Origin of the sequence: Vreelandella subterranea, assembly GCF_900111305.1 — a bacterium.
GTDB lineage: Bacteria > Pseudomonadota > Gammaproteobacteria > Pseudomonadales > Halomonadaceae > Vreelandella > Vreelandella subterranea.
Genome location: NZ_FOGS01000006.1, coordinates 1 through 115,343 on the forward strand (window position 1 = coordinate 1; position 115,343 = coordinate 115,343).

At 58.7% G+C, this 115,343-nt stretch carries 108 protein-coding genes and 1 tRNA gene (1 of these 109 running past the window's edge); 71 read left to right on the plus strand and 38 right to left on the minus strand.

Features of this window, described 5'->3' with window-relative positions; all coding sequences use genetic code 11:
* From BMX75_RS09635 to BMX75_RS09665, 7 genes are all read left to right on the plus strand, one after another.
* The coding region (locus BMX75_RS09635; RefSeq protein ID WP_139197159.1) for a transposase at positions 1–349 on the plus strand (349 nt) is incomplete at its 5' end.
* A 181-nt stretch (positions 350–530) separates the two neighbouring features.
* Positions 531–2,048: a hypothetical protein gene (locus tag BMX75_RS18070; protein WP_175474724.1), complete on the plus strand. Its 1,518-nt coding sequence runs from the start codon at positions 531–533 to the stop codon at positions 2,046–2,048.
* Positions 2,049–2,399: a DUF5455 family protein gene (locus tag BMX75_RS09645; RefSeq protein WP_092827446.1), complete on the plus strand. Its 351-nt coding sequence runs from the start codon at positions 2,049–2,051 to the stop codon at positions 2,397–2,399. It begins immediately after the preceding gene.
* Positions 2,399–3,460 (plus strand): zonular occludens toxin domain-containing protein, encoded by a 1,062-nt coding sequence (locus BMX75_RS09650; RefSeq protein ID WP_092827448.1) that lies wholly within the window; start codon positions 2,399–2,401, stop codon positions 3,458–3,460. The genes BMX75_RS09645 and BMX75_RS09650 overlap by 1 nt, the downstream gene beginning before the upstream one ends.
* Complete coding sequence (locus tag BMX75_RS09655) at positions 3,441–4,835, plus strand: secretin N-terminal domain-containing protein (RefSeq protein ID WP_092827450.1); 1,395 nt, start codon at positions 3,441–3,443, stop codon at positions 4,833–4,835. Before BMX75_RS09650 ends, BMX75_RS09655 begins: the two co-directional genes overlap by 20 nt.
* 67 nt (positions 4,836–4,902) lie before the next feature.
* Complete coding sequence (locus BMX75_RS09660; RefSeq protein ID WP_092827452.1) at positions 4,903–6,195, plus strand: hypothetical protein; 1,293 nt, start codon at positions 4,903–4,905, stop codon at positions 6,193–6,195.
* Positions 6,195–7,184 carry a phage integrase gene (locus tag BMX75_RS09665; protein WP_092827454.1) on the plus strand — a complete coding sequence of 330 codons (990 nt, stop codon included), beginning with the start codon at positions 6,195–6,197 and terminating at the stop codon, positions 7,182–7,184. The genes BMX75_RS09660 and BMX75_RS09665 overlap by 1 nt, the downstream gene beginning before the upstream one ends.
* A 73-nt stretch (positions 7,185–7,257) precedes the next feature.
* On the opposite strand, the gene BMX75_RS09670 is transcribed toward BMX75_RS09665, so the two are convergent.
* A tRNA-Leu gene (locus BMX75_RS09670) sits at positions 7,258–7,344 on the minus strand.
* Positions 7,345–7,457: 113 nt separating this feature from the next.
* Between BMX75_RS09670 and queA the strand changes: the two genes are divergently transcribed.
* From queA to secF, 5 genes are all read left to right on the plus strand, one after another.
* On the plus strand, positions 7,458–8,489 hold the full coding sequence (queA, locus tag BMX75_RS09675) for a tRNA preQ1(34) S-adenosylmethionine ribosyltransferase-isomerase QueA (RefSeq protein ID WP_092827456.1): 1,032 nt from the start codon (positions 7,458–7,460) through the stop codon (positions 8,487–8,489).
* Positions 8,490–8,547: 58 nt separating this feature from the next.
* Positions 8,548–9,666 carry a tRNA guanosine(34) transglycosylase Tgt gene (gene tgt, locus BMX75_RS09680; protein ID WP_092827789.1) on the plus strand — a complete coding sequence of 373 codons (1,119 nt, stop codon included), beginning with the start codon at positions 8,548–8,550 and terminating at the stop codon, positions 9,664–9,666.
* 70 nt (positions 9,667–9,736) lie between these two features.
* Complete coding sequence (yajC, locus tag BMX75_RS09685; RefSeq protein WP_092827458.1) at positions 9,737–10,063, plus strand: preprotein translocase subunit YajC; 327 nt, start codon at positions 9,737–9,739, stop codon at positions 10,061–10,063.
* A 133-nt stretch (positions 10,064–10,196) separates the two neighbouring features.
* Positions 10,197–12,047 (plus strand): protein translocase subunit SecD, encoded by a 1,851-nt coding sequence (gene secD / locus BMX75_RS09690; protein ID WP_092827791.1) that lies wholly within the window; start codon positions 10,197–10,199, stop codon positions 12,045–12,047.
* A 34-nt stretch (positions 12,048–12,081) separates the two neighbouring features.
* Positions 12,082–13,008: a protein translocase subunit SecF gene (secF, locus tag BMX75_RS09695; protein ID WP_092827460.1), complete on the plus strand. Its 927-nt coding sequence runs from the start codon at positions 12,082–12,084 to the stop codon at positions 13,006–13,008.
* A 122-nt stretch (positions 13,009–13,130) separates the two neighbouring features.
* On the opposite strand, the gene BMX75_RS09700 is transcribed toward secF, so the two are convergent.
* Positions 13,131–13,925, minus strand: coding sequence for an inositol monophosphatase family protein (locus BMX75_RS09700; protein ID WP_092827462.1), 795 nt, complete (start codon positions 13,923–13,925; stop codon positions 13,131–13,133).
* 142 nt (positions 13,926–14,067) lie between these two features.
* Here BMX75_RS09700 and BMX75_RS09705 point away from each other — a divergent pair, with 142 nt between their 5' ends.
* The 15 genes from BMX75_RS09705 to BMX75_RS09775 all read left to right on the plus strand — a co-directional run bounded on the left by BMX75_RS09705 (position 14,068) and on the right by BMX75_RS09775 (position 28,307).
* A complete protein-coding gene (locus BMX75_RS09705) occupies positions 14,068–14,856 on the plus strand; it encodes an RNA methyltransferase (protein ID WP_092827464.1) in 789 nt (262 codons plus the stop codon).
* A 125-nt stretch (positions 14,857–14,981) separates the two neighbouring features.
* Entirely contained in the window at positions 14,982–15,842 is an 861-nt protein-coding gene (cysE, locus tag BMX75_RS09710) for a serine O-acetyltransferase (RefSeq protein ID WP_092827466.1), read from the plus strand.
* Between the two features lie 76 nt (positions 15,843–15,918).
* Positions 15,919–16,386: a Fe-S cluster assembly transcriptional regulator IscR gene (gene iscR, locus BMX75_RS09715; RefSeq protein WP_092827468.1), complete on the plus strand. Its 468-nt coding sequence runs from the start codon at positions 15,919–15,921 to the stop codon at positions 16,384–16,386.
* A gap of 40 nt (positions 16,387–16,426) precedes the next feature.
* Positions 16,427–17,584, plus strand: a complete 1,158-nt coding sequence (locus tag BMX75_RS09720; protein WP_092827470.1) for an IscS subfamily cysteine desulfurase — start codon at positions 16,427–16,429, stop codon at positions 17,582–17,584.
* Positions 17,585–17,623: 39 nt separating this feature from the next.
* Positions 17,624–17,950 carry a HesB/IscA family protein gene (locus BMX75_RS09725; RefSeq protein WP_085918432.1) on the plus strand — a complete coding sequence of 109 codons (327 nt, stop codon included), beginning with the start codon at positions 17,624–17,626 and terminating at the stop codon, positions 17,948–17,950.
* A gap of 156 nt (positions 17,951–18,106) precedes the next feature.
* A complete protein-coding gene (gene ndk, locus BMX75_RS09730; protein WP_066321880.1) occupies positions 18,107–18,532 on the plus strand; it encodes a nucleoside-diphosphate kinase in 426 nt (141 codons plus the stop codon).
* Between the two features lie 91 nt (positions 18,533–18,623).
* On the plus strand, positions 18,624–19,802 hold the full coding sequence (rlmN, locus tag BMX75_RS09735) for a dual-specificity RNA methyltransferase RlmN (protein ID WP_092827472.1): 1,179 nt from the start codon (positions 18,624–18,626) through the stop codon (positions 19,800–19,802).
* 96 nt (positions 19,803–19,898) lie between these two features.
* A complete protein-coding gene (pilW, locus tag BMX75_RS09740) occupies positions 19,899–20,636 on the plus strand; it encodes a type IV pilus biogenesis/stability protein PilW (RefSeq protein WP_092827474.1) in 738 nt (245 codons plus the stop codon).
* Positions 20,637–20,683: 47 nt separating this feature from the next.
* Entirely contained in the window at positions 20,684–21,709 is a 1,026-nt protein-coding gene (locus BMX75_RS09745) for a RodZ domain-containing protein (RefSeq protein WP_092827476.1), read from the plus strand.
* A 7-nt stretch (positions 21,710–21,716) separates the two neighbouring features.
* Positions 21,717–22,832 carry a flavodoxin-dependent (E)-4-hydroxy-3-methylbut-2-enyl-diphosphate synthase gene (ispG, locus tag BMX75_RS09750; RefSeq protein ID WP_066321885.1) on the plus strand — a complete coding sequence of 372 codons (1,116 nt, stop codon included), beginning with the start codon at positions 21,717–21,719 and terminating at the stop codon, positions 22,830–22,832.
* Between the two features lie 35 nt (positions 22,833–22,867).
* Positions 22,868–24,163, plus strand: coding sequence for a histidine--tRNA ligase (gene hisS / locus BMX75_RS09755; RefSeq protein WP_092827478.1), 1,296 nt, complete (start codon positions 22,868–22,870; stop codon positions 24,161–24,163).
* A gap of 82 nt (positions 24,164–24,245) precedes the next feature.
* Complete coding sequence (locus BMX75_RS09760) at positions 24,246–24,902, plus strand: YfgM family protein (RefSeq protein WP_092827480.1); 657 nt, start codon at positions 24,246–24,248, stop codon at positions 24,900–24,902.
* Positions 24,903–24,970: 68 nt separating this feature from the next.
* Positions 24,971–26,110, plus strand: coding sequence for an outer membrane protein assembly factor BamB (bamB, locus tag BMX75_RS09765; RefSeq protein WP_245748491.1), 1,140 nt, complete (start codon positions 24,971–24,973; stop codon positions 26,108–26,110).
* Positions 26,107–27,510, plus strand: coding sequence for a ribosome biogenesis GTPase Der (gene der, locus BMX75_RS09770; RefSeq protein ID WP_066321888.1), 1,404 nt, complete (start codon positions 26,107–26,109; stop codon positions 27,508–27,510). The genes bamB and der overlap by 4 nt, the downstream gene beginning before the upstream one ends.
* Before the next feature lie 182 nt (positions 27,511–27,692).
* Positions 27,693–28,307 carry a hypothetical protein gene (locus BMX75_RS09775; RefSeq protein WP_092827482.1) on the plus strand — a complete coding sequence of 205 codons (615 nt, stop codon included), beginning with the start codon at positions 27,693–27,695 and terminating at the stop codon, positions 28,305–28,307.
* On the opposite strand, the gene BMX75_RS09780 is transcribed toward BMX75_RS09775, so the two are convergent.
* A complete protein-coding gene (locus tag BMX75_RS09780) occupies positions 28,304–29,176 on the minus strand; it encodes an ATP-binding protein (RefSeq protein ID WP_092827484.1) in 873 nt (290 codons plus the stop codon). The two genes, BMX75_RS09775 and BMX75_RS09780, sit on opposite strands and share 4 nt — an antisense overlap.
* Before the next feature lie 98 nt (positions 29,177–29,274).
* On the opposite strand from BMX75_RS09780, the gene BMX75_RS09785 reads away from it, so the two are divergent.
* On the plus strand, positions 29,275–30,078 hold the full coding sequence (locus BMX75_RS09785) for a M48 family metallopeptidase (protein ID WP_092827486.1): 804 nt from the start codon (positions 29,275–29,277) through the stop codon (positions 30,076–30,078).
* A 130-nt stretch (positions 30,079–30,208) separates the two neighbouring features.
* Here BMX75_RS09785 and aroE read toward each other — a convergent pair whose 3' ends face one another.
* From aroE to BMX75_RS09810, 5 genes are read right to left on the minus strand one after another with little or no spacing between them, the layout of a single operon-like run.
* Positions 30,209–31,033 (minus strand): shikimate dehydrogenase, encoded by an 825-nt coding sequence (gene aroE / locus BMX75_RS09790; RefSeq protein ID WP_092827488.1) that lies wholly within the window; start codon positions 31,031–31,033, stop codon positions 30,209–30,211.
* A complete protein-coding gene (gene hemF, locus BMX75_RS09795) occupies positions 31,030–31,971 on the minus strand; it encodes an oxygen-dependent coproporphyrinogen oxidase (RefSeq protein WP_092827490.1) in 942 nt (313 codons plus the stop codon). Before hemF ends, aroE begins: the two co-directional genes overlap by 4 nt.
* A gap of 19 nt (positions 31,972–31,990) precedes the next feature.
* The gene (gene tsaC, locus BMX75_RS09800; RefSeq protein WP_066321898.1) at positions 31,991–32,548 is read right to left on the minus strand and encodes an L-threonylcarbamoyladenylate synthase type 1 TsaC; all 558 of its coding nucleotides are present in this window, start codon (positions 32,546–32,548) and stop codon (positions 31,991–31,993) included.
* Positions 32,549–32,587: 39 nt separating this feature from the next.
* On the minus strand, positions 32,588–33,703 hold the full coding sequence (gene dprA / locus BMX75_RS09805; protein ID WP_092827492.1) for a DNA-processing protein DprA: 1,116 nt from the start codon (positions 33,701–33,703) through the stop codon (positions 32,588–32,590).
* A gap of 42 nt (positions 33,704–33,745) precedes the next feature.
* Complete coding sequence (locus tag BMX75_RS09810; protein ID WP_092827795.1) at positions 33,746–34,795, minus strand: LysM peptidoglycan-binding domain-containing protein; 1,050 nt, start codon at positions 34,793–34,795, stop codon at positions 33,746–33,748.
* Between the two features lie 200 nt (positions 34,796–34,995).
* Here BMX75_RS09810 and def point away from each other — a divergent pair, with 200 nt between their 5' ends.
* From def to BMX75_RS09845, 7 genes are all read left to right on the plus strand, one after another.
* Positions 34,996–35,508 carry a peptide deformylase gene (def, locus tag BMX75_RS09815; protein ID WP_066321902.1) on the plus strand — a complete coding sequence of 171 codons (513 nt, stop codon included), beginning with the start codon at positions 34,996–34,998 and terminating at the stop codon, positions 35,506–35,508.
* A gap of 60 nt (positions 35,509–35,568) precedes the next feature.
* Positions 35,569–36,552: a methionyl-tRNA formyltransferase gene (gene fmt / locus BMX75_RS09820; protein ID WP_092827494.1), complete on the plus strand. Its 984-nt coding sequence runs from the start codon at positions 35,569–35,571 to the stop codon at positions 36,550–36,552.
* Positions 36,549–37,883, plus strand: a complete 1,335-nt coding sequence (gene rsmB / locus BMX75_RS09825) for a 16S rRNA (cytosine(967)-C(5))-methyltransferase RsmB (protein WP_092827496.1) — start codon at positions 36,549–36,551, stop codon at positions 37,881–37,883. Before fmt ends, rsmB begins: the two co-directional genes overlap by 4 nt.
* A 51-nt stretch (positions 37,884–37,934) precedes the next feature.
* On the plus strand, positions 37,935–38,141 hold the full coding sequence (locus BMX75_RS09830; protein ID WP_092827498.1) for a dodecin: 207 nt from the start codon (positions 37,935–37,937) through the stop codon (positions 38,139–38,141).
* A 125-nt stretch (positions 38,142–38,266) separates the two neighbouring features.
* On the plus strand, positions 38,267–39,640 hold the full coding sequence (trkA, locus tag BMX75_RS09835) for a Trk system potassium transporter TrkA (RefSeq protein WP_066321907.1): 1,374 nt from the start codon (positions 38,267–38,269) through the stop codon (positions 39,638–39,640).
* A 49-nt stretch (positions 39,641–39,689) separates the two neighbouring features.
* A complete protein-coding gene (locus BMX75_RS09840) occupies positions 39,690–41,138 on the plus strand; it encodes a TrkH family potassium uptake protein (RefSeq protein WP_092827500.1) in 1,449 nt (482 codons plus the stop codon).
* Between the two features lie 44 nt (positions 41,139–41,182).
* Positions 41,183–42,427: a TraB/GumN family protein gene (locus BMX75_RS09845; RefSeq protein ID WP_092827502.1), complete on the plus strand. Its 1,245-nt coding sequence runs from the start codon at positions 41,183–41,185 to the stop codon at positions 42,425–42,427.
* Positions 42,428–42,566: 139 nt separating this feature from the next.
* On the opposite strand, the gene BMX75_RS09850 is transcribed toward BMX75_RS09845, so the two are convergent.
* The 3 genes from BMX75_RS09850 to BMX75_RS09860 form a co-directional block, all read right to left on the minus strand.
* Complete coding sequence (locus BMX75_RS09850; RefSeq protein WP_092827504.1) at positions 42,567–43,337, minus strand: tRNA-uridine aminocarboxypropyltransferase; 771 nt, start codon at positions 43,335–43,337, stop codon at positions 42,567–42,569.
* Positions 43,338–43,433: 96 nt separating this feature from the next.
* The gene (locus BMX75_RS09855; RefSeq protein ID WP_175474726.1) at positions 43,434–43,913 is read right to left on the minus strand and encodes a hypothetical protein; all 480 of its coding nucleotides are present in this window, start codon (positions 43,911–43,913) and stop codon (positions 43,434–43,436) included.
* Positions 43,910–44,215 (minus strand): nucleotidyltransferase family protein, encoded by a 306-nt coding sequence (locus tag BMX75_RS09860; RefSeq protein ID WP_092827506.1) that lies wholly within the window; start codon positions 44,213–44,215, stop codon positions 43,910–43,912. The genes BMX75_RS09855 and BMX75_RS09860 overlap by 4 nt, the downstream gene beginning before the upstream one ends.
* A gap of 156 nt (positions 44,216–44,371) precedes the next feature.
* Between BMX75_RS09860 and bioB the strand changes: the two genes are divergently transcribed.
* Genes bioB through bioA form a run of 6 tightly spaced genes read left to right on the plus strand, consistent with a single transcriptional unit; the run spans position 44,372 to position 50,086 of the window.
* The gene (bioB, locus tag BMX75_RS09865) at positions 44,372–45,454 is read left to right on the plus strand and encodes a biotin synthase BioB (RefSeq protein WP_092827508.1); all 1,083 of its coding nucleotides are present in this window, start codon (positions 44,372–44,374) and stop codon (positions 45,452–45,454) included.
* Entirely contained in the window at positions 45,447–46,613 is a 1,167-nt protein-coding gene (gene bioF / locus BMX75_RS09870) for an 8-amino-7-oxononanoate synthase (RefSeq protein WP_245748472.1), read from the plus strand. Before bioB ends, bioF begins: the two co-directional genes overlap by 8 nt.
* Positions 46,586–47,314: an alpha/beta fold hydrolase gene (locus tag BMX75_RS09875; RefSeq protein ID WP_092827512.1), complete on the plus strand. Its 729-nt coding sequence runs from the start codon at positions 46,586–46,588 to the stop codon at positions 47,312–47,314. The genes bioF and BMX75_RS09875 overlap by 28 nt, the downstream gene beginning before the upstream one ends.
* A complete protein-coding gene (locus tag BMX75_RS09880; RefSeq protein WP_092827514.1) occupies positions 47,311–48,102 on the plus strand; it encodes a methyltransferase domain-containing protein in 792 nt (263 codons plus the stop codon). Before BMX75_RS09875 ends, BMX75_RS09880 begins: the two co-directional genes overlap by 4 nt.
* The gene (bioD, locus tag BMX75_RS09885; RefSeq protein WP_092827516.1) at positions 48,099–48,806 is read left to right on the plus strand and encodes a dethiobiotin synthase; all 708 of its coding nucleotides are present in this window, start codon (positions 48,099–48,101) and stop codon (positions 48,804–48,806) included. Before BMX75_RS09880 ends, bioD begins: the two co-directional genes overlap by 4 nt.
* Complete coding sequence (gene bioA / locus BMX75_RS09890) at positions 48,803–50,086, plus strand: adenosylmethionine--8-amino-7-oxononanoate transaminase (protein ID WP_092827518.1); 1,284 nt, start codon at positions 48,803–48,805, stop codon at positions 50,084–50,086. Before bioD ends, bioA begins: the two co-directional genes overlap by 4 nt.
* Here the strand turns inward: bioA and BMX75_RS09895 are convergent.
* The 6 genes from BMX75_RS09895 to BMX75_RS09920 all read right to left on the minus strand — a co-directional run bounded on the left by BMX75_RS09895 (position 50,072) and on the right by BMX75_RS09920 (position 57,091).
* Positions 50,072–50,785: an SIR2 family NAD-dependent protein deacylase gene (locus BMX75_RS09895; protein WP_092827520.1), complete on the minus strand. Its 714-nt coding sequence runs from the start codon at positions 50,783–50,785 to the stop codon at positions 50,072–50,074. The two genes, bioA and BMX75_RS09895, sit on opposite strands and share 15 nt — an antisense overlap.
* A gap of 32 nt (positions 50,786–50,817) precedes the next feature.
* Positions 50,818–52,569 carry a bifunctional isocitrate dehydrogenase kinase/phosphatase gene (gene aceK, locus BMX75_RS09900; RefSeq protein ID WP_092827522.1) on the minus strand — a complete coding sequence of 584 codons (1,752 nt, stop codon included), beginning with the start codon at positions 52,567–52,569 and terminating at the stop codon, positions 50,818–50,820.
* A gap of 86 nt (positions 52,570–52,655) precedes the next feature.
* Positions 52,656–53,147: a CIA30 family protein gene (locus BMX75_RS09905; protein WP_092827524.1), complete on the minus strand. Its 492-nt coding sequence runs from the start codon at positions 53,145–53,147 to the stop codon at positions 52,656–52,658.
* Between the two features lie 88 nt (positions 53,148–53,235).
* The gene (gene eat, locus BMX75_RS09910) at positions 53,236–54,672 is read right to left on the minus strand and encodes an ethanolamine permease (RefSeq protein ID WP_092827526.1); all 1,437 of its coding nucleotides are present in this window, start codon (positions 54,670–54,672) and stop codon (positions 53,236–53,238) included.
* Positions 54,673–54,849: 177 nt separating this feature from the next.
* The gene (gene eutC / locus BMX75_RS09915) at positions 54,850–55,686 is read right to left on the minus strand and encodes an ethanolamine ammonia-lyase subunit EutC (protein ID WP_092827528.1); all 837 of its coding nucleotides are present in this window, start codon (positions 55,684–55,686) and stop codon (positions 54,850–54,852) included.
* On the minus strand, positions 55,679–57,091 hold the full coding sequence (locus BMX75_RS09920; protein ID WP_092827530.1) for an ethanolamine ammonia-lyase subunit EutB: 1,413 nt from the start codon (positions 57,089–57,091) through the stop codon (positions 55,679–55,681). The genes eutC and BMX75_RS09920 overlap by 8 nt, the downstream gene beginning before the upstream one ends.
* Before the next feature lie 203 nt (positions 57,092–57,294).
* Between BMX75_RS09920 and BMX75_RS09925 the strand changes: the two genes are divergently transcribed.
* Positions 57,295–58,266, plus strand: a complete 972-nt coding sequence (locus BMX75_RS09925) for a helix-turn-helix domain-containing protein (protein WP_092827532.1) — start codon at positions 57,295–57,297, stop codon at positions 58,264–58,266.
* Here BMX75_RS09925 and BMX75_RS09930 read toward each other — a convergent pair.
* Complete coding sequence (locus BMX75_RS09930; RefSeq protein WP_245748473.1) at positions 58,213–61,035, minus strand: bifunctional diguanylate cyclase/phosphodiesterase; 2,823 nt, start codon at positions 61,033–61,035, stop codon at positions 58,213–58,215. The two genes, BMX75_RS09925 and BMX75_RS09930, sit on opposite strands and share 54 nt — an antisense overlap.
* A 471-nt stretch (positions 61,036–61,506) precedes the next feature.
* Here BMX75_RS09930 and BMX75_RS09935 point away from each other — a divergent pair, with 471 nt between their 5' ends.
* The 5 genes from BMX75_RS09935 (at position 61,507) to zigA (ending at position 65,780) form a co-directional block, all read left to right on the plus strand.
* Complete coding sequence (locus tag BMX75_RS09935; protein ID WP_092827534.1) at positions 61,507–61,857, plus strand: helix-turn-helix domain-containing protein; 351 nt, start codon at positions 61,507–61,509, stop codon at positions 61,855–61,857.
* A 181-nt stretch (positions 61,858–62,038) separates the two neighbouring features.
* Positions 62,039–62,659, plus strand: coding sequence for a class I SAM-dependent methyltransferase (locus tag BMX75_RS09940; RefSeq protein ID WP_092827536.1), 621 nt, complete (start codon positions 62,039–62,041; stop codon positions 62,657–62,659).
* 96 nt (positions 62,660–62,755) lie between these two features.
* On the plus strand, positions 62,756–64,135 hold the full coding sequence (locus BMX75_RS09945) for a PepSY-associated TM helix domain-containing protein (protein WP_092827538.1): 1,380 nt from the start codon (positions 62,756–62,758) through the stop codon (positions 64,133–64,135).
* A gap of 34 nt (positions 64,136–64,169) precedes the next feature.
* Positions 64,170–64,445, plus strand: coding sequence for a TIGR03643 family protein (locus BMX75_RS09950; protein WP_092827540.1), 276 nt, complete (start codon positions 64,170–64,172; stop codon positions 64,443–64,445).
* 108 nt (positions 64,446–64,553) lie between these two features.
* On the plus strand, positions 64,554–65,780 hold the full coding sequence (gene zigA, locus BMX75_RS09955) for a zinc metallochaperone GTPase ZigA (protein WP_092827542.1): 1,227 nt from the start codon (positions 64,554–64,556) through the stop codon (positions 65,778–65,780).
* Positions 65,781–65,787: 7 nt separating this feature from the next.
* Here zigA and BMX75_RS09960 read toward each other — a convergent pair whose 3' ends face one another.
* From BMX75_RS09960 to BMX75_RS09980, 5 genes are all read right to left on the minus strand, one after another.
* Entirely contained in the window at positions 65,788–67,797 is a 2,010-nt protein-coding gene (locus BMX75_RS09960) for a RecQ family ATP-dependent DNA helicase (protein ID WP_092827544.1), read from the minus strand.
* 78 nt (positions 67,798–67,875) lie between these two features.
* Positions 67,876–68,784 carry an MBL fold metallo-hydrolase gene (locus BMX75_RS09965; RefSeq protein WP_092827546.1) on the minus strand — a complete coding sequence of 303 codons (909 nt, stop codon included), beginning with the start codon at positions 68,782–68,784 and terminating at the stop codon, positions 67,876–67,878.
* Positions 68,785–68,862: 78 nt separating this feature from the next.
* A complete protein-coding gene (locus BMX75_RS09970; protein ID WP_092827548.1) occupies positions 68,863–69,081 on the minus strand; it encodes a DUF1653 domain-containing protein in 219 nt (72 codons plus the stop codon).
* Positions 69,078–69,893, minus strand: coding sequence for a tRNA cyclic N6-threonylcarbamoyladenosine(37) synthase TcdA (gene tcdA, locus BMX75_RS09975; RefSeq protein WP_245748475.1), 816 nt, complete (start codon positions 69,891–69,893; stop codon positions 69,078–69,080). Before tcdA ends, BMX75_RS09970 begins: the two co-directional genes overlap by 4 nt.
* 14 nt (positions 69,894–69,907) lie before the next feature.
* Entirely contained in the window at positions 69,908–70,678 is a 771-nt protein-coding gene (locus tag BMX75_RS09980; RefSeq protein ID WP_092827552.1) for a pseudouridine synthase, read from the minus strand.
* Positions 70,679–70,865: 187 nt separating this feature from the next.
* Here BMX75_RS09980 and sodC point away from each other — a divergent pair, with 187 nt between their 5' ends.
* Positions 70,866–71,417 (plus strand): superoxide dismutase family protein, encoded by a 552-nt coding sequence (gene sodC, locus BMX75_RS09985; RefSeq protein WP_092827554.1) that lies wholly within the window; start codon positions 70,866–70,868, stop codon positions 71,415–71,417.
* A 106-nt stretch (positions 71,418–71,523) separates the two neighbouring features.
* Here the strand turns inward: sodC and bfr are convergent, their stop codons facing one another.
* From bfr to lptF, 5 genes are all read right to left on the minus strand, one after another.
* The gene (bfr, locus tag BMX75_RS09990) at positions 71,524–72,006 is read right to left on the minus strand and encodes a bacterioferritin (RefSeq protein WP_066321954.1); all 483 of its coding nucleotides are present in this window, start codon (positions 72,004–72,006) and stop codon (positions 71,524–71,526) included.
* 181 nt (positions 72,007–72,187) lie between these two features.
* Positions 72,188–72,394, minus strand: coding sequence for a bacterioferritin-associated ferredoxin (locus BMX75_RS09995; protein ID WP_092827556.1), 207 nt, complete (start codon positions 72,392–72,394; stop codon positions 72,188–72,190).
* Between the two features lie 158 nt (positions 72,395–72,552).
* The gene (locus BMX75_RS10000) at positions 72,553–73,026 is read right to left on the minus strand and encodes an RDD family protein (protein ID WP_092827558.1); all 474 of its coding nucleotides are present in this window, start codon (positions 73,024–73,026) and stop codon (positions 72,553–72,555) included.
* 21 nt (positions 73,027–73,047) lie between these two features.
* Positions 73,048–74,112 (minus strand): LPS export ABC transporter permease LptG, encoded by a 1,065-nt coding sequence (gene lptG / locus BMX75_RS10005; RefSeq protein WP_092827560.1) that lies wholly within the window; start codon positions 74,110–74,112, stop codon positions 73,048–73,050.
* Positions 74,112–75,191 carry an LPS export ABC transporter permease LptF gene (gene lptF / locus BMX75_RS10010; protein WP_092827562.1) on the minus strand — a complete coding sequence of 360 codons (1,080 nt, stop codon included), beginning with the start codon at positions 75,189–75,191 and terminating at the stop codon, positions 74,112–74,114. Before lptF ends, lptG begins: the two co-directional genes overlap by 1 nt.
* A gap of 105 nt (positions 75,192–75,296) precedes the next feature.
* Here lptF and BMX75_RS10015 point away from each other — a divergent pair, with 105 nt between their 5' ends.
* The 10 genes from BMX75_RS10015 to BMX75_RS10060 all read left to right on the plus strand — a co-directional run bounded on the left by BMX75_RS10015 (position 75,297) and on the right by BMX75_RS10060 (position 89,672).
* Positions 75,297–76,832, plus strand: a complete 1,536-nt coding sequence (locus BMX75_RS10015) for a leucyl aminopeptidase (protein ID WP_092827564.1) — start codon at positions 75,297–75,299, stop codon at positions 76,830–76,832.
* Between the two features lie 147 nt (positions 76,833–76,979).
* On the plus strand, positions 76,980–78,092 hold the full coding sequence (locus BMX75_RS10020; RefSeq protein WP_092827566.1) for a branched-chain amino acid aminotransferase: 1,113 nt from the start codon (positions 76,980–76,982) through the stop codon (positions 78,090–78,092).
* Positions 78,093–78,163: 71 nt separating this feature from the next.
* Entirely contained in the window at positions 78,164–78,601 is a 438-nt protein-coding gene (locus tag BMX75_RS10025) for a DNA polymerase III subunit chi (protein ID WP_092827568.1), read from the plus strand.
* A gap of 56 nt (positions 78,602–78,657) precedes the next feature.
* A complete protein-coding gene (locus BMX75_RS10030; RefSeq protein ID WP_092827570.1) occupies positions 78,658–81,432 on the plus strand; it encodes a type I restriction-modification system subunit M in 2,775 nt (924 codons plus the stop codon).
* Positions 81,429–82,778 (plus strand): restriction endonuclease subunit S, encoded by a 1,350-nt coding sequence (locus BMX75_RS10035; RefSeq protein WP_092827572.1) that lies wholly within the window; start codon positions 81,429–81,431, stop codon positions 82,776–82,778. Before BMX75_RS10030 ends, BMX75_RS10035 begins: the two co-directional genes overlap by 4 nt.
* A gap of 147 nt (positions 82,779–82,925) precedes the next feature.
* A complete protein-coding gene (locus BMX75_RS10040; protein WP_175474727.1) occupies positions 82,926–83,306 on the plus strand; it encodes a hypothetical protein in 381 nt (126 codons plus the stop codon).
* On the plus strand, positions 83,299–84,180 hold the full coding sequence (locus BMX75_RS10045) for a Kiwa anti-phage protein KwaB-like domain-containing protein (protein WP_092827576.1): 882 nt from the start codon (positions 83,299–83,301) through the stop codon (positions 84,178–84,180). The genes BMX75_RS10040 and BMX75_RS10045 overlap by 8 nt, the downstream gene beginning before the upstream one ends.
* Before the next feature lie 180 nt (positions 84,181–84,360).
* A complete protein-coding gene (locus tag BMX75_RS10050; protein ID WP_092827578.1) occupies positions 84,361–85,845 on the plus strand; it encodes a Fic family protein in 1,485 nt (494 codons plus the stop codon).
* 3 nt (positions 85,846–85,848) lie between these two features.
* Entirely contained in the window at positions 85,849–88,965 is a 3,117-nt protein-coding gene (locus BMX75_RS10055; RefSeq protein ID WP_092827580.1) for a type I restriction endonuclease subunit R, read from the plus strand.
* Positions 88,962–89,672, plus strand: a complete 711-nt coding sequence (locus BMX75_RS10060) for a M48 family metallopeptidase (RefSeq protein WP_092827582.1) — start codon at positions 88,962–88,964, stop codon at positions 89,670–89,672. Before BMX75_RS10055 ends, BMX75_RS10060 begins: the two co-directional genes overlap by 4 nt.
* Before the next feature lie 275 nt (positions 89,673–89,947).
* Here BMX75_RS10060 and BMX75_RS10070 read toward each other — a convergent pair whose 3' ends face one another.
* Entirely contained in the window at positions 89,948–90,418 is a 471-nt protein-coding gene (locus tag BMX75_RS10070) for a Spy/CpxP family protein refolding chaperone (RefSeq protein ID WP_092827584.1), read from the minus strand.
* 171 nt (positions 90,419–90,589) lie between these two features.
* Here BMX75_RS10070 and BMX75_RS10075 point away from each other — a divergent pair, with 171 nt between their 5' ends.
* From BMX75_RS10075 to BMX75_RS10120, 10 genes are all read left to right on the plus strand, one after another.
* Positions 90,590–91,765 carry an MFS transporter gene (locus BMX75_RS10075; protein ID WP_245748478.1) on the plus strand — a complete coding sequence of 392 codons (1,176 nt, stop codon included), beginning with the start codon at positions 90,590–90,592 and terminating at the stop codon, positions 91,763–91,765.
* A gap of 100 nt (positions 91,766–91,865) precedes the next feature.
* Positions 91,866–94,709 (plus strand): valine--tRNA ligase, encoded by a 2,844-nt coding sequence (locus tag BMX75_RS10080; RefSeq protein ID WP_092827588.1) that lies wholly within the window; start codon positions 91,866–91,868, stop codon positions 94,707–94,709.
* 857 nt (positions 94,710–95,566) lie between these two features.
* Positions 95,567–96,643 carry a TauD/TfdA dioxygenase family protein gene (locus BMX75_RS10085; RefSeq protein WP_092827801.1) on the plus strand — a complete coding sequence of 359 codons (1,077 nt, stop codon included), beginning with the start codon at positions 95,567–95,569 and terminating at the stop codon, positions 96,641–96,643.
* Between the two features lie 138 nt (positions 96,644–96,781).
* On the plus strand, positions 96,782–97,816 hold the full coding sequence (locus tag BMX75_RS10090; protein ID WP_092827590.1) for an aminoglycoside phosphotransferase family protein: 1,035 nt from the start codon (positions 96,782–96,784) through the stop codon (positions 97,814–97,816).
* 45 nt (positions 97,817–97,861) lie between these two features.
* Entirely contained in the window at positions 97,862–99,070 is a 1,209-nt protein-coding gene (locus BMX75_RS10095; protein WP_092827592.1) for an ABC transporter substrate-binding protein, read from the plus strand.
* Positions 99,071–99,074: 4 nt separating this feature from the next.
* The gene (locus BMX75_RS10100) at positions 99,075–100,754 is read left to right on the plus strand and encodes an ABC transporter permease (RefSeq protein WP_092827594.1); all 1,680 of its coding nucleotides are present in this window, start codon (positions 99,075–99,077) and stop codon (positions 100,752–100,754) included.
* Positions 100,751–101,383, plus strand: a complete 633-nt coding sequence (locus tag BMX75_RS10105; RefSeq protein ID WP_092827596.1) for an ATP-binding cassette domain-containing protein — start codon at positions 100,751–100,753, stop codon at positions 101,381–101,383. The genes BMX75_RS10100 and BMX75_RS10105 overlap by 4 nt, the downstream gene beginning before the upstream one ends.
* Positions 101,343–102,065 carry a TIGR04283 family arsenosugar biosynthesis glycosyltransferase gene (locus BMX75_RS10110; RefSeq protein ID WP_092827598.1) on the plus strand — a complete coding sequence of 241 codons (723 nt, stop codon included), beginning with the start codon at positions 101,343–101,345 and terminating at the stop codon, positions 102,063–102,065. The genes BMX75_RS10105 and BMX75_RS10110 overlap by 41 nt, the downstream gene beginning before the upstream one ends.
* A complete protein-coding gene (locus BMX75_RS10115; protein WP_092827600.1) occupies positions 102,055–102,669 on the plus strand; it encodes a TIGR04282 family arsenosugar biosynthesis glycosyltransferase in 615 nt (204 codons plus the stop codon). Before BMX75_RS10110 ends, BMX75_RS10115 begins: the two co-directional genes overlap by 11 nt.
* A gap of 58 nt (positions 102,670–102,727) precedes the next feature.
* A complete protein-coding gene (locus BMX75_RS10120; protein ID WP_092827803.1) occupies positions 102,728–104,869 on the plus strand; it encodes an FAD-dependent oxidoreductase in 2,142 nt (713 codons plus the stop codon).
* Between the two features lie 37 nt (positions 104,870–104,906).
* Here BMX75_RS10120 and BMX75_RS10125 read toward each other — a convergent pair whose 3' ends face one another.
* Positions 104,907–105,302, minus strand: coding sequence for a transcriptional regulator (locus BMX75_RS10125; protein WP_245748483.1), 396 nt, complete (start codon positions 105,300–105,302; stop codon positions 104,907–104,909).
* 166 nt (positions 105,303–105,468) lie between these two features.
* Between BMX75_RS10125 and BMX75_RS10130 the strand changes: the two genes are divergently transcribed.
* Positions 105,469–106,869, plus strand: coding sequence for a GGDEF domain-containing protein (locus tag BMX75_RS10130; RefSeq protein ID WP_092827604.1), 1,401 nt, complete (start codon positions 105,469–105,471; stop codon positions 106,867–106,869).
* A gap of 45 nt (positions 106,870–106,914) precedes the next feature.
* A complete protein-coding gene (locus tag BMX75_RS10135; protein ID WP_092827606.1) occupies positions 106,915–108,048 on the plus strand; it encodes an FAD-dependent oxidoreductase in 1,134 nt (377 codons plus the stop codon).
* A gap of 9 nt (positions 108,049–108,057) precedes the next feature.
* On the opposite strand, the gene BMX75_RS10140 is transcribed toward BMX75_RS10135, so the two are convergent.
* Complete coding sequence (locus tag BMX75_RS10140; RefSeq protein ID WP_092827608.1) at positions 108,058–108,519, minus strand: META domain-containing protein; 462 nt, start codon at positions 108,517–108,519, stop codon at positions 108,058–108,060.
* A 23-nt stretch (positions 108,520–108,542) separates the two neighbouring features.
* Positions 108,543–108,983, minus strand: coding sequence for a lactoylglutathione lyase (gene gloA / locus BMX75_RS10145; RefSeq protein WP_092827610.1), 441 nt, complete (start codon positions 108,981–108,983; stop codon positions 108,543–108,545).
* 240 nt (positions 108,984–109,223) lie between these two features.
* On the opposite strand from gloA, the gene BMX75_RS10150 reads away from it, so the two are divergent.
* Positions 109,224–110,312: a metal-dependent hydrolase gene (locus BMX75_RS10150; RefSeq protein ID WP_092827612.1), complete on the plus strand. Its 1,089-nt coding sequence runs from the start codon at positions 109,224–109,226 to the stop codon at positions 110,310–110,312.
* Here BMX75_RS10150 and BMX75_RS10155 read toward each other — a convergent pair.
* The 6 genes from BMX75_RS10155 to ubiD form a co-directional block, all read right to left on the minus strand.
* The gene (locus BMX75_RS10155; RefSeq protein WP_066322012.1) at positions 110,309–111,043 is read right to left on the minus strand and encodes an MliC family protein; all 735 of its coding nucleotides are present in this window, start codon (positions 111,041–111,043) and stop codon (positions 110,309–110,311) included. The genes BMX75_RS10150 and BMX75_RS10155 overlap by 4 nt on opposite strands.
* Positions 111,044–111,076: 33 nt before the next feature.
* A complete protein-coding gene (locus BMX75_RS10160; RefSeq protein ID WP_092827614.1) occupies positions 111,077–111,577 on the minus strand; it encodes a DUF3087 family protein in 501 nt (166 codons plus the stop codon).
* 83 nt (positions 111,578–111,660) lie between these two features.
* Entirely contained in the window at positions 111,661–112,731 is a 1,071-nt protein-coding gene (locus BMX75_RS10165; protein ID WP_092827616.1) for a 3-deoxy-7-phosphoheptulonate synthase, read from the minus strand.
* Positions 112,732–113,041: 310 nt separating this feature from the next.
* Positions 113,042–113,167, minus strand: coding sequence for a hypothetical protein (locus BMX75_RS18325; RefSeq protein WP_267886964.1), 126 nt, complete (start codon positions 113,165–113,167; stop codon positions 113,042–113,044).
* A gap of 102 nt (positions 113,168–113,269) precedes the next feature.
* Positions 113,270–114,010 carry an FAD-binding oxidoreductase gene (locus BMX75_RS10170; protein WP_066322018.1) on the minus strand — a complete coding sequence of 247 codons (741 nt, stop codon included), beginning with the start codon at positions 114,008–114,010 and terminating at the stop codon, positions 113,270–113,272.
* Between the two features lie 38 nt (positions 114,011–114,048).
* Positions 114,049–115,343, minus strand: the 3' portion of a protein-coding gene (gene ubiD, locus BMX75_RS10175) for a 4-hydroxy-3-polyprenylbenzoate decarboxylase (RefSeq protein WP_066322020.1). 208 nt of this gene lie beyond the right edge of the window; only the last 1,295 of its 1,503 coding nucleotides appear in the window; its start codon lies beyond the right edge, outside the window — the gene reads right to left on this strand; it ends in the stop codon at positions 114,049–114,051.

Sequence of the window (115,343 nt, forward strand, 5' to 3'; positions counted from 1 at the left end):
TGCCTGGGTGATCAAGGAAAAGCTACGCTGGATCCAGAAGGCCCCGACGCCCAGAGCGGCTCGATGGCGCATCACTAATTACCTCAAGGTCATGCAGGCGGCGGTGTCTGAAAAGCCACTACTGAAGCCGATGGGAAAGGCCTTGGCGACCCTTGAGCGGCACGCCGACGCGGTGGTCAGGCGCTGGCACTCGGGACTGACGAACGCGAGACTGGAAGGGATGAACGGTCTTTTTCAAGCGGCTCGGTCACGTGCACGTGGCTATCGAAACGAGGCTAATTTCATCGCTATGATCCACTTGATTGGCAGCCCGGTGGGCCGGCTATTCGATCAGGCCAAATCCACATGAAGTGACGAAGAGCCTTTCTCATTCTGTTTCAGCTGATACGGGATATTTTGCAACCAAGTTAAGAAACTGGCCTTCTAGTTCGCCTGCTGCAACCTGTAGCGCTGGGCGCCCTGGTAGATTTATTTCTGCTACTTCGAATACTTGCAGGTTTGAATGTGATTATGGCGTCTGTTCTTTCGGTTTGCAGCGTTTCCCTTGTTCTTCTGATCATTGCTATGAACTTAAATCTGACGAATTTTACGATGAAAACCGTTCGTACCTTCCTCCTAAAACAGACGAAGAATGCTCTAGCGATAATGGAACAACCATCCGTGTAAGCGCTGATTCAGCGAATGCTCTAGCTGCGGGTGGCTCTTTTAAAACTCATGGCGGTGCTTGTTCTGTTTCAGCATCATCTAGTGGTGGTGTTCAAGCTTGTGATTCTTCGGGTGAATGTGTTATTTCAATTGAATCGACTTCAACGAATGAAGCAGGTGTTGCCACAAACTCAGTTTTAAATAACGGCTGGCCCTCTGAAGGTTCCGACGGCACTTTTTCCGTCACTGAATTTAATACCCCCGATTACTTAACTCCACTGGGCGACTCTAGCTGTTCTGATAACTCCTCCTGCGTCACCATCGGCGACACTGACTACATGGTCGATTGGGAGTCTGCCCCCTATTACTTCTCCTACGTTGATGACAATGGAACTGTCCATTCCAAACCGTCCAGTGGTGGTGGTTCAGGCGGTGGCTCTGGTGGCGGTTCCGATGGTGGCGATAACAACAGTGGTGGCTCCGATCCTACCAACCCTGATAACCCTGGCGACGATAACGGCAGCGGTTCAAGTGGTAATGACTCAGGCGGGAGTGACGGCGGTTCTGACAATGATGATTCTGATAACGGCGGTGGCTCCGGTGGTGGCTCAACCGTTCCCGATTTCGAGTTCGATGAATCTTGGATTATCGAAGCCATTGGCTCCGCTGGCCAATCCAATCAAGACGCTATCAATGCGCTTTCCAACGATGTCACCAGTTCACTGAATAGCCAGACCAATGATCTCAATGCGGCGACAGAAGCACAAACGGAAACCCTGACTGACGCCATAGAGGGTCAAAGCGATGCCATCTCAGACGACCTCGAAAGCTTAGGCGATACCGTCACTACCGGCATAGACGACGCAATAGGCGAACAAACCGAGGAGGTATCCGGTTTATTTGAAGGGCTCGGTAAATCATTGACCAGCGCGCTCGGCCTTAGTGTGTGCTACGAAGAGGACGGCCCCACCGAAGACGGTCATTCGGCGGCCACAGATGATAAAGGACTTCTTGGGTGCGTTCAGGAGATCGGTAGAGGCATGGTGAAAAATCTTGCCAACCGACTCACCGAAGACCTGGGCAGCGGTGATGATCTGTTCGATTCCTCCGGCATGGACGACACCCTGGACGGTGTTAACCAGGAGGAAGCCGAGTACAACGACGAAGTACGCGGCTTGATGGATCAAATCGGCGATGGGGAGTCCTCCGGCATTGCTGAACAGGTTACCTCCCGCTTGCCCTCGCTCCCCTCCGGCAGCTGCACCCCCATGCAGTTTGGCCCCATGGAAATTTCCTGTCGTGCGTTCACCACCATTCAGCAATGGCTGACCTGGATCGTCTATTTCTGGACGGTCGTTAGCGTCGTGGACACCTTTTTCCGCTCCAGTCAGAGGACCGCCTAAATGGCTTTACCCGCATTACTTGGCATGGGCGCGATTATCGGCTTTTTCTCCCGCGTCCTGGAATGGTTGATCACCCGCATCGCCGCCCGCTTTACCAACCGCCTCGCGGGGATGCTGGTCTGGACAACGCTGTATATCACGCTCCTGGTCGCCCTGGGGGGCACCCTGGCCGCGATTATCAACGGCCTGAGCGCGACCCTTCCGTCTGAGCTTGCTCAAGGCATCGGCGCGATTAAACCAAACAATTTCGAAGCCTGCATGGCCGCGATTTACAGCAGCAAGATCGCCATGTGGGTCTTCCAGCAGAAAAAGCAGCTGATCGACTGGGAACAAGGGAGGCCCGTTCTCTAATGGCTGTCTACGTCGTCACCGGCAAACTCGGTGCCGGTAAAACCCTGGTCGCCGTGGGCAAGATCAAGGACAAACTGGTCCAGGGCTGCAAGGTGGCCACCAACCTGGACTTGAACCTGGATCAGCTGCTTGGCGAAAAGGCCAAACAAACCCGCTGCTTTCGCATCCCTGATAAACCGGTCCTGGCCGACTTGAAGGCCATCGGCACCGGTACCGAGGATTACGATGAAAGCAACAACGGCCTATTAGTGCTGGATGAGTGCGGTACCTGGTTCAACGCCCGTTCCTGGAACGATAAAAGCCGCCAGGACGTGATCAATTGGTTCCTGCATGCCCGCAAACTCGGCTGGGATATCATTTTCCTGATCCAAGACTTGTCGATCATGGACAAGCAAGCCCGCGTCGCACTCGCCGAACACGTGGTGTACTGCCGCCGCCTGGATCGTGTCACCGTCCCCTTTGTCGGCGCGCTTTACTCCCTGTTCATGGGCAAAAAAATGCCACTGCCCAAGGTTCACCTGGGCATCGTCAAATACGGCGACTCGCCGCAAAGCCTCACCGTGGAACGCTGGACCTACACCGGCCGTGCCCTCTACCCCGCTTACGACACCAAACAAGCCTTCTCCGACAACTACCCCCACGGCACGTATTCGCTGTTGCCGCCCTGGTACACCCACGGCATGTTTCGCGTGCCTCGGGATGCGAGGTTCTACATGAAGATGACGCGCATCTACTGGAAGCGCTTTAACCGCCCGTTTCTCTCCTTGGCGTCGTTTGCCCTGGGCGTGTTCCTTACTGTCTCGGTCCTGGTCGCCGACCGTGTGAACGCGCTCCAGGACGACACGCCACCCCCTGCACCGCCTGAATTGCCCGACCTGAGCAACACCCGCATCGCCAGCTTTACCCAGCTCGGCGATCAAATTACCTACCGCCTCATTGATAGCGACCACCAGACCCTAACCACCGACGATCTCGCCCGCCAAGGCTTTCGCATCGTCCCCGTTAGCGCCTGCCTTGTTCGCGTAGAAAATGGAGTCTCCCATGCTGAAATTCGCTGCTAACACCCTCGCCGGTTTCACCCTGGCCACCCTTTCGATCACCGCACACGCTACGCCTGTGCAGATGCAGGACACCGATATTCGGGACTTTGTGCGCTGGTACGTCGAGCAAACCGATACCCCGCTTGCCATTCACCCCAAGGCCACCGGCACTTTGACCGTCTACGCGCCCGACGTGGCGGACCACCAACTGGATGAGTTCTTCCAGGGCGTGCTTAACAGCCACGGTTACACCATCCTGCCCGGCAATCCGCCCACGGTGGCCCCCAGCAGTCAGGCGTCCAAGTCGCAACGCGCTGACAGTCCGACCGATCCTCGTGACGTGATCGCCTCACCGCCCACGTTAGAAAAACCACCCGAACCCCAGGCCACCCACCTGTTCCCGTTCGATAACGTGCGCGCCGACGATATCGCCCCCTTGATCACTAGCTTTTTAACGCAGCAATCAGGGGACGGTACTCAACCGCGTGTTCAAGTGCTGCACGCCTCCAATGCCATCCTGGCAAAAGGCCCAGAGAAGCAACTGGCCCAGCTGCAAGACCTGGTGCCCGATATCGACGTGTCACACCCCCAAATCTTGATCCAGGCGGTGATTTTCGAAACCACGGACGGCGACACCTTCGATTTAGGCGTGTCGCTGGGACAGGCCACCGGTAGCAGCGTGGCAGGCGGCTTTAATACCGATAACCTGGGCACCTCATTAAGCGGTACCGGCGCCACCTTCGGGATCTTCGACGGTAATGTATTGGCGTTTGCCATTAACGCCTTGCAGCGTGATTCCACCTCCAAGGTGTTATCCACACCCCAAATTCTGACCCTCTCCGGCAAGCGCGGCATTATCTCCATTGGCCAGAATGTCCCCTTCGTCACCGGTCGCGTCACGGGCGAATCTGCCAACGTGGATAACCCCTTCCAGACCATCGAGCGCCGTGATGTGGGCATACGCCTGAATGTGCTGCCGGTGGTTACCGCCTCGGGCCTGGTGATCATGGATATCACCACGTCGGCCGATTCGCTTACCGATTCCCTGGTGGCGTCTGATATCATTACCAACCAACGGCAAATCAATACCACCGTTCAAATCCAATCCGGCCAAACCCTCTTACTAGGCGGCCTCTCGTCACAGGACGACCGATCACAGGTCTCCGGCGTGCCAGGCTTATCAGAGGTCCCCCTCGCCGGACGGTTGTTTAAGAACGAATCCACAAGTTCCCAACGCACCAATCTCCATGTGCTGTTACAGGCAACGGTTCTCCCTCGTTTTGATGCGAACCAGCGCGTCACCGACCAAAACGCCACTTCATCCGTGGCCGGTCTTGTGACTACTCGCTGGTATCAAGAGGTCGAGACCCGCCCTGTAACACGTCTCGCAGAGTGACAACCAAACCCGAGTTATTGGCTCACTAGAGCACGTTTCAGCATTTTGAAAGTTAAGGAAGAAACTCATGGAGCGTTGGAACCGTTATTCGATTGCTTCCCTTCAGAAAGGCGAGCAAGACCCGTTTGGAAAATTGTTGATCAGCTCGGCGGGTCAGCGTGAGTTAGACAGCCTTCGCTTGCTCAACGCAGGCGTGGACACGGTACGTCAGCTGTACCAGGGCAAGCCTTGCCTGTACCAGTTCGATGAGATCATCAGGGTCTACAACAAAGGCAAAGGGGCCACCATGGACTTGTTCGACGTCACATGGTCAGTCGGGGCCGGCGCAGCCGGTTCAGGCTTCCGCTACCGCCTCCAGAACAACGAGCTAGGCGTGATCGTTTTCTTCCAGGCACGGCATACCAAGGTGGAGAACATCGGCACCCACCTGAAAATTGAGCTCTCCCCGCACTTCATCCAGGAGCGCAGCCCCCAGCAGTGCCAAGACTTCATGTACAACATCGCCGCGCACATGCTCGCCTACGTCGAGCCTGCTGGCTGTGCCATTCACCTGGCGCTTGACGTCCAGGGCTGGGAACCCCCGACCGACTTTATGCAGCGCTTCGTGACCCGCTCCAAAAAGATCATGCGCATTGACGGCATCGAAGACCTGGAGTTTGCCCACGGCAGCATTGCCACCACCTACGGCCGCGGCGAAACCTATATGTTCGGAACGGCAGGGGCGCTGCAATGCGCGATTTATAATAAGACCCTGGAAGCCAAACACCGCGACAAGACGCACTTCTGGGAAGGCATCTGGAAACACGCCGTTAACGATGACCTGAGCCCCGCCTATGACCCTGAGGCAACCGTCTGGCGTATCGAGCTACGTTTTCACCAATCCGTGCTGCGTGAGTATGCCCAGGGCGTGCCATGCAACGTTGATACCGGCGAAGTCCTGGACGCCTCCCACGGCTTTAACCGCTTCATTGACGTGGTACCCCACCTCTCCGGTCTCTGGCGCACCGCCATGCAGTCCTACCGCCTGGACACTCGCCGCAACCTGATCGATCCCGCCTGGCAGGTCATGCAGGAAGACGCCCGCTTCTACTGCCACGAACCGTCGTTCATGTACAAACGTGCGCGCAAAGCCCCGGGCATCGGCAACGAAAAGAACGTCACCCTGGCCTTTGGCAACCTCATCAGCATTTACGCCCGCCAAGGCTTTCGTACCCACGAAGCCGTCCGCTACCTCCAACGTTCCGGCATGTGGGAAGACCTCGCCGAATACTACCGACGAAGGGGCGTCGACTCCGGCCAATTCAGGCAGATCGTGGAGCAGAAGCTGATTGAGCGACGATTGGTAGGGAAAGCCGCGTAATGAGCATCAAGAAGGTCAAAAACGGCTGGAAAGTGGACATAATGCCCGAAGGTCGGTATGGAAAGCGTGTCCGAAAAATCCTGCCTACTCAGGCGGCAGCAAAGCGTTTTGAAGGTCAGGTATTGGCCAAGGCTTCAATGGGTGAAAGTTACATCACTCCAAAACGTGACCGTCGCACCTTAAAAGACCTGGTCAAACTCTGGTATGACTACCATGGCCGCTCTCTGAAAGACGGTAAACGCCGTTATTCACAGCTTAATAACCTGGCCGATATCATGGGCAACCCAACGGCGGCCACGATCACCCCTGTTGATGCCTCAGAACTACGTCAAAAGCGCCTTGAAGCGGGTATCACACCCAACACGGTCAATCATGACCATGCGCACTTACGGGCGGTGTTTAACCAGCTCATCCGGTTAGGCGAATGGAACACAGCCAACCCCTTCGCCAAAATGCAGCCGTTGCGCCTGGACGAAAAAGAACTCACCTACCTAACCGATGAAGAGTTACGTCAACTTATGAACGTACTCGAAGCATCCAACAACCCAGACGTTGCGCTCATTACACGCCTCTGCCTTGCGACAGGAGCCCGCTGGAGCGAAGCCCAGACCCTAAGAGCGGAAATGCTAAGGAATGGCCGTGTCACCTTCACCAGCACCAAAAACGGTCGCAATCGCACCATACCGCTGAGCGAGGAACTTTATAAAGCTCTCACCCAACACGGGCCACGGATCGGTAGGGTCTTCCGCACCGACGCTTATAAAGCGTTCTCCGCTGCGGTGATTGAGGCAGGAATAAAACTTCCCAGGGGCCAGAGAACCCACGTTCTCCGTCACACTTTCGCCAGTCACTTCATGATGAACGGTGGCGATGTGTTAACCCTGCAGAAAATTCTCGGTCACAGAACGATTGCCATGACGATGCGTTATGCACACCTTTCGCCCGACCATTTAGCCGATGCCATCAAATACGCGCCAAAGCTCTGTTGACACTTTGTTGACACTTTCGAAGTACCAGCAATGAAAAAGGGCCTAGCGATGAACGCTAAGCCCTTGATATATATGGTGCCGGTGGCCAGACTCGAACTGGCACGCCTGTTACAGCGGCGGATTTTGAATCCGCTGCGTCTACCAATTCCGCCACACCGGCAATGGGTGCGCATTATACGTAGATCACCTTCTAGGTCAATCACATTGACTGACTTTATCGCCACAAAGCGCTATCCTATGCCGCCCGTTTGGTCACCGATATAGAGCTTTTTCATGCAGCGTGCGGATTTTCATTTTGAGCTACCCGACGAGCTTATCGCCCGTTACCCGTCTGAACAGCGTAGCGATTGCCGTTTGCTGTGCGTGGATGGCCAGAGCGGTGCGCTCGAACACCGCCGTTTTCCGGATTTGCTTGAGCTTCTCGAGCCCGGCGACCTGCTGGTGTTCAACGACACGCGAGTGATCCCGGCGCGCCTGCACGGCCAGAAAGCCAGTGGTGGCAAGGTGGAAATGCTGCTTGAGCGCCCCCTTGATACCCACCGTGGCCTCGCACATATCCGATCGAGCAAATCCCCCAAGCCCGGCACCGAGCTGGTCTTTGAAGGTGATATTCACGCCGTGGTGGAAGGCCGTCGTGATGCGCTGTTCGAACTGCGCTTTTTAGGCGATACGCCCATGATTGCGCTGCTGGAAAAGCATGGCCATATGCCGCTACCGCCCTACATTACCCGGGAAGACGAGCTCAGCGACCGCGAGCGCTATCAAACCGTCTATGCCCGGCGCGATGGTGCGGTGGCAGCGCCTACGGCAGGCCTGCACTTCGATCAGCCGCTGCTCGATGCGCTGGCGGAAAAAGGGATCAACAGCGCCTTCGTGACCCTGCACGTCGGCGCTGGCACTTTCCAGCCGGTGCGCGTGGACAATATTCTTGAGCACCACATGCATAGCGAATGGATTGATGTCTCAGAGGACACCTGCCAGCAGGTGCGCGCCACCCAGGCAGCGGGCAAGCGGGTGATTGCGGTGGGCACGACCAGCGTGCGCTGCCTGGAGAGCGCCTGCCTCAAGAGCCCAGACAATCAAATTGCCCCCTTCAGTGGCGATACCGATATCTTCATCTATCCGGGCTATGAATGGCGCTGCGTGGATGCGCTGATCACCAATTTCCACCTGCCCGAATCAACACTGTTAATGCTGGTCTCGGCATTCGCAGGTTACGATAACATCATGCACGCCTATCAAGCGGCGGTTGACGAGCGCTATGCGTTTTTCAGCTATGGCGATGCCATGCTGCTGACCCGCTGATCATGTCGCGCTTTAACCGCTTTCTGAACGAGTAACAACGATGCGAAACGAATGCTTTATGCGCTTTGAGCGCCTGGCCGAGGACGGTCGCGCGCGCCGGGGTCGCCTTCACTTCCCGCGCGGGACGGTCGAAACACCTGCCTTTATGCCGGTGGGCACCTACGGCACGGTAAAAGGCATGACGCCCGAGTCCGTCAAAGAGATCGGCGCCGAGATCATCCTGGGCAATACCTTTCACCTGTGGCTGCGCCCCGGCACCGAGGTCATCGAAGCCCATGGAGACCTTCACGACTTTGCCCAGTGGGACAAGCCGATCTTGACCGACTCCGGCGGTTTTCAGGTGTTCTCGCTGGGCGAGATGCGCAAAATCACCGAGCAAGGCGTGCATTTCCGCTCGCCGGTGGACGGCAGCAAAGTGTTCATGGGCCCGGAAGAGTCCATGGAGGTTCAGCGCTCGCTGGGATCCGATGTGGTGATGATCTTCGACGAGTGCACGCCTTACCCGGCGACGTTCGAAGAAGCCGAGAAATCCATGGAACTGTCGCTGCGTTGGGCCAAGCGTTCGCGAGACGCCCATGGCGACTCTCCTTCGGCGCTGTTCGGTATCATCCAGGGCGGCATGCACCCTGAACTTCGTGAACGCTCGTTGAAGGGATTGCTCGATATCGGCTTTGATGGGCTGGCGATCGGCGGTTTATCCGTGGGCGAGCCCAAGGACGAAATGATCAAGGTACTCGACTATTTGCCCTCCTGGATGCCCGACGACACGCCCCGTTACCTGATGGGCGTCGGCAAGCCCGAAGACCTGGTGGAAGGCGTACGCCGCGGCGTGGATATGTTCGACTGCGTAATGCCCACGCGCAATGCGCGTAACGGCCATCTGTTCACCGCTGACGGTACCGTCAAGATCCGCAACGCTGTCCATCGCTTTGATACCCGGCCGCTTGAAGAAGACTGCGATTGCCATACCTGCCAACATTTCTCACGTGGTTACCTGCACCATCTTGACCGCTGCAACGAAATGCTTGGCTCAATGCTCAATACCATCCACAATCTGCGATATTATCAAAGGGTGATGGCTGATTTGCGCGCGGCAATCGAAGCGGGTACATTGACCAACTTTGTGGAAGGCTTCTATGCGCGGCGCGGTCTGCCGGTGCCTCCCCTTGCGAATTAATCGGCGCGCGTATTAAGCGGGCGCTTTCTCTTGCTCATTCATTGAGTTTATAACCCAGGAGTTCTCTGCAATGCTGGATTTCTTTATCTCACCAGCCCACGCCCAAGCAGGCGGTGCTGGCGGTGGTATTGCGCAAATCGTGATGCTGGTCGGTTTTGTGCTGATTTTCTACTTCCTGCTTTGGCGCCCCCAGGCCAAGCGCGCGAAGCAGCACAAGCAATTGATCAGCAACCTGGACAAAGGCGATGAAATCGTCATCGGCGGCGGCATGGTAGGTCGCATCACCAAGGTGAGCGATGAATTTCTGACCATGGAAATCGCCGAAGGCACCGAAGTCAACGTGCAGAAAAACGCCGTTGCCGCCGTACTGCCAAAGGGCACCATCAAGTCCATCTAATGTAATGATGTAGCACCCCTGCCTTAATGCCAGCCATCCCGGCAGGGGTGACATGGTATCCACGATGGTGAACCTTGCCGTGCCCAGTGTATCTGCGCACAGCATTCCGTTTGTAATTGAAGGCAGGGCTTGCATGCTCAACCGTTACCCCCTGTGGAAGTATCTCTTGATACTGGCCGTTTTAGTGGCCGGCCTTATCTACGCACTTCCCAACCTGTTTCCCGAAGATCCCGCCGTCCAGATCAGTAGCGCCGAAACCGGCGAAACGCTGAGTGAGAGCGAAATCGAGCGTGTCGAAAACGCCCTCGATGAAGCCGGCATTGCTGTCAAATCCATCGAACAAACCAACCAGCAGTGGCTTATCCGGCTACCTGATCCCAACGATCAGCTACGCACCCAGGAAATCGCCAGTGATGTACTGGGTGATGATGCCACAGTGGCCCTTAACCTTGCCGAAGCCACCCCCGGCTGGCTGCAGGCATTTTCTGCCTCCCCCATGACGCTAGGCCTCGACTTGCGCGGCGGCGTTCACTTCCTGCTGGAAGTGGACATGGAAGCGGCTCTGACCCAGCGGCTGGAAGTTAATGCCAGCGCCGTGCGCGAAATGCTGCGTGGCGAGAGAATTCGCTATCGCAATACCGAGATAGACGAGCGCAGCCTGTCGATTGACTTTGCCAGCGAGGAGGATCGCAATGAAGCACGCCGCTTGATCAGCCGCGAGTTCCCCGACTTTGAATACAGCAACGAAGAAGAAGGCCGCGCGGCACGCCTCGTCATGACATTGACTGACGACCTGGTCAATGGAATCCAGGATTACGCGATCAACCAGAACCTGACCACGCTGCGTAACCGGGTGAACGAGCTCGGTGTCGCAGAGCCGATGGTACAACGCCAGGGGCCCAGCCGAATCGTCGTCGAGCTGCCCGGCGTTCAGGACACGGTGGCCGCCAAGCGCGTCGTGGGGGCGACCGCCAACCTGGAGTTTCGCCTGGAGGCCCGCCCCGACACCCCTGACAACGAGACGGAAACCTTCAGCTTCCGTAACCAGCCATCACGCTCGGCCGATCTGATGCGCGACGTCATCGTCACCGGCGATAGTGTTTCCAACGCCAGCCGCAGCTTTGACGAAAACGGTCGCCCACAGGTCAACATCGATCTGGATGGTACCGGCGGCACCTTGATGAACCGCGCCACGCGCAGCAATATCGGGCGCAACATGGCAGTGCTGTTCATCGAGCACAAGACCGAAGATCGCACGGTGATAGAAGATGGCGAAGAGACGACGGTGCGCGAACCCTATGTGGAACGCGGCCTGATCAGTCTGGCGACCATCCAGAGCGCGCTGGGTAACAGCTTCCGCATTACCGGCCTTGATTCACCCACCGAAGCCGCCGAGCTTGCTCTACTGCTGCGTTCGGGGTCGCTTGCCGCCCCCATCTACTTCGTGCAGGAACGCACTATCGGGCCAAGCCTGGGGGCCGACAACATCGAACGCGGTTTGCTATCGGTCCAGATTGGCCTGTTGCTGGTCGCCCTGTTCATGCTGATTCGCTACAAGGTGTTTGGCATTTTTGCCAATATCGCGCTGGCGCTGAACCTGACGTTGCTGGTGGCTGCCATGTCGCTTTTGGGCGCCACGCTGACACTGCCGGGCATTGCCGGCATCGTGCTCACACTGGGCATGGCCGTCGACGCCAACGTACTGATATTCGAGCGAATACGCGAAGAATTGCGCAATGGCATGTCGGTTCAGCAAGCCATCTATTCGGGTTATGAGCGTGCATTCACCTCGATCGTCGACGCCAACATCACCACACTGCTGGTCGCCATCATTCTGTTCTCGATTGGCACCGGCCCGGTCAAAGGCTTCGCCGTCACCCTGTCCATCGGTATTTTGACCTCGATGTTTACCGCACTGCTGGTGACGCGTGCCATGGTCAACCTGACCTATGGCAGTAAGCCCGTCAAAAAGTTGTGGATCTAATGCCAATGCTCAGCCCAGATTTCACGAGGTGGTCATGAAACCTTTAACACAACGGCAAATCGACTTTATGGGGCGTCGCAAACTGGCGTTCGTTGTCGCTGCCGTCCTGCTGATCGTGTCGATTGGCGCGATTTTTTTCCAGCAGCTGAATCTAGGTCTGGACTTCACCGGCGGCACCCTGATTGAAGTGCGCTATGCCGAAGCCCCTACCCTCGACACAGTAAGGCAACTGCTGCGAGACAACGGCTTTGAAGACGTTGCGGTACAAACCTTTGGCGCTTCCAACGAAGTCCTGATACGCCTGCGTCAAGCCTTCGACCCGGATATCGGTAATCAGGTCGTCACCTTGCTGAGGGACGATGGCGCAAGCGTCGACCTGGTGCGCGCTGAATTCGTCGGCGCCCAGGTGGGTGACCAGTTACGCGACCAAAGCGGCATGGGACTACTGGTGGCGCTTGGCGTGGTGATGCTCTATGTGGCATTCCGCTTTCAATACAAGTTTGCCATCGGCGCGCTGCTTGCCCTGATGCACGACGTGATTATCGTAATCGGCTTTTTTGCTGTCTTTCAGCTCGATTTCGACCTGACAGTCCTGGCCGCAGTTCTCGCCGTCATTGGTTACTCGCTGAACGACACCATTGTGGTATACGACCGCATGCGCGAAGAGATCCGCATGTCACGCATCGATGACATGCCGCAAATCTTCAACGATGCGATCAATGCCACGCTCTCGAGGACATTGGCCACCTCAGGTACCACCCTGCTGGTACTCCTGGCCCTTTTGTTGTTGGGCGGCGATATGATCCAGAACTTCGCCATCGCCCTGCTCGTGGGTGTCTTGGTAGGGACCTTTTCATCCATCTATGTCTCCGGCGCACTGCTGCTACCGCTCAAACTGTCGCGGGAAGACTTGATTCCCCCCCAGAAAGAAACCGACGAAGAAGAGGAAGAATTGCCCTGATCAGGCAGATTCCGCTTCCAACAAAACGCCCCTGCCGCTTCCGCGGCAGGGGCGTTTTGTTTTGATGACCGTATCTTGATAATCGGGTCTAGGAGGGGAGCATTAAATCTAGATGTTAGAACTTAAACGTGTGGCGCAAGCTGTTTGATAATCGATTTATACAGACGCGGCCCCGCCGCCAACAGCTGACTTTCGGCTTTCACGTTGGGTTGCCCGTCCGGGGTGCCCATCAATGCACCCGCTTCTTTCAATAAAAGGCTGCCCACTTGAAGATCCTGCTCTTCAAGGCCCAGCACAAAGGCACTGTCGACCCGTCCAGTCGCCAACTCGCAGATATCCAAGAGTCCACTGCCTGTGGCTACCAGGGTGTCTATCTGGGGAGCCAACTGCTGGGTAATGGTCAGATAGGCAGGTAAATGACGGGGGCGTAGCCATGCTTCTGGGAGGCTCATCGCCAGACGGGTCGCGCTGATCGCCTTGGCTTGGCTAACCCGCATACGCTTACCGTTATGCTGGGCACCGCGGCCGCGGCTGGCGATGTACTCGTCATCGGCAAAGGGGGCGATAATCACCGCATGCTCGGGACGCCCTTTAATCAAACACACCACTGACAGCGCAAAGCCCTTACCCGCCACGGCCAGGTTGGAGTAGCCGTGCAACGGCTCAATTTTCCAGACGATATCTTCGCTTTCATCCTGCCCGGGCTTGAAGGCCGTGTAACGACCGATCACGCCGTGCTGGGGATAGCCACGCTCCAGCTGCTGAACAATCGTACCTTCGGCTTTACGCGCCGTGTCTTCGAGCAACTTGTCGAGGTTGAATTCGTCGTGGGCATTTTCAATGCGCTCACGCACCTTCAAAAAATGCTCAACAGCGCTACGCGCCGCGCGCAGCGTAAATTGGACCATCGGATTCATGGTTGGGCCTTGTCACAGTGATGTTAAAGAACGTTAGGCGTAGACATCGCCTTTGGCGCGCAATTCTAGCAGACCGCTATCGGGCACGCTATCGACTCATGCTAAACTGAGCCTTTTCCGCTTTCAGGGGTCGGGTCCTATCATGCTTGAGCGTGTCCGCATTGTACTTATTGGCACCAGCCATCCTGGCAATATCGGGGGGGTGGCCCGCGCCATGCATAATATGGGGCTCGCCGACCTGGCACTGGTGGCGCCGCGCTGCGACATCATCACCCAAGACAGCATTTCCCGCGCCTCGGGGGCCGACCACCTGCTCCACAGCGCCCAGGTATTCGCCAGCATTGAAGACGCCGTGGCGGACTGTACGCTGGCAGTGGGCGCCAGCGCCCGGTCCCGTACCCTGCCATGGCCCATGCTATCCCCACGCGAACTGGCTGATCGTCTGCCTGCTGAATGCCAGCCGGCCGACTCTCGCGTAGCGCTGGTCTTTGGCCGCGAGGACAGCGGCCTGACCAATGCCGAGCTGCAGCGCTGCCATGCACACGTGCATATCCCCACCAATGCCGATTTCAGCTCGCTCAACCTGGCGGCCGCCGTTCAGGTGCTCGCCTACGAATGCCGCATGGCCTGGCTGTCTCAAGCCAGCCATGAACCCAGCGCCAGCGGACCAGCCGCTACTGTTCAACCGGTCACGGTGTCCCAGGCAGACGATGATCTCGCGTCCCATGCGGCCCTTGAAAACTATTTCGAGCACCTGGAACGCGTGCTGATCACCATCAGGTTCCATGACCCCGAGAAGCCCCGCCAGCTCATGGCGCGCCTGCGGCGTCTTTATCTTCGCGCCCGTCCTGAACAGATGGAAATGAATATCCTACGCGGGATTTTATCCGCCACTGAAAAGGCGACGCAGCACAAGCAACCCCGTGAGTGAGGCGCTAGACTTGAAGAGAGCGCCAAGTGCCCCCAATATCAGACGTCTAATGCGCTTGATTACCCTGCGATGCGGGTCAAAACCGCCCGGTGACAAATCGAACTGCCAACGCCCAAGGGATCCCCATGTTTCAACGCCTGCGTGAAGATATTAACAGCGTCTTTGAGCGCGACCCGGCCGCCCGCAACTTTCTTGAGGTACTGACCAACTACCCTGGGCTTCATGCGCTGCTGCTGCATCGTTGCAGTCACTGGCTGTGGCAAAAAAACCTCAAGTGGCTATCGCGCTCGATGTCGACATTCGGTCGCTGGCTGACGGGCATCGAAATCCATCCCGGCGCGACCATCGGGCGGCGGTTTTTTATTGACCACGGCATGGGCGTGGTGATTGGCGAGACCGCCATCGTGGGCAATGACGTGACGCTCTATCAGGGCGTCACCCTGGGGGGCACCAGCTGGCACAAGGGCAAACGCCACCCGACGCTGGGCGATGGCGTGATTGTCGGCGCAGGTGCCAAAATCCTCGGCCCCTTTACCGTCGGTGCGGGGGCTAAAATCGGCTCCAATGCCGTGGTCACCAAGGAAGTGCCGGCCGGGGCGACGGTGGTCGGCATTCCGGGCAAGGTGGTGAAGCGTGCCGACCCGGATGTGGAAGAAGCCCTCGACGTCGACCCGGCTCGCCGCGAGGCCATCTGCCAGAAATTTGGTTTTGATGCCTACGGCGTGAGCGAGGACATGCCCGACCCGGTTGCCCGCTCCATGCAGGCCATGCTGGATCACATGCACGCCGTGGACGAACGCATCGAACGTATGTGCTCGACGCTTCGCAAACTGGATGCCAGCTATCGCGACGGTCAGTTGCCAGCGCTGCGCGACGAGGATTTCGCCGACATTCTGGATGAGGCAGACGGTGCCTGCTCAGGTTTAGGCAAGCGTACCTCTCCGGCGGCCTCAACCGAGCAGGATGCCTCATCGGGTAATGGTTGACCAAAGCACTCGGGCTTTCCCATAATGGCGGAACATTTGCCGTTAGCGCTGAGCCACCGGCGTCGAGGTACCTGTCATGCGTTTGACTACCAAAGGGCGTTACGCTGTAACCGCCATGCTGGACTTGGCACTCAATGCCCAGCATGGGCCCACCAGCCTTAGCGATATTTCACAACGTCAGGAAATATCGCTGTCGTATCTTGAGCAGCTGTTTGCCCTGCTGCGCCGTTACGGGCTGGTGAATAGCGTGCGCGGGCCGGGTGGCGGTTATCTCCTCGCCCACGCGCCTGACAGCATCAGCGTTTCCCAGGTGATTGACGCGGTTAACGAGACCGTTGACGCCACACGCTGCCAGGGGCTTTCAGACTGCCAGCAGGGGGATACCTGCCTGACACACCATTTATGGTGTGATCTATCGGCGCAGATACGCCATTTTCTCAACGACGTCACGCTGGCTCAATTGATGCAGCGACCTGATGTAATGCAGATCGCCGAACGCCAGCAGCAACGGGTCGCAGCGGGTATTCTTGCTTCGTCAACTTGATAATCAAGCGACCTCTTTCCACCACAGGTACATGACCACGATGACTGCTGCTTCGCTTCCCATCTACCTTGATTATGCCGCCACGACGCCGGTCGACCAGCGCGTGGCCGAGGTGATGCAGCGCTACCTGACCGTGGATCAGCTGTTTGCCAACCCCGCTTCGCGCAGCCACATGCTCGGCTGGCAGGCGGAGCAGGCCGTGGAGCAGGCACGTCGCCAGGTGGCCGATACGATCGGCGCCGACCCACGTGAAATCGTCTGGACCAGCGGTGCTACAGAGGCCGACAACCTGGCACTGATAGGCTTCATGCGCGCCAATCGCGAACGCGGCCTGCACCTTGTGACGTCAACCATTGAACACAAGGCGATTGTCGACACCGCCCGGGCGCTTGAACACGAGGGCTTTGAGGTTAGCTGGCTTTCTCCGGGTCCGGACGGTTGCATCCAGCCCGATCAACTGCGGGAGGCCATGCGGGATGACACCGCGCTGGTCTCACTGATGGCGGTCAACAACGAGCTCGGCAGCATCAACGACATCGCTGCCCTGGCCGCCGTGGCCCATGAGTTTGGCGCGGTTTTCCATTGCGATGCCGCCCAGGCCGTCGGCCGCATCGAGCTCTCGGTAGCCGCCCAGCAGGTGGACCTGATGTCACTGTCAGGCCACAAGGCCTACGGACCGAAGGGGGTGGGGGCGCTCTACGTGAAACGCCACCCGGATATCCGCCTCGAAGCGCTGATTCACGGCGGCGGCCACGAGCGGGGCATGCGCTCCGGCACCCTGCCCACGCATCAAATTGCCGGCATGGGCGAAGCCTTTAACCTGATACAGCAGCAACAGGCTGCAGATCAGGCGCATATCACCCAGTTGCAGCAACGCTTTTTAAAAGGCCTGGAGGGGCTGGACGGTGTCTATGCCAATACCCCTATTTCCCGGGCAGTCCCCAACATCTTGAACCTCGCCTTTGAAGGCGTGGAGGGTGAATCGCTACTCATGGGGCTGCGCGACGTCGCCGTCTCTACCGGTTCTGCGTGCAACTCTGCCAGCGTAGATCCATCATACGTATTACTTGGCATTGGCGTACCACGACGTCTTGCCCTCTCGTCGATTCGTTTCAGCTTCGGACGCTTTACCACCGAGGCTGACATCGACCACGCCATAACGCTCATCCGCCACGCGGTGAGCGGGCTGCGCGCTTAGCAGCGCTAAGCGGCTGACTACATACAGGAGGACGCCTCAATGGCCACACTCAACATTACACCAGCTGCCGCCCAGCAGATCCAACAAGTGCTCGACGAACGCGGTCAAGGCCTGGGCCTGCGCGTTTCCGTCAAGCCCAGCGGCTGCTCGGGCTATAGCTACGTACTGGACTTCGCCGACCAGGTGAACGACGAGGACGTTCGCTTTGAAGCCAATGGGGCGAGCGTTTACGTTGCCCCGGACGCCGTGGAGATGCTCGACGGCAGTGAAGTCGATTACGTAAACGAAGGGCTGAATCGCTTTTTCCGTTTCAATAACCCCAACGTAAAAGACGAATGCGGCTGCGGCGAAAGCTTTACCGTCTAGTGCGCGTTACAGGCTCATGGCAGGGCGGTATTCATCCCCCGGCTTAAGCGCTATAATCGCGCCACTCGTTAGCCAAGATGGCTGACGGCACCTTTTTTGTACCGCCCCGGTCCACCGGGGCGGCAATCTTTTTCATCCTTTCAGGAGACGCTGAACATGGCAACTGAACGCACGCTATCCATCATCAAGCCCGACGCCGTAGCCAAAAACGCCATTGGCGAGATCATCGCCCGTTTTGAAAACGCCGGGCTGCGCGTGGTCGCCGCGAAAATGCTGCACCTGTCTGAAGAAAAAGCTGGCGGCTTTTACGCTGAACATAAAGAGCGTCCGTTCTTCAAGGACCTGGTCGGTTTCATGACCTCAGGCCCGGTTGTCGTGCAAGTGCTTGAGGGCGAAGGTGCGATTGCCAAAAATCGCGACCTGATGGGGGCCACCAACCCCAAGGAAGCCGCCGCTGGCACAATTCGCGCCGATTTTGCGGAAACAATCGACGCCAACGCTGTCCATGGCTCTGACTCTGTGGAAAGCGCCGAGCGCGAAATCAACTACTTCTTCAGCAACGACGAAATCTGCCCGCGCTAACCTCGAAGGTAGCGCCGCCGTTTCAACGTCTGTTGCCGGCCATTTACGCGGGGGCCTCTCGCCCCCGCCATTTCCCTATACGCTGACCGCCATGACCACCACCGTAGCCCAACATACGCCTAGCTCTGCCCCCCAACAAACGCCCAGCGCGCAAGCGACGCCCGAGCGTCAAAACCTGTTGGGCATGTCGCGTGAGCAAATGGCGGCCTTTTTTGTCTCTATCGGCGAAAAGAAATTCCGTGCCGCCCAGGTGATGAAGTGGATTCACATCGAAGGGTGCGACGACTTCTCGGCGATGACCAACCTGTCAAAACCGCTGCGGGAAAAGCTCGCCCAGGTAGCGGAGATCCGCGGTCCGGGGGTGATCTACGAGGGCACCTCGAGCGATGGTACGCGCAAGTGGGTGCTGGAAGTGGAGGACGGCAGCTACGTCGAGACCGTACTGATCCCCGCCGAGAACGGCAAGCGCCGCACACTGTGCGTCTCGTCGCAGGTCGGCTGCTCGCTGGACTGCAGTTTCTGTTCCACCGGCAAGCAAGGCTTTCAGCGTAACCTCACCGCCGCTGAAATCATCGGCCAGGTCTGGGTCGCCCAGCGTAGCGTCGGGCCACGCCGGGACACCGCCAATCGGCCGGTGACCAATGTGGTCATGATGGGCATGGGCGAGCCGCTACTCAACTACGACAACGTCGTGTCGGCCATGAAACTCATGCTCGACGACGACGGTTATGGCCTGTCCAAGCGTCGGGTAACGCTCTCCACCTCGGGCGTGGTCCCCATGCTGGACAAACTCGGCGACGAGCTCGACGTCAGCCTGGCGGTGTCGCTTCACGCCGCCAACGATGAGCTGCGCAACGAACTCGTGCCGCTGAATCGCAAGTACAATATCCGGTCATTGATGGATGCCTGTCACCGCTATTTGGCCAAATGCCCCGAAAACCGGCTGGTGACCATCGAATATACCCTGATCAAAGACGTCAATGATCAGCAAGAGCACGCCGAGCAGTTAGCAGCGCTGCTTGACGAGCTACCCTGTAAAATCAACTTGATTCCGTTCAACCCGTTCCCCCACTCCGGGTATGAAACACCATCGCGGAACCAGACGATGCGTTTCCAGCAGTGGCTGCACGACTTAGGCTACACTGCTCCCATTCGCTCGACGCGCGGCGACGATATTGATGCCGCCTGCGGACAGCTTGTCGGTCGGGTGAAGGATCGCACCAAACGCAGTGCCCGCTATATCCAATCGATTCAACTGGATGCTGACTAATGAGACGTCTTCTTGACTTCCGGTTGACACAGCGCTTTGATGGACACGGTTTAATTTAGCGATACCTCTTTTTACTGTTACCTTGCGAGGATCTACATGATGTGTCACCGCAGGCTTTACCACCCATCTCGGGTGCCCTTGCTCGCCGCGCTGGTCGGCAGCATGTGGCTAGCCGGCTGTGCCTCTTCCTCCAATGTACCTTCCTCGCCGTCAACACCCGAGGCCGCCTCTGCCTATACTCAGCTGGGCGTTGCCTACCTGGAGCGCGACAACCTGCCAAGAGCCCTCAATGCCCTGGACCGAGCGCTCGGGATCGCCCCCGACAACGCAGAAGCGCTGCAGGCCATCGCGCTGGTCTACCAGCGCCAAGGCGAAAGCAACCTGGCTGACCAGCACTTCCAGCGGGCGATAGAGACGGCACCTGATTTTACCCGGGCGCGTAACAATTACGCCGCGTTTCTTTACCAAGAGGGGCAAGTGGAAGCCGCCTGCAACCAGCTGGAAGTCGCTTCCCGGGATGCCCAGTACGATAATCGCACCCAGCTTTTTGCCAACTTGGGGCAATGCTATATGGCCCTGGGCGAAACAGAATTAGCGCGCGAGCAGTTTAGACGCGCGCAACAAATCGACCCGCGCAACCCACGCGGTTATTTAATGTTAGCTGAACTCGAATATTCACAGGGCAATTACGCCGAGGCATGGTCACCGCTGCAAATGCACCTGCAGCTTGCCGGGCCGAGCCAGGAGGCGCTGACGCTGGCCATTGATATTGCGGAAGCCCGAGGCGATCGCGCCGCTGTGGCCGACTATCAACGTCAGTTGAGAGCCAATTGAGCGATGGATGCCCTGATCACCGATTATTTAATGAAGGATGCTCAGCCATGAGCGAGACACTGTCACAAGCGAGCGATACCCCAGACGTTAATGACTCCCCCGGCGAGCTGCTGGCCCGCCGACGTAAACAACTCGACATCAACCTGAACGATGCCGCTCGGGCGCTGAACCTGCGCCCTGCCGTCGTGGATGGTCTCGAGCGCGATGATTACAGCGAAATCCCGGTGGTGACCTATCGCCGCGGTTATCTGCGCGCCTATGCCAAGTATCTTGACCTTGATGAGCGACAGATACTTGAAGCTTACCGGGCACGCTTTGGCGAAGCCGATGTTGAGCGCAAAGTCACGCCGGTCGCCGTCACCAAGCCGCCCTCACGCCTGGGCGCCTGGTTGTTCAAGCTGGTCACGTTGTTGGTCATCGTGGCGTTGATTGCCGTTACCGTCATGTGGTGGCAGAGCCGCGGGGGGAGCGAGCTCCCCGACCTGGATTCATCGTCATCAATGGACGCACCCGCAGAGCAGGATCAGGCAGGGGATTTATCCAGCGAGCCCACGCAGACTGAACCGGCTGTTTCGTCCAGCGAACCCGAAGAAGAAGCACCGACATTTGACGACCTGGTCGCTGAAGATGACACCAGCACAGCAGAGAGCAATCTTGCCGCTGAAAGCACCGCAGACGATACCAGCGAAACCAGTAACGATACCTCCTCAACCGAGCCTGACCCTGCATCGCTGGCCGATGGCGATGAGGCGACTCAGGCCAACAATCTGGCAACAACGGATAGCGAGGATGATGACAGCAGCAACGATGACGGCAGCAACGACGCCAACCCTAACCTTCTGACGCTGACCTTCAACGAACAGTCATGGACCGAAATTATCGATGCTGACAACCAGCGCGTGCTGGTAGGACTTCAAGAACCTGGCACGTCTGCCAGTGTCGAAGGTCAGCCACCGTTCCGGCTCACAGTGGGCAACGTCACTGGCGTTGAAATGCGCTATCAAGGCGAAGACGTCGACTTGACCTCGCGCGCAGGCGCCAACAACGTGGCTCGCTTCACTCTGGGAGAGTAACCGACTTATGCACGCTCATTCGCCCATCAAGCGCCGGGCTTCGCGCCAAATCCATGTGGGGAACGTTGCCGTTGGCGGAGATGCGCCCATCGCCGTTCAGAGCATGACCAACACGGACACACTGGACGTCGAGGCGACCGTTGCGCAAATAGCCCAGTTGGAGAAAGCCGGGGCTGATATCGTTCGCGTGTCAGTGCCCGACATGGACGCTGCCGAGGCCTTTGGCAAAATCAAGCGCCAGGCCAACGTGCCGCTGGTCGCCGACATCCACTTTGACTATAAAATCGCCCTGCGCGTGGCCGAGCTGGGCGTTGACTGCCTGCGCATCAATCCTGGCAACATTGGTCGGGAAGACCGCGTCCGCGCGGTGGTCAGCGCGGCTCGCGAGCACGGCATTCCCCTCCGTATCGGCGTGAACGCGGGGTCTCTCGAGAAAGACCTGCAGAAGAAATACGGCGAACCGACACCGGCAGCCCTGGTCGAATCGGCGATGCGCCATATCGACTACCTGGATCGCCTGGATTTCCCCGACTTCAAGGTCAGCGTCAAGGCCTCGGACGTGTTCATGGCCGTGGCCGCCTACCGCGACCTGGCAACGCGCATTGAACAGCCGCTACATCTGGGCATTACCGAAGCCGGCGGACTACGCTCCGGTACGGTCAAATCCTCCATTGGCCTTGGCATGCTGCTGATGGATGGCATTGGCGATACGATTCGCGTCTCGCTCGCGGCTGACCCGGTGGAGGAAATCAAGGTCGGCTACGACATGCTGAAGAGCCTCAAGCTGCGCTCCAAAGGCATCAACTTTATTGCCTGCCCAAGCTGCTCGCGGCAGAATTTCGATGTCATCAGCACCATGAACCAGCTTGAAGAACGGCTGGAAGACGTCATGACACCGCTTGACGTGTCGGTCATTGGCTGTGTCGTCAACGGGCCTGGCGAAGCCAAGGAAACCGACATTGGCCTGACCGGCGGCAGCCCCGCCAATCTGGTGTATATCGACGGCAAGCCGTCCAGCAAATTGCGCAACGACCACCTTGTCGATGACTTGGAGCGGCTGATCCGCGACAAAGTACGTGAAAAACAGCAGCAGGAAGACAACACGATCGCCCGCAGCGTTTAAGCACGACGCGGGATAGCCGACCCAGGGAGTTTGCCTTGAGCAAGTCTGTAGCAAAAAAAATTCAAGCCATTCGAGGCATGAACGATCTATTGCCCAGCGAGAGCCCTCGCTGGCAATTTTTTGAAGGAATAGTCCGCCAGTTGATGCAGCGTTACGGTTTTGCGGAAATCCGCACGCCGATCGTCGAGCAGACGGCGCTGTTTGCACGCTCCATCGGCGAAGTCACCGACATTGTCGAAAAGGAGATGTATACCTTCGAAGACCGAAACGGAGACAGCCTTACCCTGCGTCCCGAAGGTACCGCCAGCTGCGTACGCGCGGCCATGGAAAACGGGCTTCTGTACAACCAGACCCAGCGGTTGTGGTACCAGGGGCCGATGTTTCGCCATGAGCGGCCCCAGAAGGGCCGCTACCGCCAGTTTCACCAGGTCGGTATCGAGGCTTACGGTTTTGAAGGCCCGGACATTGATGCCGAAGTGATTCTGCTCTCTGCTCGGCTGTGGAAAGAGCTGGGGCTGATGGAGCATGTCACCCTCGAGCTTAACTCGCTGGGCTCAAGCGAAGCCCGCGCGGCTTACCGCGACAAGCTGGTCGCCTATTTCGAGCAGCACCGCGACGTCCTCGACGAGGACGCCAAGCGGCGGCTGACCAGCAATCCGCTGCGCATTCTCGACTCCAAGAACCCTGCCATGGCGGAGATGCTCGACGGCGCACCACGCTTACTGGATAACCTCGACGAGCCCTCGCAGGCCCACTTTGAGCAGCTAAAAGCCATGCTCGACGCGGCGGGTATTGCCTATGTCATCAACCCGCGGCTGGTTCGCGGTCTCGACTACTACTCGCGCACCGTCTTTGAGTGGACCACGACAGCGCTGGGCAGCCAGGGCACCGTATGCGCTGGCGGCCGCTACGACGGCCTCGTCGAGCAGTTGGGCGGCAAACCCACTCCAGGAGTTGGTTTTGCCATGGGTGTTGAACGCCTGATCCTGCTGCTCGAGACCCTTGATTTAATCCCCGACGAAGCGGGCAGCGACGTGTATTTGCTGGCGATGGACGATACCGCGACGGTCGCCGCGATCACCCTGGCCGAGCAGCTTCGCAGTGAACTGCCCTGGCTTCGCCTGCAACTGCATTGCGGCGGCGGCAGTTTCAAGAGCCGCATGAAAAAAGCCGATAAAAGCGGTGCCGCGTATGCCCTTCTGCTTGGCGAAGACGAAATAGCCGAGCACACCGTCACGCTCAAGGCCCTGCGCGACGACCAGGCACAGCAACGCGTTCCCCAGGCAATGCTGGCCCACACGCTCAGCGAGCGGCTGCCCAACACACCATAAACGGGTGGCAGGCATGGCCTGCCTCTCAACCCATCATGACCGTTGCCGTAAGCGGCGGTTATTGCTGAATAGGAGACCGCCCGTGGCGGATAGAAGCGAAGACGAACAGCTGGACGTGATCAAGCGCTGGTGGAAAGAAAACGGCACGTCGCTGATCGCTGGCGCTGCACTGGCGGCAGCCGGCGTATTCGGCTGGAACGCCTGGCAGGATTATCAAGCCGACAAAGCCGAGGCGGCCTCAGTACGCTATCAGCAGTTGGTTAGCCTCGCCGTCGGCAATGAGCTCGTAGGCGACCAGCTCAGCGAAGCCCGTGAGATGGTCGACGAGATTGTCAGTGAGCACGACAGCACCCTGTACGCTGAGTTGGCCTTGCTGCTTGATGCCCGCCTGGCTGTCCAGCAGGATGATCTTGACAGCGCCGTAGCGTCGCTTACCCAGGTGGCCGAATCCTCTTCGCGGCGCTATGTACAAAGCCTTGCCTGGCTGCGGTTAGCGCGTCTTGCCATTGCCAACGAGGACCCCGAACGCGCGCTCGAATTACTCGATGAACCGATTACCGAATCCCTGGCAGCCCAGCAAGCCAACGTGCGAGGCGACGCTCACATGGCACTTGGCCAGCACGACCAGGCTCGCAACGCCTGGCAGGATGCTCTCGAGCTGGCGCAGCAGCAAGGCCAGCCGTTATACGGCGTGCAGTTCAAGCTTGACGATCTCGGCGCTGAGGAGACAGCTCAATGAAATCCCGGTTTTCAACATCAATGTTTTCAACACCTGCATTCTCGAAACGCACTTTTTCAACCCCCGTCATGCGTGCGGCCCTGGGCGCCGCTGCACTGGCCCTGCTGGCTGGCTGCGCGAGCAAAAGCGAACCCGCTTACACGCCCAAAGAACTTCAAAGCTTCGAAGCAAGCTCAAGCCTTGAAACCCGCTGGCAACAGGACGTAGGCGACGGCCTTGGCCGCGCGCGTTACCCCATTGCGCCAGCGCGCGAAGGCGATAACGTCTTCGCCGCCGACGCGCAGGGCGTGGTGATGTCGTTTGCCGCTGACAACGGCCAGGAGCGCTGGGAAGTCGACCTGGACACGCCCATCTCCAGTGCCCTGACCGCGATTGCCGGTCAGGTATATCTGGGCACGCGCAACGGCGAAGTCATTTCTCTGAACCAGAGCGACGGCAGCGTTAACTGGCGCTCTAGGGTCTCAAGCGAAGTGCTGGCAGCCCCCCAGGCCAACCCGGAACTGTTGGTCGTGCAAAGCATCGACGGCCGGGTGACCGCCCTTGACCGCGCAAGCGGTGACGAGCGCTGGGTATTTTCCAGTTCACTGCCATCACTGACGCTGCGTGGCACCGGCACGCCTCTGGTGATCGAGCCGGTCAGCTTTGTCGGCCTGGCCAACGGTCGGTTGACGACGATCGACAATCGCAACGGCCAGCCATTGTGGGATATGCAAATCGCCACGCCGCAAGGTCGGAGCGAAGTCGAGCGCCTTGTCGACCTTGCGGGCCAGCCGATTCTCAGTCGGGAAGGCCGCCTGTTCGTGACCAGCTATAACGGCCAGGTAGCGGCACTGGAGGCAACCCGTGGCAGCATCATTTGGGAGCGCGAGCTCTCCAGCCGCCACACGCCCTTACTGGTGGGTGATCTGCTGTTCGTGGTTACCGACAACAGCCATGTCGTGGCGCTTGATAGCAACAACGGCCAGGAAGTCTGGCGGAACGATGCCCTGGAAGATCGCTGGCTGACGGCCCCCGCCTTCGCCGACGGGCGTTTGGTGATGGGTGACTTTGAAGGCTATGTGCACCTGATCGACGCCCGCGAAGGTGACCTGGTGGGTCGCACCCGGGTCGACAGCTCGGGCATTAGCGTCCCGGCGGTTACTGAAGGCGACGTGATTCACGTGCTGGCCAATGACGGACATTTTGAAACGCTGGAAGTCTCTCCATGACACCTGTGATTGCGCTAGTTGGCCGCCCTAACGTGGGCAAGTCGACGCTGTTTAACCGCCTTACCCGCTCGCGGGATGCGCTGGTCGCCGACTTTCCTGGCCTGACCCGTGATCGCAAGTATGGCAACGGCATGCTGGGCAATAAAGCCTATACGGTGATCGATACCGGCGGCATCAGCGGCGACGAACAAGGCATCGATGCGGCCATGGCGGAGCAATCGCTGGCCGCCATCGACGAAGCGGATATCGTGCTGTTCATGGTCGATGCGCGGGCCGGGTTGAACATGGCCGATGAGGCCATTGCCAATCACCTGCGGGTCAACCAGAAGAAAACCTGGCTGGTGGTCAACAAGACCGATGGGTTGGAAGAGCACTCGGCCATGGGCGATTTCTGGTCGCTTGGCCTGGGTGACCCATGGCCGATTGCGGCGGCTCACGGTCGCAACGTCTCGACCCTGATGGATACGGTGCTCGAGCCCTTCCCCGAACGCGATGCCGACATACCCGCCGACACCGGCACCAAGGGCATTCGTATCGGCGTGATCGGGCGGCCCAATGTGGGAAAATCGACCCTGGTCAACCGCCTGCTGGGCGAAGAGCGTGTGGTCGTCTTCGATGAAGCCGGTACCACGCGTGACGCCATCGAGATTCCTTTCGAGCGCCGCGGCAAGCCTTATGTACTGGTTGATACCGCCGGGGTCCGGCGACGCAAGAACGTCAGTGAAGTGGCCGAAAAGTTTTCCATCATCAAGACCCTGGACGCCATTAAGGAATGCCATGTGGCGGTAATGGTGCTGGATGCGCGCAGTGGGCTGGTCGAGCAGGACCTGCACCTGCTCGATTACGTGCTTACCTCCGGCCGTGCCCTGGTGCTGGCCGTCAATAAATGGGACGGACTGGAAAGCGAAGCCAAGGACAAGATGCGTAACGAGATCAAGCGCCGCCTGGGCTTTGCCGACTATGCCGAGATGCACTTTATCTCGGCGCTGCACGGCACGGCGGTAGGCGATCTCTATCCGTCGATCGAACGTGCCTTCAATGCCGCCAACGCCCACTGGTCCACCAATCGCCTGACCACGCTGCTTCAGGATGCCGTCAGCCAGCACCCGCCACCGATGATTCACGGACGACGCATCAAGCTGCGCATGGCCCACCAGGGCGGCAGCAATCCACCGATCATCGTCGTTCACGGCAATCAGACCGAGGCACTGCCGGACGCCTACCGCCGCTACCTGACGAACACCTTCCGCAAGGTGTTGAAAGTGCGCGGCACGCCCATGCGCTTCGAGTTTCGCTCCGGCAACAATCCCTTCGATCACATGGCAGGCGCCAGCGACAAGGAAAAAGCCAAAAAGCGCGAGCTCAACCGTACCAAAGAGGCACGCAAAAGCCGTCGTTGAGCGTTTTCCCGCCCGTCAGGAAGCTGCTCACTGACTAACGCCTGCGAGGCAAAACCCGCAGGCGTTTTTTGGTGTCCGAAAGGTAACAATTTCGCTTGACAGAACGTCGTCCTGGGCCTCAAATAGCGGCGCTTTCAGCCCCACCTTCATTTAACGTTGGCACTTTCTCAAAAGGGACTGCTATGACCCGCATCATGCGCCGCTGGCGTTGGCTGACCGTTTTTGGCCTGGCCAGCCTGCTCACGGGCTGTCTCGCCCTGCCCCAAACCGGCCTGTTTGCCTTTCGTTTGGCGGTCACCTCACTGGGGGTCGAGGATGTTCGCATTGGTCCTTACCGTATCAATGCAGGCCTGGACACAAGCGATTTAACCAGCCTGATCGCTTCCAGCCTTGGCGCCGGTAGCCTGCCCGTTCAGGCGACCATTGCCATGGGGCTGGGCCTGCCTGCGGGCATGCCCCCGGTGGAGATGTCGGGCTTTCGCTGGATGCTCGACATGCCTGGCGTTGATCCTGTACAGGGAAACTATGAGCAGGACGTCACGCTAACCTCTGGCGACGATGCCAATTTACGCCTGCCGGTTGCCTTTGATGTCCTCGCCACCGACACCCAACGCATGGCGCCCATGCTGGAGCTTGCCAGCCAGTTGGCCACCCAGGGAGAGCTACCGCCCGGCAGTCAACTGGCCATCACGCCAGGGGATCTGCGCGGTTTAGGCATGCGGCTTCCTGCTGGTTTGCTGACACCCACCATTCGCCTCAACGTGGGCGCCGATGGGCAGTTGGTACCACAAGGCTAAGTGCCGTCAGCCAACCCTTTGCGGCCTACCCAGTGGGCCGCAAACTGCCAGGCGGTGCGGCCGCTGCGCCCGCCTCGCAGGGTCGCAAAGCGCAGCGCTTCGGCACGCGCCTCATCATCCCAACTGACGTTCTCGCTGCTCACCCGCGCGACCCAATGAGCGCACACGTCCAGATAGGTTGCCTGGTTAAAGGGATGAAAGCTGAGCCATAGCCCAAAGCGGTCCGACAGCGAGATTTTCTCTTCCACCGCATCGCCATGGTGCAATTCCTCACCTACCAGCTGCGAGCCGCTGTTGTCGTCCATCGATTCGGGCAGCAAATGACGACGGTTCGAGGTGGCATACAGCAATACGTTTTCCGGCGGGCCGGTGAGCGCCCCATCGAGTACGCTCTTGAGCGCCTTGTAGGCATCGTCGTTGCCCTCGAAAGAGAGGTCGTCACAGTACACGACGAAACGTTGTGGCTGATGACGCAGCTGTTCGACCAGTACCGGCAAGCTGGCGAGTTCATGGCGGTCAATCTGAACCAGGCGTAGCCCCTCACCTGCCAGTGCGTTAAGCAGCGCGCGTACCACCGACGACTTGCCGCTGCCTCGCGCGCCCCACAGTAGCGCGTGGTTGGCAGGCAAGCCTTGTAAAAACGCCCGGGTATTATCCACCAGCGCCTGCTTTTGCCGCTCAATGCCCAGCAGGTCGTCCAGCGTTAACGCGTCCCTTGGCGGCACCGCCACCAGACGCCCGCCCAGTGGGTGACGCTGCCACAGTGCGGCGACTTCCGTCTGCCAGTTAACCGGTTCGGCCGCAGGTGGTAACCAATGATCCAGTCGATCGAGTAAACGGGTTAAACGCTGGCTTAATTCGGCATCCATAACGACTCTCTTGGTGAATTATTCGCATGAGGATTGATTTACCCTGTACAGCCGTTATCTTGGGGCAAGGAATTCACTTTCACAAAAGGAAATACGCCATGCGCTGGTTTCGCCCTCTTGCCATTACGGCCCTATGCGTTGCGGTTGCGGCCTGTTCGACCTCGCCTACCGGGCGCTCACAGCTGTTGTTGTTATCCGACAACGAACTCAACAACATGGGTAGCCAGGCTTTCAACCAGTATCAGCAGGAATTGCCCAGCGCCGATCAGGCGAGTCAACGCTACGCTCAGTGCATTGCCGATGCCATTGTCGCGGAACTCCCGCAGGACCAGCAGCAGCTGGATTGGCAAATCCGTGTCTTCGAGGCTGAAGAACCCAACGCCTTTGCCCTGCCCGGCGGCTACATGGGCTTACATACCGGCATGCTGGATATCGCCACCAATCAGGATCAGGTGGCGTCGGTGGTCGCCCACGAAATCGGCCATGTGCTCGCCAAGCACTCCAATGAGCGGGCCTCGACTCAAAGCGCCACCCAGTTGGGGCTTTCCGTCATTTCCAGCGCTTCCGGCCTTCAAGGCGCAGGTGGTGAGCAGCTGATGGGCGTTCTCGGCATGGGGGCGCAATACGGCATCATGCTGCCCTTCTCGCGGCGTCATGAAAGCGAAGCGGATACCATTGGCCTGGATCTGATGGCCCGGGCCGGGTTTGATCCCCGCGAGAGCATCGCCCTTTGGCAAAACATGCAGCAGGCATCGGGCGGCGGCGCACCGCCGGTATGGATGTCGACCCACCCAAGCCAGGGGCAGCGGATTGAGGGGCTGCAAGCGAACATGAGCGGTGCCATGGCCATCTTTGAACAGGCGCGCAACAGCGGGCGCACGCCCAACTGCCCACGCCCGTAACGAACCACCGCCGCTGCCTTCCGGCAGCGGCGGCTCATCGGGGTTACTCCCGTGGGTGAACGCGAAAAGTCGTTACTTAGCCATATTCCGCTAGCACAGGTCAGCCAGTCCTAGTTCAGCTAGCCGTCGTTCAGCTGCCATAGTTCAGCGACTGGCGCAGCCGCGCCCGAACCGGCGCTGTATCAGGGCGCTGGTTGCGCCAGAGGTAAAACGATTCTGCCGCCTGCTCGACCAGCATGCCCAGCCCATCCAGCAGCTTCGCCCCGCGGGGCCCGGCCCACGTTAAAAACACCGTCGGCTCGACACCGTACATCATGTCGTAGGCCCAGGCGCCGTTGGCAAAGAGGTCATCGGGCAACGGCGGCAGGTCGCCCGAGAGGCTGGCACTGGTGCCATTGATGACCACGTCGAACTTACCGTCCAGGCTGTCGAAACCGCCGCCCTTGATCGTCCCCAAGTCGGCAAAATCCTCGCCCAGCTGCCGGGCTTTTTCCGCCGTGCGATTGACCACGACCACTTCGCTGGGCTGCTCGCCCAGCAGGGGTTCCAGAATACCGCGCACGGCGCCCCCCGCACCGACTATCAAGACACGCTTTCCAGCCAGCGCCACACGGTGATAAGCCAGATCGCGTACCAGGCCAACGCCATCGGTGGTATCCCCGTAGGTGCGGCCATTACCGCCCAGAATCAGCGTATTCACCGCCCCCGCCCGTCGGGCACGGTGGCTCAGCGTATCACACAGCTCGAAAGCATCCGCCTTGAATGGCACGGTCACGTTGGCACCTCGCCCACCCTCGGCGCAAAACGCCTGCCACGCTGCCGCCAGCTCGCCTATTGGCGGTTCTATGGCGGTGTAGTCGATGTCCTGCCCGGTTTGACCGGCAAAGTCGGCGTGAATCATGGGCGATTTGGAATGGCCAACGGGATTGCCGAAGACGGCGTAACGATCGGTCATAGAACCTCCTCGCCACGCGTTGCGGCGGCTTCGCCGAGCCAGTCGCGGGGCACAAGATACGCATTGAGCTGCGCCTCGGGGCTATCGTTCTCCGGCGTGAACGCATATTCCCAGCGGGCCAGGGGCGGCATCGACATCAGAATGGACTCGGTACGCCCGCCGCTTTGCAGGCCAAACAGCGTCCCTCTATCCCATACCAGGTTGAACTCGACATAGCGGCCGCGTCGATAAAGCTGGAATTGACGCTGCCGCTCATTCCAGGCATCGCCACGGCGTCGCTCGACAATCGGCAGGTAGGCCTCCAGAAAGCTGTCACCGACGGCGCGTTGAAAAGCGAAGCAGTCTTCAAAACTGCCGTCGTTGAGATCATCGAAGAACAAGCCGCCCACTCCCCGGGTTTCCTCACGGTGCTTGAGATAGAAGTACTCGTCGCACCAGGCCTTGTAACGCGCGTAAACGTCGTCGCCAAAGGGCGCGCAGGCCGCGCTGGCTACCTTGTGCCAGTGCACCACATCGTCGAACACCGGGTAGAAGGGCGTTAGGTCATAGCCGCCACCAAACCACCAGACTGGCGGCTCGCCCTCTTTTTCGGCGATAAAGAAGCGTACGTTGCCATGGCTGGTGGGCACATGGGGATTTTCCGGATGCAGTACCCAGGAAACCCCGACCGCGTGAAAACTGCGCCCGGCAAGCTCCGGCCGTGCGGCCGTGGCGGAGGGCGGCAACTGGGTGCCGAACACATGGGAGAAATTGACGCCGCCTTTTTCAAACACGCCGCCATTTTCGATCACCCGTGAGCGGCCACCGCCGCCTTCTTCACGGTCCCATTCGTCCTGCCTGAAGCTTGCCTGTCCGTCAGCGCTTGCCAGCCCCTCGCAAAGGCGTTCCTGCAGGTCCAGCAGGTAGTTCTTGACGGTATCCAGATGTTCGTGCGCCACGTCGTCTCCTGATGATCGGTTAACTGCGTATCACGCTGCCGCTGACGAGATCGCGAATCTTGCTGGGCCGTTCGTTACCGCCCAGCTCGCCGTCGATGATGGCCGCCAGTTGGTCGCCAAACACCGCCCTGACGTCATCCGCACTGGTCGCCGGAGGGTCGCCGGCCACGTTGGCAGAAGTCGACACCAGCGGGCCACCAAAGGCTTCGCAGAGCGCCTGCATCAGCGGGTGGTCAGTGACCCGCAGCGCCACTTTACTGTGCGCACCGCGGACCAGGCCGTGACTGCGGCCGTTATCCGGCACCAGCCAGGTATTCGGCCCCGGCCAACTGGCAATCAACGGCGCATGCAGGGCCAGCGGCAACTGTGTGAGCCACGGCTGAAACTGGCCAATCGAGGCTGCCACCAGAATCACGCCCTTGGCTGGATCGCGGGCCTTTAAGCGCATTAACTGCGCCAGCGCTTCGTCGTTGTCGGGATCGCAGCTTAATCCCCACACCGCTTCCGTTGGGCAGGCAATAACCCCGCCGTTGCGCAATGCGCGAACTGCTTTATCCAGTTCAGCCGCTGTCGTCATGAAGTCTCCACCCGTTATGGTAAAGGAAACATTATCTTATCATGGCCGGGGTAACCGCACCCAACCACCCGCCCGGGATGCGACCCAGCCCTCGATTTCCAGCATCAGCAGGCGCTGCTGGCAGTCACTCACCGAGCAGCCGCTTTGTTGCACCAGGGCGTCAATCGGCGTGGGCGAGGCGCTCAGCAAGCCGAGCAGCGCATCGGGCAGCGGTTCGGCTGCGGCGTCAGTTGCCGACCGATGGGTAGAGGTCTCTTCCATGGAGGCGGGTAGAAATTCCCGCGCCCAATGCTGCAGCTCGTTGACGATGTCCTCGGGATCGCAGGCCATGGCCGCCCCCTGGCGCAGCAGCTGTAGGCAGCCACGTGCCTGCTGATTGTGCAACGAACTGGGCAGGGCAAACACATCGCGGCCCTGCTCCATGGCCAGGCGGGCGCTGACCAGTGAGCCGCTTTTCTCGGCTGCCTCCACCACCAGTGTACCCAGCGATAAACCGGTCACGATTCGGTTCCGGCGCGGGAAGAAGGCGGGGTGTGCGGTGGTGCCCGGCGGGTGCTCGGCCAGTACCAGTCCTCCCGGTGCATCGCTGAGCTGTTGATATAGCGCACGATGGCGGGCGGGATAAATCACGTCAATCCCGCAGCCCAATACCGCCACGCTGCTGCCGCCCGCGTCCAGGGCGGCTTGCTGGGCCACCCCGTCAATCCCTAACGCCATGCCGCTGACAATACTCCAGCCTCGCCTGGCCAATTCCCGGGCGAAGGTTTGCGCATTATGCGTGCCTTCCGATGTCGGCCGACGCGTGCCCACCATGGCAAGCGTCGGTCGTTCAAGGGCGCCCAGGTCGCCCTGTGCCCAGAGGACCGCTGGCGGATCAGGTAGTTGATTGAGTAGCCTTGGCCATGCCGGGTGGTCGCGGTGCAAAAGCGTGCGTCCCGGCGCACTGGACTGCCAGGTCAGGCTCGCCTCGACCTCACGCTGCAAGGGGCTCTTTGCGGGGTGCTCGCACCACAACCGCAGCGCACTGGCTGCCTTGCTGGGCAACCCCGCCAGCCACCCCTGTGGCCATTGGGGTTGTTGCGCCACCAGCTCAGCGATTCGCTGGGGCCCCACCCCTGGCAGTGCATTGACCACCAACCACTCCCTGGTATCCATTACCTCTCCTTATTCAATCTATCGACGATTGACCCAACTCATCTAGCGCGGCGGTGTCCTTACAAGATCGCCAACCTCCACCACTCGGGAAGCCTCCATCACCAGCGCATAGCTAACGCGATCATAGGGGCTGAAGACCATCAAGGTGCCAGCGGCTTCACTGGGTAGCGTGATCGACGCCTGGTTACGCGGGTCACTGACCACCTCACCCTGCTGTGCAATCTGGAAGACATGCCCGGCTTGCACGCCATCCAGCGTGCCCAAATCGATCGTTACCACCTGCAGGCGACCGATAAAGCGTACCCCGCCCGGCACGCCGATCAGTGTCCCCGACAGCGCATTGCGCGGTGCACGGGGCACCATGTCGTCATCCAGTCGCGAGGTTTCCAGCGGCAGGACAAGGTCGTTGTTGCGTATTTCCTGGGCGGCACTCAGCACTTTCAACTGGGCGATATCCTCTTCGGCGCGCAGGTAGCGGGCCTCGCCGATCTTGATCAGTTCGGTACCCAGGAGCGTGCCATCGTTAGTCGTATAGGTGTCGGCGGGCCGATAAATGCCCACGTCCGCTTGCCTTGGCACCTGCCCGCGCACATACAGCGAATCCCCCGCCCCGCTGATCAAGCGTCCCTGGTGACCGGCCACGACATAAGCCATGGTGTCGGCGGCGGGGTCCCCCTCCTTGATACGATGATCACGCAAGAACGGCCGGATAATACCCGCGTCGATGGGGGGTATCGCTTCGCGGCGGGGGACGGTGCGCATCTTGGGGGAGAGTGTCACTACCCGCTGCTCCCGTGAAAGGGACAGGCAGGGATCGCCCTGGCAATCGCTTAAGTTGAGTATATCGCCGGGGTAAATAAGGTGTGGATTGCGGATAGCAGGATTGGTCTGCCAAAGCTCAGGCCACTGCCAGGGCGCATGCAAGAACCGGCCCGCAATGTCCCAGAGGGTGTCGCCCTCTGCCACCGTGTAGCGCTCGGGTGCCGAGTCGCGAACGCGCTCCCAGGCGCCCGCATCCAGTGACATCAATACCGTCAGTGCGCCGATGAACCAAGCGCCCGCGCCATATCGCCTGCGTTGTCCAGCCCCCATCCTGCCCCCTGTTTTTTTACCTGCGATTACGCGGGTGATTCGCGCTGCGCCACCGGGCAGGCATGCCCGGAACATTGACAGCATGATATAGTGGTCGATCATAAAGTACTCAGGTCATAAATAAAGCACTTGGGCATGCGACCCCATTGACGCACTGCTCAAGCGATTACTCAGTTCAGCATAACGGTGGTAGCAACGCCATGGCCAAACTCGCCATTCTCGAATTCCCCGATGAGCGCCTGCGCACCAAGGCCAAAGCAGTTCAAAGCGTCGACGATGAAGTGCGCAAGCTCGTCGATGACATGCTGGAAACCATGTACGACGCCCAAGGGATCGGCCTGGCCGCGACCCAGGTGGACGTTCACCGCCGGGTGGTGGTGATGGATGTCAGCGACGACAACTCCCAGCCGCTGGTACTTATCAACCCCAGCTATACGCCCATTGGCGACGAGAAAGAGCCGCTGTCCGAAGGCTGCCTGTCGATCCCGGAGCACTACGCTGAAGTGCCACGCTATCTGAAAGTGGAGCTGAAGGCGCTGGACCGCAACGGTGAGCCCTACACACTTGAAGCCGACGGTCTGCTGGCGCACTGTATTCAGCACGAGTACGACCACCTGGAGGGTGTGCTGTTTGTCGACTATCTGTCGTCCCTCAAGCGTGACCGGATTCGCAAGAAAATGGAAAAGCGCCACAAGCAGATGCAGGGCGCCTGACCGCGTCGCACTGATCAAGATTACCGTTACGTCTCCCTTTGCCGCCAGGTCCCTGTGTCCATGTCATCATTGCGCGTTGTTTTTGCGGGTACCCCGGAATTCGCTGCTTCAAGTCTGGCCGCCCTGCTGGAAAGCCAGCATCAGGTGGTCGCCGCCTATACCCAGCCCGACCGTCCCGCCGGGCGCGGGCGCAAGCTCACCCCAAGCCCTGTCAAGCGCCTGGCGCTCGAGCATGGGCTGCCGGTTTATCAGCCTGAAAGCCTGAAAGCGTCCGATGCCCAGGCGACGCTTGATGCGCTCGATGCCGACGTCATGGTGGTGGTGGCCTACGGGCTACTGTTGCCTCAGGCCGTGCTGGACATCCCGCGTCTGGGCTGCCTCAACGTTCACGCCTCGCTGCTACCCCGCTGGCGCGGTGCCGCACCGATCCAGCGCGCCATTGAAGCCGGTGACAGCGTTTCCGGCGTGACCATCATGCAAATGGATGCCGGCCTGGATACCGGCGACATGCTGTTTGAGGTGCGTACGCCGATCACCGATCAGACCACCGGTGGCGACCTGCACGACCGGCTGGCCCTTCAAGGGGCCAATGCGCTGGTTCAGGTGCTGGACAAGCTGGAGACGGGACGCATCACAGCGTCGCCCCAACCAGCAGACGGCGTCACCTACGCCGCCAAGCTCACCAAGGCCGAGGCCGAGCTGGATTTCAGCCAGCCTGCCGAGCAGCTGGTACGCACCATTCACGCCTTCAACCCCTGGCCGGTTGCCTGGTGCGCCCTGGATGACGACCGCCTGCGCCTGTTGAAGGCAAGTGTCGAGCCGGGCGAACAGCCGCCGACGGCACCCGGCATGCTGCTCGAACACGGCGAGGATCACTTACGAATCGCCTGTGGCGCCGAAGGCCGCCAGGTCCTTTGCGTCAGCCGCGCCCAACTTCCCGGGGGCAAGGCGCTGCCAGCCCGCGAGCTGCTCAACGCCCGCCAGACACGCCTCATCCCGGGCACGCGCCTGGGGCAAAATACCCACTCAGGAGCCTCCTCATGAATCAGCCACGTTCGCCCAAGGCAGGCAGCGGCCAGGAAGTGCGCGCTGCCGCGGCACGCGGGCTGGTACCGGTGCTGACCGACCAGGGGTCGCTGGCCACGCTGGATGAGCACAGCGTGATTGCGCGGGACCGCAGCCTGCTCAAAGAACTGTGCTACGGCACCTGCCGCCGCCTGCCACGCCTGGAAGCGCTGGCCGACCAGTTGCTCAAGCAGCCGTTCAAGAAGCGTGACAGCGATATCCAGGCGCTGCTGCTGGTGGGCATTTACCAGCTCCTCTATATGCGTATTCCCGCTCATGCGGCGGTCGGCGAGACCGCGGGCGCGGCGCGTCTACTCGGCAAAACCTGGGCCACGCGGGTTCTGAACGGCTGCCTGCGTCGCTTGCAGCGGGAATCCGACGAACTTCAGGCAATCGTCGACCGCGATGCCAACGTGGCGCTCGAGCATCCCGCCTGGTTGTTAAAGGCGCTTCGTCAAGCATGGCCTGAACAGTGGCAGGCCATTGCCAACGCCAACAACCAGCCTGGTCCAATGACGCTGCGGGTCAATCAGCGCCACCACGACCGCGAAACCTACCTGTCCCTGCTGGATAGCAACGGCTTGAGCGGCCAGTTATGTGTCCACGCTCCCGACGGTATTACCCTCGACCAGCCCTGCGACGTCACCACCTTGCCTGGCTTTGAGAAAGGTCTCGTCAGCGTTCAGGATGAAGCCGCCCAACTCAGCGCTGCGCTGCTCGGGCCTGCCCTTGCCCCGCGCCCTGGGGCTCGTGTGCTGGACGCATGCTGTGCCCCTGGCGGGAAAACCGCTCACCTGCTGGAACAGTTTGATATCTCCCTGACCGCCGTGGACAGCGACAATATGCGCCTGGCGAGGGTTGACGACGCACTCCACCGCCTGGGTCTGACGGCCGAGCTACAACACGCCGACGCCACCCAGCGCGACTGGTGGAGCGGCACGCCTTTTGACGCCATCCTGCTTGACGCCCCCTGCTCCGGCACGGGCGTCATTCGCCGTCATCCGGATATCAAGAAGCTGCGTCGCCCCGACGATATCCGCAAGCTGGCCGCATTGCAGCGCCAACTGCTGGATAATCTCTGGCCGCTATTACGACCGGGCGGCACGCTGCTTTACGCCACCTGTTCGGTGCTGCCTGAAGAGAATGTCGATCAAGTGGAGGCCTTCTTGGCCCGCACACCCGATGCACAGGTCACCACGCCGGATGACGTTGCCTGGGGCATGCCAAGTGGCCCCGGCCGCCAACTGTTTCCCGAAGACGGCGGTCACGATGGCTTTTTTTATGCCAGACTGGAGAAGCAGGCTGCCTGACGCATTTTTCGTCATGACAGGCAGTGAATTCATGACACGGATGGAGAGACCATGAGTCATCACACCTATAAGCACATCGAGCTAACCGGTTCTTCCGAAAAAAGCATTGAAGACGCCGTGCAGAACGCACTCGCCAAGGCGTCTGAAACCATCAAGCATATGCGCTGGCTGGAAGTGACCGACACCCGCGGCCACATCGAGGACGGTCGGGTCGCACACTGGCAGGTCACGGTCAAGGTTGGCTTTACCCTGGAATAATCCCCACCTGCTTTTCGGCGGCGGCTGGTTTACACTGGCCGCCGTCTTTATTGCAGCGCACGATAGGCCGCCTCACGCAGTTCACGAGGCATCGCTGGCGCTCTCAACGGAACCGATGCTCAGCAATGAAAATCATCATTCTCGGCGCCGGCCAGGTCGGCGGCACCCTCGCGGAGCACCTTGCCCGTGAGGAAAACGACATCACCGTCATCGATACCGATGCCAAAAAGCTGCGCGAGCTGCATACCAAGCTCGATATCCGCACGGTGACCGGCGCGGGTTCCTACCCCATTGTGCTGCGTCAGGCAGGCTGTGAAGACGCCGACATGCTGATTGCCGTCACCAGCAGCGACGAGATCAACATGATCGCCTGCCAGGTGGCGCATACCCTGTTCCGCACCCCGACCAAGATCGCCCGGGTGCGGGCGACGGCCTACCTGACCCGCAAGGGGCTGTTCGCCCACGAAGCGATTCCCATCGACGTGCTGATCAGCCCCGAGCAGGTGGTCACCGACCACGTGCGCCGTCTGATCGAGCATCCTGGCGCGCTGCAGGTGCTGGAGTTTGCCGGTGGCCTCGTCCAGTTGGTGGCGGTAAAAGCCTTCTACGGCGGCCCGCTGGTGGGCCAGGACCTGGCCTTTCTGCGCCGCCACATGCCCAATGTGGACACCCGGGTGGCGGCGATCTACCGCCGCAACCGGCCGATCATCCCCCGCGGCGATACGGTCATCGAAGCCGACGACGAAGTCTTCTTCCTGGCGGCGCGGCGCGATATTCGCGCGGTAATGAGCGAACTGCGCCGGGTCGAACGGGATTTCCGGCGGGTGGTGATCGCCGGGGGCGGCAACATCGGCGAGCGCCTGGCCGAGCACCTGGAGCACAGCCACCAGGTCAAGATCATCGAGCACAGTCTGGAACGTTGCACCACGCTCTCCGAGCGGCTCGACCGCACCGTGGTGCTCCACGGCAGCGCCACCAGCAAACGGCTGCTGGAAGAAGAGAACATCGAGGACTGCGATATTTTCTGCGCGCTAACCAATGACGACGAGGTCAATATCATGTCGTCGCTGCTGGCCAAGCGGATGGGCGCCAAAAAGGTGCTGACACTGATCAACAATGCCGCCTATGTGGACCTGGTCCAGGGCGGCGAGATCGATATTGCCATTTCCCCCCAGCAGGCAACCATCGGCAGCCTGCTGACCCATGTGCGGCGTGGCGATATCGTCAACGTCCACTCGCTGCGCCGGGGCGCCGCCGAGGCCATCGAGGCCATCGCCCATGGCGACAAGCAGTCGTCCAGAGTGGTCGGGCGCACCATTCGCGAGATCGACCTGCCCGAGGGCACCACCATTGGCGCGATCGTGCGCGGCAAAGAGGTCATGATCGCCCACGACCACATCGTCATCGAAAGCGGTGACCACGTGATCCTGTTCGTTATCGACAAGCGGCGCATCCGTGACGTGGAGCGCTTGTTCCAGGTAGGGCTGACGTTCTTCTGATGCTTAAATTCGGCGCGCAACTTATTGACCAGGGGAGCCTAGAACAGCCATGAGCCTAAGGGTTATTCTGCGCATCCTGGGGCTGCTGTTGATGCTCTTCAGCCTCACCATGCTCCCCCCCATGCTGATCTCCGCGTGGTTTCGCGACGGCGTGTGGGACGCCTTTATGATGGCCATGGCCATTACCGTGGCGACGGGGCTGTGCTTCTACTTACCCAACCGTCGCGCACAAAAAGAGCTGCGCGTGCGCGATGGCTTTATTATCGCCGCCATGTTCTGGACCGTGCTGGCCCTGTTCGGCTCGCTGCCCTTGATGCTGTTTGGCGATGAGGCGCTGGGTTTGACCGATGCGGTCTTCGAGTCTTTCTCCGGGCTGACCACCACGGGCGCGACGGTCATAACGGGGATCGACTTTCTGCCCGAATCGATTCTCTACTACCGCCAGCAGCTCCAATGGCTGGGCGGCATGGGGATCGTGGTCCTGGCCGTGGCGATTCTGCCCACACTCGGCGTTGGCGGCATGGCGCTTTACCGCACGGAAATCCCAGGGCCTTTGAAAGACTCCAAGCTGACCCCGCGCATCACCGAGACCGCCAAGGCGCTTTGGTATATCTACGCCACCTTGACGGTGGCCTGTATGCTGGCCTATATGGCGGCGGGCATGAGCTGGTTCGACGCCCTGGGGCACAGCTTTTCGACGGTGGCCATTGGCGGCTTTTCCACCCACGACGCCAGTATCGGCTATTTTGACAGCGCCGCGATCGAAATGATCTGCGTCGGCTTTATGCTGATTTCAGCGTTCAGTTTCAGCCTGCACTTTATCGCCTGGCGTGAAAAACGCCTGACGCACTACTTTCAGGATCCGGAAGCCCGCTTTCTGATGCTGTTTCTTGCCGGGCTGTCTGTGGTCACCGTGCTCTCACTCTGGTTCACCGATACCTACGACACCCTGCGCGGGCTGCGCCACGGGGTTTTCCAGGTAGTCTCGGTGGCGACCACGGCCGGGTTTGGCGTGGCGGACTTTTCCATGTGGCCCGGCGCCCTGCCCTTCCTGCTGTTCATGGCCGCGTTCGTGGGTGGCTGTTCGGGTTCGACCGGCGGGGGCATGAAAGTCATCCGCATCATACTGATCATGAAACAGGGCATGCGCGAGATCATGCGCCTGATTCACCCCAACGCGGTCATCGCCGTCAAGGTGGGCAAGGTGAGCGTTCCAGACAGCATCGCCCAGGCAGTCTGGGGATTCTTCTCGGTCTATGTGCTGCTGTTCTTCCTGATGCTGGTGGGGGTGATGGCCACGGGCGTCGACCAGGTCACCGCCTGGTCGACCGTGGGCTCAGCCTTGAACAACCTGGGCCCGGCGCTCGGCGAAGCCAGCAGCCACTACGGCGATGTGCCGGAAGTGGCCAAATGGATTCTGGTGGTGGCCATGCTGCTTGGCCGCCTGGAGATTTTCACCGTGCTGGTGCTGTTCACACCTGCTTTCTGGCGGCGTTGACCCGACCGGCGCGGCCTATTTATTTGTTGAGTTGAGACGTTTTCATGACCCAGGAAGATGTGACACTGACAGCGTCCGATAGCGACGCACTGCCCGCTACAAGCGGCCCGATCAAGGTTATTACGGTAGGCGATACCCACTACACGCTGCTAGGCACTGCGCACGTCTCGGAAGAAAGCGCCAACGACGTGCGCCAGTTGATTGACACCGGCCGCTTTGACGCCGTTGCCATCGAGCTATGCGACGCGCGGCATCACAGCATGGCGAACCCTGATGCCATGGGGGAGCAGGACCTGTTCCAGATATTCAAACAAGGCAAGGCCGGCATGGTCGCTGCCAGCCTTGCCCTGGGCGCGTTTCAACAACGTATTGCCGACCAGTCGGGCATTCAGCCCGGGGCTGAAATGCGAGCCGCGGTCGAAGCCTGCAAGGCCAAACAGCTACCGCTGCTGCTGGTCGACCGTGACGTCGGTATCACGCTCAGGCGCATTTACCGCAATGTTCCCTGGTGGCAGCGCTTCTCGCTGTTTACCGGCCTGATCGGCAGCGTGCTGTCCCGGGAAGACGTCTCGAAAGAAGATATCGAGAAGCTCAAGGAAGGCGATATGCTGGAAGCTACGTTCAGCGAATTCGCCGCCCAGTCGGAAGCGCTTTATAACCCGCTGATCCGCGAGCGCGACCGCTACATGGCGCTGCGCCTTGCCGAAGAAACGCCCTCAGGGGGGTACCGCAACGTGCTGGTGGTGCTGGGCGCCGGTCATTTGAAGGGTACCGCCGATCACCTTGAAGCGCCGCTGCCCGCCAACCCCAGGGAGGAAATCGCCACCCTGGAAGCCACGCCGCCGCCGTCCAAAATCTGGAAACTGGTTCCCTGGCTGATCACCGCACTGGTACTGGCCGGTTTTGCCATTGGCTTCTCGCGCAACAGCGACCTGGGCTGGCAGCTGGTCACCGAGTGGTTTTTGATCAACGGGGTTTTGTCTGCCGGGGCCACCATCGCCGCTCTGGCGCACCCGGTCACCGTGATTGCCACCTTCTTCGCCGCGCCGCTGACGTCGCTTAACCCGACGATTGGCGCCGGGTTTGTGGCCGCCGGGGTCGAGCTTTACATGCGCAAGCCCAAGGTGCGCGACTTTGCCACCCTGCGCAACGATGTGGTGAACCTGAAAGGCTGGTGGAAAAACCGGGTGTCACGCACGCTACTGGTCTTTATTCTCGCCACGCTCGGTTCCGCAGTGGGTACTTGGGTGGCCGGTTTCAGAATCGCCGGTACGCTGTTTGGCGGCTAGCAGCCTGTCGGGCTTGACCGATCGTCGCGAGAAGCACGGATTTTGAGCCAAATTGATCGATTGAGGCGAATAGCACGCTATTTAACGAAATCGATCGAATAAAGTTGGCCAAAATACCGAGTTTCGCAGTAGATCAGTGTTACGTCCGACAGGCTGCCAAGCGCTGCATCGCCGCTGTCGGCGGGTCGATCTTGTGATATGACCGGCTCGCCGCGTAGCTGTCGTTGAACACCTCAAAGTAATCATCCAGCACTGCCGCAGCAGAGGTATCTCCGCCCTGGCGCAACAGCTCGATGGCCACTTCGGCGGTGCAAAGATGCGCTCTGGAGGCCGGTTTGCGCAGCCGGTAGCGGGTCTCCCGCTCGGTGCGCAGCGGCAGCACCGGCAGCTCATCAAGGTAGGGGCTTTTACGGAAGATTCGCCGCGCCTGGCGCCAGGTGCCATCCAGCAGAATATACACTGGAATCCTGCCGCTTTGTTTTGCGTCACTCACCGCCGCCAACGACACCACACGGTCGGTGTAGTCGGGCTGATCATCGGGAAATATCACAAAGGGCGCGTAGCGCGGGTCGTCCAGCAGCGCCAATAGTTGCTCATCGGGCGCGGTGCGGTACCAGGTAAACACCTGGGTTTGCGACAACACGTCGCCGATCAGGCGCCCCGTATTGGTTGGCTTATAGTGCTCCAGGGGATGGGTCAGCAGCCACACCTGGGCATGGCTTTCGGCCTTGACCTGATAGGGGCACAGGCAATTGAGCTCGGGCAGGTTGCAGCCCTCACAGCGTCTGACAAAACTGCCCCGCGCCTTGAATTCCCGCCGGGGCGGACGCGGATGCCCCGTCACCGGATCTCTCTCGACGTTTGGGCTGACGGCATCGGCATTGTGCGTACCGGACTCAGAGACTGACATCTGCGCTCCCACGATTGGCAAGAGGCGCCGAGTATAAAGCAGGGTAGCGCTGATCAGCTAGGCGCTTAGCCACGAGATCATTTCTAGTAGGACAAATTATGAAATAGAAGAAAGCGCAAGCTTTTGGTCAATCCGTTCCAGGATAGACGTCAGACGCGCTACTGAGTCAATCGCCAGCGTCAAGATCGCCGCATTTTTATCGGGATCATCCGGATATTCATGGGCGAAGCGATTTCGCAGTATTCTAAGTGCTTGCCATTGCTCACTGTCTTCGATGTAGCCCAGCTTTTCCAGACGGTGTAGCTTATCCAGCATGGGGCGATCCTCATATGGCTCTTGTAAATACAGCAGCACAGAAGGGAGCAATCGCGCACCGATAGCGTCCTGCAATTTACCAAACCGAAGTACGAATTGATCCAGACTCTGGATCTCCGCATCACTTAGTCGGGTAAGGCGCTCGCCGGTAATGGGTAGCGACGTTTGCAAAGACGACAACGCATAGTCAATGAAATGCCGATGACGCTGACACTCGCGCCAGGCATCAAGTAAACGCTGTTGCACAATGTCTTGAGTCATAACGCAATACCGGATTGTTCGGCGATGCGGAAGATAGCGGGATAATTACCTCGACCTGGATAATCGATCAACATATCGATTTTTTGTTCGCCAAGCGCTTGCTGCAACTGTACCTGGCAGCGCATTTCGGCTCGTACAATATCGTTAACGTCTTGCATGTCGGTGGTGATCAGCAGGTCGATATCACCACCACGGCGACCATCATCGGTACGGGAACCGAACAGCTTTACACGCGCCTGGGCGCCAAAGCAGTTTTTTACTGACTGGACGATTTTTTGGCGCTGATAGTCGCTCAAACGCATAGCCGCTCTCCTTGCCTACTTCTTCAACACCCTAATCTCGTAAAGGCTAGCACATTTCCTCGTCACCTCCGTAAACCTAAACACCTTCCAACGTTGACACCCAAAGCGCAACGCCGATAAAGTCTCGTCAACTTTCAAAAGAATATAGGTTTACCCGTGACCGCCACTGCTGCCAATACCCAGACTGCCGCCCCTCGCCACGACTGGACGCTGGACGAGATCAACGCGCTGTTTGCGCTGCCCTTCAATGACCTGCTGTTCCAAGCCCAGCAGGTGCACCGCGCGCATTTTGACGCCAACGCGGTGCAGATTTCGACCCTGCTGTCGATCAAGACCGGCGCCTGCCCGGAAGACTGCAAGTACTGCCCCCAGTCCGGCCACTACAACACCCAGCTAGAAAAAGAGAAGCTGCTGGAAGTTGAAAAAGTCGTCGAACAGGCCAAGGCAGCGAAAGCAGCAGGCGCCAGCCGTTTTTGTATGGGCGCGGCGTGGCGCAGCCCGCGGGATAAGGATCTGGTGCTGGTGGAAGAGATGGTCCGCCAGGTCAAAGCCCTGGGCCTGGAAACCTGCATGACACTGGGCATGGTCGATAGTGATCAGGCTAGCCGCCTGGCCACGGCGGGACTCGATTACTACAACCATAACCTGGACACCTCGCCCGACTATTACGGCGAGATCATCACCACCCGCACCTTTAGCGACCGGCTGGATACCCTGGCCACCGTGCGCGAGGCGGGCATGAAAGTCTGCTCCGGCGGCATTCTCGGCATGGGCGAAGAGGCTCAGGACCGCAGTGCGCTGCTGCAGCAACTGGCCAAGTTGTCACCGCACCCGGAATCGGTACCGATCAATATGCTGGTCAAGGTACCCGGCACGCCGCTGGAAGACGTCGAAGACCTGGACCCTATCGAATTTATCCGCGCCATTGCCGTGGCGCGCATCATGATGCCCCAAAGCCACGTCCGGCTCTCCGCCGGTCGCGAGCAAATGAGCGAATCCACCCAGTCGCTGGCCTTCCTGGCGGGTGCCAACTCGATCTTCTATGGCGACAAACTGCTTACCACCGGCAATCCCCAGGCTGACCTTGACCGCGCGCTCTTCGCCAAGCTCGGCCTTCATCCGGAGCGCCGGGAAACCTGCGAAGATGACGCGATTCACGCCCAACGCCTGGCACAGCAGGCCGAACAACATGCCCGCGCAGAACGCGTGGCCGAGCTTGCGGTCGACGCCAGTGTCTGATGCGTGGCGTCAGCGTTTGGCCGAGGCCCGTTTAAACCGCCAGCAGACCCGACGCTGGCGCACCCGGCGAATCGTGGCAGCGGGTACGCTCGACTTTGCCGGTAACGACTACCTGGGCCTGGCCCAGGACCCAAGGGTGTGTGAGGCCCAGGCGGAAGGGGCGCGCCGTTACGGGGCGGGTGCCGGTGCATCGCACCTGGTCAGCGGTCATTTGGCGGTTCACGAGGCCCTGGAAAACGCCTTGGCACGCTGGACGGGGCGGGAACGCGCCCTGCTGTTTTCTACCGGTTATATGGCCAACCTCGGTGTGTTGCAGGCGTTAGCCAACGCCGACACGGCGATATTTCAAGACCGCCTCAACCATGCCTCACTGCTGGATGGCGCCACGCTCAGCGGCGCCCGCTCGCGGCGCTTTCATCACCGCGACGCCCACGACCTGAACCGCCTGCTCACCCGCAGTGAGTGTCCGCACAAGCTCGTGGTCAGCGACGGCGTGTTCAGCATGGATGGCGATGTGGCGGATATTGCCACGCTGGCCGAGGTGAGCCAGCAGCACCGCGCCTGGCTGATGATCGACGATGCCCATGGCGTCGGCGTGCTGGGCGATGATGGCAGCGGCTGCGTGGGCACTCTTTGGGGCAGCGCTGAAGTCCCCGTCCTGGTCGGCACCCTGGGCAAAGCGCTCGGCACCGCCGGCGCCTTTGTCGCCGGGGATGCCGCGCTGATCGAGCATATCACCCAGTTTGCCCGCAGCTATGTGTACACCACCGCCCAGCCGCCGAGTATTGCTGCCGCTACCCTACAAGCGCTGGAAATCGTTCAGGGTGAACCCGAACACCGCGACCACCTCAACGCCAACATCGCTTACTTCTGCCGCGAGGCGTTGCAGTTGGGGCTACCGCTGAGCACGTCGACGACCCCGATTCAGCCACTGCTATTGGGCAGCGAAGCCCGTACCCTGAGCTGGTCGGCAACGCTTGCCAAGCATGGCTTGCAGGTCGGCGCAATTCGCCCGCCCACGGTTGCCAAGGGTGAGGCACGCCTGCGCATCACGCTGAGCGCCCGCCATACCCGCTGCGACATTGATCGACTACTGGCAGGTTTAAAGCTCTGTCAGCAAGAGGAGGCAAGATGCCACGCCCATCCTCACAACGCTTAGTTCTCCTCTCGGGCTGGGGCATTGATCAACGCATCTGGCAGCCACTCGAGGGCAGCTGGCCCGCCTCTGTCGAAGCCCATGCCGTGGACTGGCCGGGCTACGGCGATGCGCCAGCCCTACCCGACAACGCCACACTGGATCAGTTGGCCAGCACCATGGCCAGACAACTGCCCAGCGACGCCATTTGGGTCGGCTGGTCATTGGGCGGACTACTGGCCACAGCGCTACTTGATCACCTCCCTCTACCGCGTGGCTTGATACTGCTCGGTGTGGGTGAACGGTTTTACAGTGATGATGGCGTCACCTCGTCAGAGCTTGCCAGTTTTCGGCACGCCTTTGCCCGTGACCCTCACGCCACCTGGCGGCACTTTTTACGCTGGCAAACGCAAGGCGAACCCAACGCCCGCCAGGCCCACCGACAGCTGCGGGCGCTTCAGGGTGATACCCCCAGCGCTAACCGCAGCACGCTCGCCCAGGGGCTTGACTGGCTGGCCACCATCGATAACAGCCAACGACTACGCAATGCCCCCTGCCCGGTGAAGCGTTTGATCGGCGAGCACGACCCGCTGGTCGGCACGTCGGTCCGGAACGAGGCAGAAACGCTGGCGAAAGCCGGGCATTGCCCGATGCTCTCCCAACCCGTTCAACTGGCTGACGCCCTCGCGGCGCAGGCGTTTCTTGCCGTCGAGGAGCAACCATGAGCACGACCGCTATCTCGCCGCCCCCGACAAACTGGCAGGCCAGCGTCGCGCATGCGTTTTCCCGCGCGGCCCCGCGCTACGATGCCCTGGCCAACGCCCAGCGACATATCGGCGAAACGCTTTGGGCCACCTTGCCTGATACCGCTGGGTCGAGCCTGTTGGATATGGGCTGCGGCACCGGTTACTGGACCCAGCGGCTTGCCGCGCGCTACCCCCATGCTCACGTCACAGGGCTGGATATTGCGCCCGGCATGCTGGCTGAAGCCCAGGCCCGCTACGGCAACCATATTCGTTGGCAGCTGGGCAACGCCGAAGCGCTCCCCTTTGCCGCAGACTCCTTTGATCTGGCGTTTTCCAACCTGGCGATTCAGTGGTGCCGCGATACCGGCGCGGTGATGAACGAACTCCAGCGGGTGCTTGCACCCGGCGGCCAGGCCCATCTCATGACACTACTGCCCGGAACGCTGGCCGAAGTCGCCCATGCCTGGCAACGCCCCGAGGCGTTATTGCAAACGCCCGAACAGAATGAGCTGGCGCGCGCCATTGATCAAAGCGGCCTGACGCCTATTCATCAGCAGGTCGAGCGGCGCAGGTTCCACTACCCCGACCTGAACGCCGTGATGGCCTCCATCAAGGGCGTCGGTGCACAGGTCTCAAGGCCCCATGCCCGGCGTCTGACCCGCCGCGAGCTGAAGGCTGCCCGCGAGCGTTTTGAAACGCTGCGAGAGCCCCAGGGCCTGCCGGTGAGCTACCTGTGTTTTACCCTGCAACTGGAAAAACCGTCATGAGCGCCTACTTCGTTACCGGCACTGATACCGATGCGGGCAAAACCCTGGTTACCAGCACCCTGTTAGCGACTGCCAGTGCGCAGGGACTCACCACGCTGGGCTTGAAGCCCGTCGCCTCGGGCAGCCGCGTCACCCCCGAAGGCCTGCGCAACAGTGATGCCCTGGCGCTGCAGGTACAAAGCATGCCGCCGGTCAGTTACGCAACGGTCAACCCCTGGGCGTTTGCGCCCGCCATTGCGCCGCACTTAGCCGCAAGCGAGGCAGGCCAAGCGCTTAACCTCTGCGATATTGTGACAACGGTTGGCGCGACCCTTGCGCAAACGCCGCGGGACTTGAGCCTGATCGAAGGCGCGGGCGGCTGGCGGGTACCACTCAACGACCGCGAAGATTTTTGCGACATTCCTTGCGCCATGGGCCTACCGGTGATTCTGGTGGTCGGCCTGAAGCTGGGCTGCCTCAACCATGCCAGACTCAGCGCCGAAGCCATTGCCGCCGACGGCCTGACGCTTGCAGGCTGGGTGGGCAGCGTGGTCGACCCGGCCTTTGCCGCTGAGTCGGCCCGCTTTGCTGACAACCTTGACGTACTCAAGCGAACCTTACCGGCCCCCTGCCTGGGCGTTATCCCGCATCTCGAACAGCCTTCGCCTGAAACTGCACAGCCATTCCTTTCCCTGCCGCCGTTACGCCCGCTGGAGACTCTATGACCTCGCCTGTCTGGCACCCCTATGCCGATCTCAAACATCAAACGCCGGCGCCCAAGGTGGTGGGGGGGGACGGCGCTCACTTTGCACTCGAGAGCGGTGAACGCCTGCTGGATGCCACCTGCTCCTGGTGGTGCATGATTCACGGCTACGGCCACCCGCGCCTGGTGGCGGCCATCCGCGAGCAGGCCGGTGAGCTTTGCCATGTGATGCTCGGTGGCTTAACCCATGAGCCCGCGGATCAGTTAGCCCGTGAATTGGTGCGTATCACCCCCGCCGGGCTGAATCACGTGTTCTACTCGGACAGCGGTTCGGTGGGCATGGAAGTGGCGATGAAAATGGCCTTGCAGTACCAAGTGCTCACCGGCAATCCCGGCAAGCGCAGGATGCTCTCGCTGATGAAGGCTTATCACGGCGACACCACTGGCTGCATGGCGGTGTGCGACCCTGAAGAAGGCATGCACGGCCTGTTTACGGGGCTGCTACCCAAACACCATTTTACCCCGGCACCCACCGCCCCTTATGACGCCACTCCCGAGCAGGTGGAACACGACCTGAGCGCCCTGCGTGAGGTGCTTGAGCGCCACCATGATGAGATCGCCGCGCTGCTGATGGAGCCGCTGCTGCAAGCCGCTGGCGGGCTCAACATGACCTCGCCGGACTACCTGCGCGGCGCCCGAGCCCTATGTGATGAATTTGGGGTACTGCTGATCTTTGATGAAGTGGCCACCGGCTTCGGCCGCACCGGCAAGCTGTTTGCCGCCGACCACGCAGACGTCACGCCGGATATCATGGTGCTCTCCAAAGGCTTGACCGGCGGTTATCTTGGCCACGCCGCGACGCTTGCTACAAACCGTGTGCACGACGCCTTTATCGGCGACAGCGAGCACCACGCCTTCATGCACGGGCCGACGTTCATGGGCAACCCGCTGGCCTGTCGCGTGGCCCTGGAAAGCCTGCGGGTGTTCGAGGAAGAGAGCTACCTTGGCAAGATCGCCACGCTCAACCAATGGCTGCGCCGCGAGCTGCTGGAAGATGCTGCGCTCAACGCGCACCCGGCGGTGGCCGACGTCCGGATACTCGGCGCCACGGCGGTGATCGAAGCCCACTCCGCTGAAGCACTGAAAGGCGTTGCAGGCTTCGCCCGCGAACGCGGCGTCTGGCTGCGCCCCATCGGCCGCTGGCTTTACACCATGCCCGCCTACATTACCTCTGAAACGGAGATGGTACAGATAACCGATGTCATGAAGGCATGGTTTTTGGAAAGCTCAAGGCAGCATTAGGTTGCCCTGCTTGCGCCACTGGTTGACCAACGCCGGAACGCCTTCACCGGCGGTGGTGTTAATCGCCAGCACGCCCGGCGGGGTTAACGCATCCGCATCGGGGTCGACCAGTGCACAGGGCGTCTCCATCTCAATGTAGGACAGCAGCGACGCGGCAGGCATAACGGCAAGCGAGGTGCCCACTACCAGGAAAAAATCTGCTTGGCTTGCGATCTCACAGGCGTCTTCAAACAGCGGTACCGACTCGCCAAACCAGACAACGTCCGGGCGTAACTGGCTGCCCTTGTCGCAGATATCGCCCAGCTCAATGCCACCTTTGGGCAGCGGATAACGCAGCCGGGGATCCACCGACGAACGCGCCTTCAGGATTTCTCCGTGCAGGTGCAAGACATGGCGCGACCCCGCCCGTTCGTGGAGATCATCAATGTTTTGGGTAATCACGCTGACCTTGAAGCCCTCCTGCTCGAGCGCCGCCAGCGCTTTATGGGCGGCATTAGGCTTGGCGCGACGAATCTGTTCCCGGCGCTGATTATAAAACCCAAGCACCCGCTCGGGGTCATGCCGCCAGCCTTCCGGCGTCGCCACCTCCTCTACCGGGTGCTCTTCCCACAGGCCGTCGCTGGCGCGAAAGGTTTTTATCCCGCTCTCGACGCTGATACCTGAACCGGTGAATACCACCAAGTGTGGGGCGTCTGCCATAGTGTCCTCGTCGTGATTGCCTAGTGTGTCTCCTAATATACCAGCTGGCCCACGGTACCCGCGAAACGCTGCTTGTTGCGGTACGGGTAGACATCAATGACCCGGCCATCGCGAATCGCTTTTTGTACTTCCAGCCAGTAATCAGGGTCGAAGAGCTCGGGGTGCTGGTCCATGAACATATCGCGCAGCGTTTTATTGGCGAACATGAAGGGGCCAAATTCCTCAGGGAAAATATCGTTGGGGCCGATCGACAAACTGGAGGCATCGATTCCCTGGCCTTTCGGCATATGCCGAAACCGGCACTCGGTGATGTAGCACACCTCATCGTAATCGTAAAAGATCACCCGACCATGGCGGGTCACACCAAAATTCTTGAGCAGCATATCGCCGGGAAAAATATTCGCTGCCGCCATTTGCTTGATGGCGTTGCCGTAATCCTTGAGCACCGTCTCGCGCTCGGCCTCGCTGCACTGTTCCAGATAAATATTCAGCGGCGTCATCATCCGCTCGGTATAACAATGTTTGATGATCACCTTGTCGTCTTTAAGCGATACGATTGAGGGAGCCACCTCCAGAAGATGCGCCAGACACTCGGGCTCAAAGTGATCCTTGCGAACGGTAAAGTTGGAGAACTCCTGGGTATCCGCCATTCGGCCTACCCGGTCGTGGCGCTTTACCAGCCGATACTTTTCGCGCACGACGGCGTGGGTGACATCCTTGGCCGGGTCGAATTTATCCTTGATGATTTTGAACACGGTGCGAAAGCTCGGCAGCACGAACACCGCCATCACCATGCCTCGCACGCCAGGGGCAATAATGAACTTGTCCTCGCGCTTGGCGACCTGTTGGTTCAGGGCACGGAAAAACTCGGTCTTGCCGTGCTTGAAGAAGCCGATCGCGGCATACAGTTCGCCTTCCGGCTTATGGGGCATCAGCTGTTTCAAGTAGTCGACAAACTCGCCGGGCACCGGCACATCCACCTGAAAGTAGGCCCGCGTGAAGGAGAAGATGATCGACACTTCATCGGTCTCGGTAAGCACCGTATCCAGATGCAGACAAGGGTCGCCACCCTGCTTCTCGCCAAATCCCTCACCGTGCAAAATCGGCAGAACCAGCGGCACCTGCTCACCACCGCCCAGAATCCGCCCCACCAGATAAGCCCCCTTATTGCGGTAGAAAACGCTTTTCAAAAGCTCTACCTGGGCATCCTCGGCCTGTAAGATCGCCGCGGGCAGCTGCGCTTCAAGAAGCGCCGTTCCAAGCTCGATATCACGCTCAAGATCGGCAAAGGGGTTATCGAACGGGGCTTCCTGCAGCGCCCACCTCAGGGCGTTTGGCCAGTCACCATTCACCGGGCAGCGACGGCACAGCTCAATGCCCGAGCGATGCGCAGCATCGTCGCGGGAGCTGTACACGAACATCCATTCGTTGCGGATATGTCGGTGCTGGAAAATCGAGCAGAACAGTGAGTTGAAAAAGGTTTCGGCCAGTTCGTAATCGAGCCGCTGGCTGATCAATTCCGCGTAATGGTGACGTGCTTCGCCCCAGGTTTCGCAGTGGGCCAGTACATCTTGGGGAAAAGTGCGCTGCAAGCGCCCCAGAGTGTCCTCCACCTTTTCGCCGTAGAGGTTGATACGCGCCGCCGAAGCCTGCTGGGCATCACGCCATGCCGCCTCGCGAAAGCGGCGGCTGGCGTCGAAGGTAATCTGTTTGAAGCGCGCACGGTACTCGTCAAAGCCGTGCAGAATAGTGGCCGCTAGGCGATACGCGGGAGAAAGTTTCACAGGCTGGCCTCCAGTCGATTTTAGCGAGCGTTACCCAACGGCAAACTACATGCGAGGCGACCTTGGTGGAAACCCCAACGCCTGAGTCATAACGATTCGATATATTTTACCCGTAAACAGAAGGGTCCGTCGGTTCGGTCGGCGATCAGAAAACCCACCTGGGTAATATCCGCTGGTTTGATAGACGGTGCGTCAGTCAGCAGCGTGCCCCGGCGAACGGCCGCGAAGGCCGCCCATGAAAAGTGCAGGGTTTCCCAGCTATCCGTGGCGGGTGTGAATTTCACCCGGTAAGCAGAGGCATCGCCCAGCGACGTGCTTTTCAAGCGCAGTTGATAGGTGCGTCCATCGCCGCGCACGGCCAGCGCTATACCCCGGGCATCCGCCAGCGTTGATTCAAAATCGTGGGGCTCACGGCGAACGGAGGCAAAACCACCGCCGTTGTCCAGTGATACCTCGCCATGAAAGCGCCCTTCACCGTCGACAACACTGAACTGACTCCGGGATTGGCCACCCATCACGCCATCATCGACGGCGTACCAGCGTTGCTGTTCGCTGGGATCATTAAAGGTCAGCGTCATAAGACCACCTCGCAACGGCTCGTGAGTAAAAAAGCCCCTGGCGTCATACCGCCAGGGGCTTTTTACAGTAGCTTAATCGTCGGCTTGCTTACAGCTTGGCAGCAGCCACCGATGCCGGTTCGTCTTCATCTATCTCGTCAGGTGATGCCACTACCAGCGCAAACTCCTCCTCCGCGGTTTTAGCCACCAGCTTATTCTTGCTGTACAGGAAGTAATAAGCCGCCCCGGCAATGAAGAGCACGATGGTGTAGTTAAAGGCGCGGGGATCAAAGGCATATACGCCCGTGAGCGCCACCAGCGAGAGCACTAATGCAATGCCTGAGGTCACCACACCGCCCGGCGTTTTATACGGGCGAGGAAGGTCGGGCTGTTTGATCCGCAGCAGGATATGGCTCAGCGCCATCAATGCGTAGGACAGCGTTGCGCCGACCACTGCCATGCCCAAAATCAGGTCACCTTCACCGCTCAGCGATACCAAAAAGCCGAACACGCCCGGCACGATCAACGCCAGATAAGGGACTTTGCGTTCGCTGGTAAGCGATAGCGGTTTAGGGATATAGCCCGCACGGGAAAGCGCGAATACCAGGCGGCTATAGCCATAGATGATCGAAAAGAAGGAGGCAATCAGACCGGCCAGGCCCAATACGTTGACCAGGGTGGCAAGCATTGGGTTACCCGCTGCATTCAGCGCATCCACCAGGGGCACACCGCTTTGGCCGATCATCTCGGCGCCCGCGGCACCGGCGAGCAGCACCACGACCAACAAGGCGGTGAACAGCAGAAACAGCATCGCGCCGATAATGCCCTTGGGCATATCCCGGGCGGGGTCCTTGGCTTCTTCCGCTGCCAGCGGCACACCTTCCACCGCCAGGAACAGCCACATGCCGAACGGCAGCGCCGCCCAGATACCGTACCAGCCAAACGGCATAAAGGTACTCGCGCCTGCGGCATCGGTGGGCGCGATATCAAACAGGTTGGCGGCGTCAAAATTGCCGATCAGCGCCACGGCGGTGGCGATAATGGCGAACACCGCCAGGCCGCTGATCACCATCATGACTTTCAGCGCTTCACCCACCCCCGCCAGGTGAATACCGATAAACACGGCATAAAACAGCAGATACACCAGCGGGCCGTTAATGCCCAGTAATGACTCCACCGCAGCACCGATAAAAATCACGATCGCGGCTGGCGCAAGGGCGTATTCGATCAATACCGCAAGCCCGGTGAGGTAACCACCGGCCGGCCCCATGGCCTGGCGGGCAAAGCTGTAGCCGCCGCCCGCCGCGGGTATCGCGGCGGACATTTCCGCAAGCGATAGCACCAGCGCAAGATACATCAGCGCCATCAAGCAGGCGGCAATCGCAAAGCCGCCCCACCCCGCCTCGCCGATACCGAAGTTCCAGCCTGCGAAGTCGCCGGAAATTACGTAGGAAACCCCTAGCCCCGCCAGCAGCATCCAGCCGGCAGTCCCTTTACGCAGTTGGCGTTTTGCCAAATACGCCTGATCAACTGATGGTTGTGTCATCGTTTTGCCCTCATGGTGTGGAACGAAAGTGTCGTCAGCGGCGTGCTTTGCTATGTGCTGCTTACTGCGTTCCATATTGTTATGGGAGAATGGTTACGTCGTTGTTGTGATATGTCTGCTGTTATAGGTGTTGTTATATGGCCGTTTTGATACGGCTATTGGCGTTCGCCAAGGTCGTTAATCAGCTACCAGAAAGTTGCGAATCGAACCGGGTGCGGCGTCTCCTTCCAGCACATCGTCTTCACTACGGTCTTTCAATTTGACCCCCGACACTTTGAGCTGGCGAGCCTCTTTCAAGAGCAGAAAGAAGCGCCGGGCGGCCTCCTCGACCGCGAGCCCCGCCGGTCGCACGTTGGAAATACAGTTGCGCCGGTCGTCCCTGAGGCCTGGTGCCGGCGCCCAGGTCATATACAGCCCGAGGCTATCCGGCGAGCTTAATCCCGGCCGTTCGCCGATCATTACCAGCACGGCGTCAGCGTTCAGCAGTGCGCCAATCTCATCACCAATCGCCACCCGCCCCTGCTCGACAATGGTCAGTGGCGCCAACTGCCAATCCGCAGCGTCGCTTTTGAACATCTGATACAGCGTGCTAAGAAACGGCACGCTGTTCTGCTGAACGGCCCGCGCAGAGAGCCCATCGACGATGACCACCGCCAGGTCATAGCGCTGCTGAGAGGCAGCGGCTTGCTGCAACTGTTCACGTGTTTCTTCGTTGAGACGTCGGCCGTAGTCGGGCCGCTGCAGATACATGGCGCGATCCTGGGCCTGGCTATGTAAGCGTATGGGGGCTTCTGATACCTCAAGCGCCTCTGTTAACTCGCTGGCCAGCGCGTCAACATCCAGCGGGGTGTGAACGGCGTCCTGGGCCTGGGCATGGGCCAGTTGAAAGGCCAACAGCTTGCTGGTCGGCAGGCTGACACCCGCGCGCCCCAAGCCAATCCGCGCATCGGTAAAGGCGTTCAACCGCTCCCAGGGGTTCTCAACGACGATAGGCGATGCTGGCTGATCAACCATGACGAGGCTCCTTTGGCAGGTGGCGCAGGCTGTTGGCAAAGGCGGCAGGCAACTGGTCGTTGAGCCGGTGGGTACTGACATCCTGGAAAATCTGCATCTCTTCGAGCCAGCGCTCAAACTCCGGCGCCGCCTTTAGCCCCAGCACTCGCCGGGCGTAAAGCGCGTCGTGAAAGGAGGTGGTCTGGTAGTTGAGCATGATGTCGTCAGAACCGGGGATGCCCATGATGAAGTTGCAGCCCGCCACGCCGAGTAGCGTGAGCAGGTTATCCATGTCGTTCTGGTCGGCCTCGGCGTGGTTGGTATAGCAAACGTCGCAGCCCATGGGCACGCCCAACAGCTTGCCGCAGAAGTGATCCTCCAGCCCGGCACGGGTGATCTCCTTGCCGTCGAACAGGTACTCGGGACCGATAAAGCCCACCACGGTATTGACCAGCAGCGGATTAAACTTGCGCGCCACCGCGTAGGCGCGGGCTTCGCAGGTCTGCTGGTCGAGCCCGTGGTGGGCATCGGCGGACAGCGAGCTGCCCTGCCCGGTTTCGAAATACATCACGTTACGCCCCACCGTGCCACGGTTGAGCGACTGGGCCGCCGCTTCGGCTTCGGCAAGGGTGCTCAAATCAAAGCCAAAGCTGCGATTGGTGGCTTCGGTGCCACCGATCGATTGAAACACCAGGTCGACCGGGGCGCCCTGCTCGATCGCTTCCAGCGTGTTCGTCACGTGGGTCAGTACGCAGGACTGGGTGGGGATCTGATACTTCTGGATCACCTCGTCCATCAGGCGCATCAGCTTGACGCTCTGGGCGACGTTATCAGTGGCCGGATTAATGCCAATCACCGCGTCACCGCTGCCGTATAACAGGCCATCGAGAATACTCGCGGCTATACCGGTGACGTCATCGGTGGGGTGATTAGGCTGGAGCCTTGTCGAGAGCCGCCCCGGCAAACCGATGGTGTTTCGAAACGCCGTGGTGACTTGGCACTTCTTGGCCACCAGAATCAGATCCTGGTTGCGCATCAGCTTGCTGACGGCGGCGGCCATTTCAGGGGTGATTCCTGCTTTCACTTCCGCGAGTACGTCGCTGGTGGCGTGATCGGAAAGCAGCCAGTTACGGAAGTCGCCCACGGTGAGATGGCTGATGGGAGCGAAGGCGGCGGCATCATGCTCATCCATAATCAGCCGGGTGATCTCGTCGTCTTCATAGGCGATCAAGGCTTCGTTCAGGAAGGTAGTGAGAGGAAGCTCTGCCAACACCATTTGGGCGACGACGCGCTCTTCGGCGCTCTCTGCCATTACCCCGGCCAGGCGGTCGCCGGAACGGGGCGGCGTGGCTTTGGCCATCAACTCGGCCAGGCTTGCGAAGCGGTAGCTGCGGCTCCCCACCGTGGAGTGATAGGCTTGTGCCATAAAGCGTTCCTTTTGGCGGAATGAGACGCTATAAAAAAGCGCCAAGGTACAAAACTTGCTTGTTTCTACCTTAGCGCTAACCCTTAATGGGAAGTATCGAGTTTTGGCAAACTCGCCAAAGACTCAACAATATAAGCAAAAACAAATAGATGCGTAAAAAACAGGGCAGTTAGCGTCCCCTAACAGCCACCAAGGAGTTGATCATGGACTCGTCTGGCAACGCTCATGCACCAAAAAGATGCATTCAGGAAGCGTTCGATGCTGATGAGCACGCCAACAACCTGACGCGCTGGCAGCAGCAATACGACCAGTTAAGCCCTGGCCGATTCTACGGTCGGCTGGATGAAATCGAGCTGACCGGTATGCAGGTATTTAAAGAGCACACCGGCCAAGCACTGCGTCAAGACTGCTGCGTGTGGCCCAACTCGCTATGGATTGGCATACCGCCATTAACGCGAGGGTCGCGCATTAACGGACAGGCGCTGAACGTCGACGAGGTCATGTGTCGACCAGGCGGCCACGACTTTGAACTCGTCACCCCAGATGCGTTTGATATTTATGGTTTGGTGGTTGACTTGCCCACGCTGAATGCCGCCGCAGCGCAACAGGGCATTACGCTGGATGAGCGATGGCAGCAAGTACCGCGCCGCCATGTGGCCCATGACACCCTGAGTGCCGTCACGTTTTTGCTGGAAAAATTAGTGGTTAACCCGAAAGGCACAATTGCCGAACGAGTGCATCGAGATATTTTTTTGATGGCGCTGCTTGAATTACTGCAGGCCGAAAAGCCTTGCCAGGAAGCACCACCCAGCTATGCCCATCGAAAAGAAGTGGTCGACCGCGTTAAGCGTTACGTTGACGAACATCTGGAAGGGCCGGTCACCATGGAGGCGCTGTGTGAACTGACCCATGTCAGCCGACGCACGCTGCAGTACAGTTTCACCACCATTCTTGGCATCAGCCCGCTGCAGTTTTTGCGTCTTACCCGGCTCAACCGGGTAAGGCGGGCATTGCGGGCCGCAGCCCCTGACCAGTCGGTGACCGAGATTGCCACCTATTGGGGGTTCTGGCATCTGGGCCAGTTCGCCCATGACTACAAGCAACAGTTTGGTGAATGCCCCTCACAAACGCTGAGCGCCCATAAGCCAGCGTGCAGCAAACTGGTCGGCGGGTAGCGGCCGGTCGAAATAGTAGCCTTGCGCCTGGGTACACCCCATCGCCATTAGCGCTTCGGCCTGGGAGGCATGCTCAATACCTTCCGCGATCGTTTCGAGCCCCAAGGTGGTGGCCATGGCAATAATCGTCTCGACAATAACGCGGTCATTATCGCTGGTGAGCATGTCGCGAACGAACGAGATATCGATCTTGATTTTATCGGCGGCAAAGCGCTTTAAATAAGCCAACGACGAATACCCTGTACCAAAGTCATCAATAGCCAACCCCAACCCCTTGCCTTTCAGGGTTTTGGTCATGGCAATGGCTTTTTCGGGATTCACCATGATACCGCTTTCGGTGATTTCCAGGCTGAGCATTGAAGCTTCCACCTGAAACTGCTGACAGTAGTCCAGTAGTGACGTTACCAGATCACCGTCTTCAAACTGGTCGGCCGCAATGTTGATCGCCAACTGCCCCGGCAGCCGCAGGCCCTGTTGATGCCATTGCGCCAGTTGCCGACAGGCTTCTTCAATAACCCAGTTACCCAGCGCCACCATCATGCCGCGTTCTTCGGCAATGGGAATGAACCTGCCGGGTGAAACGACGCCTAGCTCTTCATCATTCCAACGGCATAACGCTTCCGCGCCGATTAACCGTCCATTGCGAAGGTCGACCTGAGGCTGAAAATGCAGGCGTAGCTGTTTTTCTGCAATGGCATTGGAAAGACGTTTGGCTATCTGCAACTGCTCAGCGACTTCGCACTCCATCCAGGGCTCAAAGACACAAACAGGCAGCTTTTGGCGCTTGGCTTGATACATGGCAATGTCGGCATCCTTCAGAAGATCCAAAGGCGTTGTCGCATGCCGAGGGTAAAGCGAGATACCCACGCTGACCGTGAGTTCGAAGGATTGCTGGTAAACGTTGAAAGGAGGCTCGATGCACTCACACAATCGTCGGGCATTTGCCAGTGCATCGGCCTCATCGCGAGCAGGGCAGACCACAACAAACTCATCACCGCCCAGCCGCGCCAGATACTCGTTGTACGTCAATGAGGCCGCCAAGCGACTTGCCACTTCTTGAAGGACGATATCCCCCAAATCGTGCCCGGCGGTGTCGTTGATCTCTTTGAAATGGTTAAGGTCCAGAATTAACAGTGCCATGCCCGGGGCTGAGGCGTCAGTGAGCACATGCTTAAGATGGCGCATGAAAGCCGCTCGGTTGGGTAACTGCGTGCCCGAATCATTAAAGGCCAATTGCCTTATACGGTTTTCGTCTTCCTGGCGCTCCAGCTCTGACGCGGCCCGGGCTGCAAATATCTGCAGCACATTACGTACGATGTCCACGTCGGCCAGCGGCTCTTTGAACATCACGCCAATAAGCCCCATGGGTTGACCATGGCTATTATCCAACCGCCTCCCTACATAACCATTGACCCAACTCAGCGCTCCGTTCGTTTCACCGGGAAGCATGATGGCGGCATCTTTATGGACAATGCACTCCTGTTCGGCCATTACCCTGTGGCAAGGCACCCCAGGCAGGTAATAGGCAAAATTTTCCTGGAGCTGGCCTTCTACATATAGCGTTAATGTACAAGCGAAATCGGTATCCTGTTCATCAAGCAACGCAATAAAACCGACTTCTGCCGATAAGGCCTCGGCCATGTGCACCGTGAGCTGATGAAGAAACGCCTCGCCATTACTGGCGGAAACAGCTGTCGCAATTCTTGTTACCGCATGCTGTATACGAGTTTCTGCTTGTTTTTGACGACGGCTATAGATGCCTAACGATACTTCATCAACCAGTTCTTCCAGCAACTGCATTTCATCGACGTTCAGCATGCCCGGCTGCCGATGATAAAGCGTCATTACGCCGTACTGCTTATCGGCATACTGAAGCGGCAAGGCAACGACCTGTTCAGCCCCCAACGCGCTTAGGGCCTGATTAACCCCTGAAGGCAACGTTTCATCATTGGGGCGCTCAATGACGATATAGCGATTATGTTGCAGGGCTCTCTCGGCCAGTCCTTTGCAGTAACGGGAAATAAAAAGCTGGGCGGGGCTCAGCCAGGAAGCGGCCTCGCCATCTTCATCCGCCATCGCCTCTATGGATAACGCCTCGCCTGATCCCATTTCAGGCGTTAATGCGGTAACCCAGGCGCCCGAATATCCGCCGACACTCACCGCCACGCTGCACGCCGCCTGCAGCAACTGCTGCTCGCTACCGGTATGCATTAATAAATCGTGCCGCCGGTTCATTAGCCGCAATGCGCGTTTTTTTCTGCGTAAACGTACTTGAACATTATCCTGGGTGAGTTGGCGGGCAAGTTCAGTGCCCCCCAATATCGCGATGACCCGCAAGATTTCTTCAGCGTAGGCAGGCAGCTCCAGCGGTGAGGAGTGCATGATGGCAAGCACTCCCTGGCAAGTGCCATCAGGTGCCTGCAGCGCCATGCCCCAATAGCCTTCAGCCGATAACGCCTCCAGCCGTGTGTCGTTCGGGAAGCGGTCGATTACCCCTGAAGGTATATGCCAGCGGGATAGCATCACGACCTGTTCGCAGGGCGTGTCTTTCACCGCGTACACATCCAGCTCGCTAAGCGCCCCATGGGTCCAGAAAGCCAAGGGTGTTGCGATACCGCGCTGAGAATCAAACCGTGCCAATAGCACATGGTCAACGCGCAGGATGTCCGAAAGTGCTTTTACCAGATGATAAAAAAAACTGTTTTCACTGACAGAGGTCAAGCTGTCAGCCAACTGCCTAAAAACCACTGGAGCCTTAGTAGAAGACATGATATTAACGCCTTGAAATCCGTCAGGTACGCCACGTCTGCTCGCCAAAGGCCGTATACGGCTGCGGTGTGATCATCCCTGAACCATTCGCTAGTAGAGTAAAAACTTCATGTATTACGTTATAAACCACAACCCGCCGCTTCCAACGGCAGGGCCTGCCCCCGCTTTGTGTCTAAATCTGCCTTTATCTCGGCATCATCCAATGACTACTTAAACACCTACGAAAACTTATAAAGAACGCGAAACTAGCTTTAATTTACCTCAAAAAAGCTAACTAAAAACACCAACCCTTACTTTTACTTAAATGATCAAAAAAATTAAATTTGCCATCTGCCGATTTTCCCGGCATATGGTGCTATCAAAAACTCTCTATCCTGCTCTATATCAACCCAAAAAGTTGATATTCAACCCAAACAGTCCTTCATGTCAATAGGTTGATCCTCAACCATTTAGGTCTATACGGAGGACACTGTGAACAAAACTGAACAGAAACGGCTAGCTAGCAACATTGGCAGAGCAATTGCCAAGCAGCGAATTCGCAGTCAGCTGACCCAGGAAGAAGTGGCTGAGCGCTTGGGCATTGGCAATGAAGCTGTCTCGCGGATAGAGCGTGGGAGAGTGATTCCCAACATCGTCCGACTGCTGGAACTGGCAGAAATCTTCAACTGCGAGGCCGCATTGTTATTAGGGCAAGCCAGCTTTCACCTGGACGACCAGGCAAGTCGCGTAAAGCATCTTCTGGAACCCCTCGATTCAAATGATCGCCAGCTTTTACTTGATATACTCGAAAACCTAACAAACCGCTTTAACAATAAAGGATAAACTAAAACCGGTAATAAAAATTCCATAAAAAGAATATTAAAAACCGGTTATCAGCATTTAAAAAACAACTTCATAAAACTGATGTAAAATCGTACCTGCCAAAAACACCACACTTGTTGGTGACCTCTACTCATTCGTGCTATAGGTAATTGATCGACGCTGCATGTCAGTGAGGGCATCTATGCTCAACACCGCCGCCTGGAACCGCATACGCTATACCGCCTATGCCCCCCTTTACGATGCGATTGCCAATCGTGCTTTTCGCAGGCCCCGTCGGGTGGCACTGGGTCAGGTGGACTGGGAACCTGGTATGCGCGTATTGCTGGTGGGTGCTGGCACAGGGTTAGACCTTCCTTTTATCCCTCGTGAGCTGGAAATTCATTTAACCGATCTGACGCCCGCGATGGTCAAGCGCGCCACGCGTCGTGCCCATCGCTATCAGCGCGATGTCACTTGCCATGTAATGGATGCTGAAGCGCTAACCTACCCAGACGAGCATTTCGATGTGGTCGTCATGCATTTACTGCTCGCGGTTATGCCCACACCCCAGCAAGGGCTGGCCGAAGCTTACCGTGTACTCAGGCCTGGCGGTCAACTGTGCGTGATGGACAAGTTCCAGCCCGACGGCCAGCCAGCTGGGATTAGTCGACGCCTGGCTAATATAGTGACATCCATACTCGCCACCGATATCACCCGCCAAGCGGCGCCATTGCTTACCCAGGCAGGGTTCCAGATCCGCCATGATGAACCGGTCCTGATGAACGGCTTGTTTCGTGCCCTGTTAGCCGCCAAACCCGAGTGACATGTCTCATTGCGACGCTATGTCGCCCTGTTTTACTGGTGCCTGCCACAACCCTCGCCTACCATGCGAGCTGACTTTTCTTACCCAGGTTCTGCCATGGCTCGGCGTTCTTTATTCAGCAAACCACTGATGTTGTTAATCAGTCGGCTGCACTTTTATGTTGGCTTGTTGGTGGGCCCGTTCATTCTTGTCGCGGCCCTATCTGGCATTGCTTATGTTATCAGCCCTGCGCTGGAAGCCTGGGTCTACCAGGACGCATTACAAGGCACCCAGCAAGGGGACGTGCAGCCGTTAAGTGCCCAGATTGCCGCAGCCCAAGATTATCTGGACAGCGCCTCCCCCGATGCGGTTCGCCCGGCCCCCGAACCTGGCGATACCACGCGTATCATGTTCAGCGACCCGGTACTTGGCCCCTCTCAGCACAACGCCGTTTTCGTTGACCCTGTTACCCTCAATATCACCGGTGAGGCCAAGGTTTACGGCACCAGCGGTATTTTACCGCTGCGCACCCAGATCGACCTGTTTCATCGCCAGCTTCTGTTAGGCGATACAGGCCGCCTTTACAGCGAGCTCGCGGCATCCTGGTTATGGGTGATGGCACTGGGCGGTATCGTGCTATGGCTCAACCGAAGACACGCCTTGAAAGCCAAACAGGGCCCGCGTCGACTTGCCAAACGTCATGCCACCCTGGGAGTGGTGTTGACCGCAGGGCTGTTGCTGTTTTCGGCGACGGGGCTGACCTGGTCGCAGTGGGCGGGCGGCAATATCGCCGAGCTTCGCCATGCCTGGGGCTGGAACACGCCCAGTGTCTCGACCGACCTGGCGGCTGGCGACACCACCCCGCAGGACGAACACGCCGAGCACCGGGGGCATGCCCAAACCGCTAACACTCAAGCCCCAGCTGTTTACCTGATTACCTTTGACCACGCATTACACGCGGCGCGGCAGGCAGGGCTTGAGGCCGACCGCCTGCAAATCACACCGCCGGCATCACCTGATCAGGCATGGCGCGTCGCTGAGATAGACCGTCGTTGGCCGACCCAGGTGGATGAGGTAGCACTGCATCCCCGCACCATGGCCGTTATCGACAGGACTGACTTCGCCACCTTTCCGTTGGCCGCAAAGCTGACACGTTGGGGAATCGACCTGCACATGGGGGTACTGTTTGGCACCATCAATCAACTTGTACTTGGCGTGCTCGCAGCGGGCATCGTTGTGCTGGTTGTGTGGGGCTATACCCTGTGGTGGCGACGGGTTTCCCGGTCAAGCGGACATCGCTTCCCCACCGTCAGCGAACCATGGGCTTTGCTGCCGCCAGGTACAAAGCTTGGGCTTGTCGGCGTTGCCCTTGCGCTGGGTATGGCCCTCCCGGTGCTGGGGGTTAGTTTGGCACTTTTTGCTTGCATCGACGCTTTGCGTTGGGCCGCCATAAAACGCCGCCAATCAATGTGCATACGCCCTAACACTCCCCGTTGACTATCACTTCCCGTGAACTCTAAAAGGTATCGTCATGCCCAAAGCTGCCGTCAAACGCTTTCGCCGCCTGCCCGACGACGAACAGTCGCGTATCATCGAAATGGCCTGGGAAGACCGTACGCCATTTGATGCCATTGAGACCCTCTACGGCCTTGCCGAGCCGGAGGTGATCGAGGTGATGCGCCACCAACTCAAACCGGCCTCGTTTCGTTTATGGCGCAAACGCGTCACTGGCCGGGCAACGAAGCATACCGCCCTGCGCTCGCCGGATGTCCTCCGCGGCTATTGCCCGACTCAATATAAGTGCTGACGACTGCTGATGAAGCGCTTGATGAAGACGTCAGAAAAACACATCTTTTTTTCATCACCTCTTTATTGTTATATTATCACATAACATAAAAGCATTTAGAGGTGGGCAATGACTGCGTTTTCTCCTTTACCCGTAACGGTGCTCTCGGGCTTTCTGGGTGCCGGTAAAACCACCGTGCTCAATCATATTCTGGCTAACCGCGAAGGTCGCCGTGTGGCGGTGATCGTCAACGATATGAGCGAGGTGAATATCGACGGTGCACTGGTGCGCGGTGGCCCTGGCGAATCGACCCTTGACACCGACGTTGCCTTGAACCGCTCACAAGAACGGCTGGTAGAGATGAGCAACGGTTGCATCTGCTGCACCCTGCGCAAAGACCTGTTGGAAGAAGTCAGCCAGTTGGCCAAGGAGGGTAAGTTCGATTATCTGGTGATCGAGTCCACGGGCATTTCCGAGCCACTGCCCGTGGCGGAAACCTTTACCTTTGAAGATGAGAGCGGTCAGAGCCTTTCCCACCTAGCGCGGCTGGATACGCTGGTGACTGTGGTCGACGGTGCCAACTTTCTTGAACAGTATCGCGAAGCGCAAAGCCTCGCCGAAGCAGGCGAACGCCTGGGTGAAGATGACGAACGCAACGTCGCCGACCTGCTGGTCGATCAAATCGAGTTTTGCGACGTACTGCTGATCAGCAAGACCGACCTGATCAGCGACACAGAGCTGGGCGCTCTCAAGGCCATTCTAAGCTCGCTGAACCCTGATGCTGAACTGGTACCGATTACTCGGGGAGGCGTGCCTCTGGATAAAGTGCTGGACACCGGAAAGTTCAGTTTCGAGCGCGCCCAACTGGCACCGGGCTGGCTAAAGGAGATGCGCGGCGAACACGTACCCGAAACCGAGGAGTATGGCATCGGCAGCTTTGCCTACCACGCCCGCCGCCCTTTCCACCCGCAGAAGTTTCATGACCTGCTCAATCAGGAGTGGTTTGGTAAAGGCCTGCTACGCTCGAAGGGCTTTTTCTGGCTGGCGACCCGGCCGCGCTACGCGGGCCAGTGGAGCCAGGCAGGCGGGATCGCTCACCACGGTATGGCCGGGGTATTCTGGAAAGCCATTCCTGAAGACCAATGGCCGGACGACCCAGAAACGCGCCAGTTTATTATGGACAAGTGGCAAGAACCGTTTGGCGACATGCGCCAGGAGTTGGTGTTTATCGGCCAGAGTCTGGATCAAGCCAGAATGCGCAAAGCGCTGGATGACTGCCTGCTGAGTGACGCAGAGTTACTCGAAGGCATGGAAGCGTGGAAGACGCTGCCCGACCCCTTCCCTGCTTGGGAATGACATACCGCTAGTGGTCAGCATTGCCTAAATGCCTTTCAGCCCACTGGCGCACCTCTGGGTAAGGCCGCTGTTCAAAAACCGCGAATCCGCTAAGGCCACGAGCTTTGAGCGGTGTGAATATCGGCATGGTTAAACCACACAGAAAGTGTGCCAGCCGCTGGGCACTGGGCGGCCGGCCAAACTGCGTGGTGTGGCGCTCAATCAACGGCGTGGCATAGCGCTGAAAATCAGCAGCGGTTAATTCGGGCGGTGGTGTGGCCTCCGGCAGTTTTACCGGATGGCCGTAACACACCGAGCAGTGGCCACAGCGGCCCTGTTCGGTGTCAGGTGGCGCATCAAAAGTGCTATCGCCAAAATGTTCGGCCAGCCGCCGCGTCAGACAACTCCTCGACTCAAAAAGCGCCAGCATCGACTGTAGCCGCTCGATCTCAAGCCGATCCCGATGGCGGCATTCATTAAATAACTGGCTCGCCAGCGCTTCAACGGAAAAAGTCGGCTGGAGCACCTCGTAGACATCGGTCATCCGCTTGCCTTCAAGGGTCAGCCAGCCTTTGTCCTGGAAGTACTCAAGGGCTGTGATCACTCTGCCGCGGGAGGCGTCAATCTGCTGGGCCTGCCCCGCACTGTGCAAGCGCTCAAAATCCACCGTTCCCCAGGTACGGGCGATGGGAATGTTATCGACCAGCAAACGCACCAAGGTCGCACGCTCACCTTGAAAGCGGCCCACCAGGGCCTCTGGCTCGATGTGATAGCGCAGCCGATACTCGGCGAGAAACGCAAAGCGCGGGGCGATAATGCCGTGCATCTCCAGCCGCACCAGCAGTGTCTTCAACGGCAGCAGGCGAATATTGGTGTCGCGGGAGAGCGTATTGAGCAGCACTTCCCACTGGCGGTCTGGCGATTGGCCTGCCGCAGCGATCTCTTCCAGCAGGCAATGAATGCCTGCGAATTCAGGCGTATCGCCGTAAACGAAGTTTTCCAGCACCCGCAAGCCATCGCGCCCCGCCATGGTTAGGCAGGTGGAAGGCAGGCCATCGCGCCCCGCCCGCCCGATCTCCTGGCTGTAGTTTTCGATGGATTTGGGCAGGTCATAGTGAACCACGTTGCGGATATCGTCCTTGTCGATGCCCATCCCGAACGCAATGGTGGCCACGATGCAGGGCGACTCACCGCGCATGAACTGGCCCTGAATCTCATCCCGCCGCTGGGCATCCAATCCCGCATGGTACGCCTGGGCGGCGATGCCCTGATCCGTCAGTGCGCTCGCCACTCGCTCAGCGGTTTGCTGCAAGGTGACATAGATAATCGTCGGTGCTTCGCGCCCCGGCTGCATCTGCGGTTTCAGCCACTCGATCAACTGCTGTTGACGATCCTCCATGGCGGGTGCCACCAGCAGCTCAAGGTTGGAACGGTAAAAGCCGGTGGTGATGACGTTATCCTGATCAATGGCAAACTTCTCACGCATATCGGCAATTACCGCGGGCGTTGCCGTAGCAGTGAGCAGCAGCACCTGGGGAATGGCAAAGTCCCGCTGGTAGTCCGGCAGCTTCAAGTAATCGGGGCGAAAGTTATGCCCCCACTCGGAAAGACAGTGGGCTTCGTCGACCACCATCAGCGAAATACGCACCTGGCGTAGAAAGTGGCGAAAGCGCTCATTCTTGAGCCGCTCCACCGAGATCATCAGGATTTTCAGCTCACCGCTTTTGGCGCGTTCCATGACATCCCGGGTGGTGTCGCGGTCCTGGGTGGAATCAATACTGGCCGCCGCCACGCCATGGCGGGTTAGAAAAGAGAGCTGATCCTGCATCAGCGCCAGCAGCGGCGACACCACCAGCGTCAAATGCGGCAGATGCAGCGCCGGGAGCTGGTAGCAAAGCGACTTCCCCGCGCCGGTGGCGAAAATCGCCGCCGTGGAGTGCACCGCCAAAACCCTTGTCACCACCGCCTGCTGGCCGCCACGAAAGTCGTCAAAGCCGAAGACGTCCTTGAGCGTTTGTTGCGGCGATGTCGGGGGCATGAACGTTCCTTGGCGGAAAAGTAAAACAGTTAGCCAGTAGCCTACCGTAAAACGTACCAAGCAGACTATCGGTGGACGTTACTCCCAGGCCGCACCTTCCAGTGCATCCAGCGGGATTTTCAGGTAGCGCTTGCCGTTGGCCTCTGGCGCCGGTAGGCGGCCACCTTGGGTGTTGACCTGTAGCGCGTGGAGAATCAGCTTGGGCATTGGTAGTTCGCTATCACGCTTGTGGCGCAGCGCAATGTAGTCATCCTGGCTTTTACCCACCAAGTGCGGGTTGTGCGCCCGCTGCTCGGCGACGCTGCTTTGCCACTCGGGCTCGCGGTCATCAGGCATATAATCGTGGCCGGTGAACAAGCGAGTTTGGTCAGGCAAGGAGAGAATCTGCTGAATGGAATCCCATAGCGCTTTGGCACTTCCACCGGGAAAGTCCGCCCTGGCGGTACCAAAATCCGGCTGGAACAGGGTGTCGTGCACGAAAGCCGCATCGCCGATTACATAGGTAATCGAAGCCAGCGTGTGGCCTGGCGAATACAGCACGCGGGCGTCCAGCTTGCCAATTTTAAACGTGTCGCCTTCCGCAAACAGCGTATCCCACTGACGGCCATCGGCGGGCATCTCCGGCCAGTGATAGATATCCTTCCACAGCGCCTGTACTTTAGTGACGTGCTGGCCTATGGCGGTGGGCGCGCCGGTTTTTCCCTGTAAATAGTGGGCCGCCGAGAAGTGGTCGGCGTGGGGATGGGTATCCAGAATCCAGGCGACCGAAAGCCCTTCTTGCTCTATATAAGCCAGTAACTTGTCAGCGCTAAAGGTCGCCGTTGCGCCTGATTTCTCGTCAAAATCCAGCACCGGGTCAATAATCGCGCACTGCTGGGTAGCCGGGTCGCTCACTACGTACTGAATGCTAAAAGTGCGGGGATCAAAAAAACCGGCGACATCCGGCGTGCCTTCTCCCTTGTGCCGGGAAAGCGCGAAGGTCTTCATGCTTATATCCTCAATGTTTACGCCATGCAATAAAGGTTATAAAGATAGCTGATTAAAGAATATAAGCAATAGCGCTCACTAAAACGCTTTTTCCAGCGCAAAACGGGGCTGGGTCTGGCCCTCTTTGGTGACTGTTTCCATAAACATCTCAAGCGGGCGCACCCAGAGACCGTAGTCGCCATACAGGGCACGATACACAACCAGCGCCTCTTCACTTTCGCTGTGCTGGGCAGTGCCGAGCACTTCGTAAAGGCTGCCTTTGTAATGACGGTAAATACCGGGGACGGGAGCGGTCATAAAGCTTCCTTTTGGGTCACTGGCTGGTTGGCTTTTTTGGCAAGACGCTCAAGCACCTTGGAGGCGGCGACAAAGCCAAAGGTGCCGGTCAGAAATGTGGCGGCACCGAAGCCCGAGGCACAGTCCAAGCGTGTAGCGTCGCCGCTGCCAGGCTTTTGCAGGCAGACTTCACCGTCGGCGCCGGGATAGATCAACTGCTCGTCGGAGTAGACGCACTCCACCGAGAAGCGCCGCTTGGGGTTACGGGAAAAGCCGTAGTCCCGGCGCAATCGCGAGCGCACCTTGGATAACAGCGGGTCGTGCTCGGTGCGCGTCAAATCAGCGACTTGAATACGTGTGGGATCGGTCTGCCCACCCGCCGCGCCGGTAACGGTAATCGGGATTTTGCGCCGCTTGCACCAGGCAATCAGCGCGGCCTTGGCAATCACACTGTCGATGGCATCCACCACGTGGTCAGCGTCATCAGGAATCCGCTCGGCCAAGTTGGTGGGTGTGACGAAGGCGGTGTCGGCCACAATCTCGATTTCTGGAGCAATCAAGCGGCAGCGTTCGGCAAGCACTTCCACCTTGGGCTGACCAATGGTGCCATCCAGGGCGTGAAGCTGCCGGTTGACGTTGGAGACGCAGACGTCATCCAGGTCGATCAGCGTCAGCTTGCCAATGCCCGAGCGCGCCAGCGCCTCGACTGCCCAGCTCCCCACACCACCAACACCTACCACCACCACGTGGGCATGGCGAAAGGCATCCGCGGCACGCTGACCATAGAGGCGGCGAATCCCGCCGAAACGAAAATCGTAGTCCGCAGACGACATAGTGTCTCCCACACTCATGTTAGAAGGGCGGATGGTGTGCCGACGGGCGGCGTGCGCACACTGTCCAGCGGCAGGTGACCCGACCAGCCAAGGTAATCAAGCAGCGTGCTCATGGTGTCATCCAAGGCACAGCCAAGCTGAATGCGCTTGTCGAACAGCGGATGGTCAAACGCCAGATAGGTCGCGGCCAGCAGCAACCGGGGAGCCCTTAGCTGTTCGGCAAAAAAGCGGTTGTGGACGCTTTTGCCGTGCTTGGCATCACCAATGATGGGGTAGCCACGCCGTGACAGATGGCGGCGAATCTGGTGGCGTCGCCCGGTCAATGGCCGCGCCTCGACCAGCGAGTAACGCGCCACGGGGTAACGGTCGACCTGCACCGGCAGTTCGACGCTATCCAGACGGCGAATATCGGTCATCGCTGGCATCGCGGGCATTTCCGCCTTGGGTCGGGTGCCATCCTCTTCCCGGAGCGGATAGTCCAAACGCTCACTTTCCGGCGCTTTACCGCGGACTACCGCCAAATAGCGCTTCTCCACCTGACGCTCGCTGAAGGCGTCGCTGAGCAGAGCGGCAACCTCGGAGGATAAGCCAAACACCATCACGCCTGAGGTGGGCCGGTCTAACCGATGCACCGGGTAGACGCGCTTGCCAAGCTGATTACGCAGCCGCTGAAGGAGAAATTCGGTTTCTCCACGCGCCAGTGCCGAACGGTGGACTAAAAGTCCTGACGGCTTATGTACCGCAACCAGATGCTCATCCTGATAGAGGATGTTGAGTGGCGTCATAACGCTCCTGGGTAATCATAACGGGTCACTATGGCAGGGTGCCATTGTCGCGGCTTGGCAAGGCGTTGTCATCCACACAATGGGGAAAGCCGTGGACGAAGAGATTGGCAGGTTAGCCTTCATGCAGCTACTTTAAGTAAGTACCTCATCGCGATAATTTCCATGGATCAGGAAAGGAGACATCATCATGCGTTATGCCGCAATACTCGGCGGTCTTTCCGCCTCTCTACTGCTCGTCTCTGCTGCTCAGGCTAACGACAGCATGGATGTAGGAATGCATAAAATCAGCCCCGACGGCATCGGCGAGTCCATCGGCAGCATCACGCTGGAAGACACTGAACATGGCCTGCTGTTGACGCCTGACCTCAGCGATCTGGAGACTGGCCCCCACGGCTTTCATGTACACCAGAACCCAAGCTGCGAGGCTCAGGAAAACGACAGCGGGCACATGACCGCGGGACTGTATGCTGGGGGCCATTATGACCCTGAAGAAACAGGCAGCCATAAAGGGCCCTACGAGGATGGCCACTTGGGCGATTTACCCGTGCTTATCGTGGATGAAGATGGCAACGCCACGCTGCCTGTCCTCGCGCCGCGCTTGAGTGTCGAGGATATAAAAGGCCGCAGCATCATGATTCACGAAGGCGGCGATAACTATTCGGATGACCCTGAAGCACTGGGTGGGGGCGGAAGCCGCGTGGGCTGCGGCATCGTAGAAGCCTCTGACGACAGTGAATAACGCTTGTAGCTTGTAGATAGCGGAAAGCAAAACGGGCGGCCAATGATGGCTGCCCGTTTTGCGTTGTGCGATTGGCTCAGTTGTTAAGCTGGCTCAATTCAAGCGATTACTCGTCGCCTGCCATCTGCATCTGGCGCTGCATATAATTCTGAATACCCACCTTGTCGATCAAGCCAAGCTCGGTTTCGATGTGGTCGATATGATCTTCTTCGTCAGCAAGCAGATCGCGCAGCATGTCGCGCGTTACGTAGTCTTTGACGCTTTCGCAGTAGGTAATGGCTTCAATATAGTCGTTACGGCCATCGTGCTCGATTTTCAGGTCACACTCGAGCATTTCCTTGACGTTCTCGCCAATGTGCAGCTTGCCCAGGTCCTGCAGGTTGGGAATGCCCTCGAGGAACAGGATGCGCTCAATAAGCTTGTCGGCGTGCTGCATCTCTTCGATGGACTCATCGTATTCCCACTTGGCAAGTGCTTGCAGGCCCCAATCTTTATACATTTTGGCATGCAAAAAGTATTGATTGATGGCGACCAGCTCATTGCCAAGTGCAATATTGAGATGCTCGATTACTTTCGGATCACCTTTCATGACGTCACCTTTTCTCTGTAATGCTGATAGTTTAGCAGGCTCTATCAAACAGTTACGCTAATGAAGGAGTATTGGCCATAAAAGGCGTACTCCCAGCCTTACTGGGAGTATAGAGATGAGGGATAAAAATTCAAGCAAATCATATATTTGCTAAAGATAACCCTAATAATAGTGATTCGCGTCAAACGGCATATGCCAGGCCAGCATTGGCTTCCAGGCGAGCCTCATGAACCGCTTCACGCGTCACCGATTTAGCAAAGCATGCGCACTTGCCGCATTGAGTGGCACAGCCGGTTGCTTCACGGACTTCCCGCCAGCTGCGCGCGCCGTCGCTCACCTGCTGGCGGATCTGATGGTCAGTTACTCCCTTGCACACACACACGTACATGGCTGCACCTCATAAAGTTCATAAGGTGAATGTAAATGAGTCGCATACATCTTTGCAAGTAAAAATGCATGGCCTTTAGTATCGATTCGTCTTAAGTGTTATGAAGGTGCATGTAACTGATTGTCGGGAGCGACATTTTGTATTCTTGCAAAGAAAAATTAATGCTTGGGCAATTTCACGGTCTGGGTGCCGGAGGCGATGTCCGGCCAGCTACGGTAATGCTTATCGAATAACACCCACCAGTAACCAATCCCCAGCGCTGCCAGAGAAAGCCAGGCAGTGAGGCAGCGCACCAGACTTTGCTTGAGGGAAATGACCTCACCATCGAGGGTTTGCACGCGCAGTCGCCACGCCTGCATGCCCAGTGTCATGCCACCACGCCGCCAGAAAAAAACAAAAAACAGCGTCGTGCTCAGCACCAGCAAAAGCCGCAGGCTCCAGATATCGACCTCCAGAGTGCCTATATCTTCTGCCTCTTGGTCTAGCACAAACCTGAAAAACGCCAAATGGGCGACCGTCACGGCAATCCAGATGGCTGTAACCAACAAGCCATCATAGAGCATCGCCCCCAGGCGCGATGGCAATCCCGCGGGCCGGATATTGCCCGGCTGGGGAAAACGTCGCTTGGTCATAGAGCTCCTTGAGATCAGGAATTAACCGTTGCGCCTCAGGAAATAAACCCCCACCACTGCGCACGCCAGCGTCGGCACCAGTACCGCCCAGACGGGTGAGAACCCAAAGAGTGTCGAGGCCGGTGCCAGCAAGTCCTGAACGTATTTAAAGACCAGACCGGTGACCACGCCATAAAACACCCGGGTACCCGCCGCCACGGTACGCAGCGGACCAAACACAAACGACGCGGCAATCAACACCAGCGACCCCATGGTCAGCGGCATTAACATTTTCTGCCAGAAATACAGCAGCGGCTGGTCCGTCTGCATGCCCTGCGCTTCCAGGAAGCGCGCATAGGCCCAAAGCTCGCTGGGTGCCTGACTTTCTACCGAACGCAACAGGCGCTCCAGTTGAAGCGGGGTGAAGTCGGTTTCCCAGCGCATGGTTTGGGATTGCTCGGACTCGGTGTGGTCATCAAAAATCCGCGTAGTGGCGACATCCTCCAACTGCCACCCGCCAGCGTCCCAGTTGGCGCGACGCGCGTGAGTCGCTTCGACGAGACGTTCCTCATCAAACCGGTAACGGGTCAGGTCGAGCACCACGTTATCCGCCCGAATCGCGCCGAAGCGGTAAACGCTGTCTCCCTCGACCTGCCAGCCGCTGCGGCTGGTCAACATGGCGCCCTCCCCCTGAAGCTGCTCGAGCCGCCACGCTTCGGCATATTGTTCGGTGCGCGGGCTGACATACTCAGCCACCATCAGCACCACGACGACGAAGACCAACACGGGCTTCATCACGCTCCAGACAATCCGCCCCAGTGAACGGCCCGCCGCACGCATCACGGTCAGTTCGTTGCTTGACGCCATACTGCCCAAGCCGATCAGCGCGCCTATCAGTACCGCTACCGGTGCGTATTGATAAAACCGCCAGGGGGTGCGCATCAACAAATAGAACAGCGCATCCAGAGCCGAATACCCTTCCTGCACATCGCCCAGATCGTCGATGTAGGCGATGGTGATATCCAACCCGAGCAGGACGAACTGCACCACCACAATGGCTGCCAGCACATTACGGGCAATATAGCGGTCGAGGCGATCAATGATCATCAGCGCATCCCCTTGCGTTGTGAGTGCCAGATCAGCAAGAGCCCCAAGGCTAGAAACAGCCCATGAACGGGCCATATACCCACGGTGGTGGACCACGCCCCGCTGCCCACCGCATCCACGGCCGCCAGCAGTAAGCTCAGGTACGCAACGTATAAAAAGACCGCGGGAAGCAGCTTGGCAAAGCGCCCCTGTCGGGGGTTAACCCGCGACAGGGGCTGCGCCATGATCGCCAGAATAAAGACCATCAGCGGCAGACCGGCCCGCCACTGCCATTGGGCTTGGGCGCGATCATTGTCATCCTGCCAGAGCGCCAGCGTGGTGGCGTACTCCAGCGAATCCAGCTCCTGTCGGTCGCGGCTCAAGCCCAACCGCAGCGTATAACGTTCGAACGTCAAGCGTTCAGCATTGCGCTGCCCTGGCGTTACGCCGTAACGCTCGCCGTTATTGAGGACCAGAAAGCGGCTGCCGGTTTCCATGCGCGTTTCCTGATAGCCGGACTCGGCTCTAGTGACATAGTCGTGCTCGGCGTCATCGGAAGGATTGCGCTGCTCGTGGACGAGAACATCCTGCATTTCACTTCCATCCTCATTGAAACCGCTGATATAGGCGGTACGGCCACCGCCGAACTCCTGAAAGCGGCCGGGTGCCAGCACCGACACGTCCAATCGGCTTTCCTGTTCTTCTATGATCGCAGCCGTTTGCAGAGCGCCTGCCGGTGTGAGCCAAAGGCTACAAATACCCACCGCTATCGCCACCGCCGAGGCAGGCAGTAACGTCACCTTGAGAAGCCGCCTGGGGCTCATGCCACAGGCCACCATCACCGTAATTTCGCTGTTCATGTACAACTGACCATAAGCCAGCAATATGCCCAAAAAGAACGAAAGCGGCAGGATAAGCTCCATGAACCCCGGAAGGTGATAGACCATCAAGCTGCCCAGAATATTGACCGGGAAATCGCCCTCCGCCGCGTCGGAAAAATAGCGGATAAAGCGGCTGCCCATGATCACCAACAGCAAAATGCCCGCTACAGCGGACATGGTGACCAGAACCTCTCGGGTTAAATAGCGAAATAAGATCAACGCGCTCTCCGGCTAGTCGTGCAGGATGTTATGCAACACCTGCCGTGCTTGGGTACACTGGGTCATTATCCTGAATACCTCGATGCTTGTCTTGTTGGAGACGTCATGGAATTTTCCGTTCAAACGGCCAATCCCGCCAAAATAGAAACGGCCTGTCTGGTCGTCCCTATTTACAAGGTGCCTGACCACAAAAGTCGCGATTTATTGCCCGCCGTTGCCAAACTCGACGATGCCAGCGAGCAACTGATCGGCCAGCTTGTGGCCAATGGCGACGTTGATGCCAGCCTCGCGAACATACAGTTATTGCCGTATGCCCCAGGCCTGGGTGCCGAGCGCCTGCTGCTCGTTGGCCTTGGCGAACGCGAAAAATGCCATGAAACGGCGTACCTGAAGGCGCTGGATGCCGCCATGACGGCGCTCCTCAAACTGCCTATTGATAACGCAAGCGTCATGCTGACCGAAGTACCGCTTGCCGATCGCGATACCGGCTGGAAAGCACGTAAGGTGCTCGAAAGCATCGAGCGCGCGAGCTACCGTTTTGATCAGTTCAAGCGCAACCCGTCGCCAGCGCCAAGCCTGACGCAGTTGAACCTGATGATCAGCAACGCCGCCGACGCCGAGGCTGCCCGACAGGGCGCCCACCAGGGTAGCGCTATCGGTCAGGGTATCAACTATACGCGTACGCTGGGCAATCTGCCGGGGAATGTGTGCACGCCTAGCTACCTGGCCGACCAGGCGGAACAGCTTGGCCGTGACTCCCAAGGCGCGTTGGACGTCGATATTCTGGACGAAGAAGCGCTTGCCGAATTGGGTGCGGGCGCCCTGCTATCGGTCGGGCGCGGCAGTCGAGAGCCAAGCCGCCTGATCGTCATGCGCTACAATGGTGCCGAGAACGCGGATGAAGCCCCCCACGTCCTGATCGGCAAGGGTATCACCTTCGATACCGGCGGCATTTCGCTCAAGGCTGGCGAAGGCATGGACGAGATGAAGTTCGACATGGGCGGTGCCGCCAGCGTATTCGGCACGGTCAAAGCACTCCTCACGATCAAGCCCAAGTTGAACCTGATATTTATCGTTGCCGCAGCCGAAAACATGCCGGACGGCGCCGCCACCAAACCCGGCGACATCATTACCACGCTCAAGGGGCTAACCGTTGAGGTGCTCAACACCGACGCAGAAGGCAGGCTGGTGCTGTGCGACGCCTTGACCTACGCCGAGCGTTTCAAACCGGCGAGCGTGGTCGATATTGCCACGCTCACCGGCGCGGCCATCATCGCGCTTGGCCACCACGCCACCGGTCTTCTGTCTAACGACGACGACCTGGCACTGGACCTGCTCGACGCCGGCGAAGCCGCCTGGGACCGCGCCTGGCACCTGCCGCTTTGGGACGAATATCAGGAGCAGCTCGACTCCAACTTTGCCGATCTGGCCAATATCGGCGGCCGCCCGGCGGGTACCATTACCGCCGCCTGTTTCCTGTCGCGCTTTGCCGAGCATTTTCCTTGGGCACACCTGGATATTGCGGGTACTGCCTGGCACTCCGGCAAGCAGAAAGGCGCCACCGGACGCCCTGTGGGGCTACTGACGCAATATCTGCTGGACCGCGAAAACGACGCCCAAGTCGAAAATGGCGACGACTAGACAACCAGCGGTTGCCTTTACGCGCCACAACCGTTAAACCTGAACATATCAAGGCGTACTGAGCTTTACCCAGTACGCCTGTTTTAATACCCCCACTTATTACAGTAGTCGCCCTGAGAGGCGTGTTGCTAGCGGAGACTGACAGCCGTGCCCACTGCAAGTTTTGATACTCATTTTGAAGCCCTGCCGTCCAACCAACCGACGGCCGACGGGATTCGCGACAATATTCTCAACAACCCTGGCTTTGGCAAGCACTTCACCGACCATATGGCGCACATCCGCTGGACGATCGACGCCGATTGGCACGGTCATCAGGTGCGTCCCTACGGCCCTCTGACGCTCGACCCCGCCGCCTCGGTGCTGCATTACGGCCAGGAGATCTTTGAGGGCATCAAGGCGTACCGTCACGCCGACGGCTCTGTCTGGACGTTCCGCCCCGAGAAAAACGCCGAACGCTTTCGCCGCAGTGCGCGTCGTCTGGCGCTGCCCGAGCTTTCCGATGAGGATTTTATTGGCTCACTGAAAGCCCTGCTCGCTCAGGACCACGTCTGGGTACCCACGCCCTCAAGCGATGCCGACGAATGCAGCCTCTATCTGCGCCCGTTCATGATTGCCACGGAAGCCTTTCTGGGCGTACGACCCGCCCACGAGGTGGATTATTACGTGATCGCCTCGCCGGCCGCCGCCTATTTCAAAGGCGGGATCGAGCCCGTGTCCATCTGGCTCTCCTCCCACTACAAGCGCGCCGCGCCAGGCGGCACCGGCTTTGCCAAGTGCGGCGGCAACTACGCGGCCTCACTGGCAGCGCAAAAGGAAGCCGCCGCCAACGGCTGCGGCCAGGTGGCGTTTTTGGACGCCGCAGAAAGCAAGTGGATCGAAGAGCTGGGCGGGATGAACCTGTTTTTCGTCTTCAAGGACGGTCGCCTGGTGACGCCGCGCCTGACCGACACCATTCTCGAAGGCGTCACGCGCAACTCGGTACTCACCCTGGCCAAAGACGAAGGCCTGAGCCCGGAAGAACGCCCTATCAGCATCGACGAATGGCGTGAGGGCGCAGCTTCAGGCGAGATTACCGAAGTCTTCGCCTGCGGCACGGCGGCCGTCATCACGCCGGTGGGCGAGCTGGTCAGTGAAGACGAGCGCATTCGTCTCACGGCGGGTGGCAATAACGAAGTCGCCAAGCGCATTCGCACCAAACTGCTGGATCTCCAGTACGGCCGTAGTGAAGACAAATACGGCTGGCTCACCCAGCTGGCATAATCCCACCTCTTGCGTCGCCGCGGCATTGCCTGCGGCGACGCTGCCCTGAGACGCCCTGCCAGGAATCCGCCATGGCGCGTATCGACTTTTATATCCTGCCGGACACAACGCTGGATGCCCGCCTCCAGTTTGCCTGCAAGCTGGCCGAGACCATCCACCGCAAGGGCTACCGGCTGCACCTTCACTGCGAGGACAAAGCCCTGGCGGAACAGGCCGACGAGGCCCTGTGGGGCTTTCGCGACGACGCCTACCTGCCCCACGCGCTGGAAGACAGCGACATGGCCACAAGCGTGCCGATCACGCTAGGTTGGCAACAGCTGCCTGTGCCCTCGGTAGAGACCGCCCTGCTGAACCTGCATCCGGATATTCCCGAGGGCATTGAGCGCTACACCCGCATTGCCGAGATTATTAACCAGCACCAGCAAGTGCTGGTCGCCAAACGCGCCTGCTGGCAGCGCTATAAAGAACTCGGGCATGAGGTCGTACCGCATAAGCTGGGTAATGGCTGAGATAGTTGGTAAACAAGTACGATCAAAATCAAAATTAGGTTGAGCAAGTAACCCATATGGCCATCAAGAAATCCGAACTTTACTCCTCCCTCTGGGCCTCCTGCGATGAGCTGCGCGGGGGAATGGACGCGTCCCAGTACAAGGACTACGTCCTGTTTATGCTGTTTATCAAGTACATTTCAGATAAATACGCCGAGTCGGACGATTTCGCCCCACCGGTGGTCATCCCCAAGGGCGCCAGCTTCAAGGACATGATTCAGCTCAAGGGAAAGAGCGACATTGGCGACAAGATCAATACCCAGATCATTCAGCCCCTGATCGACAATAACGCCCGGCTGGCGCGCAGCGACTTCCCAGACTTCAACGACCCCAACAAGCTGGGCGAAGGTAAGGCGATGATCGATCGCCTTACCAACCTGATTGGCATTTTCCAGAAACCGGAGCTGGATTTTGCTAAAAACCGCGCCGAGCACGACGACATTCTGGGCGATGCCTACGAATACCTGATGCGCCACTTCGCCAGCGAAAGCGGTAAGAGTAAGGGCCAGTTCTACACACCCTCGGAAGTCAGCCGGGTCATCTCCCAGGTGATCGGCATTTCGCCGAAGACCGCCGTGGCAGCTACCACCGCTTATGACCCGACATGTGGGTCGGGCTCGCTGCTGCTTAAGGTGGCTGCCGAAGCGGGCAAATACATCACCCTGGAAGGGCAGGAAAAGGACGTGACCACCGCCGGTCTCGCCCGCATGAACATGATCCTGCACAATTTTCCCAGCGCCAACATCCTGCAGGGCGATACGTTAGCCAGCCCAAAGTTTAAGGGTGACAACGGCCAAGACCTGCGCACCTATGATTACGTGGTGGCCAACCCGCCCTTTTCCGATAAGGCCTGGAGCACCGGTTTAACGCCGGAAGACGACGAGTTTCAGCGCTTCAACTGGGGTGTGCCGCCCGCTAAGCAGGGCGACTACGCCTACTTGCTACACATCATTCGTTCCATGAAAAGCACCGGCAAGGGCGCGGTGATTTTGCCCCATGGTGTACTCTTCCGAGGCAACGCCGAAGCAGTGATACGCAAGCAACTGGTACGCTCAGGCATTCTCAAAGGCATCATCGGCCTGCCAGCCAACCTCTTCTACGGCACCGGCATTCCCGCTTGCATCCTAGTGTTGGATAAAGAGAACGCACAGGCAAGGAAAGGCATTTTTATGATCGATGCCTCAAAAGGCTTTATCAAAGACGGCAATAAAAACCGCCTGCGCGAGCAGGATATCCATCGCATGGTGGACTCCTTCAAAAAACAGGTGGATGTGTCGCGCTATGCCCGCATGGTGCCGTTTGACGAAATCGCCGACCCCAAGAATGATTTCAACCTCAATCTGCCGCGCTACATTGATACCAGCGAGCCGGAAGACCAGCACGACATCCACGCTCACCTCAACGGCGGTATCCCCGAGCGGGATATCGACGGTGACCCGCACGCCATTCCACCGGTACCCGGTCTAGCTGCCTACTGGCAGGTATTTCCACAACTCCGCCGAACACTGTTCCGGCCCAGCCACCGCATGGGTTACGCCGACCCGGCTGTGGATGCCTCAGACATTAAACCCTCAATTCTTGAGCACCAGGAATTCGCCGCCTTTCGACAAAAGGTTATCGGCCTGTTCAACGATTGGCGCGAGCGCAACGCCCCTCGCTTGAAAGCCTTCGGCGAAGATGGCCAACCTAAGGCACTGATCACCGAAGTCGGCGAAGACCTGCTCAACAGTTTCCGTAACGCGCCGTTGCTGGATCCTTACGATATTTACCAGCACCTGATGGACTACTGGTACGAGACCCTGCAGGACGACGCCTACGAAATCGCCGCCGACGGCTGGGTGGCCAAAACCCGCCGAATCCAGGAAGAGATCGCCAGCGGCAAGAAAAAAGGCCAGATGAAAGATAAAGGCTGGACGTGCGACCTACTGCCCAAGCCCTACATCGTCGCGCACTACTTTGCCGAGCAACAGGCCGAACTGGACGCGTTACAAACCGAGCTGGACATCCTCGTCAGCCAGATCACCGAGCTGGAAGAAGAGCACGGCGGCGAAGAGGGAGTGCTTAAAGACGTATCAACCAAGAGTGAAGCGCAGGAAGCGTTTAGACAAGCCCTTATAACAGCTTGGCAAGAAGAAGCCCCTAAAGACAGCGCCAATTATCGAGCCCTGATCGAACAAGCGACAGAGCATGCCATCGAGCTTCGCACCATAGCTGATAGCGGCTATTTTGAGCCCCTAAGAAATAGCAAAGGTAAGCTGACCCAGAAAGCGATCCAGGCACGCCTTGATGAAACAGGCGATGTTGAAGAACACAAGACCTTAAAGCGCTATATATTGCTAGAAAAGCAATTGAAAGCTATAGAAAAGAAGGCTGCTCAGATTCTGACCAGCGTTGAAATACATTACCGTGAGCGCCTACACCTTGACCAACTACCTGAGCTTTTGGCCGATTTTTATACTCTCGCTCACTATCTGGATCTGATCGGAAAACAGAGCAGCCTTAAGTCTCAAATCAAGGAACAGGACGCCGAGCTAGACCAGCTCGCCCATGATAAATATCCAGAACTCACCGAAGACGAAATCAAGACTCTAGTGGTCGACTACAAATGGCTCACCGCCCTAGAAGCCGCCGTGCATGGTGAACTGGAACGCGTCTCCCAAACCCTGACCGCCCGTATACGCCAACTAACAGAGCGCTATGCCACTCCCCTGCCGCAAATTACCCAGCGCGTGAAGGAGCTATCATCCAAAGTGGATAAGCACCTGAAAAAAATGGGGGTCGAGTGGGCATGAACAGCGAAACAGTGGAAGTTCGGGAAGTATCGCCGGGGTATGGATTCACGGCGGAGAAGCCGACTGAACCTTTTGGCTACAAGCAGACTGAGGTTGGTGTTATTCCTGAGGATTGGAGTGTATTAACAGTTGGTGTTCTGAATCCTTTCGTAACAAGTGGCTCACGTGGTTGGGCTCAATATTACAGCAAATTTGGTGATTTATTTGTTCGCATTACAAATATGAGCCGTGAAAATGTTCACCTTGACCTAACCGATACTCGATTTGTGTCTGTGCCTAATATCGGTCAAGAAGGGGATAGGACATCCCTTGCTCGCGGTGACCTACTCATTTCGATAACCGCCGATATTGGGATAATTGGCTATATTGACGAATCGGTCCCGTTGCCCGCCTATATTAATCAGCACATTGCCCTGGTCAGATTTCCTAGTGAAATCGTATGCTCTAAGTTTGTTGCTCTATTTTTAGCGTTTGGAGAAGGTCAGAAGAGATTCCATGCGATCACGGATCAAGGAGCGAAAGCAGGTATTAACCTCAAAACCGTGAGGGAATTACCCTTGGCTCTTCCTCCTACCTTGAAAGAGCAACGTGCCATCGCCACCGCACTAAGCGACGTTGATGCCCTACTGGAAGAACTGGATCGACTGATAGCTAAAAAGCACGACATCAAACAAGCCACCATGCAACAACTCCTCACCGGTCAAACCCGACTGCCGGGTTTTGAGGGGGAGTGGGAAGAAGCTCAGTTGGGCGAGCTTTGCAGCTTCCACAAAGGTAAAGGCCTCCCGAAAAGCTCACTAGATGCTTATGGAAGGTATGAATGTATCCACTATGGTGAGTTATTTACTCAATACGGCGTTGAAATCAGAAAGACCATCAGTCGAACGAGCACGCGCGGAGATAAGTTTCTTTCGGTAGCGAATGATGTGTTAATGCCAACGTCAGATGTCACCCCATCAGGTTTGGCAAAAGCCAGCTGCATAAAGAGCGATAAAGTGGTTTTGGGGGGTGATATTCTCGTCATTCGCGCAGATCCACATACTCTCAATGGTACCTTTCTAAGCTACATTATTCGAAATGATGATGACCAAGTTCTTCGCCTTGTGACAGGTACCACGGTTTATCACTTGTATGGATCTGACATGCGTAAATTCACCTTAAGGATCCCTGGGGTTAGGGAACAAAACGAAATAGTTAAAGCTCTTCTAGCAATGGGAGACGAGGTTGAAGCCATAAAACAACGTCGTGCCAAAACTGTAGTTCTCAAGCAATCCATGATGCAGGAGCTTCTAACCGGCCGCACACGTCTAAAAGTGGCTGAGCAGAATTCGGAATTCTTATGCTGAACCGCGTCGCCCGATTCTTGCTTGTTTCTACCTCACTGGCTCCGATATTAGGCGCCCTTGCTGTTCGACAGTATGCAGAAGGAAAACCATGGTTGAGCTGGGTGCTGGTTGCTGGTTGCTGCGCTTCTAGTTTTTCTGTGCTGGGCGATGCTGCGTTACGCAGCTCAAAATGCACAAAAACATCTCTTCCGTATTCAAGAGTTCGAGCGCAATGACAAGGAGGTGCTCGCCTTCTTACTGGCTTACCTGTTGCCATTTATCTCTAGTGATGGCGTCATCTCCACGGGAGAGTGGCTGGTTGGTGCATATGTTCTGGCAGTAATTTTCTTGGTTATTGCTCATGCTGGCGCCTTCCATTTCAATCCCGTGATGGGGCTTCTGGGATATCACTTCTACAACGTAAGAAATGGGGACGGCGTTTCCCACCTACTAATTAGCAAAGATGAATTAAGAAAGCCTGGGACTGATATTCAGACGGTTCGTTTGGCCCACGGAATATACCTACATACGAGGGAGAGTGATGTTTGAAGATTTTCAACTCGCAGCAATCGTAAAGGGAGACGATGGCATGCAACTTCGCAGAATTCCATTACATCAGACGTTGCAGACCTCACTTTCCGGAAGCTGGGCAAGCCTTTATCAGTCATTTGTGGGTGAAATTACGGAGATTGATTTCAACGCTGGCTACAAGCCGGAGCTCCACGAGCGTTTCTCTTTGTCGGAATTTGCATTGCCAGATTGGATTGCCGACGAAACCACTCAATCTGTTCCCAACCTTGATGCAATCACAACCGATGATGCCCTACTTGAAGCGATGAAGGGCGTTGTTGCATTCGTACAGAATAGTGATGGTGAAGAGTTACTCTTGTTTCAAAACTTCAGCCGTTCACATGTTATTCAACCCGGACGTTTTCTTTTTTTACAGAACAACACCTATGAGACCCCTCAACGACCAGGTCTAGCACTTGATAAGAAAATCAGTGCGGTGTATTCGCCTGCTGACGAAAAATTACTGTTCCAGAATTTTCGCACCGTTAACACCTTCCTGCCACTCGCGGACTTTTATGAAGAAGCGACGGAACAACAGATTCGCGAAGTACTGAACCATGAGTTATTGGCGCCGGAAGATGTGGATTCACTTGCGACAGGAGCCAACCAGTGGTTTCGTACGCGTTTTGCGATGCTAAATGATTCAGATGTTCTCAATGCCTATTCCGCAACAGAGATCTTGGCACGGTCAAATGGATATGATGTCGACATCCACCTGGAGAATGAACAGATTGTTTTCCCGGCAGAGAAAGCCGCTGCGAAAAAATTACTTCAGTTCCTCAATGAAGAGTTGTTTCGGGGCGCGATCACAGAAACGCTTTACGAAACTAACTCAAAGCGAGAGGCAGACTGATGAACAAAAAGATTCTTGACTAACGTTTGACACCGAGCGGCACGGCTCGCACGGACTCGAAAAGCCTGGAGCCCGTTTACTGGAGCACCAATGGGCTGCCGTCACCAGTTTTGGGGCCTTGACGTTCTCCGACGCTGAAATTGAAGCATTTTTCCATCGATAGCTGATGCAGCTTATGCCATGACTATAACTGAACTTATGGAGACGGTCGCCCGCGGCGAAGACAGCCGCCACCAGTTCAAACGCGATGCCACCAACGCGGATGGCCTTGCCGCTGAGATGGCCGCGTTTGCCAACAGTGGCGGTGGCTGGCTGTTTCTGGGCGTTAATGATGACGGCTCAATTGCGGGGCTGGATGGTGCAGCGGTTCGGCGGTTAAACCAGCTGCTGGGCAACGCTGCTTCTCAGCATGTGCGCCCGCCGGTGCATCCGCTGACTGAAAATGTGCAGACAGATCAGGGCATTGTAGTCGTAATAGAAGTGCCCGATGGTCTGGCTAAACCCTACCTCGATAATCAAGGCCGCATTTGGGTTAAGCAGGGCTCCGACAAACGGCATGTCACTTCCCGTGAAGAGATGCAGCGCATGTTCCAGCGCTCCGGGCTAGTTTACGCTGATGTGGTGCCGGTATCAGGTACCTCGGCAGAAGATATCGATGACAAGGCGTTTACCGCCTACTTCAATCGTCGCTATGGAGAGAGCAGCGAGTTCTCTGGTCTGACACGGGAGCAGTTACTGCAGAACCTGGGCCTTGGCGATGGCCAGGAGTTGAATCTTGCAGGACTGATGCTGTTTGCTCGCAATCCTCAGCGCTGGCGACCGGCCTTTGAAGTGAAGGCGGTGGCCTTCCCCGGCACCGCCCTGCACGATACCCGCTACCTGGACAGCGAAGACATCAAAGGCACCCTGCTGGAGCAGTTCCAGGGCGCTTTCGCTTTTATCAAGCGTAACCTGCACCATGTACAGCACGGACGCAGCTTCAACACCCTGGGTGAGCTGGAGATTCCCGAAACGGCGTTGGAAGAGTTGCTGGTTAATGCCTTGGTCCACCGGGACTACTTCACTAGCGCTTCGATCCGCATCATGGTATTTGCTGACCGTGTGGAAATCGTAAGCCCTGGTCACCTGCCGGACAGCCTGAGCGCTGAGGATATTCGCCGAGGAAAGACCATCCGCCGTAATCCTACGCTCACCGAACATGCCAGCCATATCTTACCCTATCGCGGTATGGGCAGCGGTATCCCCCGCGCGCTGGAAGCCTGGCCGCAAATTGCCCTAGTGGACGACCCGGCCGGAAATCAGTTCAGCGCGGTGATCTGGCGGCCGGAAGCGGAGTGGTCTGGGGAAGTGACCGACCAAGTCACTCCACCAGTCACTCCACCAGTCACTCCACCAGTCACTCCACCAGTCACTCCACCAGTCACTCCACCAGTGGAGAGGCTATTGGGGCTGCTGGCCGAAGAGGGTGAACTGTCGAATGCTAGCCTCAGGGAACGCCTAAAACTCAAGGATCGTACTCATGTGCGCAAGCACTATATCGACCCAGCTCTGGAGCAAGGGTTAATCGAATACACGATTCCAGACAAACCCAATAGCCGCCTGCAAAAATACCGCCTAACGGCTGCTGGCCAAGCATGGCTGCAACAACAGAACAAAAAGGGATGACTTATGCCTGTAAACCCTCGCCCAGAACGTGAAACACAGCACCGCGTGGTAACGCTATTCACTCAGCCTGAAAAAGACGGTGGACTGGGCTATCGGCATCTGGGCGACTGGAGCAAGCGGTCAGGCAACCGCGCTATTGAGCCCGCGCTACTGAGAGCCAATCTGAAGGCGCGGGACTACTCGGATGCCCATATTGCACAGGCCCTACAGAAGCTGGAAACCGCCGCTGATGTCACCGGAGTAGGCCTCTACCAAGCCAATATGCGCACCTATAACCTGCTGCGCTACCCGGTAAAAGTGCTACTGGGTCCAGGAAAGCCCCACGAAGATGTCCACCTGATTGATTGGGTACACCCAGAGAACAACGATTTCGCGTTGGCCGAGGAAGTTACGCTCAAGGGCGGGCATGAGCGGCGGCCCGATATGGTGCTTTACCTTAACGGCTTAGCGGTGGTGGTCATTGAGCTCAAGCGCAGCTCAGTGGAGGTGGCCGACGGCGTGCGCCAACTTCGCACCAACCAGGAGCCGATGTTCAACGAGGCATTTTTCAGCACCTCGCAACTACTATTGGCGGGCAGTGACTCTCAGGGGCTGCGCTACGCTACCACCGGCACCCCAGAGCAATTCTTTGTTCAATGGAAAGACGAGGAGCGACCAAAAGACATTAGCCCGGGGGCGCTGCTGGATCGACCGCTGGCACAGCTCTGCAACAAAGGGCGGTTGCTAGATGTGATGCGTAATTTCGTGATCTTCGATGCCGGGCAGAAAAAGGTACCGCGCCCCCATCAGTATTTTGGCATCAAGGCGGCTCAAGAACGCGTTGCCAAACGCGAAGGCGGCGTGATCTGGCATACCCAGGGCAGCGGCAAGAGCATTCTGATGGTGCTACTGGCCAAGTGGCTGCTGGAGCATGACCCAGACGGCCGCATTCTGGTGGTGACCGACCGTGACGAGCTTGACCAGCAGATTGTCGGCGTCATGCGTAACGCTGGCGTCGTAGGAGAAGACGCGCCCTCCCCCCGCATCAGCTCCCGAGCGCAGTTTGTGGAAAAGTTGAGTGCCAGCACGCCCCGCTTGCTGTGCGCCCTAGTACATAAGTTCGACCCATCAGACTTCAAGGGAGAGCCGCCGCCGGTACAGGGGCGCTTTTACGTGTTCGTGGACGAGTGCCATCGCACTCAGGGCGGCCACTTGAACAAGCAGATGAAGCGCTGGCTGGCGGATGCCATTTTTATCGGCTTTACCGGCACTCCCCTGCTACGCAAAGACAAGCAGACCACGCGGGAAGTGTTTGGCACCTACATCCACACCTATAAGTTCCCTGAGGCGGTAGCCGACAAAGTCGTTCTTGATTTGAAGTATGAGGCCAGGAATGTGCCCCAGCGGCTAACCTCGCAAGAAGCTGTAGATACCTGGTTTGAGAACGCCACCAAGAACCTGAACAACTATCAAAAGGCGATCTTGCGCAACAAGTGGGCAACGTTGGAACACTTGATGAGCGCCAAGGAGCGAAAGGAACGAATCATTGCTAATATCATCGAGGATTTCAGCCGTAGGCAGCGCTTAAATAACAACCGGGGGACAGCCATGCTGGTGGCGGCCTCCATCTATGACGCCTGCCATTATTATCGGCTGTTTCAAAACACGTATTTTGGCAAATACTGCGGCATCATCACGTCTTTCGACCCCAACCACAACGCCATCTCTCGGGAATCGGAACACAGCGGTGAGCGTTATAAGTTTGATACCTACAGGCACCACGTATTAACGGATGGCCAGTCCACCAAACAATACGAAGATGAAATGAAACGCCGCTTCAAGGAAGAACCGGCCAATTGCAAACTGTTGATTGTGGTAAGCAAACTACTCACTGGCTTTGATGCACCTACCTGCACCTATATTTACCTGGATAACGAACTGCGCGATCACAACCTGTTCCAAGCTATCTGCCGCACGAACCGCCTGGATGGCGATGACAAGGACTATGGCCATATTGTCGATTTCAAGCAGCTGTTCGGCGATGTGCAGAATGCCATCGCAGTCTACAGCTCGGACGAGCTGGATCTTGATGATGGCAGTGAGGCGGAGAACAACATCGAACTGAAAGATTGGCTGAAGGAAGGCCGTGAGACGCTTGAAACCACCCGTGAAGCCCTGCATTACCTCTGCGACCCCGTTCCGCCACCCAAGGATATCGAACAGCACATCCATTATTTCTGTGGCGAGACTTACAACCCCGAGGCGCTGGATAACACCGAAACATTACGGATTTCATTTTACAAAGCAGTCACCAGCTTTGTGCGTGCTTTCGCCAATATCACCCAGCACCTGGACGAAGCTGGCTATTCCGGGAACGACATCCAACGGCTGAACGACGAAGTAGCGTTTTACAGCGAGATCCGCGACGCGATTAAACGCCATTCCGGTGAAGAGCTGGATATCAAGCCCTTTGAAGCTGACATGCGCCACCTGATCAACACTTATATTCAGGCTGACCCTGCGGGCAGCATGGGCTCAGTGGATACCTACTCGCTGGTGGAACTGATTGTAAATACCGGCATCCACGATGCGATTGCCCAAAAGCTCAACGCCAAAGGGAAGCTTTCAAACAACGCGGTGGCCGAAGGCATCATTAACAATGTGCGCAAAACCATTATCCGCGAGCAGCTTACCGACCCACGCTTTTATGAAGAAATGTCGACGTTGCTGAACGACTTGATCGAAGAGTGGCGCTCTGAGACAGCCTCCTACAAGGAGTTTCTAGAAAGGGCTGAGGAACTGGCCAAAAAAATGAGCGAAGGTCAGGCATCAAACGAGTTACCCAGCATATTGAAAGGCAAGCATGAGGCAGTGGTATTGTTCAGAAATTTGCCTCATCTGGCACCTGAATCGGTCGATGACAAGAAACTGGCCGAAAAGCCGCCGCAATATATGGATCCATGGGCGCAGTTGGCACTTCGGCTTGATGCCGCCATGCGCGAGCAAGTGCCCGCGCATTGGAAGGGCGACGAGGTTAAGGAGCGACAAGTACTCAACGTGCTCTACCCGCTGCTCAACAAGAACCGCGAAGCGACCGAGGCGGTTTTTGACCTACTCAAAAACATGAATGGTTACACATGACCGAAACCATCGAACTGGGCGACATACTCATTGCCGTTACCCGCAAGACGGTGCGCAATGTCCACCTATCCGTTCATCCCCCGGAAGGCAGGGTGACGTTGGTCGCACCCACCAACACACGTCTTGAGGTGGCCCGCGCCTATGCGATTTCAAAACTAGGTTGGATTCGCAGTCAGCAGTCCAAGCTCCAGCAGCAGGATCGGGAAACGCCCCGAAGGTTCATTAAGCGAGAGAGTCACTATCTCTGGGGCCGACGTTATTTGTTGAACGTCGAAGAGAAAGAAGCCCGCCCCTGCATCATGCTCGACCACAAGCGCATCACGCTAAGGGTTAGGCCCGGTAGCAGCCTCGAAAAACGTGCCCAAGTTATGCATGAATGGCATAAACTCCAGCTCCACGAGGCCGTCCCACCGCTGATCCAACGCTGGGAATCAAAACTGGACGTCACCGTCAAACGTTATTACCTTCAGCGCATGAAAACCAAATGGGGCAGTTGCAACCACCGGGCGGGCAATATCCGGCTGAACACCGAGCTGGTGAAAAAGCCCAGAGACCTGCTGGAATATATTATTGTTCACGAAATGGCACACTTGATTGAGCCCACGCACAACGAGCGCTTTATCGCACTACTGGATCGACATTATCCGGGGTGGCGCGAAGCGCGTGATGAGCTGAATGCGCTGCCTTTGAAGGCGGAAATCTGGTGAGGTGCCGTTTTTCTGATAAGTGAGACATAGCCGCCGAAATCAGCAAGTGCTGGTCGCCAAACGAGCCTGCTGGCAGCGCTATAAAGAACTCGGCCATGAGGTCGTACCGCATAAGCTGGGGTAATGACTAAGCCGCTCCGACTACCGTTAAGCTAGGTTGTTCGAGCAACCGACATTTCAAAGAAGCTCGTGGCTATCATCCGCCACAAACGAGTGACCCCGCACGTGGCGGGGTCATCAATGGAGAAGACAGTCTCTATCACTGCGTCTTCGCCTTAGCCTCCCTGTTGTTGCATCTGCTCCTGCATCTGTTGCATTTGCTGCCGCCGCTGAGCCATGGCCTCATCCAGTTGATCGCGCTGCTCCTGAGTAAACACGTCTTCGATCTGAGATTGCATGATGACGCTATCGGCGGTCATCTCGGCCGTTAGATCACCAAGACGCTCCGCATCAGCGCGAATGGCCGCTTCATCGTAATCGGGCTGGACGTGCTCGCTGAGTTGCTGTTGCAGCTCTCGGGCTTCCTGCTGCTTGGCACTGCTTTCATCTTGCATCTGGGTCAAGAGGTTGCTGAGTTCATCCTTCTGACCGTCATCCAGATCCAGCATTTTGTCGAGTTGGTTAACCTGGTCATCGACACTGGGAGTACCACCACCCATGCCTCCGCCACCCATTTGCTGGGCCATGGCAGGAACACTGAATGCCAGTGCGGTGACTGCTGGAACCAAAAGCTTGGTTAGCTGCATCAAAAACTCCAATTGCGTACAAAGTGAATGACTACCCGACACAATCCTGACGGGGCTTGCTCTACTCTCGCATTCCGACAATGCTGTTTTCAAAAAATTCGTCGCGACAGCCAATTGTTGATTACCATGAGCGGGGCCTGTCGCGCCCTTTACACTCTCGGAGACGCAAACGTGCTCACGCGCTACCCCCTCGTCACGATCGTTATCGCTCAACTGTTCGGCACCTCGCTGTGGTTCAGCGTTAACGGCGTTGGCTTGGCGCTGCAGGAGGCTGTCGGGCTGAGTGAGGGTGACCTCGGACTCCTCACCATTGCCGTGCAGGCCGGGTTTATCACCGGCACCCTGGCGATTGCCACCACGGGCCTGGCCGACCGCGTTCGCGCCAGCCATCTGTTTGCCATCTCGGCTGTGCTCGGGGCACTGGTTAACGCCGCCTTCATGGGCGTGGCGGATAACGTCACGCTCGCCGCGATCGCGCGTTTCGCGACCGGGCTTTGCCTGGCCGGCATCTACCCGCTGGGTATGAAGCTGGTAGTCAGCTGGACACCCAGCCACGCCGGGGCGGCGCTTGGCTGGCTGGTCGGCATGCTGACCCTGGGCATCGCCTCGCCGCACCTGCTGCGCGGGCTGACCCTGCAACTACCCTGGCAATGGCCGCTGCTCCTGGCATCGCTGCTGGCGCTGGTCGCTGCACTGATGATTTATAAGCTGGGCGTTGGCCCGCACCTCCCTGCCAAAGCCAATGGCGGGCGGCCCTGGGCGGGCCTTGCGGCGTTCAAACATAAAGATTTTCGGGCAGCTGCACTGGGCTACTTCGGCCACTGCTGGGAGCTTTATGCACTATGGGCCCTTGTACCGTTTTTGGTCACTCGCGAGCTGGAACGCCTTAATGCAGCCACCAGCGCCCAGTCCTGGATCAGCTTTTTGATCATTGCCATCGGCCTGCCCGGCTGCGTGCTGGCCGGCCGTTGGAGTCGCCGCTATGGCAGCGCTCGCGTGGCGTTTGTTGCGCTGGCCACCTCGGGCGCCTTATGCCTGCTCTATCCGCTGATCGGCGGGGCGCCACCGCTTTTGCTGATCGCCCTTTTACTTCTCTGGGGCTTTAGCGTGATCGCCGATTCCGCACAGTTTTCAGCCCTGGCCAGCGCTACCGCGCCACCCGAGCGGCTAGGCGCGGCGCTTGCCATGATGAACGCCATTGGCTTTGGCCTGACGATACCCTCGATCGCGCTGGTCACCGCCCTATGGTCGGATCAGGGCCTCGCGGTGATCTGGTGGCTGTTGCCGGGGCCGGTACTTGGGTTGATCGCCATGCGCGGACTGAATCGCCAAACGGCCAGGGCCTGACGCCCTACCCTTAATCGCGCTATACTTGACGCCATTTTTTCGATCCCATTTATGAATTCCATGCTTCCCGGCGGGGAGCATCGTTGCGGTGAGCCAATCCATGGAAAAGACCTACCAACCTGAACAGATCGAAACTCGCTGGTACGAGCGCTGGGAAGCCGACAACCGTTTCGCGCCGACCGGACACGGCAAACCCTTTTCGATCATGATCCCGCCGCCCAACGTGACCGGCAGTCTACACATGGGCCATGCGTTCCAGGACACCATCATGGATACCCTGACGCGCTGGAAGCGGATGCAGGGCAACAACACCCTGTGGCAGGTAGGCACCGACCACGCCGGTATCGCCACGCAGATGCTGGTCGAGCGTAAAATCGCCGCCGAAGAGGGCAAAACCCGCCACGATCTCGGGCGTGATGCGTTTATCGATAAAGTCTGGGAGTGGAAGCAGGAATCCGGCGACCATATTACCCGCCAGCTGCGCCGCATGGGCGCCAGCGTCGACTGGTCCCGCGAGCGCTTCACCATGGACGACGGCTTCTACAAGGCCGTCCAGGAAGTCTTCGTGCGCCTGCATGCGGAAGGCCTGATCTATCGCGGCAAGCGCCTGGTCAACTGGGACCCCACCCTGCACACCGCGATTTCCGACCTGGAAGTCGAGAACAAGGAGCAGCAGGGCAGCTTCTGGCACTTCCGCTACCCGCTGGCCGATGGCGTCAAAACCGCCGACGGCAAGGACTATCTGGTGGTCGCCACCACCCGCCCGGAAACCCTGCTGGGGGATACCGGCGTGGCGGTCAACCCGGAAGATACGCGTTATGCCTCGCTGGTTGGTAAGTTCATCGAGCTGCCGCTGGTCGGCCGCCGGATTCCCATCGTCGCCGATGAACACGCCGACATGGACAAAGGCTCGGGCTGCGTGAAGATCACCCCGGCCCACGACTTCAACGACTACGAGGTCGGCAAGCGCCAGAATCACCTGCTGATCAACGTCTTTTCCAAGGACGCGGCAATTCTTGAGCAGGCCGAGATCTACGACCTGAAAGGCACTCCCCAGCCGGATGAAGACGCCAGCCTGCCCGCCAAGTACGCCGGGCTCGACCGCTTCGAGGCACGCAAGCTGATCGTCGCGGACATGGACGCTCTAGGCCTGCTCGAGCAGGTGGAAGCCGTCAACAACACCATGCCCTACGGCGACCGTTCGGGTGACGTCATCGAGCCGCTGCTCACCGACCAGTGGTTTGTCGCCGTGGAGTCCCTCGCCAAGCCCGCCATCGAAGCGGTGGAAAACGGCAACATCCAGTTCGTACCCAGGAACTACGAAAACATGTACTTCGCCTGGATGCGCGACCTTCAGGATTGGTGCATTTCCCGCCAGCTGTGGTGGGGCCACCGCATTCCGGCCTGGTACGACGCCGACGGCAATATCTACGTTGCCCGCAGCGAGCAGGAAGCCCGCGAGAAGCACGGCCTGGGCGATGATATCGAGCTCACCCAGGACGAAGACGTGCTGGATACCTGGTTCAGCTCGGGCCTGTGGACCTTCGGCACCCTCGGCTGGCCGGAGCAGACCCCGGAGCTTGAAACCTTCCACCCCACCAGCGTGCTGGTCACCGGCTTCGATATCATCTTCTTCTGGGTGGCCCGGATGATCATGATGACGCTCAAGTTCACCGGCGAAGTCCCCTTCAAGACGGTCTACGTACACGGCCTGGTGCGCGACGGCCAGGGTCAGAAGATGTCCAAGTCAAAGGGCAATGTGCTGGACCCCATCGACCTGATCGATGGGATCAGCCTGGATGCGCTGCTCGAAAAACGCACCGGCAACATGATGCAGCCGCAAAAGGCCAAGGCGATTGCCAAAGCCACCAAAGAAGAGTTTAAAGACGGCATTGAAGCCCACGGCACCGATGCCCTGCGCTTTACCTTCCTCTCCCAGGCGACCACCGGGCGGGATATCAAGTTCGACATAAATCGCCTGGACGGCTACCGCAACTTCTGCAACAAGCTGTGGAACGCGTCGCGCTACGTGCTGATGAACGCCGAAGGCGAGGATTGCGGTACCGACGGTGGCGAGGTTGAGCTGTCGCTGGCCGACCGCTGGATTATCTCCCAGCTGCAGAAAACCGAAGCGCAAGTGACCAAGGCAATGGACGAGTACCGCTTCGACCATGCCTCCCAGGCGCTCTACGAGTTCGTCTGGAACGAGTACTGCGACTGGTACCTGGAGCTTTCCAAGCCGGTACTCTGGGATGAAAATGCCACGGTGGAAGCCAAGCGCGGCACGCGCCGGACGCTGGTGCGCGTGCTCGAAGCCATTCTGCGCCTGGCGCACCCGATGATGCCCTATATCACCGAAGAGATATGGCAGCGCGTGTCCCCCCTGGCGGGCATGTATATGGGCGACGACGCGTCCATCATGCTGCAGGCGTGGCCGGAAGCCGACAACAGCAAGATCGACGAGCAGGCGACCCGCGATATCGAATGGCTGAAGGGCGTGATCATCGCCGTGCGCAATATCCGCGCCGAGATGAACATTGCCCCCGGCAAGCCCCTGGACGTGCTGCTGACCAAGGGTAAGCGGGAAGACGCCGAGCGCCTGGAAAGCAATCGCCTATTCCTTCTCACTCTCGCAAAATTAAGCAGTATTAGCTTTGCCCATGACGACTATAAACCGCTATGTGCTAAACAGCTCGTCGGCGATATGGAAGTGCTGGTACCCATGGCCGACCTGATCGACAAGGACGCCGAACTCCAACGCCTGACCAAGGAAATTGAAAAACAGGACAAGCTGATCGGCGGCATCGAGAAGAAGCTCGGCAACGAGGGCTTTATCGCCAAGGCCCCCGAAGCCGTGGTAGAGAAAGAACGCGGCAAACTCGCCGAGTTCCAGGCCGCCAAAAAGCTGCTGGAAGAGCAGCGATCAAAGATCGAGGCGTTGTGAAGACTAGATATCAAGGCGGCACCAATGGTGCCGCCTAACCTCAGGATTTAAGCCATGCCTACCTGCTGGATAATTGCAGGCCCAAATGGAGCGGGTAAAACAACATTTGCATTTGAGTACCTACCGCAAGTTGCTGATGGGTCTCGCTAACCCGTCTTCGGGCAACAAGGCCAAACCCGGCACATCATTCAGAATGAGCATTACCAACGTCTTTTGGAGGTAGCTGCATCTTGAATACCGACCCATACAAGCCCTCTCCATTTGCGCAACAAGCCCTTGCTGCAATGAAACAGGCTGTCCACAAAGAACTAGACCGTAAAAAACGGCTAGGGCACTACGCGGTCATTTGGAAAGATGGCAAGCCCGTTAAGCTGGGAGGCGGTGAGCGGAACGTATAGCCCCCATCATTCTGTCATGGAACACCAGACCTGGGTGATCCCCCCACGAGGCGGCCCGAGCGTTTATCCGTTTCGTCACCACCAGCAAGTGCCAAGTGGCGCTAGCCCGGTATATTCCCACCCACCCCATCAACGCCCAGAGGGCAGTGACCAAGGACGAAGCCTGGTATGCGCGTACCCAAGAGCGTGTAGATATCCCTGTTGCATGAGGCCCTGATGACACAGGGATGAAGGTGTCATGCGATTGCAAACTGGGGGATATAACGCCCCAACCATTGGCGGCGCCGGAAAGGGAGCGGTTTGGTTTTACCCTACCGGTAGTGCACAGATTAGACCAGGAACAAAACACAACATAACCTGACCAATGTAACTGGACCGTTTGTTCCTGCCGCTCAGGACCCTGTCACGGACATTCGCTGAGTGAAGCTGTTAAATTCACCCATCGAGGTCACTTCCATCATGCGAACGCCCTCCGAAAAATTCAGCAACACACCACCCACCATACCGCCGCTCGACCCTGAGCGTATCGCGCTGTTTGAGGAAGCGGGCCTGACGGTCAAGCAGCTAGAGCCACTGGGCGTCGAGATCTACGGGGCTGATGTTCGTCAGCGACTCCCCGAGCCTGTCATCGAGGCGCTGGAAGTGGAAATGGCGAACCGTGGCTTCATCGTTTTCAAGCACCAGGCAGATCTCTCGGCCGATGAGCTGGTCAACGCGAGCAAGTGGTGGGGCGCAGGCGAAATCCATTCCACTCATGGCGTCCACCCAGCAACGCCCGGCATGAACCGGGATATCTTCCGCTGCTCCAATGATGACCGCTACGGCATCCTGGGCGTGGGGCCCCAGTGGCATAATGATGGCAGCTTTGAGGCCGCCACCTTCTCCCACTCCGCCTACTACATGGCACGCGCTCCTGAGCAGGGCGGCGGCACCCATTTCGCCCACCAGGGGGCCGCCTTTGATGTTCTGCCCGAGGAAAAGCAGGCTTTCTGGGAGCGGCTGGTGTCCGTCAACTCGGCGTCAGGCGTGAGTCACCCCGTGGTCCACAAGCACCCTATTTCTGGGCGCAAGAGCGTATGGCTGCACCTGGGAATGACCGGCGCCGTCATCGAGCGGCTGCCGGAAGAGGGTGTCGCCATTGATGAGCTGCAGCAGACCCCCGCCTCCACCGAGCAACTTCGCCTGCTCAACGAAGACGAGATGAAGCAGCTTTTGAGCGACTATAACGACCTGCTGAATGCGTCATTCGAAAAGGGGTACGGCATACGCTACCACTACGATACGGGCGATCTCCTCTATATAGATAACTGGGCGCTGGCCCACCGGGCAGCGCCTGAAGCGCATATGTCCGCCGAGGAGCAGGGCCTGAGGATCATGGATCGCGTGACGATCAAGGCCAGGCAGAATCTGGCGCCGCACTTCGAATTGCCCCAGTACATCAACTTATCCGGCCCGCATCCCTTCAATCGCGACGGCATCTGGAAAGCAGGTGGCGTAGGTTTTCGCTGGAAAGATGATATTCCCATGCAAAACTAGGGCTGCTGATATTCCACCTGGGCTGCATGAACGCGCCTTTCCGCCGCGCCTGGATCATTTTTAACCATAAACCGTGTAAGGTTGGCGTTAGAACAACCACTTAGTGGCAACGATGACTTGTTCAACACGGATGACGCCATGCCGACACCTTTAGAGGCGCGCCTGCAGCCCCTGGAAGCAGTGCTGCAAAAGGCCCAGATTCGCTATCAATCGCTATCCCCGATGGCGGATACCGGGCTTGCCCACGACCATGTTTGGATACACCGCGACGGTGGCGACTGGGTGGCACGGCTTCCCAAACAAAGCCAGATGAACCTTGGCCCCGCCGATAACCTCGCCTACGAAGCGGCCTGCTACCAGCGCGCCAGCCAGGGCGGCCATGTGCCACGTTTACATGGCCTTCTGGAAGTAAGCGATGCCTTGCCGCGCGGCGGCCTGTTGGTGGATGCTATCTCAGGCCAGTTGGCCCAACTGCCGCAGGATTTACCCCGCATCGCTGAAACCCTGGCCAGCCTGCACCGGCTGCCACTGCCGGACCAGCCTGCCCCACTGCTAGCGCCAGCAGACCCGTGGCGGGCCATGCGCGAGGAAGTGGCTCGCCAGTCAGAATGGCTCGAACAGGCCGACTTGAGCGCTGAGGTGGTGGCACGCATTCGCGATGAACTGGCGGCTCTGCCGACGGCGCTTGCCGATGCCGAACGCTGCCTGATCAGCTTTGACACCCACCCCGGCAACTTTCTGATCGATGCCGAGGGGCGCGCGGTACTGGTGGACCTGGAGAAGTGTCGCTACGGCCTGCCGGGCATCGACCTGGCCCATACCAGCCTCTACACCTCCACCACCTGGGACCTGAATAGCCAGGCGGTGCTGTCATTGGATGAGGTCATCGGGTTTTACCGCCGCTGGCAGGCCGCCATGGGGAAGTCGCCCAGCGCCGACACGCTGGTGGCCTGCCGACGTGCCACCTGGCTGTGGTCGCTGACCTGGTGCGCCAAGTGGCGTGCCCAGCACCTGCGCGCCAAGGACGCCCAGCAGCGCGGCGAGGACTGGTCGGCGGAACTCACGGATGCCACCGTCATTGCCCACGTACGCGACCGAGTCGAGCACTACCTGTCACCGCCGATCATCGATCACGTTCAAGACGAACTGCAGCGCCTGCGCGCGACGCTTTAATTTACGGCCCTTGATAATGCCGGCTCATCCTGACAGAGGTACCCCATGCTGAAACGCCGATACCCCCTGATAGCCCCCTTGCTGGCGCTGACACTTCCCGCCGTGGCGGCGCCCGATCCCAGCGACTGGTCAGCCGTGCTGGACGAAGCTGACGGCCAAACGGTCTACTGGAACGCCTGGGGCGGTGACTCACGCACCAACCGCTATATCGACTGGGTGGCCGAGCAAATGCAGGCGCAGTTCAATGTTGAGGTGGCGCACGTGAAACTGGATGACACCAGCAGTGCGGTGTCGCGGGTACTGGCCGAGAAGCAGGCGGGTAACGATGACGAGGGCAGCATCGACCTGATCTGGATCAACGGCGAAAACTTTGCCGCGATGCGCGAGAGCGACCTGCTGTTTGGGCCCTTCGCCGAGGCACTGCCCAATTTTGCGCTCACCAACGCCGACGACAACCCCGAAGTGGTCACCGATTTCACCCTGCCCACCGAGGGCTATGAGTCGCCCTGGGGCAAGGCGCAGATCACCTTCTATTACGACAGCGCCCTGACCGACACCCCGCCTCAGGACATGTCGGCACTGCTTGAATGGGCCAAGGCCAACCCTGGCCAGTTCAGCTATCCGCGCATCCCTGACTTCACCGGCAGCACCTTTTTGAAGCAGGCTCTGATCGAACTGACAGACCAGGATGATGCCCTTTACCAGCCGGTGGACGACGCCGATTTCGAGCGCGTGACGGCCCCGCTGTGGGCCTATCTGGATGATCTGCACCCGCACCTGTGGCGCAGCGGGCGTACGTTCCCGGACTCTGGCCCCAACCTGCGTACCCTGATGAGCGATGGCGAGTTGAGTCTGGCATTTTCCTTTTACCCCACCGATGCGGCCGTTGCGGTAAGGGAATATGAGCTGCCGGAGAGTGTACGTAGCTATGTGCTGGAAGGCGGCACCCTGGGTAACGTCCACTTCGTTGCCATTCCCTATAACTCGCCGCACAAGGCCGGCGCCATGGTCCTCGCCAACTTCCTGCTATCGCCGGAAGCCCAGGCACAGAAGCAGTCGCTTTCGATGTGGGGGGACCGCAGCGTGCTGGATATCGACCAGCTAGACGCCGATGCCCGAGCGCTGTTTGAACAGGGCGAGCAGCATCCTTCAGAACTGCCGACCGATGCGCTGTCCAATACCCTGCCCGAGCCGCACCCAAGCTGGATGACCGCGCTGCAGGATGCCTGGCTTGAGCGCTATGGTGTGAACTAGGCAAATGCTGCGACTGGCCCCGACGCTGCTCATCGCACTACTGGCTCTGCCTGTTGGGGCGGGCCTGTTGATGGTATTTCTGCCCGCCTTTGGCTATTTGCCCGCACTGGGCGGCAACACCGTCAGCATGGCCCCCTGGCAAAGCCTGGTCGCCCAGCCCGGGCTTGGCCGTTCGATAGCGGTGAGCTTCGCCAGTGGATTGCTGAGCACCCTCATGGCGCTGCTGGTGGTTGTGCTGTTTCTGGCCGCCAGTCGCGGCACCTGGCTGGACCGCAGCATTCGGCGACTGGTTTCACCCTTGCTGGCGATCCCCCACGCGGCCGTGGCGTTTGGTCTTGCCTTCCTTATCGCCCCTTCCGGGTTACTGGCACGTTTTTTCTCTCCCGGGCTGACGGGCTGGGAGCGGCCTCCCGACTGGCTCATCGTCAACGACGCCATGGGGCTGACATTGATGGCCGGGCTGATGCTCAAGGAAGTCCCCTTTCTGCTGCTGATGTGTCTGGCCGCACTGCCTCAGCTTCAACCAGAGCAGCGCGTCATGCTGTCGCGTTCACTGGGTTACGCGCCGAGTATTGCCTGGCTGAAAACGGTCTTCCCGGCACTCTACCCGCTGATCCGGTTACCCATCTACGCGGTCATTGCCTACGCCACTTCGGTGGTCGATATGGCCATGATTCTTGGCCCGACCTTACCGCCTACGCTGAGCGTCTCGATTCTGACCTGGTTCAACGACCCCGATCTGAACCGTCGTTTCATGGCGTCTGCGGGCGCCGTGCTTCAGCTAGGCGTCACCCTGGCCGCGCTTACGACCTGGTGGCTCGGCGAGCAGTGTGTCAAGCGGCTCAGCCACCACTGGCTGGTGAATGGCACTCGTCAGCGTGGCGCCCTTGCTATCGCCGTGGGCGGCCGAGGATTGCTGGGGCTGACGACCTTGCTGGTCATCAGCGCCATCGCCGGGCTGGCAGTGTTTTCGGTGGCTGGGTTTTGGCGCTTCCCCGACGCCTTTCCCGGAACGCTGACGCTCGATCATTGGCGGCGCATTTTGCCAATGATCTCTACGCCGCTGGTCAATACGCTCAGCGTGGGGCTTGCCGCAACGCTGATCGCCGCTGTGCTGGTTGTCGCCGCGCTCGAAAACGCAGCGCGCCATCACTTACCGGCCCATGCGGGCCAATGGTTGCTGTACCTGCCGCTGATCATTCCCCAGGTCGCCTTTCTGTTTGGCTTGGTGGTCGCCGCGGAAAGCATTAACCTGCGCCCGCAAAGAGCGCTGGTGGTCGCCGCCCACTTACTCTTTGTCGTGCCTTATCTTTACCTGTCGCTTTCGGAAGCTTACCGCCGCCTGGACCCGCGCTGGCTGCAGGTTGCCCATTCGCTGGGGGCCTCGCCGTGGCGGGCCTTCTGGCAGGTGCGCCTGCCGCTGCTGCTGGCGCCGCTGCTTACCGCCTGCGCGGTCAGCCTGGCGGTGAGTATCGGCCAGTACCTACCCACGCTGCTGCTCGGCGGCGGTCGTGTGCCCACCATCACCACCGAAGCGGTGGCCATGGCATCCGGTGGCAACCGGCGGCTGATCGCCGTGCTCGCACTGCTCCAGGCACTACTTCCTTTTATCGGCTTTAGTCTGGCGCTGCTGATACCGCGCCTGGCCTGGGCAAAACGTCGCCAGATGCGAGGAGTTGCATGACACTGAACCCGACGCTGCACATCCAGCAGGTGCAGATCACGCTACATGGCGAAACGCTGCTGGCCATCGACCGAACCATTGCGCCCGGCGAGGTGCTCACCGTCATGGGCCCCTCCGGCTCGGGTAAATCAACCCTGCTGGCTTACCTGGCAGGGTTTATATCGCCCGCCTTCAAGGCCCAGGGGCAGGTCTTTCTGGCCGACACGCGCCTGGACACCCTGCCTGCCGAAAAACGCGGCCTCGGGCTGTTGTTTCAGGACCCACTGCTGTTTCCTCATCTCAGCGTGGGCGGTAATCTGCGCTTTGGCATTCCTCAACGCACCGCCAACAAACAGGCGCAGGTGGTTCAGGCGCTGCACCAGGTGGGGCTCGCAGGCTATGAGGCGCGCGACCCGGCCACGCTTTCCGGCGGTCAGCAAGCCCGGGTGGCCTTGATGCGCCTGCTGCTTTCCCAGCCACGCGCGGTGCTGCTCGACGAGCCGTTTTCCAAGCTGGATATGGCACTGCGTCAGGAAATGCGCTCACTGGTGTTTAACCAGCTACGCGACGCGGGCCTTCCCGCGCTGCTGGTCACCCACGACCACGCCGATGCCGACGCTGCGGGAGGGCCAATCATTGAACTCGGCTGATCTGACAGCTCGCCTCAGCATCGTGATACCGGTGCTCAACGAGGCAACTTCTTTAGCGCACTATTTAACGGTACTGTCATCGCTTGGCGAAGGCGTTGAAATCATCGTGGTCGATGGCAGCAGCAGCGACGCCAGTCTTTCCATCGCCCGACCGCTGGCGAATAGTGTGATTGCCAGTCAGCCCGGGCGGGCGCGGCAAATGAATCTCGGTGCTCAGCATGCCAGCGCCCCGGCGCTGCTGTTCCTGCATGCGGATACTCAACTGCCCAGGGGCGCCGTTGAGCAGATACTCAAGGCGCTTGACCGCCATGCCTGGGGACGCTTTGCCATCAAACTCTCGGGCCGCAGCCGCTGGCTGCCCGTGGTCAGTTGGATGATGAATCTGCGCTCTCGACTCACCGGCATCGCCACCGGCGACCAGGGCATCTTTGCGCGCGCGGACACCTTCAGGGCCGTCGGTGGTTTTCCCGAACAGCCGTTGATGGAAGATATCGAACTTTGCAAACGACTCAAGCGGATCTCGCGCCCCGCCTGTCTACGCAGCAAAGTGGTAAGCTCGGGCAGGCGCTGGGATCAACACGGTGCCTGGTCCACCATCCGCCTGATGTGGCAGCTGCGCTATCGCTACTGGCGCGGCGTTAGCGCCACCCAACTGGCCAAGGAGTATCATGATGCCCGGTGAAACGCCCCAGCTGCACCTGCTCGCCAAGGCGCCGCTGCCGGGGCAGGCAAAAACGCGCCTGGCACCATTGCTTGGCACAGAGGGTGCCGCGGATGCCCATGCGCAACTGGTCCGTCACTGTGTCGCCAACGCCTGCAAAGCGCTACCTGCTGACCACATCACGCTGTGGACGGCACTCGACCACACTCACCCATTGTTTGGCGAGCTTTACGAACGCTTTGGCGTGACGCTCGCCCAGCAGCCGGGGGGCAATTTGGGGGCACGCATTCGTCATGCTTTGAACAGCTCTTCGGGTCCCGCCATGGTGATGGGCAGCGACTGCCCGAGCATCACCAGCGACCTGATCATGGCCTGCATACAGCAGCTCAGTACCCACGATGTGGTCATGCTCCCCGCCGAGGACGGCGGCTATGGGCTGATCGGCACTCATGGCGACTATCCGGGTCTGTTTGAGTTGATCCCCTGGGGGAGCGACAGGGTGCTTAGCGCGACCCGGCAACGGATTGAAGCCCTCGGCCTTCGCGCCAGTTACCCCGCCACCGTATGGGACATTGACCGACCGGAGGACTGGCAGCGCTGGCAAGCCATCAAGTCGTCGATGTAAGGAAACTCGCTGCCCACCCACTGAGCCCTATCCTGAAACGCTTTCCCTGGAGATGACCGTGACCCGACAACGCATACTGATGGCAACCTTACTGATCGTGGCCATCGGGGCTTTCTTTCTGAGCGGTGCCCACCAGTGGTTCACCCTCGATACCCTCAAAGCCTACCAAAGCGACTTTCAGGCGGCGTTCAATCAATCCCCCTGGCAGGTAGCGGGGATCTTTTTTGCCGTGTACGTGGTGATGACCGCGCTGTCGCTGCCCGGGGCTGCGCTGCTGACGCTGCTTGGCGGCACACTGTTTGGCCTGGGTTGGGGGTTATTGATCATTTCCTTTGCCAGCACAATAGGCGCTACGCTGGCCTTTTTACTATCGCGTTTTCTGTTCCAAAAACCGATTGAGAAACGCTTTCCGCGCCAGTTTGCTGCCGTCAATCGCGGTGTCGAACGCGACGGCGCCCTCTATCTGTTCACCATGCGTCTAGTCCCGGCATTTCCCTTCTTCATGATCAACCTGGTGATGGGTCTGACACGCATCAAGACCGTGACGTTTTATTGGGTGAGCCAGGTCGCTATGCTTCCCGGTACCGCCATTTACGTCAATGCCGGCGGCCAGTTGGGCGAGCTTGAAAGCCTCGGCGGGATTGTTTCACCGACGCTTGTGGCGTCCTTTGCACTACTGGCAATTTTCCCCTGGATCGCACGGCGCATTGTGTTGCTGGTGCAAAAGCGCAAAGCCTATAAAGACTTCACCCGGCCAGCGCGCTTTGACTACGACATCGTCGTCATTGGCGGGGGATCGGCCGGGCTGGTGACCAGCTATATCGCCAGCGCCGTCAACGCCCGGGTGGCTCTGGTGGAAAAGCACAAGATGGGGGGTGACTGCCTGAATACCGGCTGCGTCCCCTCCAAGGCACTGATTCGCGCCGCCCGCGCCGCCCACGAGATTCGTAACGCGCCACGCTTTGGCGTGACATCAAGCGAACCGCAGGTCGATTTCGCCAAGGTCATGGGGCATGTGCATCAGGCCATCCGCGATATCGAGCCCCACGACAGCGTCGAGCGCTACACCAACTTAGGCGTTGAGGTGTACCAGGACCACGCCACCCTGACGTCGCCCTGGGACGTTCAAGTCGGCGGTAAAACCCTCACCGCCCGCCATATCGTGCTGGCCACCGGCGCCCGCCCCAAGGTGCCGTCGCTACCGGGCATCGAGCACGCGCCCGTACTCACTTCTGAAAACCTATGGTCGCTGACAGAGCTGCCCGAGCGCCTGGTCGTCCTCGGCGGCGGCGCCATCGGCTGTGAGCTCAGCCAGAGCTTCGCCCGCCTGGGCAGCCAGGTCACGCTGGTGGAAGGCTTGCCCCATTTGCTGGGCCGTGAGGACCAGGAGGTCGGCGAGGCCGTCGAGAACACCCTGGCGGGCGAAGGGGTGACGGTGATGACCGACACCAAGGCACTGGAAGTTCTCAGCGACGGGGCAGGCTATCAGCTGGCTGTGGAGCATCAGGGGGAGCGCTCGGTGCTGGCCTTTGACTACTTGCTGGTGAGTGTCGGCCGCCAGGCCAATATCGAAGGGCTGGGCCTTGAGGCACTGGGGATATCCCCTTCGCCCACCGGCACGCTGGAGCTTAACGAGCGACTGCAAACCCGGCTGCCCAACATCTGGGCCTGCGGTGACCTCGCCGGGCCCTACCAACTGACCCACGCTGCCGCCCACCAGGCCTGGCACGCGGCGGTAAACGCGCTGTTTGGCGAGTTGAAAAGCTTTGCCGTGGATTATCGCTTCATGCCCGCGGTCACCTACGTCCAGCCTGAAGTCGCCCGGGTCGGCCTCAACGAGAAAGAGGCCATCGACAAGGGCATTGCCTATGAGGTAACCCGCTACGCCATGGCGGAAAGCGACCGGGCGATTGCCGAAGGCGCGACACAGGGCTTTATCAAGGTGCTCACCGTGCCGGGCAGAGACAAGATTCTCGGCGCGACCATCGTGGCGGAAAATGCCGGCGAATGGCTGGGTGAATTCACTCTCGCCATGAAACACGGCCTCGGCCTCAACAAGCTGCTGGGCACCATCCACCCTTACCCGACCCTGGGCGAAGCCGCCAAGGCAACGGCGGGCGTGTGGAAGAACGCCCACAAACCCGAACGGGTGCTCTCGCTATTGAAGCGCTACTTCAACTGGCGGCGCGGTGAGCCATAGCGGCAATTCCTCCTGGAGTCGTCTCTTGGGAGCATCGCTAGTTATCTGAACGCTCTTTTGTTGCATAGGCTTTCGCGAAGGTTTCCATCACTTCGTGCACCAGCTTACGTTGCTCGATAGGCAGGCTGCGGTATAGCGCCAATAGCTGGCGCTCCTCGTTGCTGGGGGACGTCCCCCAAACCGCCAACGGCTCCTTGACAGCGAGCTGCCCTCCGTCACCATAACGTAATTGGTGAGGATCGATTGCCAACCAGTGCGCCAATACCTGCAGTTTTTCCTGGCTGGGAATGGAATCGCCGCGCAGCCAGCGTCTGACCGCCTGATACGTAATCGGCTTTCCCCAGTAGCGCAGGTTGAACTCACGCTCCAGAACAGAGGAGCGTACATCGTACCCGGCTGTTTTCATGGCGTTTTTTAATCGCTCGGCGAACATCTGTTTTTCATTCATGCCGCCAATGTGAAGCGATTATTCAATAAAAGTTGAATAATGGTTAACCTTTTGTTTGAATCGTTACTTCAATTCCAACCCATCGCGTTTCACCCATACCAAGGCACGTCCTGGCTGTTAGGGAGGCACCGTGCTTTAGGAGTCATTCAGGATGAGTGGCGTACCTTCTACACCAGCCAATAAACCAGCCAGTAAACTTGATGACCTGTGCCTCGCATTAGGCCTCATCAGCTCATCGAAAACGCCCAAGGAGCTTTTTGAACGACTCGCTAAAACGCTCCACGAGCTGGCGGACCACCAGCCCATCGCGCTTTATCGACGATTGGAGTCAGGCGAGCTTCGCCTGACCTACTGCTACCCTGCCGCCAGTGCCATACCGTCTTACCGGCAACTGCTTACCTTTCGCTCACTGGATGAATTACGGACGTCCAACTATCACCATTATGAATTAAAAGGCCAGCATGGCGTATGGGGTTACATAGGCCTCCCAACTGCCCCGCCCGAAGACGCCTTGCAGTGGGTGGCCGTCCTGATCGATATCGCCGCGCAGCGGTTGCACCTGCTCAAGGCAGAACACATGGCCGAGCGTCAGCTTGGTCTCAAAGCGCGCCGCCGTCTACTGTCTCGTGACATAAAACGGCTAACCTCCCTTGCCGATTTCTTACAGCATCATGGTCACGGCTGGTGTGACATCTTTCAAGCAAAGGGTATCGCCCTGGTCCACAAGGGGGAGCTTTATCATTTCGGCGAATGCCCGGATCGCCAGCCGATTTTTCAGCAGTTGGGGCACCTGGATGCGACAACCACTCAGGACAGCACGGTCGAATTAGACGGTGATTGCCAGGGCGGACTAGCGGCGCCTCTGATCCTGGCCAGTCATCACCTGGGTTGGCTGTTGATTTTCCGACAGCAAGCCATGGTGGCGCCTGCCGACGTTGCCTCTATCGCCCAGTTCAGTTTCTGGTTGCCGATTGAAGCCTCCATGGTGCTGGAGCTCGCCGATGACTTGGCCGTTGCGATTACGGCCCTGGACGTCGTACACGTCAACCGCCAGCTGCGAAAAACCAATCAGCGACTGGAAAGCCTTGCACACACCGACCTGCTCACCCGATGCTGGAATCGATACTATACCGAGTCCGTTATTGAAGAATTGTGTGCCTCCAAGGCGGCCTGTGCGGTTTTGATGTTTGATATTGATGACTTCAAACGTATCAACGATACCTATGGCCATCCCACAGGGGACGACATACTTCGTGAGATCCCGCGTTTAGCGACCCAGGTATTGCGCAGCAACGACCACCTGGGACGATGGGGCGGCGAAGAGTTTATCGTGGTCATTGCTGACGCGACACTAGAAGAAGGGGTTTATATCGCCGAGCGACTCTGCCGACATATCGAACAACACCCGTTTTCTATTCCCGACGCCGTCACCATCAGTGCAGGGCTTACGACCATTCGAGCGGACGAGAGTCCGCGGCAATTATTGGAGCGAGTGGATAAGGGCATGTATCTTGCTAAAACAGCAGGTAAAAATCAGGTTATGATCTGTTAAGACAACCTATCGTTTCAGTACACTCGCGTTTTGAGGGCCATTGGCATGCAGCATCTTTTACTGATCGGTGCGGGCCATGCCCACGCCTTTGTGCTGGAAGCCTTTGCCAAACAGCCAGAGGCGGCGCTCGCCATCACCGTGGTCAGCGACAGTCCGCTGGCGGCCTATTCCGGCAGCGTACCGGCCTGGTTGGCAGGCGAGTGTACACTGCGCGAGACACAGATCGACGTGGCGGCACTTTGCCAACGGGCAGGGGCACGTTTTATCGACTCTCCTGCGGTGATGTTGGACACATTGGCACGTCAGGTCACCCTGGCCAACGGCGATATGATCCACTTTGATGTGGCCTCGCTGAATGTCGGCTCGACCCTGGCGCTGCCTGCGCAGCAGGGTGAGAACCTTCCACACCTACTGGCCATGCGCCCGCTCAGCTCACTCCATCAGCGCTGGCAGGCATTGCGCGATCACGTTGAACAGCTGCCCCACGGCGCGCGCCAGCGGGTGGTAGGCGTAGGCGGCGGTGCGGCGGGCTGCGAAACCTTGATGAGCGTGATGGCGCAGCTACGCCATCAGCGCCCGGACATTGACTGGCAGGGGCATTTGCTCAGCGCGTCACCAAAGCTGCTCCCCGAGGCCGGACGCCTGCCACGCTGGCTGATTCAACGGGCATTAGTCAGGGCAGGCATCAAGGCCCACCCCCGAGTTCGCGGGGAGGCACTGGTTGGCGGAGGCATAGTGACCCGGGCGGGCAACCACATCGAGGCGGATATCGTGCTCTGGGCCACCGGGGCTGTCGGCCACCGCTGGCTTTCTGACACCTCACTGCCGCTGGATGCGCAGGGGTTTATTCAGGTGGAAAATACCCTGGCAGTGGTCGGCCAGCCGACCATCTTTGCGGCTGGTGACTGCACCGCCTTTGACCCACCCTTACCCAATGCAGGGGTTTATGCGGTACGTATGGGACCACACTTGGCCGATAACCTGCGTGCGGCGTGCCGCGGAGCAGCGTTGTCAGCCTGGCAGCCCCCCAAACGCGTACTGGCACTGATCGGCACCGGTGGTAGCCGCGCCATTGCCAGCCGCGGTGCCATGGGCTTTTCCGGCAGGTGGGTATGGCAATGGAAAAAGCGGATTGATGCGCGCTTTATCGCCCGCTTCAATCCGCCTTTTGAGGGCTGACTGACGCCATCAGTTCGATTCGCGCCAGCCGCCCAGTACCCGGCTGTCCGGCCCGAAAAACACCAGCCGGTCATGGTCGATCAGGTAACGATACGCGGTCTCCAGCATATCGGTCACCTTCTGTGCATCGCCCATCTGGGGGCACGCCATGCGAGTAGTGGCCAGCTCGCTGAACTCGATACGCTGGTTGTCACCGAGTGTGGCTTCACCGGTAAAGCGGTTGCAGCCATCGTGGCCGCGCACGCTACCGTCACGGCTAATTTCAAAGAACGGGGTGTCCGGCATCGACAACCGCTCACTGGTGCCAACCAGCAACAGGTTCCAGCGCTGCCCGACGACCGGCCCCGACAGCGAGTCTCCGCCTGGTTCCGGACCCGGCGCGGGACTTGGCCCCGGCGTGCTGCTACAGGCGCTCAGCAATAGCGTTGCCGAAGCAAGCCATGGCAGTAACCGCCAGTTTTTGATCGTCATGGTGACCTTTCCTTATCGAACGATTACCAGCTGCCGGTATTTTCCATGGAAGCCCAGGGCTCTTGCGGCGCCAGCGCATCGCCCTTTTGCAACAGCTCAACCGAGATGCCATCCGGCGACTTGACGAACGCCATGTGGCCATCCCGGGGCGGGCGATTGATGGTCACCCCGTTATCCTGGAGCTTTTGACAAAGCGCATAGATATCGTCCACCCGGTAGGCCAGGTGACCAAAGTTGCGACCGCCGGTATATTCTTCGGGATCCCAGTTGTAAGTCAGCTCGAGTTCCGGCGCGGTGAGGCGTGAGGAGCGCGCTTCATCCTCCGGCGCGGCGAGAAACACCAGCGTAAAACGCCCTTTATCGTTTTCTTTACGACGAACTTCCTTGAGACCCAGCAGTTCACAGTAAAAGTGCAGCGATGCGTCCAGATCACTAACGCGTACCATCGTATGTAGGTATTGCATGCCATCTCTCCTTGTTGCTTCCTAAAACGAAAATCGGGGCAACGTATCCGCCCCGCTGGCGTTGCTGATGCGCCCAGCTTAGCATTCCAGTGACATTAATGCGGCCGGTAATATCCACACGGCGGCACCGTCAACAGCCAATTTATTGGACAGTTGCTTTACGAGGTAATATTTTAGTGACAATCATGTACCATTAAAACCCTTGTGCATCAACGCGGGGCTTGCCCCAGGGAGACGTCAGTGGATTCAGTTACCCAGGCAGCATTAGGTGCTGCCCTAGGGGGCGCTGTTTTAGGGCAACGCCTTGGACGTAAAGCAGTCCTTATCGGCGCACTGCTGGGCACCTTGCCAGACCTTGATATCGCTATCGACTATGGCGATGCCGTCTCCAATGTGACCGAGCACCGAGGCTTCAGCCATTCACTGTTTGTGCTCACGGGCCTGGCCGGTTTGCTGACGTTTCTCAGTGCTCGGTTTGCACCCGCCAGGGATATACCGCTCGGCCAATGGGCCGCTTTCTTCGGCCTGATCCTGATCACACACCCGCTTCTGGATGCCTTGACCACCTACGGCACCCAGCTTTTCTGGCCGCTTGAGTCCCCGCCGGTGGCCTGGCCGATTATCTTCATCATCGATCCCTTTTACTCGCTGACGCTGCTGGCCTGCCTGGTCATCGCTCTTTTCACCCGTCGCGTCAGGCGCTGGTGTACCTGGGGCCTGGGCGTCTCCTGCGTCTACCTGCTACTGGCCTTCAGCGCAAAGCTGACCGTTGAACACCGGCTGGCACCTATACTCGCCGATCAGGAGCTTGAGGACGCGCCGATTCTGGTCCAGCCGACACCGTTCAATATTCTGCTGTGGCGAGCCACTGTGGTTGACGGTGACCGCTACTATGAAAGCCTGGTGAGTCTTTTCGATCGCGACGCGCCCCCGACACTTGAACCGTTGCGCCGGGGCGCAGCCCTGGAAGACATTGCGCTTGATAGCCGGGCTGGGCAACGCTTGGCATGGTTCGCCGGGCCGTTTTTGCGCTACGAGATGCGCCCCATCGACGGGCAACTCACTTTGCTGGCCACTGATATACGATTGGGGTTTCCTGGGTACCATCCGTTCAACTTCACCCTTGCCACCCACCAGGACAACGCCTGGCGGCCGGTCGCCGCAAGCGTGGAGATTGGCAGCGAGCGGGACGTAGAACTCACCACGCTATCACGCCTGGCGGCACGCGCAGCGGGCGACCGCAATGCGCTCTGTGCCACTGCCTTTGTCATGCCCAAATGGCAGCCCGACTCTCTTGCGCTGCCTTGCGCGTCACCCACCAACCCTTAGGCTGACGGCGCGATGCCCTGACCACACCCACTGTACTGCTCGCCGTCGATGGTGAGCGTGACCCGCGCCGGGAAAGGATGGCCGCTCATGCCGTCGAAGCAGGCCCCGGCTTCGATACGTACCCGGAAAAAGTCGTCGGCATCAGCGTTTTCCAACACCACACGCCCAGCGTCGTTATCCATCACGCTGACCATATAGGGCAGCGTTTCAACGTTTTCGCCGTAGTCGGTCGATAGCGTCAGTTCGGGGGCGTCATGGGCAAGTTCTACCGTCCAGCCCGGCTCGTTGCCCTGGCCACGGAACATGACACCGGGGTGCTCCTCTCGGGTGGAAGCCTCACGCCGGGCGGCCAGCTCACACTTGAGTTGACCGCGGGGTGTTTCGACCAGCGCCTGTTCACCACGGTTCCAGAAGCTGATCTCGCCATCCTGGTAGCGGGCACCACTGGCGACAATCGCTTGCGGCAAGCGCCAGGCCCCGTGCAACGACCAGAGCCGTAGGACGTCACCATCGACCGCCGTGACTAAATGCTGGTTCGCCGGGCGACAATGCCAGGCCTCGAACTGTTCGGCCTGACCGGAAAACAGGGCCGAGGGGAATAAAGGGGCTTTGGCATCCAAACCGGTATCACCTTTGGCCCTCTCGGCACTTGAGGGCGACTCCATCGCAGCGCAACCGCTGATCGCTACAAAAGCACAACCTAATACAAAAAACCGTGACGGTGTCATCATGACGATACGCTCCTGGAGTTAGGGATAGATAAATTAGCCGCGTTTAAAGGCATGTAAATCTTGAGGATCAAACTGCTCGACCTGAAGCGGCAGGGCAAGCGCTTCGCGCCGCTCCTCGACCCGCTGGCGTTCATCGTCATCACTGGGCGTGCGACCATTGAACTCAGCCAGCTGCGCCAACCCTTGATGGTAAAACGCCAGGATGTCCAGCGCCGTGCGGTTATCTTCCTGCATCGCCTGCCGCAGGGCCGGCAGATGGCTGTTGATCCGCGACAGGTGTTGCTTGAGCTGCCATACATAGCCCACTTCCTGCATCCACGGCCGGTCGCGCAGCGCCGCAAACATGGCGCTGGTGGCCAGCAGTCCCAGTATGCCGCCTAACACGTTCAGCCATAGGCTGGGGCCAAAGGTGGTGGTCAGCAGCATGGCAAACAGCAGGCCAAAAATCAGCAGTTGCCCAACCATGATGAAGGTGATCATGCGCGCCTTGCGGCGATAGGTATGGGAATCGTAGGGCTCTAGGGTAAACACCATGGCCAACCTCACAAACGGGAAAAGAGTGACATTCTCCCATGATACGGGGCTGGCCAGGGCAAACAAGTCATAGTGTTAGGTCGCTATGCCAACCGTTCCGCAGCGGTTTTCAGCAGATGCTCGGTGGTTTCCCAGCCCACACAGGCGTCGGTAACCGATACACCATAGCGCATGGCACCGGGCTTTAACGGCTGCTTGCCTTCAAATAGATGGCTTTCCAGCATGAGCGCGACCAGATTGGCCTCACCCGCTTGGCGCTGGGCGAGCACATCAAGCATGACTTCGCTTTGGCGACGGTGGTCCTTACGCGCATTGGCGTGGCTGCAATCGACCATCAACCGTGGGTTCTGCCCCGCTTCACGCAGTGTGTTGACCGCCTTACGCACATGGTTGGCCTGGTAATTGGGTTCGCCATGGCCGCCGCGCAGCACCACATGGGTATACGGGTTGCCTGCCGTTTGCTGCATGACCGGACGGCCCGCGTCGTCCAGGGCAAACCGCTGATGCGAATGGGCTGCCGCCTGCATGGCGTCGATCGCTACCTGGACATCCCCGCTCGTGGCGTTCTTGAAGCCGACTGCCGCCGCCAGATCGCTGGCAAGCTCACGGTGTAACTGCGATTCAGTGGTCCGCGCGCCGATGGCAACCCAACTGAGAAGATCCTGCAGATAAGGCGCCAGCATGGGCTGGAGCAGCTCCGTCGCGACCGGTAAGCCACGCCGTGCCACGCCCTGCATCAGCTCACGGGAAAGCGCTAGGCCGTGCGCCATGTCGCCACGGCCATCCAGATGGGGGTCGTAAGCCAGCCCTTTCCAGCCAACGGTGGTACGCGGTTTTTCGACGTAAACCCGCATCACGGGCAGGAGGTAATCGCTTACCTCGTCACTCAAGGCGGCCAGACGGTCAGCATATTCGAGCGCGGCAGCGGGGTCGTGCACCGAGCAGGGGCCGACCACCACCAGCAGCCGGTTGTCCTGACCGGCGAGGATGCGCTGCACGGCGCGGCGCTGCTCGGCAACTTGTTCGTCAAGGGCGCCATCCAGCGGCAGGTCGCGACGTAATTCGAGAGGTGTCGGCAGTGTCGCGGCCGGTTCGCGTATGGCCGTTGAGGTGGTGGTAGCAGTATTGAGCATCGAGCTTGCAGTGGCATTCATCGGGTTAACTCTCCGTAGGGGTCTGACATCGACCATGACATCGTATATCCAGCGCGCCACCTGCTAAGGCACAGTCGGAGGTGGCAGCTGTCACCGACCGCGCGTCGCTAAATCGCCAGCCATAGCGGTAGCCGGGATAGCGGATAGCCATGGGGTGGAAAAAAGCGCGATAGGTCATGGGTCAGCTCCTTAATGCAATACCTGTGAACAGGGAAGAACGCTCGAAACGCAAGAAGCCCCGGCGGGGTTACCAGCCGGGGCTTCTTTGCATTCGGCAGGCAACCCTTGGGGTGTGCCTGCAGGCGCGACGTTAGGCGTCGGCCATCGGCACACCGTTGCTAAACCAATAGCCATAGCCAAAGACGCTTTGCACGCAGCTTCCACCTGCCATTCCTGGCAGGCGGTCAGCCGTTGAGTTAGTGCGTGATAATGACATAAAGCGTCCCGGTGGAAATATTGGCCTAATACGGGCCGAACGTTGCAATCTCTAAACTTATCTTGCCTGCATGCGCCGCGAATAGCAACGGGTCACCAAGGACTATTGGTTGCGCGGTGCGTAGGAAAACACATCCGAGAAAACGCGATCCTCAGCGAGTCCCTTGCGCTCCAGCACGTCCATGCAGGCGTAAACCATACCGGGTGAGCCGGAAATGTAGACGTCCCATTCGCTGGGCGTCATGGCGGCCTGTTCAAGCGCCAGGTCAATGCGCCCCTGGTGATGGCTGATACGCTCGCCGGCTGCCATTGGTTCCGTCAGCGGAAATTCGGTGACGGCCTGAAAGTCGACATTGGGATAACGCTGCGCCCAGTCGCAGGCCAGCACTTCGGCATAAAGATCGCGATGCTCACGCACCGCCCACCACAGCGAAATCCGCCGTTCAGGCTGATGGGTCAGCGAGGCTTCAATGATTGCCTTCATTTGCGCGAAGCCGGTACCCGCCGCAATCAACCACAGCGGGCGCGTGCTTTGGGTATCCAGAACGCAGTCGCCACCGGGCAGCCGCACGGTGAGCTGATTGGCGACCTGAAGAAGCTCCCGCAGGCGCGCCGAGTTTTCACGCTCAGGCCAGTGCTGAATGTGCAGCTCAAGGATACCGTCGCCGCGCTCGGCACTGGCGATCGAAAAGGGCACCCAGGTCGACTCATCGAGCTTGAGCTCTAAATATTGTCCTGGCGCGTGCTGCATGGCTTCGGCGCGCCCTTCGAGGGTGACACCGAATACGTCGGGATTGAGGTCCTCGACGGCTGTGACCTGGCAAGTCAACATCCTTGCACTCATGAAAGCCTCTTTGGTTAAAAATCAGTCGGGATACTGGCTTAAGCACCGCTGCCTTTGCGTGGGGACGGCAAGGGAATATCGATACCCAGGCTTTCCCAGCGCGCATCGACCCGGGCCTTGATATCTTCGTCCATCACAATCGGTGTGCCCCACTCGCGATCGGTTTCACCCGGCCATTTGTTGGTGGCATCCAGGCCCATTTTCGACCCGAGCCCCGACACGGGCGACGCAAAATCGAGATAATCGATCGGGGTGTTTTCCACCATGACGGTATCACGGGCCGGGTCCATACGCGTGGTGATGGCCCACATGACATCTTCCCAATTGCGGGCGTCCACATCGTCATCCAGGACGATGACGAACTTGGTGTACATGAACTGGCGCAAAAAGCTCCATACCCCCATCATCACGCGCTTGGCGTGGCCGGGGTACTGCTTCTTCATGGTCACGACGGCCATGCGATAGGAGCAGCCTTCCGGCGGCAGGTAGAAGTCGATAATTTCAGGGAACTGCTTGTGCAGAATGGGCACGAACACTTCGTTGAGCGCCACGCCCAGAATGGCGGGCTCGTCCGGTGGCCGACCGGTGTAGGTCGAATGATAGATCGCGTCGCGACGCATGGTCATGCGCGTCACGGTAAACACCGGGAAGTGATCAACCTCGTTGTAATACCCGGTGTGGTCGCCGTAGGGACCTTCGGGCGCCATATCGTCGGGGTAGATAAAGCCTTCGAGGATAATTTCCGCCGAGGCGGGCACGTCCAGTTCGGCGTGTCCACACTTCACCAGTTCGGTACGCGAACCGCGCAGCAACCCGGCAAAGGCATACTCGGACAGGGTATCGGGCACCGGGGTCACCGCGCCCAGGATGGTCGCCGGGTCGGCCCCGAGGGCGACCGCTACAGGGAAGGGCTCGCCGGGATGCGCCTTTTGGAATTCCTGGAAATCCAGCGCCCCGCCGCGATGGGATAGCCAGCGCATGATCAGGCGATTTCTGGCAATTTTCTGCTGGCGGTAGATCCCCAGGTTCTGGCGCTTTTTGTGCGGCCCCTGGGTGATCACCAGCGGCCAGGTGACCAGCGGCGCTGCGTCGCCAGGCCAGCAATGCTGAATGGGCAGACGCCCAAGATCGACCTCATCCCCTTCGAACACGATCTCCTGCACCGGCGCACGCTTGACCTGCTTGGGCCCCATGCTGAGCACTTGCTTGAAGATGGGCAGCTTGCTCCAGGCATCCTTGAGGCCCTTGGGTGGGTCGGGCTCTTTCAAGAAGGCCAGCAGCTTGCCGACTTCGCGCAGTGCCTCGACCGACTCCTGCCCCATGCCCAGCGCTA

Coding starts and splice junctions, on each gene's coding strand:
- BMX75_RS09645 (WP_092827446.1), top strand. CDS start 2,049: ATGGCTTTACCCGCATTACTTGGCATGGGCGCGATTATCGGCTTTTTC.
- BMX75_RS09650 (WP_092827448.1), top strand. CDS start 2,399: ATGGCTGTCTACGTCGTCACCGGCAAACTCGGTGCCGGTAAAACCCTG.
- BMX75_RS09655 (WP_092827450.1), top strand. CDS start 3,441: ATGCTGAAATTCGCTGCTAACACCCTCGCCGGTTTCACCCTGGCCACC.
- BMX75_RS09660 (WP_092827452.1), top strand. CDS start 4,903: ATGGAGCGTTGGAACCGTTATTCGATTGCTTCCCTTCAGAAAGGCGAG.
- BMX75_RS09665 (WP_092827454.1), top strand. CDS start 6,195: ATGAGCATCAAGAAGGTCAAAAACGGCTGGAAAGTGGACATAATGCCC.
- queA (WP_092827456.1), top strand. CDS start 7,458: ATGCAGCGTGCGGATTTTCATTTTGAGCTACCCGACGAGCTTATCGCC.
- tgt (WP_092827789.1), top strand. CDS start 8,548: ATGCGCTTTGAGCGCCTGGCCGAGGACGGTCGCGCGCGCCGGGGTCGC.
- yajC (WP_092827458.1), top strand. CDS start 9,737: ATGCTGGATTTCTTTATCTCACCAGCCCACGCCCAAGCAGGCGGTGCT.
- secD (WP_092827791.1), top strand. CDS start 10,197: ATGCTCAACCGTTACCCCCTGTGGAAGTATCTCTTGATACTGGCCGTT.
- secF (WP_092827460.1), top strand. CDS start 12,082: ATGAAACCTTTAACACAACGGCAAATCGACTTTATGGGGCGTCGCAAA.
- BMX75_RS09700 (WP_092827462.1), bottom strand. CDS start 13,925: ATGAATCCGATGGTCCAATTTACGCTGCGCGCGGCGCGTAGCGCTGTT.
- BMX75_RS09705 (WP_092827464.1), top strand. CDS start 14,068: ATGCTTGAGCGTGTCCGCATTGTACTTATTGGCACCAGCCATCCTGGC.
- cysE (WP_092827466.1), top strand. CDS start 14,982: ATGTTTCAACGCCTGCGTGAAGATATTAACAGCGTCTTTGAGCGCGAC.
- iscR (WP_092827468.1), top strand. CDS start 15,919: ATGCGTTTGACTACCAAAGGGCGTTACGCTGTAACCGCCATGCTGGAC.
- BMX75_RS09720 (WP_092827470.1), top strand. CDS start 16,427: ATGACTGCTGCTTCGCTTCCCATCTACCTTGATTATGCCGCCACGACG.
- BMX75_RS09725 (WP_085918432.1), top strand. CDS start 17,624: ATGGCCACACTCAACATTACACCAGCTGCCGCCCAGCAGATCCAACAA.
- ndk (WP_066321880.1), top strand. CDS start 18,107: ATGGCAACTGAACGCACGCTATCCATCATCAAGCCCGACGCCGTAGCC.
- rlmN (WP_092827472.1), top strand. CDS start 18,624: ATGACCACCACCGTAGCCCAACATACGCCTAGCTCTGCCCCCCAACAA.
- pilW (WP_092827474.1), top strand. CDS start 19,899: ATGATGTGTCACCGCAGGCTTTACCACCCATCTCGGGTGCCCTTGCTC.
- BMX75_RS09745 (WP_092827476.1), top strand. CDS start 20,684: ATGAGCGAGACACTGTCACAAGCGAGCGATACCCCAGACGTTAATGAC.
- ispG (WP_066321885.1), top strand. CDS start 21,717: ATGCACGCTCATTCGCCCATCAAGCGCCGGGCTTCGCGCCAAATCCAT.
- bamB (WP_245748491.1), top strand. CDS start 24,971: ATGCGTGCGGCCCTGGGCGCCGCTGCACTGGCCCTGCTGGCTGGCTGC.
- der (WP_066321888.1), top strand. CDS start 26,107: ATGACACCTGTGATTGCGCTAGTTGGCCGCCCTAACGTGGGCAAGTCG.
- BMX75_RS09775 (WP_092827482.1), top strand. CDS start 27,693: ATGACCCGCATCATGCGCCGCTGGCGTTGGCTGACCGTTTTTGGCCTG.
- BMX75_RS09780 (WP_092827484.1), bottom strand. CDS start 29,176: ATGGATGCCGAATTAAGCCAGCGTTTAACCCGTTTACTCGATCGACTG.
- BMX75_RS09785 (WP_092827486.1), top strand. CDS start 29,275: ATGCGCTGGTTTCGCCCTCTTGCCATTACGGCCCTATGCGTTGCGGTT.
- aroE (WP_092827488.1), bottom strand. CDS start 31,033: ATGACCGATCGTTACGCCGTCTTCGGCAATCCCGTTGGCCATTCCAAA.
- tsaC (WP_066321898.1), bottom strand. CDS start 32,548: ATGACGACAGCGGCTGAACTGGATAAAGCAGTTCGCGCATTGCGCAAC.
- dprA (WP_092827492.1), bottom strand. CDS start 33,703: ATGGATACCAGGGAGTGGTTGGTGGTCAATGCACTGCCAGGGGTGGGG.
- BMX75_RS09810 (WP_092827795.1), bottom strand. CDS start 34,795: ATGGGGGCTGGACAACGCAGGCGATATGGCGCGGGCGCTTGGTTCATC.
- def (WP_066321902.1), top strand. CDS start 34,996: ATGGCCAAACTCGCCATTCTCGAATTCCCCGATGAGCGCCTGCGCACC.
- fmt (WP_092827494.1), top strand. CDS start 35,569: ATGTCATCATTGCGCGTTGTTTTTGCGGGTACCCCGGAATTCGCTGCT.
- rsmB (WP_092827496.1), top strand. CDS start 36,549: ATGAATCAGCCACGTTCGCCCAAGGCAGGCAGCGGCCAGGAAGTGCGC.
- BMX75_RS09830 (WP_092827498.1), top strand. CDS start 37,935: ATGAGTCATCACACCTATAAGCACATCGAGCTAACCGGTTCTTCCGAA.
- trkA (WP_066321907.1), top strand. CDS start 38,267: ATGAAAATCATCATTCTCGGCGCCGGCCAGGTCGGCGGCACCCTCGCG.
- BMX75_RS09840 (WP_092827500.1), top strand. CDS start 39,690: ATGAGCCTAAGGGTTATTCTGCGCATCCTGGGGCTGCTGTTGATGCTC.
- BMX75_RS09845 (WP_092827502.1), top strand. CDS start 41,183: ATGACCCAGGAAGATGTGACACTGACAGCGTCCGATAGCGACGCACTG.
- BMX75_RS09850 (WP_092827504.1), bottom strand. CDS start 43,337: ATGTCAGTCTCTGAGTCCGGTACGCACAATGCCGATGCCGTCAGCCCA.
- BMX75_RS09855 (WP_175474726.1), bottom strand. CDS start 43,913: ATGACTCAAGACATTGTGCAACAGCGTTTACTTGATGCCTGGCGCGAG.
- BMX75_RS09860 (WP_092827506.1), bottom strand. CDS start 44,215: ATGCGTTTGAGCGACTATCAGCGCCAAAAAATCGTCCAGTCAGTAAAA.
- BMX75_RS09875 (WP_092827512.1), top strand. CDS start 46,586: ATGCCACGCCCATCCTCACAACGCTTAGTTCTCCTCTCGGGCTGGGGC.
- BMX75_RS09880 (WP_092827514.1), top strand. CDS start 47,311: ATGAGCACGACCGCTATCTCGCCGCCCCCGACAAACTGGCAGGCCAGC.
- bioD (WP_092827516.1), top strand. CDS start 48,099: ATGAGCGCCTACTTCGTTACCGGCACTGATACCGATGCGGGCAAAACC.
- bioA (WP_092827518.1), top strand. CDS start 48,803: ATGACCTCGCCTGTCTGGCACCCCTATGCCGATCTCAAACATCAAACG.
- BMX75_RS09895 (WP_092827520.1), bottom strand. CDS start 50,785: ATGGCAGACGCCCCACACTTGGTGGTATTCACCGGTTCAGGTATCAGC.
- BMX75_RS09905 (WP_092827524.1), bottom strand. CDS start 53,147: ATGACGCTGACCTTTAATGATCCCAGCGAACAGCAACGCTGGTACGCC.
- eat (WP_092827526.1), bottom strand. CDS start 54,672: ATGACACAACCATCAGTTGATCAGGCGTATTTGGCAAAACGCCAACTG.
- eutC (WP_092827528.1), bottom strand. CDS start 55,686: ATGGTTGATCAGCCAGCATCGCCTATCGTCGTTGAGAACCCCTGGGAG.
- BMX75_RS09920 (WP_092827530.1), bottom strand. CDS start 57,091: ATGGCACAAGCCTATCACTCCACGGTGGGGAGCCGCAGCTACCGCTTC.
- BMX75_RS09925 (WP_092827532.1), top strand. CDS start 57,295: ATGGACTCGTCTGGCAACGCTCATGCACCAAAAAGATGCATTCAGGAA.
- BMX75_RS09930 (WP_245748473.1), bottom strand. CDS start 61,035: ATGTCTTCTACTAAGGCTCCAGTGGTTTTTAGGCAGTTGGCTGACAGC.
- BMX75_RS09940 (WP_092827536.1), top strand. CDS start 62,039: ATGCTCAACACCGCCGCCTGGAACCGCATACGCTATACCGCCTATGCC.
- BMX75_RS09945 (WP_092827538.1), top strand. CDS start 62,756: ATGGCTCGGCGTTCTTTATTCAGCAAACCACTGATGTTGTTAATCAGT.
- BMX75_RS09950 (WP_092827540.1), top strand. CDS start 64,170: ATGCCCAAAGCTGCCGTCAAACGCTTTCGCCGCCTGCCCGACGACGAA.
- zigA (WP_092827542.1), top strand. CDS start 64,554: ATGACTGCGTTTTCTCCTTTACCCGTAACGGTGCTCTCGGGCTTTCTG.
- BMX75_RS09960 (WP_092827544.1), bottom strand. CDS start 67,797: ATGCCCCCGACATCGCCGCAACAAACGCTCAAGGACGTCTTCGGCTTT.
- BMX75_RS09965 (WP_092827546.1), bottom strand. CDS start 68,784: ATGAAGACCTTCGCGCTTTCCCGGCACAAGGGAGAAGGCACGCCGGAT.
- BMX75_RS09970 (WP_092827548.1), bottom strand. CDS start 69,081: ATGACCGCTCCCGTCCCCGGTATTTACCGTCATTACAAAGGCAGCCTT.
- tcdA (WP_245748475.1), bottom strand. CDS start 69,893: ATGTCGTCTGCGGACTACGATTTTCGTTTCGGCGGGATTCGCCGCCTC.
- BMX75_RS09980 (WP_092827552.1), bottom strand. CDS start 70,678: ATGACGCCACTCAACATCCTCTATCAGGATGAGCATCTGGTTGCGGTA.
- sodC (WP_092827554.1), top strand. CDS start 70,866: ATGCGTTATGCCGCAATACTCGGCGGTCTTTCCGCCTCTCTACTGCTC.
- bfr (WP_066321954.1), bottom strand. CDS start 72,006: ATGAAAGGTGATCCGAAAGTAATCGAGCATCTCAATATTGCACTTGGC.
- BMX75_RS09995 (WP_092827556.1), bottom strand. CDS start 72,394: ATGTACGTGTGTGTGTGCAAGGGAGTAACTGACCATCAGATCCGCCAG.
- BMX75_RS10000 (WP_092827558.1), bottom strand. CDS start 73,026: ATGACCAAGCGACGTTTTCCCCAGCCGGGCAATATCCGGCCCGCGGGA.
- lptG (WP_092827560.1), bottom strand. CDS start 74,112: ATGATCATTGATCGCCTCGACCGCTATATTGCCCGTAATGTGCTGGCA.
- BMX75_RS10015 (WP_092827564.1), top strand. CDS start 75,297: ATGGAATTTTCCGTTCAAACGGCCAATCCCGCCAAAATAGAAACGGCC.
- BMX75_RS10025 (WP_092827568.1), top strand. CDS start 78,164: ATGGCGCGTATCGACTTTTATATCCTGCCGGACACAACGCTGGATGCC.
- BMX75_RS10030 (WP_092827570.1), top strand. CDS start 78,658: ATGGCCATCAAGAAATCCGAACTTTACTCCTCCCTCTGGGCCTCCTGC.
- BMX75_RS10035 (WP_092827572.1), top strand. CDS start 81,429: ATGAACAGCGAAACAGTGGAAGTTCGGGAAGTATCGCCGGGGTATGGA.
- BMX75_RS10040 (WP_175474727.1), top strand. CDS start 82,926: ATGCTGCGTTACGCAGCTCAAAATGCACAAAAACATCTCTTCCGTATT.
- BMX75_RS10045 (WP_092827576.1), top strand. CDS start 83,299: ATGTTTGAAGATTTTCAACTCGCAGCAATCGTAAAGGGAGACGATGGC.
- BMX75_RS10050 (WP_092827578.1), top strand. CDS start 84,361: ATGACTATAACTGAACTTATGGAGACGGTCGCCCGCGGCGAAGACAGC.
- BMX75_RS10055 (WP_092827580.1), top strand. CDS start 85,849: ATGCCTGTAAACCCTCGCCCAGAACGTGAAACACAGCACCGCGTGGTA.
- BMX75_RS10060 (WP_092827582.1), top strand. CDS start 88,962: ATGACCGAAACCATCGAACTGGGCGACATACTCATTGCCGTTACCCGC.
- BMX75_RS10070 (WP_092827584.1), bottom strand. CDS start 90,418: ATGCAGCTAACCAAGCTTTTGGTTCCAGCAGTCACCGCACTGGCATTC.
- BMX75_RS10080 (WP_092827588.1), top strand. CDS start 91,866: ATGGAAAAGACCTACCAACCTGAACAGATCGAAACTCGCTGGTACGAG.
- BMX75_RS10085 (WP_092827801.1), top strand. CDS start 95,567: ATGCGAACGCCCTCCGAAAAATTCAGCAACACACCACCCACCATACCG.
- BMX75_RS10090 (WP_092827590.1), top strand. CDS start 96,782: ATGCCGACACCTTTAGAGGCGCGCCTGCAGCCCCTGGAAGCAGTGCTG.
- BMX75_RS10095 (WP_092827592.1), top strand. CDS start 97,862: ATGCTGAAACGCCGATACCCCCTGATAGCCCCCTTGCTGGCGCTGACA.
- BMX75_RS10100 (WP_092827594.1), top strand. CDS start 99,075: ATGCTGCGACTGGCCCCGACGCTGCTCATCGCACTACTGGCTCTGCCT.
- BMX75_RS10105 (WP_092827596.1), top strand. CDS start 100,751: ATGACACTGAACCCGACGCTGCACATCCAGCAGGTGCAGATCACGCTA.
- BMX75_RS10110 (WP_092827598.1), top strand. CDS start 101,343: ATGCCGACGCTGCGGGAGGGCCAATCATTGAACTCGGCTGATCTGACA.
- BMX75_RS10115 (WP_092827600.1), top strand. CDS start 102,055: ATGCCCGGTGAAACGCCCCAGCTGCACCTGCTCGCCAAGGCGCCGCTG.
- BMX75_RS10125 (WP_245748483.1), bottom strand. CDS start 105,302: ATGTTCGCCGAGCGATTAAAAAACGCCATGAAAACAGCCGGGTACGAT.
- BMX75_RS10130 (WP_092827604.1), top strand. CDS start 105,469: ATGAGTGGCGTACCTTCTACACCAGCCAATAAACCAGCCAGTAAACTT.
- BMX75_RS10135 (WP_092827606.1), top strand. CDS start 106,915: ATGCAGCATCTTTTACTGATCGGTGCGGGCCATGCCCACGCCTTTGTG.
- BMX75_RS10140 (WP_092827608.1), bottom strand. CDS start 108,519: ATGACGATCAAAAACTGGCGGTTACTGCCATGGCTTGCTTCGGCAACG.
- gloA (WP_092827610.1), bottom strand. CDS start 108,983: ATGCAATACCTACATACGATGGTACGCGTTAGTGATCTGGACGCATCG.
- BMX75_RS10155 (WP_066322012.1), bottom strand. CDS start 111,043: ATGATGACACCGTCACGGTTTTTTGTATTAGGTTGTGCTTTTGTAGCG.
- BMX75_RS10160 (WP_092827614.1), bottom strand. CDS start 111,577: ATGGTGTTTACCCTAGAGCCCTACGATTCCCATACCTATCGCCGCAAG.
- BMX75_RS10165 (WP_092827616.1), bottom strand. CDS start 112,731: ATGAATGCCACTGCAAGCTCGATGCTCAATACTGCTACCACCACCTCA.
- BMX75_RS18325 (WP_267886964.1), bottom strand. CDS start 113,167: ATGTCATTATCACGCACTAACTCAACGGCTGACCGCCTGCCAGGAATG.
- BMX75_RS10170 (WP_066322018.1), bottom strand. CDS start 114,010: ATGAGTGCAAGGATGTTGACTTGCCAGGTCACAGCCGTCGAGGACCTC.